Source organism: Pseudoalteromonas sp. T1lg76 (assembly GCF_002964725.1).
GTDB lineage: Bacteria > Pseudomonadota > Gammaproteobacteria > Enterobacterales > Alteromonadaceae > Pseudoalteromonas.
Genome location: NZ_PQCE01000014.1, coordinates 1 through 87248 on the forward strand (window position 1 = coordinate 1; position 87248 = coordinate 87248).

An 87248-nucleotide genomic window follows, 5' to 3' on the forward strand; every position below is an offset into this window, starting at 1 on the left:
ACTCGCTATGAACATAGGCGAGCAAGACCGAAGCAATGCTTCGCAGCTTAGCGAGGTGAGCGCATGGATGCGCGATGTAACCAAGCTTCACGGATGAATTAAACCACATAAATCAGTGATGACATTCATCAGAATGCGTTTAGATTGAACATAAAGTAAACCGCAAAGATAAACAGACCCTAGATAAAAAGGGCGTAGAGAGCGCCTAGAAAAGGAGTTCATGCCTTAAGCTAGTTTAAATGATCCACCAGCCAGGCATTTTCGGTGCGCCCAAACTCAGTTTCTTGTTGCAATTGCCGCAGCGCTAAACTCAATTCACCTTGCACCTGCTCACCAATTCGCTGCGCTTGCTTTTTCAAGATGCGGCAATTACCTATCTGAGGCAGTGCCGCCAATTTTTGGTCGAGACGCTCGGCGGCGGCGATGATCATCAAGCCCTGCTTACGTTGATATTCGGCCAGATGCGGATACCAGCGCGACCAAAGTTGCTTTACCGCTTCACTGTAGCTATCGAGCCTGGGTAAGGTGTATTCAATTTCCACCGTCGTTGTTAACTTCTCCACTTGGCACTGACGAGTCCGGCCATTAAATAAAAACTCCCAGCCAATCTGATGCTGGATATGACCATGCTCTACCTTACCATCACGCTTAACCGGGGACGCGGCATCCAAAGTATTCAGTAACTCACCAAGCACATCGGCGTAAACGGGATAATTTTGTGTACTCTGCCTGACATCAAGTTTGCCGTAGGCTGGCAGAGATAAAAACATAACTACAAGAATAAGACGCACACTACTTCCTAGGTCACGGCCACTGCATACGACCGCAACACCATTCTTTATGCTAAAAAATTAGGGAAGCTTATATCATTGTTACATAACAGAATAATGACAGTATTCAGTTAGTTGCTCTCTTTGGGCGGATATTCCTCATAACCCGGTAACAAGGCAATGTATTGCTGCCACCCTTGTTGGCGCGAAGTAAAAATATGGGCATTGGGCTGGGGCAGCTCACCATTGTCGACACTGCCGGCGGGCACCATCACCACTCCCCGCTCCTCCACAAGCAAAGGCAATGATGAACCACATACGCTGCAAAAACACTTTTCATGGCGGCTGTCGTCAACACGATAACGAGTCAATAAATGTTCGCCACGTAACCAATCAAGCTGGGCCGCATCCATAAAAACGATGGCACCATGAGCCGAGCCTGTGCTTTTTTGGCAGCGGTGACAATGGCAAAGATAAAAACCGCACACCTCACCGCTGACGCTGTAGCTGGCGCCACCACATAGGCAGCTTCCGTGTAATTCCATAAATATCTCCTGGTTAATTATTATTCACGTCCTAGCAAAGTGTAGCCCATGGTTTGCGGGTGTGAGAGGCTATGTAATAATGACGAAAAAGATAAGTAACATGTAGGGTTAGATGATTGCATCTAGAGTTACATGCAGAGCCCGGCGATAGCTCCTAGAGATAATAAACCTAAGTTTTTAGTGCCTAGGTTTTAGGTTCAATTTGCTGCTGGCGCTGAAATCATAATTAGCTTAATTCACAGTAACCTTAATTCTTGCTGCCTTTTGTTCAAAGATAAGGCTCTGATACAGGGCAAGGAATCTAGCCTGATCGAGTAAAGCCAATTGCTGAGCTATTTCTTCTCGAGCGGCAAAGCCACCGATAACTTCCTCATTCAGCACAGCTTGATGTTTATGCACATTAGCAAAGGGGGTTAACAGCGCGGTACGCACCGAGGCTCTCATCTTGTTGAAATCACCTTCATCCATGTTCTTTAGGCTCTCATGATAACCTGCCAAGAACACGGAAGTTTCGCTGCAAAGCTGTTTAGAATCATAATTTGGTGACTGTACCTGGAAGGATAAAAACGGTCCTCCCCACCCTTTTATTAGTTCAGCAGAAACAAAGTAACCAAGCTGCTTTTTACTGCGCAGTTCGTTATAAAAATCTTTACGTATTATGGCGCTCAATAGGTACGCAAAGGCAGGATTATCCCGTAAATCAACGGTAAGGGCACAAACGCCATCATCATAACTGCTATTTAAACGATGACTTGTTTTTAGTTCGAGTTTTGGTGAAAGAGCTTTAAACTCCTTGGGCTCTAACGAGCTGGTATTGAAGTACCGAGCCAGGTGTTTCTGGTTAAAGTCACCAATTAGCACCGCTCTAAGTTTATAGTTTGCTGGCTGCAAATGATGCCACTGGGTGTAGTCGTCAAAAGTAACACGGCGCAAATAATCCAGCGAGCCGTTGGTAAGGGAAAACCGCGCTTTCACTACATCCTGTATGCGCCTTCTGACTCTGGACTCCAGGCTCCCTTGCAAAATACCGTCAACTGCAGCCAAGCTTGCTTCCCTGGCGCGGTTAAATTCAGGCTGTGACACTTCATTACTGTAGACTTGGTGCAAAATGGTGTTAATGATCTTTTCAAAATGCACTGAATTACCTGATACATCTATTTTGTAGCCTTGAGATGTTGCGCTGATCCTCACTTTATAGCCCGCGCTTTGGGCATGATAGAGAAAGTCGCTTAATTCAAACATGAGCGCTTTGGTCTTGATAACCCTGTTCAGGTAGGACGCCTCATCAGCTTCCAAATCTTCGCGAAATGCAAAAATACTCAAAGAAGAAATGACCTCAGCCTGATGTGAACCACTCTCAACCCATATATCTAAATCATGCCCCTGAAAGTAGCGTTTTTCAGATAACGTCGACTCGGGTCGAGCTGGGGTTTCACTGTACTCGGGATTAAGAAAGGGATTGGCCTGTGGCAGCGAATAAGCTGTTTTATTCTCAAGGTCGTTCTTTATAAGCTTTATATTTTTGAGCTTATATTGGAGTTTATAGATAGGCGATATCTTGTCTGTATTCGCCTCGGGAGATGTTTTAACAATCAAAGCATTCTCCGTGGATAAGAACCCCTTAAATTTATTGATGTCATCCGAGGTAACATACTGCGGTTTGTAGAGTTTTGACTCATCTATCCACGCATTTACGGGAAGATAGAACATCCTTTCGTTAATCAAAGACGCTCTGTCGCCCGGTTCAATATCCAATTCTTGGCGAGCACTCAGTTGTGCTTGATATTTCAATTCCAGAAAATACCGCAAAAGCTCTTCAGAGTGTTGTAGGTAAGCAATATAGGTAAATAGCTCGTTGACGATTAAATCAGTATTCTGTAAGCCTTTGTCAGTCAACTTTAAATACACATCAAGCAGACCGTAGTCAGCGTCACCCAATAAATTCACGTTAAGCGAAGTGATCAAGCCCTGATCATACAGGTGCTGATACAAAGAGCCTTGGGTTTCTGTTCCTAGATAGTTGAGGACTAACTGGTTAACTTTGTTTTTTTCATAAAAATACTTAGACGGGATTGGAAATAAAACATCTAAAGATTTCGATGTTCCTCTGGATTTCACATTAACTAAATTCAGTTTTGGGCGCTCCCAGACCAAGCCCTTATCTGATCTATTGTTTGCAAGCCCTTTTCTAATTATCGAAAGCTCCTCTAGCGCTACCCTCTCAAGCTCCGCTATTTGCTGGTTGGAATAAAGCACCACCTTTATATTGGTACCAACATAGTACGTTTGATGAAAGTTAACTAACTCTTGTTGTAGGTTGTCTGGGAATTTATCAAATATGCTTTTATTACCAACATCAAACTTAGCGGCAGTATGACCTTCTTTCATTCTTCCCTTGATGACTTCAAGGGTGCCACGCCACTCATCCATCGATTTCCCCGAAAACTCGTCATCCACAGCCTTTATTACCGTTGTCATGATGCTGTCATTGATAATCGGGTTTTCAATTGCATCGGCGAGTCTATTTACCGCCGACTCAAACTCGCTGTTATTAACTTGAAAGTGGTATCGGGTGTGATCCGTTCTTGTTGAACCGTTTGACCAACCATTGTGCTTTTTAAAGTAATGATTGAATGAACCTAGTTGAGGATATTCTTTGCTCCCTAAGAGTACGGCGTGCTCTAGCAAATGCGCAAGCCCAGCTAGATGTTCGGGATCATCACCCGAACCCGCTTGAACTATCAAAGATGCAGCCGAGACAGGCGCCACAGGATCTGAGATTAAATAGACTTCAACACCGTTAGCCAAAGTGAGTTGTTTATAACTTTCTTCGGCAAAAGCCGGCCCTGAAAGATATAGTGCGATAAGGAGGAAAACGACAAACAAACCTTTATTCGCTTTAACATTGTGTATCCCTGTCATCCTTGAAACTTCCTAAATCTCTTATTGTCACTTCGCTTGCTAAAGGCTTACCTGGCGCTATCCAGCTAACCGAGGGTAAGGCTCTAAGTTAACTAGAATTATTATATTGGGAATGGGTGCCTTACTTACTAGCCTAGCTGGTAATAATTGACATTTAACGTATTAAAATATTTGACTCTGTAATTGGTGTCACTATTACGCCATAGAAAGTTCCATTTTCCTCAAGAATTCTCAGTACACCGCCATGCGTATTGTTATTAAATGAATCTGAAGATGAAAGTTCAGATAATGCGGTCTTTACTGACGACTTGTCTCTGGACTCGAACATAACACCGCAGATCATATCTGAGCATTGCATATCATTAATAAATATACCGTCAGCTTCGGTAGCGTAATTTACAATTTCTTGATTAAGATTTTCCATAACATCCACCGAACGAGCTTGGGTCATTGTGTTAGGCAAGCTAGATATAAACCAAGATAACTGCTCTCTATCCATTGAGTCGATGGGAGCCGAGTCCATGTAGAGTTTTCCATCCGCTTCAGTAATCAATTCATCAAAACTATCAAGACTAGGCTTAACTTGGTCTTTGGTTTGAATGTCGTTATCTTCTGGCTTTAGCTGGTGTTGTTCCTCGCTATTTACTTTTTGAAGCGTCGATAAACTGCCATCCTGAGTATCTTCGATTAAAAGCTCTGAGCTCCTGGCATTATCTTTATGAGTCGATTGCATATTTGAACTTAAATCCTGTTCAACAATATTCAAAGCAACCGGCGGCTGTTCATTGAAATCAAAAGCGATTAAAAACACTAATGCAACTAATAAAAGTGAAGCTAGAATAACGGCTGGTGTTTTACGGTTCATTAATACTTCCTTATATGAAATGAGAAAACATGATAATACAGCGTAACTTATCATGTATCTTTTTAAGAGCGGCTTATTCTATCTTGTCCGCTTCTTCAATAAGCATTCCTACTTTACGCCCAATGCGTCTGTGACATTTCCATCACCGTCCACACCACATGCATTCTGACACTTAAATGTTCCATTGCTTGTTGGTAGCAATAATGCCGACAGTTAATAAGATACTTTTATAATTTTCATCATTATCTACTTGATAATCAGCGTTTAACATTTCAACATATCAATTTATTGTCAATAGACATCATTGATAAAGTTAATACTTTGACGGTTTTTTATTGCGTTTAACTGTAATCCCACCAATCCAGAGTTGCTTCACTAATTTGTATGCGGCAGGCATATTATGAGTCGCTGATAATATCACTGCTTGCTAATCCCACCGCCAAGCACAACTCCACACTTTGTGACTATGACTTGCTATGTAATAATGACGGAAATCATAAGTAACATGCAGTTACGCGGTTACAGACAAGTTAGGCTAAAGGATCGACAATGGCGCATAACGGCGACGAGCAGAGCACAATCTACTGGCACGACTATGAGACTTGGGGGGCGAACCCGCAAAAAGACAGGCCGAGCCAGTTTGCCGGTATTCGTACCGATCTCGATCTGAATATTATCGGCGAGCCGCTGATTGAATACTGTCGTCCGGCGCCGGATTATTTACCTCATCCCGAGGCCTGCCTGGTCACAGGCATTACCCCGCAACATGCGCTGCGCCACGGCCTGAGCGAGGCGGAGTTTATTGCCAAGATCCACGAAGAATTCAGCCAGCCCAACACCTGTGTGGCCGGTTATAACAGTATTCGTTTCGATGATGAGGTCACTCGCTACACCCTGTATCGTAACTTCTACGACCCCTATGCAAGAGAGTGGCAAAACGGCAATAGTCGCTGGGACATTATTGATTTGGTGCGCGCCTGCTATGCGCTACGCCCTGAGGGTATTAACTGGCCGCGTAAGGAAGACGGCAGCGTCAGCTTTCGCCTAGAAGAACTCACCAAGGCCAACGGCATAGAGCACGCCGATGCCCACGATGCCTTAAGTGATGTTAAGGCCACCATTGCCCTAGCCAAGCTGGTTAAAGAGCGCCAGCCCAAGCTATACCACTTCTTTTTCGGCCTGCGCCATAAAAAAGCGCTGTTGCAGATGGTGGACGTATTCAATATGACGCCCCTAGTGCATACCTCGTCGCGTATTCCGGCAACGCAGGGCTGCACCACCTGGATTTCGCCCATGAGCTTTCATCCGAGCAACAAAAACGCCGTGGTCTGCTTTAACCTGACGCAAGATCCGCAGCCCTTGCTCGATTTATCCGTCGAACAGCTGCGCGAGTACCTTTATACCCGCCGTGACGAGCTGCCCGAAGGTCAGGCGCCCATTGGCTTAAAACTGGTGCATGTAAACAAGTGCCCTATTCTCGCGCCGGCAAAAACCCTGTTGCCGGAAAACGCCGAACGTCTGGGCATAGACAGAGAGCAATGCCTGGAGCATTTGAAGTTTTTAAAGGCGCATCCGGAGTTGCGTGACAAGGTGGCCGAGGTATTTAATGAAAGCCGTGAATTTGCCGCCACCACCAATGTGGATTATCAGCTATACAGTGGCTTTATCAGCAATGGCGATAAGGCCAAGTTCGATGTGATCCGCAGCACCTCACCGCTGGAGCTGGGGAACCTGGAGCTGGACTTTGAAGACCCGAAATTCGCCACCATGCTGTTTCGTTATCGCGCCCGTAACTGGCCGGAAAGTCTGACCCCAGCGGAGCTGGATTCATGGCGTAAATACTGCCAGAACAAACTAATGCACGGAGAAGACAGCCCGTCTATTAATGCTCAGGACTTTATGCTCAGCCTTGAAAATCTGGTGCATGAAAACGAGAGCAATGAGCGCAATATGGCGGTACTCAAAGCCCTGTATCATTACGCCCAAAGCCTGTAAAAAACGGCCTGGGCGCAAGAGCAAACCCAGCTTAGTCGCTAGGGTTTAGCTTCTCCAAGCGCGCCAACAGGCTGGAGGTGTCGTAACGATTACCGCCGATGGCCTGTACATCGCCATAATATTGGTCAACCAAGGCCGTCAGCGCCAGGGTCGCGCCATTGTTACGCGCCTCATCCAGGGCGATGCCCAAGTCTTTGCGCATCCAGTCAACGGCAAAGCCAAACTCGTATTCACCCTGCAACATGGTCTTGTAGCGGTTTTCCATCTGCCAAGAGCCTGCCGCGCCTTTAGAAATGGTCTCCACTACTTTTTCACCGTCTAAGCCGGCTTTTTTGGCAAAGTGTAAACCTTCGGCCAGACCCTGAACCACACCGGCGATACAGATCTGATTGACCATTTTACATAGCTGGCCACTGCCGATGGGACCGAGCAATTCGCTAAAACGGCTAAACGGTGCCATCACCGGCTGCACCGCGGCAAACGCTTCAGGCTCGCCGCCACACATCACGGTCAATACACCGTTTTCGGCGCCCGCTTGACCACCGGAAACCGGTGCATCGATAAAGGCCACCTGCTTTTCTTTGGCCGCTTCACCTAATTCACGGGCCAATAGCGCCGAAGTGGTAGTGTGATCGATTAAATAGCTGCCCGGCGCCATGGTCGCAAGGGCACCATCATCACCGTAAATCACGCTACGCACATCATCGTCATTGCCCACACACACGAATACAAATTCGGCGTCGCTGGCTGCCTGTGCGGGTGTTGCCGCACTGCGTCCACCGTATTGCTCAACCCATTTTTGCGCTTTTTCGGCGCTGCGGTTATACACGCAAACATCGTATCCCGCTTGTTGTAAGTGACCCGCCATGGGATAGCCCATAACCCCTAGACCGATAAAGGTACATTTTTTTGACATATTTCTGACCTATTTGCCTGCTAGCCTCGAAAAAACGCACACAGTATATCAAAGGCAAAGGCTAAAAACGTCTGGTTTTAGCAAGGGAGCACTCAATGGATAGTATTTACCATTTCAACGCCACACTTATCGACGGCCAACCCTATTCATTCAAACAATTACAAGGACGTGTGGTGCTGATCGTCAACACCGCCAGCAGCTGTAACTTCACCCACCAGTACGGCGCACTGGAGCGCGTGTATCAAGACTATAAACATCAGGGGCTGGTTATTCTTGGCTTCCCCTGCAATCAATTTGGGCGTCATGAAATTGCCGATAACGCCACCATAAAGCAATTTTGTGAAAACACCTTTAATGTGAGCTTTCCTCTGTTTAGCAAAGTGATGGTCAATGGTCCGGACGCCCACCCTCTGTTTAACTACCTTAAAGAGCATACCCGTGGTATAGCCCAAAATCGGGCAATAAAATGGAATTTCACTAAATTTCTCATAAACTCTCAAGGACAGCTGGTAAATCGTTACGCACCACGCACCAAGCCCGATACACTTAGATCGGTAATAGAGAGTCAACTCGATGAAATTAGCCCTATTCAGCTCGCAAAGGTATGAACAAACTGCATTTAATGAACTCTGCCCAACAGATGTCGATATCCAATATTTCGATGTCAGCCTTAATGCCCATACCTGCTCCCTCAGCAAAGGCTTTGATGCCGTTTGTGTATTCGTCAACGACACCTTAAGCGCTGAGGTCATAGCCAGGCTGGCCGATTATGGTGTCGGCCTAATTTTACTGCGCTGTGCCGGTTTTAATAATGTCGATTTGGCGGCGGCGAAAAAGCACAAGATTACCGTAGCCCGGGTGCCCGCCTACAGCCCGGAGGCCGTGGCCGAGCACTCCATCGCGCTGATCTTAACTCTGTCGCGTAAAATTCATAAGGCCTATAACCGGGTGCGGGAGGAGAACTTTGACCTCAACGGCCTGCTTGGCTTTAACCTGCACAATAAAACCGTGGGTCTTATCGGCTGCGGTAAAATCGGCCAGGCCATGGTGAGGATTTTAAACGGCTTTGGCGCCAAGGTATTGGTATGCGACCCGGCCGCCCCTACAGGTGCCTTTACCCTAGTGCAGCAAAGCGAGCTGCTGGCCAACAGCGATATTATCAGCCTGCACTGCCCACTCAACGAGCAAACCCATCATATAATCGATAAGTCCGCCCTGGCAGCAATGAAGCCCGGCGTCATGCTGATCAACACAGGACGCGGCGCCTTGCTCGATAGCAAGGCCTGTATCGGCGCCCTAAAAAGCGGAAAACTCGGTTATTTGGGTTTAGATGTGTATGAGCAGGAATCTGAATTGTTTTTTAAAGACAGATCGGAAGAAATTCTTCAAGACGATGTGTTTGCCCGCCTGCTCACCTTTAAGAATGTGTTGATCACTGGCCATCAGGGCTTTTTTACCCAGGAAGCGCTGGCACAGATAGTGGAAACCACTTACTTTAACCTCAGCCAATTCGCCAAGGGCGAGGCCCTGACCAATCAGGTACTCGATATGTAGGCCTTAAGCTTTTCAGCAGGCACAAAAAAAAGGGATATGACAGCATATCCCTTTTTTCGTTCTAGTTGGCTTTGTAGGATTATTTCAGCGCTACATTAATAAACACGGCGGTCATCAAAATTGGGCACACCAAACGGATATACCACAACAGGGCTTTAATGCCCGGATGGTTCGACTCAGCCAGTTTATTGCCGCGGCTCCACACCCAGCCCAGGGTAAGGAAGTAGAACAAGCCCATCAGTGGCAACTGGTACTGGGTAAAGACCTGGATCACCAAGCCAAACAGCCAGTCAAAGTTCATAATGATGGTGCCTGAGGCTATGGCCACCACTAAGGTCACCAAGGCGGTCGCGCGCTTGCGGTCCATATCATGATTTTCAACCAAAAAGGCCACCGGGATCTCGGTCGAAGAAATGGTTGAGGTTACAGACGCGATAGACATCAGCACGAAAAACGCTAAAGCTATCACTAGGCCCATGGCGCCCATGGCCTCAAACAACTGCGGCAAGACCGCAAAGATAAGCTGGCCTTCGCCGATCAGCTTACCGTTGGCAAAAACTTCAACGCCGTTATGGCTGGCCACAAAAATAGCTGGAACAATCAACAAACCGGCTAAAAACGCCACCGAGGTGTCGAGTGCGGCCACGCTTAAGGTTAATTTGCCAAGGTTAGCGCCGGGCTTAAGGTAGGAGCCGTAAATCATCATACAGCCCACACCTAGCGACAGGGAGAAAAACGCCTGTCCCATGGCGGCAATAATTAAGTCCGCATCCCAGACTTTATCAAAGTCGGGCTTAAGATAATGGGCAAAGCCTTCGGCCGCCCCATCAAGGGAGCCAATATAGAAGATCAGCCCCACCAAGAGCACCAGCAATAAGGGCATAAGGCGTCGCGACCAGGCCTCAATGCCGGACTTCACCCCTTGCAAAATAATGCTGGCGGTCAGCAGCAGCATCAAGGGTGTAAAGACCAGATTACGAGTCAGGGAGTCATTGCTTAGAAATTCGGCGACCTTAGGCAGGTCCAGCATTTGCGCTATCGGTGCCAAGGCATGGGCCAGCATCCAACCGGCAACGATAGAATAGAAGCTCAGCATCACCACGGCGCCGCCAAGGCCAAGATAACCGGCGCCGGCACCGAGTTTTGGAGCCTTGGTATGCCAGGCACGTTTAAGCGCCTGCACCGGGTTGGCTTGCGCCGCATAGCCCAAATATAACTCGGTAAAGAGCGCCGGCAATGCCAGGGCAAAAATTACGATAAAGTAAACAAGTAGGAAGGCTCCGCCTCCGTGGTTTGCAGCTTGAGTTGGAAATCCCCATATATTTCCTAAACCCACTGCGGCGCCGGCAGCCGCCAGCACAAATCCTATGCGACTTTGAAAGCCGTCACGATTATTCGTCATTCTTATTGATATCTGTTATTGTTTTGCCGCTATTAAACCACACTTACCATTAACAAAGTAGTCGCCGCCAACCATATCGGACCATTCATCCCATGTTTAATGCAGCTTATCGCTTTCCCGCATTACCAAAGGCCACGCCATCTGTGCCGATATCGGAAAAAGTCTTACTGAGTCTCAGTGCCGCCATTGAGCTCGATGAAGCCCATCTGCACCCAGGTGAACTCGAGGTGCTCAACAGGCGTAAACAACCCCAGGCCAAGCGCGAATACCTAAGTAGCCGCTATTTTATCAAGACCCTGGCACAGCGCCTCTTTCCTCAATACGCGCAGGCGCCACTGACAAGTTGGCAGAGTGTGTTTAACGAACAGGAACGAGCCCTGCAGCTGTTTATCGACGGGCAGTTATTGGATATTAATGTGGTGATCAGTCACTCCCACGGCCATATTGCCGTGGCCATAACTCAGGGCCAGCAATCTTTATTGGGCGTGGATATCGAAAAGCGAGATGCAAACCGGCGCTTTGAAAAGCTGGCGGCACATTTTTACCCTGAGGTGGAAGCGCGGGATATAGGCAATAACGTCGATACTTTTTTTCGAGTGTGGACGTTAAAAGAAGCCTATGCCAAGGCCGCTAAACAAAGTATCAGTACGCTGCTTAGCCAGCCTATACTACCCTTGCTTGAACGCTGCCCGGCACAGGTTTATTGTCAGCAATGGCGGCAATTTGATCTTAGTTTGATCACCGCCAAAACCGAGGTAGAAGTGATCAGGCTTGCTCCAGCAGCTGCTGGTGAATAGCCTGCACCACCTGATCCGATTGTCCTTGCTCTACCAAGAAGCACAGGTTGTGCTTTGAAGCGCCATGACAGATCAGGCGAATATCAAAGCCGCTCAGCACCCGCATTAGATTTAGCTCGCTTTGGCGCAGCTGAATCTCAGAGCCAATTAGGGCCACCAAGGCAAGATTGGTTTCCACGCTGACATGACAAAACTCACCTAAACGCTCCAGCGCTTCCTGATCAAGCTCGGGGCGACTGGCGTTCGGCGCATTATCCAGGGTAACAGCAACGCTGATCTCGGAAGTCGTGACCAGATCAACAGAAATTTTATATTCGCTGAGGATAGTAAACACCCGCGCCAAGAAACCACTGGCCAAGAGCATTTCCGGGCTTTTCAGCGTCAATAGCAGCTGGTTCTTGCGCTGAGTCACGGCCCGTACGCCGGCGATCAATTCACTACTGGGCACCTTCTCAATCCAGGTACCACCCCCTTGCGGGTCCTGGCTGGAGCCCACAAATACGCCAATACCGCTGCGCGCAGCCGGTAAAATAGTCGCCGGGTGTAATACCTTGGCGCCGAAGGTTGCCATTTCCGCGGCCTCGTCAAAGGTCAGGTGGGCAATCGGCTTGGCCTTATTACACAAACGCGGATCTGTGCTGTATATACCTATTACATCGGTCCAAATATGAATATTACTGGCACCACAGGCCTCCGCCAACAGGGCCGCACTGTAGTCCGAGCCGCCACGGCCTAAGGTGGTGGTTTCACCGTATTCATCTGAGCCAATAAAGCCCTGAGTCACCACCACCTGCTCGCTAAGCAGTGGCACCAACTCAGCCTGAGCCCTAATTCGAGTTTGGGTGATATCCGGTTGCGCCTTACCAAACTGGCTGTCGGTTTTAAGTACCGAGCGCACGTCAAAGCGACTTGAGGCCACGCCTTTATCACGCAGCACCTGGGTAAATAAATACGAAGATAAACGCTCGCCGAAACTAAGCAACTCATCGCGCTGGACATTGGTTAGTGGCACGTTTTGCGTAGAGTGCGAGGCGCTGTGTTTAAAATCATTGAGGGTAGTATCGAAGCCATGGGCAAGATCCGCATCCAGACTCAGGCACTCAATAATATTGAGCTGGATGGCAATAACACCATCAATATGCGCTTGGCGCTCTTCATTGCTAAGCCCAGTTTGACACAAGGCCACCAGATGATTGGTAACCCCGGCGCTGGCACTAACAACCACGATGCGCACGTGTGAGTCGGCAGCAATAATATCGGCGCAACGGCTCATCGCTGCATGATCGGCTACTGAGGTGCCGCCGAATTTGGCGACGGTAAATTCCTGATTCATTTTCTCTCCGAGATGAAAAATAGCTTATTTTTCAAATACAATCAGGAGAACTTGGCAAGACTAAAAGAAAGGTATGTCCATTGCCAGAAGCCCTCCACCCAAACAGGTGACAGTTCCGAGGATTCAGCCTCAAGAACCGAAAGCCATTGTGACGAGCAATGTACTTCCTCGGCGATAGTCTCCCTCATAAACGGTCGTTGGCCTACGTCTGCCTCGCGTCTACTACCTAGCTATCGCACCTCTTCTGCTACAGATTTACGGCATGATCCGCAAACCCGAGCTAGGAATTTAACGTTTGGATGGCTGGATGTCAATCACCCTTAGGTCGAGCATGGGCACTTAATTTTTGCTTATACCAATTCTGTTAAGTATGTGATCAGAGATAGCGCTGGATAAATGATATGATCACAAGGCGGAATTTTTATTATGTAGTTATTCTACATCGAAAAATTCCAACACAGTGAGCATGATATTTAGCCCGCTAGAATGATTAGCTATTTAAGTGAATTGGTATTCCTGGCCAGCAGCAAATCGCCAAGCTTAACAACACCGCCCCGCTCTAACTTTTCAATACAGGCAACAATGGCCGAATTTACGGGGGTGGCTACCCCGTGGCGCTGACCAAGTGCGACCACGGCGCCGTTGAGATAGGCGATTTCCGTTTTGCGTCCCGCCTGAATATCTTCCCACATGGACGAGCGCGCCTTGGGGTCGATATCCAACATGGCCGAGGCAAGGCGCCTAAATAACCAATTGGGTAAGCTCAACACACGGGGCACTAAGGCAGGTTTAACCTTGGTAAATTGCGCCAGCTCAATGTTCATGGCCTTACATACCGCCAGCCATTCCTTCATGGCCGCCGCCAACACCCTTCTTAGGGCTTTATTTTCCAGCTCCTGCTTGATGGGCATATCCGCCACCGCATTAAGGGCGTTATTAAGGTTTAACAGCAGCTTGCCGTAGATCACTGGCGTCATCTGCGCCTTTAATTCGCAGTTAAAGCCGTGCTCACGCAAAGTCTTGGCGATATGCTCCGTGCCTGGGGTTTTAGCAAATACAAATTCGCCCTCGGTGCCCTTATGAAAATGCGCGCCCTGTTGCAATACGTTAAACGGGGTAATGCCAAACACACAGGTGCGCTCCGCTAGCCTATCTTGGATTGCCTCAAAGCTACCTAGGCCATTTTGCATAAAGACCAGCTCGGAAGACTTATGGGTTATAGCCAGCAGTTGGGGCAGTGCCTGGGGCAATTGATGGCACTTCAAAGTGACAAAAACCACATCAAACAGCTGCTCGCCAGGCTCGGTGATAAGCTCATCCGGCATCACAGTTTTATCCAGCCCCTGGTAGTCACTGATATGAATGCCGCCATTAGCAATAATGGCGTCTTTAATCCGTGCCCGGCATATCAGGGATACATCAAGCTGTGCCGCGCTTAATAACGCGCCCAAATAACACCCCGTTGAACCGGCACCAAAAACCGCAATACGCATAAGTCACCTTTATTAACCTGGTCAATAAGTTACCTAATACGTTAATAGTGCTGTAAGTTTAAGCTCGCGGCAATGGTCGATAGAATTTTAATTGTACTAATGTGTGTGAGCAACGGCAGTAAACAAACAAAAAGACCACCTGGGTTTAAGCCCAGATGGTCTTTAAAGAAAATGCGGATGCTGTCGCCGTTACACGAATGAACCCATGTAGAAAGCGCCCACATAACCCACAGAATAAGCTATCAAAAGATAGAAGCTATTACGCAGGTAGCTACCGAAGGTTAAATCGCGCACCTTGCTCATGGCGATAATACCCGCCGCCGAACCTATTACTAACATGGAGCCACCTACACCGGTCGCATAGGTAAATGCAAGCCAGTTTTGCGTATCCATATGAATATCGGCTTTAAGCAGTGCCGCGGTTAAAGGTACGTTATCGACCGCTGCCGACAGTAGACCCATCAGGTAGTTGGCCTGACTTGGCGCTAACACCTCATACAGATGAGTAAACTGGGCCAGCACGCCCACTTCTTTTAGAGCGCCAACCAGTAACAATACACCCACGAAGAACAACAAGGTGTCGTACTCAATCTCACGGATATAGTCGATGATCTGCTTGTTTACGTCCTTTTTGCGCATCAAGAATTGCGCCGTTAGGAACATCAGCGATAGACCGAATAAAAACGTCAACAGGGGCGGAATTTGAAACAGCACACTCATGGTCAGGGTGCCGACGATTGTCGAAAGAAAAATAGCCGCTATGGTAATGTCGGTTTTTTCTATGGGTTTGCGCTCGCCTAGAGAAAAGGTCACCGTGCCGCGCATCTTCATCGATAACAAGGTCGCCAGCACCAGTACGCTAAAGGCTGCTGGAGCAATCAATAACAACAGATTGCCTATGGTCACCTTGTCGGCCAAGAAGATCATCAAGGTGGTTACGTCACCTGTGATCAGCGACACGCCGCCGGAGTTAACCGCAAAGATAATCAAGGTCGCGTATTTTACCAGCTTGCGGCCATCAAGTTTCAACGACATCACGACAGCCAGCGATACTAAGGTCGCGGTAATATTGTCGGAAATCGATGAGAATAAAAACGCAAAACCAGCAATAAGGAACATCAGCTTGCGCTCGCTAATCTTACTTGGCAGTACCCTTTGTACCAAATTTTGAATGAACCCTTTAGAGTTGAGATAGGCAACAAAGGTCATAGCCGCCATTAAAAACAGCCACAAGGTCGCTATTTCTAAAATGTTCTCATTAAGTTCATCTTTGATATGATCAAGGGAATGACCGTGAAGGGGCGAGATGAAGAGGATAATCCAGCACAAAGTGCCGAAAAAAAGCGTGGTTTTAGCCTTATTTACATGGATGACGTCTTCCACAACAATAAGCACAAACGCCACGGCAATGAGCGTCAAGATGAGCGCACTGACCATTTTGAGTATTATTCCTTGCGACAAGCGATTTAAAAAAGTACGGCTAAGTTTATTGGTGGTACAAATTACACCCAGATGTACAAATAACAAACTTAGCGATACCATGGGTTAATTGCAGACAATTACAGTCTGCAAGCGGCGCGAATTCTAACATTCATATGCCCAAGGAGCTATTACCAATTCGTTGTAAGTGACAATTTCTTTACATATTTTTTGTCAACCAAATACAACGCTTTTCGTAAAGATAATGTAACAGTGAAAAGCTATTTTCCCCTTTTGTACCTTTAGTTATAATCCCTGCCTATTGCCAAGCACAAAGAAACAACATAATGATAATAGCGAAACGCGTGCTCAATACGCTGACTGAGCTATGGCCGGTGCTTGAGACCCTGATGAAACGTTTCAAAATGGGCGACTTTAGCATCAAGGAAGTGCAAAGCATCATAAAGCGGCACTTTCCTCATTATTCCGGCGCTCAGATTTACAAAGAAACCAACCGCCTGCTTAGCCAAGACATTCTTGTTCCCTTAGCAAAATCATCGCAATTGGAAATCAACCGTGCGGTGAGTGATTTTGCCGCCTACTTATTGCAAGATGAAAGCTTGGGCGTGGCCGCTGAAATTCATGTTTTAGTGGACGACTTAGAGCGCTTAAGCGCTAAGCTCACCAAGGCGGTCGGTGATGATGATTACGGTGATATCAGTCGCTACACCCGGATTATGGATGAACGGGTACGTAAAATCGTCAAACTCTACCAGCACAATGAAAACGCCATTTACAATCTGGTTGAGCAAGCCAAGGCCAATGGTTCAAGCATGTCTCTGAGCAAGCGTTATAAGGCGGTGATTGAAGCCTTTGACGAATACATAGAACCCATGCTGGAAATGCTCGATATCAGCGGTGCCTTTCAAATTTGCTTCGACACCATTGAGCTGAGCCTTACCGAACACCTGTTGCACCTAAAACAAAGCGGCCGCGACGCCAATACCATTCGCATGTTGGAACAGCTGCGCACCCGCATCCTCGATATGCACCATATTGGCCGCGAAAGTCTGCGCCAAAGTGCCGACATGCTGATGCCACTGCGCGAAGAGTTAAGACAAAACACCCTAGTCACCCGCCAGGCCGCCAAGATACTGGGGCTTATTCGTAAGCGCGGTTTGGATAGCGTGATGAGCGCCCATCAGCCGTTTTTTGCCAGCGAGCCCATGCATCACCAACTCGGCAGTAATGCACAATTAGTGGCCTATATGGCCGGGCTAAGCGAGTTTGAAGAGCATGACTTTGAAATGCCCGACGCCAGCGCTGCCGAGCCCTATCGCGCCCCAAATATTCCCAGCTTCAGAGATGTTCGCGCCCTGTTTAAACCCGCCAAGGGCAACAGCAAAGCCCGTAAGCAGCAGCTTATTGATGTGCTCGATACCCATTATCCTGAGCTGGAGTCCGACGAGCTGTTATACCTGTATCAAAAACTGATTAACGATCCCTCGCTGACCCTGAGTCAAAGCGAACGGCTTGAAACTAAAACCATCGCCGGCAAGCGCTTTGCCTTGTATCCCTTTATCGATGCCAGTGATGCGACAACAACAAAAAGTAGCGAAGAATTATGACCAACATAGACTTAACCCAGCTTACCCAGCTGCACTACATCAATAAAAAACTGGTCAGCGGCTATCATATCAGCGAGCAGGACAACCTTGCCTGGCAGGAGCTCGACCAACAACAAGAGCAATACGCCGCCCTCTTTAGTGCCCTAGGTCACACCCTGGTGCACGATGCCCGTGGTTTTTTCCATTTTGCCACAGATGAAGGCACCGCCAACATGGGTAAGATCTCCCGAGCCATTGCGCTCTTTATCTATACCCTGATCGAGCACTACGCCAACCAGGGCCAGGATCCCATGCGCGCGCTGTTCGACAAAGACGTCGACCTGGAGCTGTGTCAGGAGCTGGTGTTACACAACAAGGTGCTCTATGACCAGTTGGAGATCTTCTCCGGCACCGACTTACGCAAGGATGTGCTGATGCGCATGGTGCGCCTGGGAATGGCCAAGGCCAAAGACAAGGAAAGCGTGTTTCGTTTACTCGCCCCCATTCACCGCTATCTCGATGCCCTGTTAGAAGTAAATGAAGACGCGCTTGAAAGCGCCGAGGAGCTATAAATGCAGCAATTACACGGTCTGAGTAAACTAGCCCTGTTAAATACCGCTGGCTATGCCAAATGCGTGATCCCGCTGGATAAAAGCAGCTCTATTTGCGCGCCAAACAACACGGGTAAAAGCTCGGTAATAAACGCCCTGCAGTTTCCCCTTATCAATGACTTGCGCCTGACCGAATGGGATGGCCATGATTTAGAAGAAACCCGCAAATTCTATTTTAATTCCGACCAGTCCTATATCTTGCTTGAGGCCGACCTGCCCCATGGCAAGGTGGTCATAGGTGTGGCGGGCCTTGGCAAAATAGCCGGCTTTGCCCATCAGTTCTTTTGTTATAACGGCGCGCTGAACCTCGATGACTTTACCGATAACAAGCGCATCGTCAAATACACCCGCTTGTTCAATCATCTTAAGGGCAAGGGCTTTAGCCCCATCGAACTCAAGGCGCAGGAACTCAATGCCTTATTGATAGGCGGCGCAACGCCGTTCGATGGCGACATCAACCTGCGCATGATCCCGCTCAATAATGTCAGCGACGCCGCCACCTATAAAGAAATCTTCCGTCGCATGCTTAACCTGCACAAGCTCGGCGCCAGCGATGTAAAACGCTTTATGATGCGTGTGTTTGAGCGCCATATGTCCAACGCTAACGTCGACTTTTATGAGGTCTGGCAGCGGGCATTCGACAAGGTTAATCGCGCCCGTCGTGAACTCAATGCCTTGGAAACCATGCAAGAGCCCATCGCCGCGCTGGAAAGTATGTTGGAGCACCAAAGTGCCCTAAAAGGCAAGTTAGGTGCCTATGCGCCGAAAATCGACTTGGCCCTGGCAGAGTTCGATACCTTTTATGAGGATCAGCACGCCACCTTGGCCGAGCAGCTTGAAGAAATCTCTCAGGAGAAGGAAGAATTCGAGCAAAAGCAGCGCCTCTACGTGCAACAATCACGGGATATTGAGCGCAAGCTCACCGAGCTGGCGGCCTGGTTTAACGATTTCGACGCCCTGCATACTGAGTTTGAGCTGACCAACAGCGCCACCTTGCAAAGCGAGCTAAAAGCGCTTAAACAAGAGTATGAAGCCCTGTCCCACTCGCTTAAAAGCGCCGAGGGCCAGAGCCTGCATACCCTGGATTTTCGTATTAAAGAGACGCAAAAGCAGATCAAGAGCCTGAAACTTCAGCTGAAAAACCTGGAGTACAACCTCTTTACCCGCATGCGCGAGGACTTATCGCTCAAAGAAGTGGAAGAAATTTCGCGCATCCTTAACCCGGATCTGCTGTCTTTTGCCACCAGCAATGGCGGCGAGATCAACATTGAAGACGAAGATGCCTTTGGCGCATTTTTATCCGAGCTAAGCCAGGCCGTGCGCGGCGGTGAGCTGGTGGTACCGGGCGCGACCATCTCCCTGAAGAAGCTGCCGGTAGTACAGATGCAAAGCGGCGCCGATAAGGCGCAACTAAGCGAGCAGCTGGCATCCCTTGAGCGCTCACTGAACGACCTCAAGGCCCAGCGTGACGTTGCCGCCGATGTCGCCGGTAAACAGGCCGAGCGCGATGCTCTGTATGAGCAACTTATGGCCCAGGAAGCGGCGCTAAAACGCTTTGAGCAATACCAGGTGATGCAACGATCCTGTGATGCCCAACAGGCCTTGCAGGAAAGCCTTAATGGTGAGCAGGAAGAAGTGGATGCCCATCTCAGTGAAGTGCAACAAAATGCCGCAGGTATCGCCGATCGCCGCGCCATTATTAACTCCAAAAAAGAGGCGTTGGAGCGTCAAAAAGCCCGCTTGCAACAGGTTAAGAACGAGCGCTTGGATCACACCCTGGACTTTATCAGCGGTAAGGTAACCCCCTACCTTATCGATATCACCTTTGATCTTGATGCCCTGGCCGATACCATTCACGGCTTTAACAAGGATTGTCAGGAGCTGCGCAACTTCGATATCAATGTGCGCAACACCTATTTGCATATCTACAACGCCGGGATCACCAAATTTGATAACGAAAGCGACGAGCTGAGCAAATACCAAAAGCTGATCAGCGCCTATCACAACCTGGACAACGAGCGCGAGGCGGTCAATCGCCAGGCTCGGGTGGCATTGACCGATGTGGCCGCCACCATTAAGGGGCTGCGCCAGGACTTAAACCGCTTAACATCGGAAATGCGCCTGTTTAATCAGGGGATCAGCGAGCACCAGATCTCAAACCTCAAAGGCTTTAAGATTGAGGTGGTGCCAAGAAAAATGTTGGTGCAAAGCATAGATACTATCCTTGCTACCTCAGATCTTTATGAGCAAGGGGATAGCCTGGATTTATTGGCGGAGCAGCATGTACACGAAAGTGAGGTGAATGAGGCCAAAGATCAATTGATTAAGCTCGCTTCCGACAAGGCGGGACTGACGCTGACCGATCTTTTTGATATCCGCTTTGAGGTGGTTAACCGCGCTGGCGACACCGAGTATTTCGATAAAATCGACTCGGCCGGTTCAAACGGTACCCGTATTACCATCAAGCTGTTATGCGGCATGTTGTTTATTCGCCATCTGCTTTCGGATAAAGAGAAAAGCCAGTACCGAGTGCCCCTGTATATTGATGAGGCCGCCGATATCGACCCGCAAAACCAGCAGGCTATTATCGAAACCGCGTTAAGCTTCGGTTTTGTGCCCATCTTTGCCTCGGTTAAACCGCAGATCAGCTGTGACTATATAGTTCCTATTCGTACCTTGGGCGATGGCAAGCAAAACTGGGTAGATGAAAAAGACTGGATCCGCGTGGAAAACGAAGAGCTGGTTTCTTGATTTGATCACATAACAAAGGGGCGCCTGCCCCTTTGTTATTTATAGCTCAATAGCATTCCATTACTCATCAAGCAAGGTATCAAAACCACCGTAAATCATCCGCTTACCATCAAACGGCATGGGGTTAAGCTGCTCCTGGCAACTGGGGTCCTGCATAAAGTCTGCCCAGCCCTGATCACGCACTTCTTTTGACGGCCAGTGGATCCAGGAAAACACCACGGTTTCATCGTCTTTGCATTGCACCGCCATGGGGAAAGATGTCAGTTTGCCATCGGGTACATCACTGCCCCAATTTTCCACCACACGATCGGCACCATACTTTTTAAAAAACACCGCAGCCTTTGCCGCATGTTCACGATACTCTTCGCGTTTTTCCGTAGGCACAGCACAGACAAAACCATCTACATAACTCATGTTTATCCTCCTTGGTGCAGCTCGCACCTTTACATTTTTATTAGGATTAACCTATAGCGGACAAAGCCGACTGTTTCTAGCGGCCTTTTCAAGCGACATCTCCAAGCGGACGCATAAATTTCTCCCTTCATAGTATGTATGATGCTCGGCAAAACGCCGGAAAAGTTTCCTCCCCGACCGTAAAACTGATAATTCTCTACAACAAATTCAACCCCTTGCATATACTCACTCTACGATTGTGCACTAAGCCACGAAGGAGAATTAAATGATTGCCTATACCATGATAGGAGTAAGCGATTTACATAGGGCGATAGATTTCTACAAGCCATTATTTGCGCAAATGGGCATGGAAATATGTTGGCAAGGCGATACCTGCGCCTCTTTTGGCATTGTCGATGATGAGTCGGTGCCACGCTTTTTTATCGGCTACCCATTCGATGGTGGTGCCGCCAGCGTCGGCAACGGCACCATGACGGCATTTAGGCTGCAATCACCGCAGCAGGTTGTGGCCCTGCACAAGATGGCCTTGGAAAATGGCGGCAGAGATGTCGGTGAGCCGGGTTATCGACCCCAATATGGCGAGGGCTTTTATGCCGCCTATGTGCGCGATAGCGATGGTAATAAACTCGCTTTTGTTGTCTATCCTTAGTCTTAAGCAACTTAACTAAGCGATCGGGGCTTTCCCTTCAGTGCTACAGCCACTTTTTTTACTTACCTTTTTTATTGGCACCTTTATTGGCTTTCGTTTTGTCCTGGCTTATCTACGGGTGAAAGACGAAGTCAATAAAAGGGCCATTGCACTGACGATCAGTTTTTTAGCCATTCAACTCGCCTGCGGCTGGGTGAGCAACCTGCTAAATTTTGTCGAGCCCACAACCCTTATCGCTTCGGTGATCCTCTTTGCCTTTGTATTAAGAAAAGTACTGATCCTAAAGCTATGGCAAGTTATCACCATCCCCATTGTGGTATCTATGATCTCCACCCTATTTATGGCCATTACCTTTATGCTGGCCATTCGCTTGTTTGGGCCCATCGGCGTCAATTGAAACTCAACGCCTAGGAAAATATGATCCAGATCCTCTTTGCGTAAAATTTACACACATTTACGCTAAATGCTGTCGAAATTGACACAAATCTCACCCATACTGGATTTTAGTTTCGCTCAACCTGAGAATTAAATATGGATAATAAACTCTCGACCCCCACCATAGTATTGCATTGGCTTACCGGCTTGTTGTTTATCGGCGTATTGGCATTTGGCCTGTATGTTGAGGAGCTGCCCAAGGGGGATGAAAAGCTAGAGATGCTGACACTGCATAAATCCTTTGGCATTACCGTGCTTTGTTTTGCCTTTGCGCGCTTGCTCTGGCGCCTTAAAGAGGGTGAAATTACCCATGTTGCCGAGCTCAGCAAGGTGCAGGAGTTGACCGCTAAGAGCGTGCATATGGTGCTGCTGATAGGCACCTTGTTAATGCCCATCTCCGGATTAATGATGAGTATCGGCGGCGGCCATGGTGCGGCCTTATTTGGCTTCGAGCTCTATCCAAAGAGTGAAAAAATCGAATGGATGGGAAGCCTTGGGCACGATATTCATGGCCCGGCGGCCTGGTTGTTGCTTGTGACCCTGTTGGTGCATATCGCCGCGGCCATCAAACACCATTTTATCGATAAAGATAGAACCTTAAGTCGTATGCTGGGGCGTGGCAGCGACTAACTCGAAAATAAAATGGGGAGCCTAGGCTCCCCTTTTTTATACCCGCTTAGGGCTCAGCCAATTGCCTTTTGACCTCTTCGCTGTCCTTGTACAGATAATTATCACTGCTTAACCCCAGGCTTTGGGGCAAGGTGGCACTGATAAATACCGACGACCAGGTGCCCACCAGGACACCAATAAACAAGGTGATGGCAAAGCCACGCAGCGGCGCCCCCGCCATCATCCAAATACTGATAATGGTGGTTAAGGTAGTCAAGGAGGTGATCAGGGTGCGGCTCATGGAGGCAAAAATGGCCTCATTCACGCTTCTGGATACGTTTTGCTCGGGTTTAGCGCGCACTATCTCGCGCACCTTATCGCCTATGACTATGGAGTCATTGAGGGAGTATCCGATGATCGCCAAAATAGCCGCCAACACGGTTAAGGTAAATTCCACCTCAAACAAGGCTAACAGCGCCAAGGTGATAATCACATCATGGGCCAGCGCCAGGGTTGCCGCCACGCTTAAGCGCCATTCAAAACGACCAAGGAGATAAAGCATCACCGCCAGGGTAGCGAATAACAAGGCCATCATTCCCTGCTCTATCAGTTCATCGCCGGCGGCGGCACCCAAGAAGCTGTTATCAAGCACGGTTGCACCGCTGTGCACCGACCAGCTCGCCAGCCAATCACCGCTGGCGCGTCCCGCTTCGGGGGTTTGAAACACAGACCATTGCCCCGGACCACGCTCGGTTAAGCGAAATGGCCCATCAATATAGTTGCCGAGCTCTTGCTGTAACGTCTCTTGGGCGACCGACTGAGGCAGAGCAAATTCACTGACATAACCGCCGGTAAAATCCTGCCCCAAGGGCACGCCCTTAAGGGTGATGATCAACAGGCTCACTACCATAAGCACAACACTCAACCACAGGCCAAATTGGCGCACGGATTTAAAATTACTCACCATGATGGAACTCCTTGGTCGGGTGCTTAGCCGTCTCTTTCGCCCAGTTAAACAACAAATAAGAAAGGTATTTGGATACCAGTACACCGCTAAAAACGCTGGTGGCAATGCCCAGCGCCAGGGTGATGGCAAAGCCTTTGACCGGACCATAACCTACCCCCACCAGCACCAAGGCGCTGATAAAGGTGGTGAGATTGGCATCGATAATACTGCTCATGGCGTGTTGATAACCTCGCTGCAGTGCCTGCAAACGGGTGCGCCCCAGGCGTAGCTCCTCCTTGATGCGCTCAAAGATGATGACATTGGTATCCACCGCCATGCCTATGGTTAGGACCAAGCCGGCGATCCCCGGCAGCGTTAACACCACCCCGGGCAACAGCGACATCAGCCCAAGTAAACTGACGACATTAACCATCAACGCCAGGTTCGCCACCACACCTAGGCGGCGATACCAAAACAGCATAAAGCCCAGGGTCAACGCAAAGCCAAGCAATAAGGCATTAAGGCCATTACTGATATTTTGCTCGCCCAGGCTCGGACTCATGGTTTGTTCCTTGATGATGCGTATCGGCGCTTCCAAAGAACCGGCGCGCAGCACCAGGGCAAGATCCTGCGCCCGCTGCCAGGAACCCAGACCGGTAATGCTAAAACGCGTTCCCAAGGCTTCATTGATGGTGGCAATTGAGATCACCTCCTCACGTTTATGCACATTTTCATCGGCGCCTTGCACATACTCGCTGTACAAGGTGGCCATGGGCTCGCCGATATGGGCGCGCGAGAAACGATTAATTTTATCGCCGCCCTGGGATGAGAGCTGCAACTGCACCATGGGTTGACCCCACTCATCGCGTCCGGCCTGTGCTCCGGTAATATCATTGCCGGTAAATATGGCCTTGGCATCGATGGCCACTCGGTCTCCCTCTTGGGTTAACACCCGCTTGCCACCTTGCTGCTGCAAGCCGTGAAACGACAGCTGGGCGGTAGCACCTATGATACGTTTGGCCTCGGCCGGGTCTTGGACGCCGGGCAACTCAATGCGAATGCCCTGCTCGCCCTGACGCTGCACCACAGCCTCGGTGATCCCCAGCTCTTCAATGCGCTTGCGCAAGGTGGCCAGGGCCTGAGCCATGTCCTCACGGGCGAAAAGCTGCTGTTGGGCCGCAGGGTAATGCAATCTGTTATATACAAAATCCCCCTTTTGCTCACGCGTCACATGCAGTTGTGGATACAGCTGCTGCAGCTGATCTTGTAATTGCTCGCCCTGAGTCGCCGAACGCAGTGGCGAGCGCAGCACCAGGGCATGATCCCCAGTGTCTATGCTCACGCCTCGCAATCCATGGGTGCGCCGGAGGGTAGTGGCATCCGCTGCAATGGATTTAATACGCTGCGCCATGGCTTGATCGGTATCGACTTGCAAGACAAAAAGCACACCGCCACCTAAGTCCAAACCAAGTTTCATCGGCGCTAAGCCAAGACTTTGCATCCAGCTCGGTGTGGTCGCTCGTGTTTGCACCTTGACATTGGCGTCCGTTAATTGTTGTCGTAATACCCCGGCCGCCGCGGCGCTGTTATTCGGTCTTTCCAGGGTCAGCAATAACCTCTGTGCCTGGGGGTCAAAGTGGCCACCTTGTACAGGGAAACCTTGACTATCGAGCAAGCGCTCGATCTGAACCAAGGCCTGCGCTCCCTTGGGATTCTCGACAGCAATCACCTTGGTATTGGGGTATAAGTTGGGTAAGGCACTCAGTGCCAATATCACAATGAGGGCAAGGGTGGTAAATACGCCCATGCCACGCTTGGCTCGCCATAACGAACCGTTTTTATTATTCATAATCTCTACCTTACGCTTGCCAAAACAAGCGTAAAAAATTGCCATCCTTGTCAGCAGACGCGGCCTAAAACCGGTCTGTGGACAAGAAATTAAACCTTTGCTGGATACTTGAACCAGCCGCTAAATGGGGTGTTAAACGGGTCGTCAGACGAGCCGCTAACCAGGCAGAGAGTCGTACAGCAGGCGGCTGCGATAGGTGAGATTGGCGGCCTTGCAGTTATCAAGCAGGCCACTGTTGGGCAGGCACGTATGCATATACCAGGGTAAGTCGGTCCTTGGCGTCAACCTGATCTTATCCAGGCGGCTGGGCTCGTCTTGTTGCGCCAGGGTGTAGGCGAGCAGATACAAGGGTTGCTGCTCGGGATGTAAAAAATAGCTTGGGTGCGAGCCCATGGCCCGCTGCGGCAGTTGTACCGGATGAGAGGTGGGCGCTTGATGCTGCTTGGCGTCCATATCCATTTCAAGCGTATAGGTGAGACAGGGTGCTGTACTTTGCACTTGCTGCGTCGCACACAGTGCAGTTGGCACCGGCGCGGAACTCTGCTGCGAAAACTGCCCAGCACCGAGCGCACTTGCAAAAACAAGTGTGATGGCAGCAACCCAGATTATCAAAAATGCACGCACAATCAGCTCACCCACAAATCATCATCTTGCCCCGTTAAGTTGTTATTTCGACATCGGGCAATCTACTCTTAGATATGGGCAAAAGACGATAAATCAAACCTCTATCTAAAAAATCGCTGTTTGGGAGATGCTATGCTAGGTCAGGTATTTAACGATGCGGTCGCGCGCTTAAAGCGCATTGGTGCACTCACCCAGTGCTCTAATCAGGTGATCAGTGCCCTCAGTCATGCCAATGCCATGTTGCACGTCAATGTTGAGGTGCGCATGGACAATGGTCATATTCACTACTTCCCCGGCTATCGCTGTCAACACAATAATGTGCTCGGCCCGACCAAGGGCGGGATACGTTTTCACCCTCAGGTCAACGCCGATGAAGTACAGGCTTTGGCGCTGTGGATGACGCTAAAATGCGCGGTGGTGGGTATTCCCTTTGGCGGCGCCAAGGGCGGCGTCTGTGTCGACCCAAAAACCCTCTCCCCCTTTGAACTGGAGCGCTTATCCCGCTCCTATGTGCGTGCCATGGCTGACTTTATTGGTCCGGAGCGCGATATTCCCGCCCCGGATGTCTATACCAATGCCCTGATCATGGGTTGGATGATGGATGAATACGAGAAAATTACCCGAGTAAAAAACCCCGCGGTGATCACCGGCAAGCCCATCGCCCTCGGCGGCAGTTTAGGACGAGACGATGCCACCGGCCGCGGCGCCTATTTGTGCATCAAGGAGTTGGAAAAACGCGACCAGCTTACGCCACAAGAAACCCGCGTTGCCGTCCAGGGCTTTGGCAGCGGCGGCTACCATGTGGCGCGCCTGCTCGCCAATGACGGCTATAAGGTGGTGGCGGTCAGTGACTCGCAAGGGGCCATCTATCGTCAGGAAGGTTTGAATATAGACAGTGTTTATCGGCAAAAGCAACAGCATAAGGAGCTCAAAGCCGTGTATTGCGAAGGCTCGGTGTGCGAGGCCCTAGAGCACCAACGCCTCAGTAATGCCGAACTCTTGGTCAGTGACGTCGATATCCTGATCCCCGCCGCTCTCGATGGGGTGATCACGGCTGCAAACGCCGCAGCCATTCAAGCCCGTTACATAGTGGAGATTGCCAATGGCCCGGTGACCAGCGACGCCGATGCTATTTTGAAAAATAAAGGGGTGATAGTGATCCCGGATATTCTTGCCAACGCTGGTGGTGTCACCGTCAGCTATTTTGAATGGACGCAAAATCGCTGTGGTCAGCGCTGGCCAAGAGAAAAGGTCAGCGAAGAGCTGAGCCAGGTAATGCAACGCGCCTTTAAGCGCGCCAATGATCTGGTGGAAAAGCACGGCATGGACTTTCGCGACGCCGTCTATGCCGTGGCTCTAGAACGGCTCAGTGAAGGCATTGAAGCGCACGGCACGCCGGATTATTTCAACGGCGGTTGAACAAACATCTTGCTGCTAAGTTCGACCAGGGCGTCGAGCTTAGCTTTATCGACCGGAGGTTTCCAGGCTATCAACTGCTCCCAAAATGCCAGCTCTTTGAGGCCACCAAAAAACACCACGGCGGCGATATCCGGAGCAATATCCTTAAGTGCGCCCTTGCTGTGGGCTTCTTCGAACCATTCATTGATACCCTGCTCGCAATGCTTAAAGCGCTCATCGAGCATGGCGGCGCGCTTTTTCGAGCGCAATGATTCGATCAAAATAATACGGGATAAGGTCAAGTAGTCCTTATCCTGAGTCAGCCTCAGTGCAACATCGGCTAACTTTTGCAGCTGCTCTTTAATCGGCGTTTGCATGCAGAAAGGGTTGTCTTGTAGAGGGCGAATACGCTCAATCAACAAATCGACAACGCCGTCAAAAAGTTGTTCCTTGTTGCTGTAGTATTTGTACAGCGTGCGCTTTGATACCTTGGCCTTAGTGGCCACCGCTTCCATGGTCGTGCCTGCCAGCCCGCGTTGGGCAAACAAGGCAATGGCTGCGCCGATCACTGCTTGTTGTTTTGTACTACTCATGTGCCGCCCCTTATGTCAACGCTCGGCAGTATAACTAAACTGCACTAAGAAGATAGTTGGTAAACGAAAAAGTATACCTAAATTAAAAAAAAGTATACACTTTCGTTTACTTGGTGACCATTGGGTTACAATAATTACATTTAGCAAAGTGAATTCATTCTTTGGGGAATTGACGCTACGCTTTCTTTAAAGTGGCTTTTTTGCCATGCGATAACAGCCTGAAGATGCCAAGTATTCCGCCTCGGCGGCACCTAAATACCATATAACTTGCACAGGGAAACGCTTATCTTATGCGCACTAACCTAGTTAATTCTTTCGCCCGCTCCGCGTCTTTGGCGCTCACTGCCAGCTTACTCTTAAGTGCCTGTGAGCAAGGCGCGCAGCAGCAACAACAGGCCATGCCTCCAGCTCAGGTCGAAGTACTGGCCGTCACCCCTATCGACGCGCCCTTTGTGATCTCATTGCCAGCGACGGTATCGGGCTCTAAAGAAGTTGAAATTCGCGCCCGCGTCAGTGGCGTGCTTGAGTCTCGAAACTTCTCGGAAGGGCAAAAGGTCAGCGCCGGGCAGTCACTCTTTACCATTGACTTAGCACCCTATCAGCTCGCCTATGAACAGGCCCATGCCGCCGTAGTCGCCGCCAAGGCACGGTTAGAGCAGGCACAAAGAGAAAGTAAGCGACTGGCAAAGCTGCGCGAAGATAAATCGGTTTCCCAGCGCGATTATGATAACGCCCGTTCCAGCGTCGATATCGCCGAGGCGGATCTCAATGCCAGCGAAGTGCAACTGCGCGAAGCCAAGCTCAACCTGGACTATGCCCAAGTGAAGGCCCCGGTTAACGGCATTATGGGTCGTGAACAGGTATCGGAAGGCACCTATGTGTCCGGCCCAGAGGTATTACTCACGCAGATCACCGCACTCGACCCAGTGCGAGTGCGCTTTGGCCTGTCCGAGCGCGAACAGCTGATGATGCGCCAGGCACAAAAACGCGGCGAACTAACCCTGCCTGCGGATGGCCAGTGGCAAACCCAATTGAAACTACAAGACGGCAGCCTGTATGAGCATATGGGCACGGTAAACTTTACCGATGTGCGCATTAACGCCAATACCGGCACCTCGGAATTTCAGGCCATAGTCGCCAACCCGGACTTTAGTCTTCGCCCAGGTCAGTTTGTGCAGGTCGAGTTGCTAGGCGCTGAACACAAGGGCACCTTTGCCGTCCCGCAAAAGGCTGTGCTTGATAATGGCACCGGCAAATTCGTTTACCTTGCTGCCACCAATGAGCAAGGCGCCACCATAGCCCGCCCCGCTCCCGTTGAGGTCGGCGAATGGTATCGCCAACAAAAGGGTGAGCAAATAGAAAACCTGTGGATTATCCGTAGCGGCCTGAGCGCCGGCGATAAGGTGATCGTCGAAGGCATGGCTCGTATCTTCTTCCCGGGCATGCCGGTTAGCGTCATCAACGAGCAAGGATAAGGGCATTATGTTTTCTCGATATTTTATCGATAGGCCGATCTTCGCCTTTGTGATCTCCATCGTCATAGTTCTCGCGGGTCTAGCCGCCATGCGCGCCCTGCCCGTGGCCCAATACCCAGAAATCGCCCCACCTGTGGTGCAGGTGACCGCCAGTTACCCAGGTGCCGCCGCCGAGGTGCTTGAGCAAACCGTGGCCGCCCCCATAGAAAATGCCATCACCGGCGTTGAGGGCATGATGTATATGGCATCGACCTCCACCAGTGCCGGCACCACCACCATAGAAGTGACCTTTGAAATCGGCACCGATGCCGATCAGGCCGCGGTGGACGTAAACAACCGCGTTAAGCAGGTGGAAGCGCGTTTACCCGAGGAAACCCGTCGCCAGGGCGTGGTGGTACAAAAAGGTTCATCCAGCTTTTTGCAGGTGCATGCTTTTTATTCCCCGGACGACAGTCGTTCGGCGCTGTGGACCTCTAACTATGTGACCTTGAATATACTGGATCGCATCAAGCGCATCCCAGGCACCACCAATGTGCAAATATTCGGTGCCAAGGACTATGCCATGCGCATCTGGTTGCGACCGGACTTAATGAGCCAACTTGGCGTGACGGTGGACGAAATCACCACCGCCATTCGCGAGCAAAACTCTCAATATGCCGCTGGTAACATAGGTGCCACGCCAACCCATGTGGCGCCGCAATCTTTGGTCTACAGCGTCACCGCTCGTGGCCGTATGTCGGAGCCAAAAGAGTTTGAAAACATTATCCTGCGTGCCAATGCCGATGGCAGCTCGCTGCGTTTAAAAGACGTAGCCCGGGTTGAGCTCGGCGCCAAGGACTATAACTTTGAAGGCAGCTTTAACGGCAAAGAAGCTGTGCTGATGGGTATTTTCCTGCAGCCCGGTGCCAATGCCCTGGAAGTCGCCGAAGAAGTCGGCGCCGTGATGGCCGAATTTAAGCCTCAGTTCCCGGTGGGCCTTGAGCATGTGGTCTCCTACGACACCACTCGCTTTGTTGAAGTGTCCATCCGTGAGGTGTTAAAAACCCTGATAGAAGCCATGATTTTGGTGTTCCTGGTGGTGTATCTGTTCTTACAGAACTGGCGCGCCACCCTTATTCCGACGCTGGCGGTACCGGTTTCCTTGCTTGGCACCTTTGCCGGCATGTATATGTTGGGTTACTCCATTAATACCTTGACCCTGTTCGGTATGGTGCTTTCTATCGGTATCGTCGTCGATGATGCCATCGTGGTGCTGGAAAACGTCGAGCGTATTATGCACGAAGAGCATGTCAGTGCCCGCGACGCGGCGATTAAGGCCATGGGCGAGGTCTCCGGTCCCGTGGTGGCCATAGTCCTGGTGTTATGTTCGGTGTTTGTGCCCATCGCCTTCCTCGGCGGTTTGACGGGTGAGCTGTTCCGCCAGTTTGCCATTACCATTTCTATCGCCGTGAGCCTCTCTGGTGTGGTCGCCTTGACCATGACGCCGGCGCTGTGCGTGCTTATTCTTAAACACGAACACAAGCAAACCGCAGGCTTCTTCGTCTGGTTTAATAAGTTCTTTAGTGCGATTACCCATAAATACGTGGGCGCCGTTGGCTTTATGGTGCGCCGTGGTCTGCTGGGTTTAGTGCTTATGGTAGCCATGGTCACTGCCACCATAGGTCTCTGGCAAAAAACGCCAAGTTCACTGGTTCCCGATGAAGATCAGGGTTTCTACATCGTAGCGGTATTCCTACCGGATGGTGCCTCGTTAGAGCGCACCTCCGCGGTGGTGGATGAGGTGATAGCCGCGGTGCAATCAAACCCGGCGAACGAAAATATTGCCTCCTTTACTGGCTTTGACTTTATCGGCGGCGGTTTTAAAAACAATGCCGCGACCATGTTCGTCACCCAAACCCATTGGGATGACCGCGAGGTAGATACCAAGGCCCTGGTCGGCGAGCTGTTTGGCAAAACCGCCCATATCAATGAGGCTCTTGTTCTGGCGTTTAACCCGCCGGCTATTTTCGGCTTAGGAAGCACGGGCGGCTTTGAGTTTTATATTCAAAATAAAGGGGCCGGAGGCCCGGAGAAACTGCAACAGGCCATGCAACTGGTGATGAGTGAGGCGCAAAAGAGCCCCATAGTCGGCGGCGTGCAGACCCTGTGGCGCCCGGACGCACCGCAATTGAAGGTGGATATTGACCGCGAGCAGGCCCGTGCCATGGGCGTCAATATTAACGAGGCCTTTAATACCCTGGCCGGTACGCTGGGCACCTACTATGTGAATGACTTCAACAAGTTTGGGCGCGCCTGGCAGGTATTAATGTCGGCAGAGGCACAATATCGCATGCAGCCTCAGGACATTGGCCGTATTTATGTTAAAAGCAGCTCAGGTGAGATGGTGCCCATGTCGGCCTTTACCACCATGGAGTTTAGCCGCGGCCCTGATAGCCTAAGTCGCTACAACAACCTGCCGGCGGTCAAACTGCTGGGCGAGGCGGCACCGGGTTACAGCTCGGGTCAGGCCATCGCCGAAATCGAGCGTATTGCCGCCCAGGTTTTGCCTGCGGATATGAGCTATGACTGGACCGGCACCGCCTTCCAGGAAAAGCGCAGCTCGGGTACGACCGGCTTGGCGCTGGGCCTGGCGGTGATCATGGTGTTTTTGATCCTAGCGGCGCTCTATGAGCGTTGGTCTTTGCCCTTGTCCGTGATGCTGGCCCTGCCCTTTGGTACCTTTGGCGCCCTTATTTCCATTTGGGTAGCGGGCCTGACCAATGATGTCTACTTCCAAATTGGTCTGGTACCTTGCTCGGTCTGGCCGGTAAGAATGCCATTTTGATCGTCGAATACGCCCTGTTGAAACATCAGCAAGGCTGGAGCGCCGCTGCAGCAGCACTTGAGGCTGCCCGACTGCGTTTTCGCCCCATTATCATGACCTCCATGGCCTTTATCCTTGGCGTTGTGCCCTTGGTGCTGAGCTCGGGAGCTGGTGCCGGTGCCCGCCACAGTGTCGGTACCGGGGTCATGGGCGGCATGATGGCGGCCACCTTCCTGGCCGTATTCTTTGTGCCCCTGTTCTTCTACTGGCTAACTCAACGTCGCCTCGGTGAGCGCCGCTCACGCCAAGAGCTCGCGGATGAAATTGCCAGTCAGCATAAAAAGGAACATGTGGATACCAAGGAAGGCTTGGTTTAAAACAGCTATAAAAGGCGGCAAAAATTGCCGCCAATCCGCCATCAAAGCGGGATATTTAGCTGACATTCAAGCTATTAATGCTAAACTAGCGGCTTGTTTTTCAGTGATTGACAGCAATGACCTTTAGATTACTTCCCGAGTGGCATCCACAGGATGCGGTAATGCTCACCTGGCCCCATCAAGACACTGACTGGGCGGCCAACCTATCTGCCGTTGAGCAGGTTTATCTTGAATTAAGCAAGCACATCAGCGCACGCCAACGCCTGCTGATCGTAGCCGACAATGCCGAACTAAAAGCGCAGATCCGCAGCAAGCTGGTTGAGCAAGGTGTCGACCTGACTCAGGTATGCTTTGTTGATGCGCCCTGTAACGACACTTGGGCAAGGGATCATGGCCCGCTGACTCTCAGCGACGGGCAAGAGCTTAAGGCCATAGATTGCCAATTCACCGCCTGGGGCGGTAAATATCAGGCCGACAAAGACAATGCCATTAATGGCCAACTGTTTGCGCAAGCGCTCAATCAAGGCGTGCGCACCCAGCAGAGCGATTTTATCCTCGAAGGCGGCGCCATTGAAATTAACGAGCACGGCGTACTGCTAAGCACCCGCGCCTGCGTACACAATAAAAACCGCAATGCCAGCATGAGCGCAGAGCAAATCGATGCGGCATTGGCCGAGTTGCTTGGCGCCAACAAGATTCTTTGGCTCGAGCACGGCTATTTGGCCGGGGATGATACCGACTCTCATATCGATACTCTGGTACGTTTTGCGCCTAACAACACCCTGGTGTATGTGCGCTGCGATGACCCGCAGGATGAGCACTATGACGAGCTTGGCAAAATGGCCGAAGAGCTGGTCGCTCTGCGTGGTCTTAATGACGAGGCCTATGAGCTAATCGCACTGCCTTGGCCTAAGGCCGTGTACAACAGCGAAGGCGATCGTCTCCCTGCCACCTACGCCAACTACCTTATTATTAACGATGCTGTCTTGGTGCCGACCTACAATGACAGCCATGATCAGGTGGCGCTGGCACAAATAGCCAAGGCCTATCCGGGACGTGAAGTAATTGGCGTAGACTGCTGCGCCCTGATTGAACAATTTGGCAGCCTGCACTGTATTACCATGCAGTTGCCCCATGGTTTTTTGGAGAATAAATAATGTCCTCTTCGAACTTAGCCGTTGCACTCATACAGCAGCAAAACACCGCAGACCGCGACTTTAACCTTAACAATTCCATCGCCGGGATCCGCGAGGCCGCCGCCAATGGCGCCAAGTTGGTAGTGCTGCAAGAGCTGCATACCGGCCTGTATTTTTGCCAAAGCGAAGACGTAAACCAGTTTGACCTGGCCGAAACCATTCCTGGTCCAAGTACGGATACCCTGGGTGCACTGGCCAAAGAACTGAATATAGTGATCGTTGCCTCCTTGTTCGAGCGCCGCGCCGCAGGTCTTTACCACAATACTGCTGTGGTACTTGAATGCGATGGCAGCATCGCAGGTAAATACCGCAAGATGCATATTCCGGACGACCCAGGCTTCTACGAGAAGTTTTACTTTACTCCGGGCGATCTTGGTTTCGAGCCCATTAAAACCTCGGTGGGCACCTTGGGCGTACTCGTGTGCTGGGATCAGTGGTTCCCTGAAGCGGCACGTCTAATGGCCACGAAAGGTGCAGAAATTCTGATTTACCCAACCGCTATCGGCTGGGATCCTAACGACGATGCCGCAGAGCAAAAGCGTCAGCAAGATGCCTGGGTCATTTCGCAACGTGCCCATGCGGTAGCCAACGGTCTGTATGTGATCAGTGCCAACCGCACAGGTTTTGAAGCGGATCCCACGGGCCACAGTGCCGGTATCCAATTCTGGGGTCACTCTTTTATTGCCGGACCTCAGGGTGAGTTTTTGGCCACCGCCAGTGATGACAAGGCCGAAGTATTAAGCGCCGACTTAGATCTGGCCCGTGGCGAGAATGTACGCCGTATCTGGCCTTATCTACGTGACCGCCGTATCGATCATTATGGCGACCTAACCAAACTTTATCGCGACTAAAACGGAGATTTCCATGCAGTTAGCGCAGTTCATCGAATTGCCTTGGGTAAAAACGCAACAAGATAAAATCAAATGGGGTCAGTTAAGCGGCAGCGCTCTGACCCTGAGTGTCGGCGAAGCGGTGAAGCAACACCCGCAATTGGTGGTGTTAGTCACCCCGGATACGCCCACGGCATTGAAACTTGAGCACGAACTTCATGCGCTACTGCCTCGCGAACAGGTCATGGTGTTTCCCGACTGGGAAACCCTGCCCTATGATCACTTTTCGCCGCATCAGGATATCGTCTCCACCCGCCTAAGCACCTTGAGCCGCTTGCGCGACTCGCATCAGGGTGTGTTGATAGTGCCGGTATCGACCCTGATGCTGCGCGCATCGCCCAAACAATTTATCTATGGCAATGCCATCGTCTATCGCGTCGGTGACACCCTGAATATCGACAAGCTGCGCAAACAGCTGGACGACGCCGGCTATATACACACCCAACAGGTGATGGCGCATGGTGAATACGCGGTGCGCGGCTCTGTTGTCGACCTTTTCGCCATGGGCCAAAATGCGCCGGTGCGTTTTGATCTATTCGATGACGAAATCGACAGCATGAGTCATTTCGATGTCGATACCCAGCGCTCCAGCGAGCAAATCAAGGCCATCAACCTGCTCCCCGCCCATGAGTTTGGTACCACGGATACGGACATAGAACGTTTTCGTATCCAATACCGTGAAGCCTTTGGCGCCAGTGCCGAGCAAGACTCTGTGTATATGCAGGTCTCCAAGGGCGCATTGCCACCTGGGATAGAATATTATTTGCCGCTGTTTTTTGAGCAGTTGGACACTTTATTCGATTACCTGCCCGAGCAGGCCGTGTTTATGCATATGGGCGATATTCAGCACGGTGCCGAGCGTTTCTTAGCGGATGTCTACAGCCGTTATACCAGTCGCAAGGTTGACCCGCTGCGCCCCTTGTTGGAGCCGCAACGTCTCTATCTGCCCATTGAAGAGCTTAACAGCCGCTTTAAACAGTATCCGCGTATCGAGCTCTCCCAAGCCAGTCTGCCGCTGCGCGCCGGGCATTTTAACCTGGGCACAGAGCCCTTGCCCGAGGTGCGCATCGACCATGCCAAACAGCCCCCCTTTGGTGCATTTTTGGACTATGTCCTGGCGGAAAAACAGAACAAGGGCCGCATCGTTTTAAGTGTGGAATCCGATGGCCGCCGCGAAGCACTCTTGACCCTGCTAAAACCGAGCGGGTTAAAAATTACACCTTGTGAAAACCTCGATACGGCGCTCGCAAGCGATGCGGATATCACCCTGATCGTCGCGCCCTTTGAGCAAAGCGTGGTGCTCAATCAAAACGGCCGTGTCAGCCTGATCACAGAGCAGGAATTACTGGGTATTCGCGTCTCCCAACGACGTCGCCGTAAACACAAGCATCAGGTCAGCAGTGACGCCCTTATTCGTAACCTGGCTGAACTCAAAGAAGGCCAGCCCATAGTGCACCTCGACCATGGTGTCGGCCGCTACATCGGCCTGGAAACCCTGGACGCTGCGGGCGTGGCCACCGAGTTTGTGACCATAATGTATGCCAACGACGCCAAGCTTTACGTCCCTGTGGCCGCCTTGCATATGCTTAGCCGCTACTCTGGCGGTGAAGAAGCCAGCGCCCCGTTACATAAACTGGGTTCAGATGCCTGGGAAAAAGCCAAAAAACGCGCCGCCGAAAAGGTCCGCGATGTGGCCGCCGAATTGCTTGATATCTATGCCAAGCGCCAGGCTAAGCCCGGCTATAAATTTGCTCTCGACGAGGCCGGCTATCGTCAGTTCAGTGACAACTTTGTCTTTGAAGAAACCGAAGATCAGCAAAATGCCATCACCGCCGTGCTTGAAGATATGCGCAGCAAAAACGCCATGGACCGCCTGGTGTGTGGTGATGTAGGTTTTGGTAAAACCGAAGTCGCCATGCGCGCCGCCTATGTTGCCGTGGCCGATGGTAAGCAGGTGGCGGTATTGGTGCCGACCACCTTGTTGGCGCAGCAGCACTTTGAAAACTTCCGCGACCGCTTTGCCGACTTTCCGGTAACGGTAGATATCCTATCGCGCTTTAAATCCACCAAGGAGCAAAATGCGACCCTGGCCAAGATTAAAGCAGGTCAGGTGGATATAGTGATCGGTACTCATAAACTGCTGCAGGAAAACATCGACTTTGCCGATTTAGGACTGTTGGTGGTGGACGAAGAGCACCGTTTTGGCGTACGTCAGAAAGAAAAAATCAAGGCGCTGCGTGCCGATGTCGATATTCTCACCCTGACCGCAACCCCAATTCCAAGAACGCTGAACATGGCCATGAGTGGCATGCGCGATCTCTCCATCATCGCCACCCCGCCGGCAAAACGCCTGGCGGTAAAAACCTTTGTTCGTCAGCGCGATGATGAAATGATCCGCGAAGCCATTTTGCGGGAAATTAAGCGCGGTGGTCAGGTTTACTTCCTGCACAATAATGTTGAAACCATAGAGCGCACCGCCGAAGACATCCGCACTATCGTGCCAGAAGCAACGGTGGCCGTAGCCCACGGACAAATGCGTGAGCGCGAGCTGGAATCCCTGATGAGCGATTTCTATCATCAGCGCTTCAACGTGCTGGTCTGTACCACCATAATCGAAACCGGTATAGATATTCCCAGCGCCAATACCATTATTATGGACAGAGCCGATCGCCTTGGTCTGGCGCAACTGCATCAGCTAAGGGGCCGTGTTGGTCGCAGCCATCACCAGGCCTACGCCTATTTGTTAACGCCACCGCCCAAAGCCATGTCTAAAGATGCGCAAAAACGTCTCGAGGCCATCGCCTCGCTGGAAGACCTAGGCGCTGGCTTTACCCTGGCCACCCATGATTTGGAAATCCGTGGCGCCGGTGAACTGCTGGGCGATGAGCAAAGCGGGCAAATTCAAACTATCGGCTTTAGCATGTATATGGAAATGCTGGAGCAGGCCGTTGAAGCATTAAAAAATGGCCAGGAGCCCACCTTGGACAAGCTGCTTAAATCCCACACAGAAGTGGATTTAAAGCTGCCCGCCCTGCTGCCTAATGATTATATAGGCGATGTAAATCTGCGTTTAGGCCTTTATAAGCGCATCGCCAGTGCCGGTGATACGGAAACTCTGGACGAGCTTAAGGTAGAGCTTATTGACCGTTTTGGCCTGTTACCCGATGCCACACAGCACTTATTCGCCCTGCAGGAGTTGAAACAACGTGCCGGTGCAATAGGAATAACCAAGGTTGAAGCCAATCCTAAGGGCGGTTATTTTGAATTTAGCCAGCAAACCAAGGTCAGTCCGGGCTTTATTATTGGTTTAATTCAAGCGGATCCAAAACACTATAGAATGGAAGGCGCGAATCGGTTACGCTTTATGATCAGTGAAGCCAACGCCAAAGAGCGACTTAAATTAATTACGGCAATGATCACTGAATTTGAAGCCAAGGTAGGAAATTAATGATAAGAAAAATGTTAGTTATATTGGCGGCCATGCTCAGTGCCCCAAGTTACGCGGACGGTCGTTGGTTTGAAATCGAGATACTGGTTTTTGAACAAGGTCAGACTGGCAGTACGGAAACCCTGCGTAATGAAGAACTCGAGTTAGACAAGTATCAATACGATAACGACCTGCTGACCCCAGCTTATCTGCGCACTCTTAATAATCAATGTGATAATGGCCAGATCAGCCCACCACAGCGTACTACAGACGCTTTTACAAATTCAGGGCAAACGCAAAGCGAGGGCTGTGATTACAATAATGCCGACCTGGTAAATCTGCAGCGCTTGCCCAAGATCCCCAATGCCGAAACCCAAAGCCATACCGCCAGCCCCTATGTGTTGGCGCCGGAGCAACTGCAATTTAAAGAGCAGCGCCAAGCTCTCAGCCGTAAAGGTAAGCAACTTCTGTTGCACACAGGTTGGCGTTTCGCTGGGCAATCTAAGCGTGCGGCACCACGTTTTCGCCTTTTCGGCGGCGAGCAGGTTGCCACCTTGAGCGAGCTTCCCGAGCAGCTGACAGAAGATAGTCTATTATTATCGCCAAGCACCCATTATGAACCGCAGTGGCAACTGGACGGGTTTTTAAAGGTGCACCTGAATCATTATCTTTACATCACCTCTAACCTAGTAACCCGTGCCATTGGCGACACAGATACCTCGGTCAGTGGTGAGTTTTCACAATTTCGCCGCGTGATTTCCGGCGAGATTCATTATTTCGATCACCCGCAAATTGGCATGCTGGTGCAAATTAGACGTTTTAATCACTAATGAGTGAAAAGGAAAATAACATGAAAAAATCACTACTTTTAGCCATCACTGCAGGTCTTACTTTAAGCGCTTGTTCTAAAGTAACCTTGGAAAATTATGAACAAATCAAGGTGGGCATGGACCGCGCAGAAGTAGAAGCGCTATTAGGCAGCCCATCGGCCTGTGAAGACAAAGCCCTACACACCAACTGCGTCTGGGGCTCAGAAAGTAAAAACATCCAGGTTACTCTGGTATCAGATAAAGTAACCCTTTATTCTGAAAAAGGCCTGTAATACAGGCCCGGTAGCGCTGCTACCCATTAGCTCTGCTGCACCTCACCTATAGGCTCTAAGGCCACTACAGCAGAGCGATTTACCGTGATCTTATAGCGCTGGGCATATTTTTCGCCAGCGCTAGTATGAGTGACCAATACCAGGTTAATTTGGTAGCGCCGCTCTACCGTATGTTTGCGGATCCCCTTGCCGGTATATTCATACAGTTTCCCTTCCCCTTTACGTAAATAACGCATCATGGGTGCCAGACTAATACTAGTTGTTTGATTTAAGGCATCATAGCCAGGCAGGAACTCATTCACCAAAATTTCATTTTCAAACTGCATATATAACCACTTAGCTGCCTGTTTATTTTGCTGGCGACGCTTTGAAAATATAGCAGCCACATCTTTTGGTATACGCTTATGTCGAATATATTCAAGCCAGACTTTTTGTTTACCTATCCGCATACGTGTGGTGTTGTTGTAAAATATGTTCAGCCACTTAGCACGGCCACGAATAATACGGCGCCAAATAAAATAGGTGAGATCTTCCTTAAAAATTTCCCGCAAACCATAAATAGCACCCAATAAAGCCACCAGGCCTACCGTGACCTGAGTGAAATTGGTGCGCGTATTGAGCACCAGCACCATCACAAAGGCCATAATCACTGCGGTAACCGAGCCCTTCACCATACGTTTAAGTACGGCATCGAGATTTTTTGCCTCCCTTTTCAACACCACTCCATGCTCAATTAAGCGCTGTAGTAGCAACATCTTGTTGGCAAGGCGGTTGGGATCTTCCAAGGTCGGGGAAGAATTATAGCGGGCATTTTCGCGGTGCTCGTTTTCATCTTGGCAATATTGTAGTAATTGCGAGCGCTCCAGGCCAAAGTCAGTGGTTTTTGGTGCCTTATCGAGCAGCTTTAATAGTCCTTGCTCTATATACCAACTAAGAAAATTATCGGCATTGTGATAAAAGGATAATAGCTTTCTATCTTGTGGTTTATAGCGACGTAAACGCTTTAAAAGCCGTTGAGTTTCATGCATTAATGCCAGAGAACGTATATAAAACTCATCAGCCTCACTAATACTCAGCGCCTCGGCAATATCAGCATCTACAGCCAGGCGTACCTGGTAGCAATATAAGTTCAGATTTTGCCGGTATTCTTGATCATCCCCCCGCACCTTACTCACATAACGACTACGAACCAAGGGTAAATGTATACCACTGGCGTTATAGGCCAGATGACTTTTTATATGGTTATAGTAAAAGCTCTCTTCACTCAGGGTATTGGGGTTAATGCCCATTTCGTTGGGGATACAAAAAAACAATTCGATACGGGTGTGGGATTTAGGGTGCAATGACTGCCCCAACGCCAAACGCAAGCCTTCATCAAGTTTGAGCGTAGCAATTTCGTGCAATGATTAACCCCCATATTTTATTGATAATAAAAGTATAACCTATTTTTCAGGGATAAAAAAAATGCCCATCAGCACGCTGACAGGCATTTTAATGCTAAGGCACTAAGGCCAATTAGAACTTAACGTTCACACTCGCAAAGAAGCGACGACCTAGTACATCATAGGTGTACGGGTCAGTGTTAGAATCGTTATTACCTGTGTAGTAAGGCGCTTGCCTATCAAATAGGTTGTTTACACCACCAGAAAGCGACACAGTGTCGTTGAAGATGTAAGAACCGCTGATGTCGTGGTAAACCACTGTGCCAACGCTTGGTACTAGACACTTGCTGCTTTCTTTTTGACAAGAGTAATCATCAAGACCGTCGATCATACGTGCTTGATACTGAGCATCCCAGTTATCACCGGCAACATTTAGGGTGAAGTTGGTCTTGTACTCAGCATAGCTGCCCAGGCCTGAAGTTATCAAACCAGCGTAATCAACGCTGTCTACACCTGTAGACTCAACAATGTACTCGTCAAGGATAGTGATATCCAGGCCAGTACGCCAAGCTAGATCAAGAGCGTCAAACGCGTATTTGAAGTTTACGTCATAACCCTTAGTTTGCTCGGTACCAATGTTTTTCAACTGGTTGTTGAAGCTGATACGGCCGGTGTTTTGGTTAAAATTAACGCCTGCAAACTGACATAGGGCGAGATCGTTATTGATATTAGCGCCTGTTGTCGAATCAAGGCAGGTGTCTACGATGTATTGTTCGTTTTCACTGGCAATGGCGTTTTCGATTTCAATGTCGAAGTAATCAACCGTCATTGAGAAACCATCTAACCATGAAGGCGCGTATACGAAACCTGCGGTTAGCGTATCAGCTTCTTCCGGAGTCAATTGGTCGTTACCACCTACAGTCACTTCAGCCTGGTCTTGAGCATTTTCAACGTCAAAATCAACCTGTTCAAATGATGGACCTTGACCAGCATATAGCTCGTTTACAGTCGGAGCACGGAACGCCGTTGAACGTACCGCACGAACCATAAACTCATCATTTACACGATAAGTTAGACCTAGCTTCCAGGTCTCGTCTGAGCCAAATGTGCTGTAGTCGAATGCACGTACGGCTGCACTTAGGTCGATGCTGTCAGCAAATGCTGTATCGGCAACTAGCGGTACAGCGAATTCAACATAAGCTTCGTTTACATCGAAACGACCGCCCGTTGGGTCAACGCGAGGATCATTGGCAAGACCTTGTGAAGTTAGTGAATCTGGTACGTACCAAGCCTTTTCTTCACGACGCTCGATACCCGCTGCAAAACCTACATAACCGGCAGGAAGTTCAAAAATCTCACCGTTTAGGCCGGCTGACATGATCAATAACTGGCTACCGCCAGAGTTGTTTTCTGTGTAAACGTCGTCAGCTAGGTTAGCAGCAGTCCAATGACCTTGGTTTAGCGGGTTGAAGGTACCTGCAGCGATTTTGTCTTGAATTGAACCCATGTTCAGCAGGTTAGTAGCGCGGTCAACCGAGTCGTTACGACCGAATACTACCGATGTATCCCAGCCCCAACCGTTGTCAAATTCACCGTTTAGGCCAATTACCGCACGTACGGTATCTACAACCTGCTCGTAACCACGAGGACCAATGTCGGTCATACGACGACCGTAAGAGATGGCTTCACCATCAGCAACACCGTGTGATAGTAGTGAATCACCCATGGTGGCTGCATCGTATTCAAAGTCGAACCATACCGGCTGAGGTGCCATTTGCTGATCTGACCAACGCTTAGAGTAAGTGAACTCTGTTACTAGACGAGTGTCGTCTGTCAATTCAAAGTTACCGATACCCGTTAGGTTAAGACGACGCATTGGTGTGTAAAGATAGCTTTCTTTTGAGAAATTATAGGCATCGTTCTCAGCGGCATAATCGTGCCAGCTGCCATCTTCATTACCTTGTAGACTCGCATTGTCAGCCCAAATGTGGCCGAAAGGCGTGTAAGAAGAACCGCCACAGTAGAAGCTCTTGTTGTCGTAATCTTCTTCGATTGGACAATCAGAGAAATCACGGTCTGCCTGAGAAGCATCGCCACGGTCTGTGTACTGAAGACCGATTACCACGTTACCACGGTCAAAGCTGGTACCCATGGTGATGTCGAATGAAGTCTCGTCGGCATCGCCTTCACCTGTGATGGCGCCGCTTAGGTTCATGTCCAGGCCTTCGAAATCATCTTTAAGGATGATGTTCACAACACCGGCTACTGCGTCGGTACCGTAAACGGCAGAAGCACCGTCTTTTAGTACTTCAACCGATTTGATCATAGAAACTGGGATGGTGTTAAGGTCAACCGTTGACGCAGCACCTGTACCTGAGTTGATCATACGACGACCGTTTACAAGTACTAGCGTACGCTGAGCACCTAAACCACGAAGGTCAACGCGTGCGTTACCACCTGAACCGTTGTTTACGGCCGGGTTGGTCATGGCACCGCTGGCAGCGGTCATTTTTTGTAATACGCTGTCGATGCTGGTCGCACCCATGGCTTTAATATCGTTGGCACCGATTAGGGTAACCGGAGAAGCGGTTTCCATATCGGTACGCTTGATGCGTGAGCCTGTTACTTGAATCTTTTCAATTGCTTCGGCTGAAGAATCCGCAGCAATTGCTTGAACACTTGAGAACATAGGCAATGCTGCTAAAACAGCTAGCCCTAGTTGTGTCTTTTTCATATTAAACCCTACTTGTTGAATTTTCACCCGTTTAGGGTGGTTATACAGTTCATATTTTTATGAAGTTACTGCATAACGCCGAGCAACTTAGGTTTAATTAACTGAATGAAAACTGAATGAGCGATCATAGATTAAACACCATGAAATACTCCACCTTCTGCCTTAAACTCATGTAACCACTTGTTATAAATGTTTACACCAAAAAGCCTTTAAAAATGCGGGGTGAGGTACTAATAAAACAACAATTTTTGATACCTGAAACTATATGCGACAACTTTGTAACTCGATGTAATCAATCGTGAGTAAGTTTACTTAATCGAAAATTTACAACTTATACACAGGCCGTTATTCATACATTTAAAATAGACAGGTTAAATTAATAGCCGAGCTAATACGGCTTTGGGCTTGTCAAAAAAGAAATCAAGGGAGTTGATTATAATTCAAACCAAATACGGTGAATTTATATGCAAAAAAGATTTACTCCGGCGTGCTGTGGTATTGCCACAGCATTCAAGAAAACATGCGTTAGAAATTCACCCGGTTATCTACTAGGAACTTATTTTTTCCAACAAGGCCAGAGCGTTATATCAGCGATAAGTGTTAGGGATGCGTGACCTTAATGGGATAAGTTAACCTGCGAATTTGCCCGTTACGGCTAATATCGACGCTCAGTTGCCAAACCATCTGAGCTTCTGAGCAGGCACCGACCATGATATCCGCTTGCCATAAATGCTTGTCTATTTGCTTAAAAAACACCGGAATAGTACCCATGTACATGGTCACACCCCGCATCTTTGCGCCTTCAATCTGAGCATCGTTTGGCATATGTAAAGACACTGAAAAAGGCGACTCTGGGTGAACATACTCAGCACTGAGCGCAAAGTGGAATGGCTCGATATGCAAGGGATGAGAATCACAACAATGGGTGAGCTGCGTATCTTTGTCTATACTCTCTTTGTTTATACTTAGGTTGCTGTCGTTACACGCAGTCAGTGACAGCAGCGCCGTGAACAGGGAAAGCAAAACAAGAGAGTGACGGGTGTGGTACGACTGCAACATGGTTATTTATTGAACGTTAATTTAGCGCCAATATTAACCAATGGGATCCGTCCTGACTAGGCATGAGTTAAAAATTCCCCAACTTCACGTGATAATTTGATTGAAGTCATTATTTTAGCCATTTGCGCTATCTTTTTGAGGTCAAAAATTTTATTATTTCGACCGCAAATAATAAGAGTGTTGTGAGTCTGCTTTCTGAAACGCTTCGTAAAATGAGAGTTTTAGGTAGCCGGCTTTGACACCATCAGTAGGCCCTATTCGCAAGAGTAGGTATTTCATTTCTAATCGCATAATAATGCAGCGGAAACCTGACAATGAGCCAAACAGTAGCATCACAAACTGAGTACAACTATAAAGTTGTTCGCCAATTCGCTATTATGACAGTGATTTGGGGCATCGTTGGCATGAGTGTTGGTGTATTAATTGCTGCCCAGCTTGCCTGGCCAGCATTGAACTTCGATACCCCATGGCTAACATACTCTCGACTGCGTCCGTTACACACGAACGCTGTTATCTTCGCATTCGGCACCAGCGCCTTGTTCGCAACGTCTTACTACGTTGTGCAGCGTACCTGCCAAACGCGCCTTTTCTCCGATAAACTTGCAGCTTTCACCTTCTGGGGCTGGCAACTGGTTATCGTATTAGCCGCCATTACCCTGCCTTTGGGTATTACCAGCTCCAAAGAATATGCCGAGCTTGAGTGGCCAATCGATATCCTAATCGCCGTCGTTTGGGTTTCTTATGCTGTTGTTTTCTTTGGTACCTTGGTTAAGCGTAAAGTATCGCATATCTATGTTGCCAACTGGTTCTATGCCGGCTTCATTCTTACGGTTGCGGTATTGCACATTGTTAACAGCATGGCAGTGCCTGTTTCACTGACTAAGTCATACTCTATCTATGCTGGTGCCGTTGATGCCATGGTACAGTGGTGGTATGGCCACAATGCGGTAGGTTTCCTACTGACTGCTGGTTTCCTTGGTATGATGTACTACTTCGTACCTAAGCAAGCGGGTCGCCCTGTTTACTCTTACCGTCTATCGGTTGTTCACTTCTGGGCACTTATCTCTCTATACATCTGGGCTGGTCCTCACCACCTACACTACACAGCTCTACCTGACTGGACTCAGTCATTAGGTATGGTAATGTCGGTTATTCTATTCGTACCTTCTTGGGGTGGTATGATCAACGGTATCATGACCCTGTCTGGCGCGTGGCACAAACTACGTACCGACCCGGTACTGCGTTTCCTAGTTGTATCTCTTTCTTTCTACGGTATGTCGACGTTCGAAGGCCCAATGATGGCTATCAAGTCAGTTAACGCGCTTTCGCACTACACTGACTGGACCGTAGGTCACGTACACTCGGGTGCCCTAGGTTGGGTTGCTATGATTTCAATCGGTGCGACTTACCACCTGATCCCTGCACTATTCGGCCACAGCCGCATGTACAGCGTGAAGCTGGTTAACACCCACTTCTGGCTACACACTGTAGGTGTTGTACTGTACATAGTTGCTATGTGGATCTCTGGTGTAATGCAAGGTCTTATGTGGCGCGCAGTTAACGAAGACGGTACGCTTATGTACAGCTTCGTACAATCGCTAGAAGCTTCATTCCCATTCTACGTCATGCGTTTCCTAGGCGGTGTATTCATCGTAGCGGGTATGCTGGTAATGGCCTACAACAGCTATCGCACTATTGCAGCTAAGAAAGGCTCAATTGCAGACGATGCGCAAGCACAAGTAGCTTAAGGGGTAGGATGATGAGCAATAAAAACTCTAGCAACAAACATGAAATTGTTGAAAAGAACGTTGGCCTAATGGCCATCCTTACGGTATTTGCTATCAGCTTTGGTGCCCTAGTGGAAATCACTCCTTTGATGTTCCAAAAAGACACCACTGAGCCGGTAGACGGTCTACGCCCCCTAACGGCGCTAGAACTTGAAGGCCGCGACATCTATGTACGTGAAGGTTGTTATAACTGTCACTCACAGATGATCCGTCCTTTCCGTGACGAAGTTGAACGCTATGGCCACTACTCGGTAGCCGGTGAAAGCGTTTGGGATCACCCATTCCAGTGGGGTTCTAAGCGTACCGGTCCAGATCTGGCTCGTGTTGGCGGACGTTACTCTGACGATTGGCAATATGCGCACTTAATGGACCCACGCTCAGTGGTTCCTGAGTCGAATATGCCAGCCTTCCCTTGGTTAGATGAAAATCGAGTAGACACAGAGTACACCCTGAAAAAACTACAAATCTTCCGTGATAGCTTTGGTATTGATAAAAATACTGACCGCTATAATGGCTTAGGCTACGGTACAGATGAAGAGTTACAAACTCAGGTTGACGAGATTAATGCTATGAACGACGGCCAAGGTGCGACTGAGATGCAAGCGCTTATCGCTTACTTACAGCAACTTGGTACACACTTGAAGTAATTATTATGGATTACGGCACGTTCAGAGGCATTTTAACTCTGGTAATAATGGTACTTTTTATCGTGATTGTGTTGTGGGCCTTCAGCAAGCGCAGCAAAAAGCGCTTCGATGATGCCGCCAACGCGGTGTTTGAAGACGAAAAGAAACACCAAAGCACAATCACTAATGAGGAAAAGGAGTCTGAGAAATGACTAGCTTTTGGAGTATTTGGGTCATCGTTCTAACCTTGGCCTGTCTAGTTCTGCTCTTCGGCCTACTGGTTTGGAACTTAAAGAACTTCGTAGGTGTTAAAGAAGGCGAGAGCTGTGGCCATGAATTTGATGGCATTGAAGAAATTAACAACCCGCTACCTAAGTGGTGGACCTACATGTTCTTCGCGACCTTCGCGTGGGCTGTGTACTACCTTGCTGCCTACCCTGGCCTAGGTAACTTTGAAGGCTTCTTAAAGTGGAAGAGCTCTAACCAGGGCGTAACATCACTAGAAGAGTCTAAGAAAGCGGTTGAAGACATGCACGCTGATGGCTACCGCATCCAGTTGGATGGTGAGTACCGTGCGGCAGACGAAAAATTCGGACCTATGTTCAAATCTTTCGCCCAGCGTGACGTATTGGATCTAGCATCAGATGAGCAAGCACTAGAAATCGGTCAACGCCTTTATCTACAAAACTGTGCTCAGTGTCACGGCTCTGACGCCCGTGGTGGTGACGGCTTCCCTAACCTAACCGACAAAGATTGGTTATACGGTGGTACGCCAGACAAGATCAAAGAAACAATACTACACGGCCGTATCGCTGCTATGCCTAGCTGGGAAGCAGCCCTTGGTGGCGAGCAAGGCGTAAAAGAAATGACTGCCTTTGTACTAAGCCTTTCTGGTCGTACGGTTAACCAACGTGATGCGGAAGCAGGTAAAGCTAAGTTTGCCATGTGTGCAGCCTGTCACGGTGCAGATGGTAAAGGCTCGGTGGCTCACAACCTACCTTTTGGTGCGCCTAACCTAACCGACAACACCTGGTTATACGGCAGCGGTTCAGCTCGTTCGGTAGAAGAATCTATCGCTAACGGTCGTGCCGGTGTGATGCCAGCATGGAAAGATATCCTAGGCGAAGACAAGGTTCACCTGTTAACCGCCTACGTATACAGCCTGTCGCAAGACAAGTAAGCATACGAATTTAATCGAAATCAAAAAAGCCTCCTATTTGGAGGCTTTTTTTTAGGTTTTTATCCGCCAATGCCGTAAAATAGCCGCAACTTAATGGCAACTAACTTGGTATTATGAACACTACTCCCTGGTATAAGCAGTTTTGGCCTTGGTTTTTACTTTTCTTCCCTCTTACAACCATTATTGCCTGTATTGGCCTTATCACCATGGCGGTGGGCAATGGCCCTGATATGGTGGTCGATGACTATTATAAAAAAGGCAAAGCCATCAACCTCGAGTTAACCAAGTTCGACAAGGCTAAGGCCTTGTATTTGCACGGTGATTTACAATTCACGGATGAGCGTATCAGCTTTGCCTTTACCAAGGGCGATGACTCAAAAGTCGCAGCGCTCAACATAGGTTTATACCACCGCACTCTAAGCGATAAAGACGTAAGCTTTCGCCTCACCAAAAATGCCCATGGCCAGTTCACCACCCTACTCGACACGCCTATCGAACAAGGCGCCTATACGGTATTTATCACTCCATTTGATGACAGCTGGAAGTTGAAAGAAAACATTCAACTGCCACAAGCGGACACGATTAAAGTGAGCCCCGAGTATAAATAAATGCCCGAGTATAATTAAATGAGTGTGCAGTCCTGCTTTCATTGCCTTGAGCCCATTCCCAAGGGTTTTAATGAATCGGTTGTGGTTAACAATAAACCTGAACCCATGTGTTGTATCGGCTGTAAGGCAGTGGCCGAGACCATTATCGCTCAGGGTATGAGCGACTATTACAAATTCCGCACCGAATCAGCCGGCAAGGTGCAGCAGTTGGTGCCAGAGCAACTGGCGCTGATCCAAAGTTATGACAACGAGTCTATCCAGCAGGAATTTATTTCCCATCAGGGTAATGACAAAGAGGTGCTGCTCAGCGTTGAAGGTATAAGCTGCGCCGCCTGTGCTTGGCTGATTGAAAAGCAGCTATTGGCTCACTCCGGGGTGAAGCGGGTTGATGTAAACACCTCCACCCACCGCGCTATGATCGTATGGGACGACACCCAGGCCAAACTCAGTACCTTGATCACCAGCCTTGCAGAAATCGGTTATAAATCTTACCCCTTCCAGGCCGATAACGAAGCGGCACAAAAGCAGGTGCAGGCCAAGAGCTTTGTCCGCCGTCTCGGTGTAGCCGGCTTGATGACCATGCAGGTGATGATGTTTGCCTTTGCCATGTACTTTGGCATGTTCTCAGGCATGGAAGATAACTTTGAACAGTATTTCCGCTGGATCAGCCTGACGCTGGCCACGCCGGTGATCTTCTACTCGGCACTGCCGTTCTTAAGTAACGCCATTACCGGCTTAAAAGCCAAACAATTAAATATGGATGTGCCCGTCTCCCTGGCCATTTTTGGCGCCTATTTTGCCAGTGGTTATGCCACCTTCACTGGCACCGGCGAGGTGTATTTTGAGTCCATCTGTATGTTTACCTTCTTGCTGCTGCTGGGCAAATATTTAGAGTTTCGTGCTCGCCTTAAAGCCAGCGAGTTCACTGCAAACCTGCAGCAACTACTGCCGCTCACTGCCCGCGTGGTCGATGGCGACAACGAGGAGCAGTTAATTAGCGCCAAGCTGTTAAAGCTAGGTGATACCGTGCGAGTCAAAGCCGGTGAAACCATAGCCGCCGACGGCCAGGTTATCAGCGGGCGCTCCAGCGTCGATGAGTCCATGATGACGGGCGAACATCACCCTGTTAACAAGACATTGGGCGATCAGGTCCATGCCGGCACGGTGAACCATGACGGGGTATTAACCCTGAAAGTGAACAAGGTTGGTCAAAATACCCTGGTCAATCAGATTATACGCCTGCAACACAGTGCCCTGAGTCAGCGCCCGAAAATCGCCCAGATAACCGACAAGGTGGCGCAATGGTTTGTCGCCTGTCTGTTGATCTTTGCCTCCATTACTGCACTGTCCTGGTATCAAATCGACCCGGAGCACGCGTTTTGGATAACCATAGCCGTATTGGTTGCCACCTGCCCCTGTGCCTTAAGTTTGGCAATTCCAACAGCCCTGACCTGCGCCGTGGCCAACCTCACCAAGCGTGGGGTTTTAATAAAGCAGGCACATGTGCTGGAAACCGCCACCAAGTTAACCAAGGTGGGTTTTGATAAAACCGGCACGCTGACCTACGGCCGCTTCGCCATCGCCAAAATGGACATTCTCGATAGCGGCTACAGCGAACAGGAATTAAAATCTTTAGCCGCCAGTTTAGAGCGTTATTCCGAGCACCCGATCGCCAAAGCCTTTAGCGAGATCACCCCCATTCACCCGCAGCCCGAGCAGGTTGAGGTGCACACCGGCTTTGGTGTTGCTGGCATCTGGCAAGCGCATAAGGTGCATATTGGTAAGGCCAACTGGTTTACCCATGAGCTGGAACTCAATGCTCAAGCTGTGCTTTTTATCGACCAAAAACCTGTAGCCGCCTTTTATCTGCAAGATCAGGTGCGCGACCATGCCGAGGCATTGCAAGCGGAGCTGAAAGAGCAAAATATCAGCCGTGTGATGCTTACCGGCGACCCGTCAACCGCCGGCAAACAGCTGGCGGAGCAACTTGAACTTGATGCCTACCATGGCGCCTTGCTGCCCGAAGACAAGCTGGCGTTAATGCAAAAATGGCATGGCGAAGGTCAGGTATGCGCCATGATAGGTGATGGTGTCAATGACAGCCCAGTATTTAATGCCGCTCACCTTTCTATCGCCATGGACAGCGGTGCCGATATTTCTAAAAACACCGCCGATGTGGTGCTGCTCAACAGCGATTTACGCTCGGTGGCACAACTTATCCGCGTGGCCAAACAAACGCGCCGTATTATCAGGCAGAACTTGACCCTGTCTTTGTGTTATAACGGGGCTATTCTACCCCTTGCCGCCTTGGGCTGGGTTGCCCCCTGGATGGCGGTGATCGGCATGTCGGCAAGCTCGATTATTGTTATCACCAATTCACTACGGTTGCTGCGCTTATGAGTATCATCTACGTCCTAATCCCCATTGCCATTTTGTTTGTGCTTATCGCCATTGGTATCTTTTTCTGGGCGGTAAGAAGCGAGCAGTTTTCCGATTTGGAAAAGCAAGGTCACAGTATTCTCTTTGAAGATGACAAAGAGGAACACGACAAGAGCAATGAACGAGATTAACTTTGCCGCCGCCCTGTTAATGGGCTTGGCCGGCAGTGGCCATTGCGTCGCCATGTGTGGTGGTATCGCTGGCACGTTTCAGCTCGCCAGCCGCGATCTGCCGCCGCTCGGCGCCACGCTTGCCTATAATGTCGGGCGCTTAAGCAGCTATGCTTTAGCCGGTGCTCTAGTCGGCGGCTTTAGCGCCGCATTTGCCAGTCAAAACAACCATATCAGCCTGGGCCTAAGCCTGCTAAGTGCTGTCTTTATGATCCTCGTTGGCCTCTACGTTATGCGCCTGTTTAATCCTTTGGGCGGCATAGAAAAGCTGGGCAACTGGGCAATTTGGCGCCATATCGTCAAGTTGAATCGTCATCTGATGCCGGTTAACAGCTACCCAAAAGCCCTGTTATACGGCGCCCTGTGGGGCTGGTTACCCTGCGGCTTGGTCTACAGCGCGTTAACCTGGGCTATTTTTAGCCAAAGCGCCGCCGATGGCGCCTTATTTATGGCCTTGTTTGCCCTTGGCACCTTGCCGGCACTGCTCGCCTTGGGCTTGGGTGCCAACGCCATTAAGGGTATACTTAACCAAACGTGGGTGCGCCTGGTCTTGGGTAATCTATTACTTTGGTATGGGCTCTATAGCTTGGTTATTGCAAGTGCCTCGCTAGTCACGTAGATTTAACTTCATCTCTTGCTTACCTTGGAATGTAAAATGGACGTAAAAACACAACTTTCTGGTAAATTCGCTGGTAAATCGAATTGCACCATTAGCTGTACCAACTGCTCTATCTCTCAGTTGTGCCTTCCTTTTAGCTTAAATGGCGAAGAAATGGACCGCCTTGATGAAATCATCGAGCGCAAAAAGCCACTGCACAAGGGCGATTACCTGTTCGAGTCTGGCACTAAGCTAAAATCCATTTTCGCGGTACGCAGCGGCTCATTTAAGTCTTTTACCCTTTCAGAGCAGGGTGAAGAGCAGATCACCGGCTTCCACCTGGCTGGAGATTTAGTGGGATTCGATGGTATTCATACCGCTACTCACCAAAGTTTTGCCCAGGCTATGGAAACCTCCATGGTTTGTGAAATTCCTTTTGAAACCTTGGATGATTTGGCCGGACGCCTGCCCAAGTTACGCCAACAGATCATGCGACTGATGAGCAACGAGATTAACTATGATCAGGAAATGCTGCTGTTATTGAATAAAAAGACCGCCGAGCAACGTCTGGCGTCCTTCTTACATACGCTTTCTCGTCGCTTTAGCGAGCGCGGCTTCTCGGCTCGTGAATTCCGCCTCACCATGACCCGGGGCGAAATCGGCAATTACCTGGGTTTAACCGTTGAAACCATCAGCCGTTTATTAAGTCGTTTTCAGAAAAGTGGCTTTATTAGCGTCGACGGTAAATTTATTACCATCAATGATCATCAGCAACTCGCTCAGGCTGCAGCCATTTCTGCGCCAAGCAGTTGATCTGACTCAAACTAAATCCATTCGCGCCTTTTAATATCAGGGATTTCTATTACACTCATAGTTGTATTGAAATACTCTTAAAATTAGGTATTAAGGAGGCGCATTATGGATAAAATTAAACGTATACTTGCAGTTGTTGACCCATCCGTCGAGGCACAGCAGAGCTTATCTCGAGCCGCGGAAATAGCGCGTAACACTGGCGCAAACATTACCGCCTTCTTATCCATCTACGATTTCTCTTATGAAATGACCACCATGCTCAGCGGCGATGAGCGCGAAGCCATGCGCAGAGCAGTAATAGCCGATAAAGAGCAATGGCTGCAATCTTTGGCGGCGCAGCATCAGGATATCAGCTTCGATACCAAGGTGGTCTGGCATAACCGTCCTTTTGAAGCCATTATTCGTGAGGTGTTAGAGCATGAGTACGACTTGGTGATCAAGGGCACACATCAACATCATGCCCTAAAATCTGTGATCTTTACCCCCACCGACTGGCACCTTATTCGCAAGTGCCCTACACCATTATTGTTGGTGAAAGACCACAAATGGTTGGTTGGTGGCGCTATTCTAGCGGCAGTGAATGCGTCAAGCGATGATGAACAGCATCAGGCACTCAGCGAGCGCATCATCAAAGATGCCCAGTTTATCAGCAAGATTGCCAAGGGTGACTTGCACTTGGTTAACGCCTACCCGGCTACACCGGTCAATATCGCCATCGAAATTCCCGAGTTTAATCCGTCGCAATACAATGAAACGGTAAAAGAGCACCACCTCAGTTCTACCCGTGAGCTGGGTAAGCAATTCGGTATCCCTGAAAATCATCAACATGTGGAAGAAGGCCTGCCGGAAGACGTACTGCCGCGCCTGGCGGAAAAGCTCGACAGCGAGTTAGTGGTCATTGGCACAGTGGGTCGTACCGGACTCAGCGCTGCCTTGGTGGGTAATACCGCCGAGCATGTTATCGACAGCCTGGATTGTGACGTGCTGGCGCTTAAACCAGATGGCTATCGCAGTCCACTGGAAGATTAACCCAAAACCAATTTTCAACACCTTCAGGCAGCATCCGCTGCCTTTTTCTTGATGCCTCGAGTGCGTCAGCCTATAATACGCGCCTTTGATTTTTAGCCTTAGAGGGTGCCCAGGTGTCGCATTCAGCACAAGCCAAAGCGCAATACAATTTCAACAAACTGCAAAAGCGCTTACGCCGCCATACCGGTCAGGCCATTGCCGACTTTAATATGATTGAAGAAGGCGATCGCATCATGGTGTGCTTGTCTGGTGGTAAAGACAGCTACACCCTTTTGGATATACTGCAAAACCTGCAACGCTCGGCACCAGTCAACTTCGAGCTGTTCGCCGTAAACCTGGACCAAAAACAGCCAGGCTTCCCTGAGCATATTTTGCCTCAGTACCTCAATGAGCTGGGTATTGAATACAAGATAGTCGAGGAAGACACCTACGCCATCGTTAAGGACAAGATCCCCGAAGGTAAAACCACCTGCTCGCTGTGCTCACGTCTGCGCCGCGGCATCTTATACCGCACCGCCAAAGAAATGGGTGCCACCAAGATAGCCTTGGGCCATCACCGTGACGATATGATAGAAACCATGTTTTTGAACATGTTCTATGGTGGCAAGTTAAAGGGTATGCCGGCTAAACTCATGAGCGATGACGGCCAGCACATGGTTATTCGCCCACTGGCTTACTGCAAAGAAGTGGATATTGCCGAGTATGCAGAGCATAAGCAGTTCCCCATTATCCCTTGTAACCTGTGCGGCTCACAGGAAAATCTGCAACGACAAAACATCAAAGCCATGTTGCAGCAATGGCATAAACAACACCCGGGACGCATCGAAAGCATCTTTACTGCGATGCAAAACGTCGTACCTTCGCACCTGGCCGATACAAATTTATTTGCCTTTAGCGACTTACAAACCGGTGAGGTGATCGACGGCGGTGACACGGCGATGGATAAACCTGAGGTACCCGTCATCCCCGTAGGCTATGACCAGGAAGATGAGGTCGCCGATACAACCCCTACAATTATTGAACTGACTTAATGTCACCATGAAAAAAGCGCTAATCAGCGCTTTTTTCATATGTATAAGGCGGCTAGCCTATTCGCAGCCCTCCTCAATTTCATTGACACAAATATCACCGGTTTCAGTAAAGGTGGCATTGCCGTCGACTCCTATGGCACCCACTTCAATTTTCATTTCCGTATTTGCCGGCAAGGCATCCAAAAACTCTTGTGAGACCGCAACCTGAAACGCCGATGCGGGCACCCGAACACTGAATTTCATCTTCGCCAAGGGATCTCCATCCTCGACAACGGTATCCATAACGACTTCCCACGCACCGACGGCTACAAATTCGGGGTGCATAGGCAAGCTACCATCATTGACTAAGTCATCAAGTTCGCCACTGGTCGCACATTTACCAAGATCGTTACCCGGCTCCCAGGTGATCACTCCACCATTATATGAAACATTGGCAGGCGCGGCCGGTAGGTGATAGGTAAGCATGGTCTCGCCTTCGGCTTTTTCTCCTTCTTCTCCTTTGCCCGTGACCATATAAATGCCCGGTTGCCAGCGCTCTAGAAACTCACTTAGTGTGACTATTTCTTCATCCTCTTCGGCTTTTGGATCATTCCAACACAAGGGTTCGGCGCTTTCGGCAAAGGTTTCGGTCAAGGTTTGTTCCTTCAATGACCCTCCTACCTTGTACTCGAACAATTTGGCGCCATCTGGGTCCGTCAGCCGCGCCGACTCAAGGTCGTCACCGTCAAATAAAAAGTGGAAACCTATGTCTCCGTCGCTGGCATTAATTTCAATCAGAGCCAGGCATTCTCCGAAATCACCGCAGGGTTCGGTTGCCAAGCCCTGCATACTTGCGCCTGAGGTGACCACAAACAGCATGGCTCCAATTTTGGATATGTATTTCATTTTCTATTCCTCGTTGCTTGCTTTTAACGGCGATCGAGGCATTCGCATAATACAAAAATGAACGGGTCACCGCCGTTACACTCGTAGAAAGTATAGAAGCGAGGCAGGACTTTGCAGCGAGCAATAGGAAGAATTTTCGGTGGTCTGCCGTAGCACAGACAATCAAGGTTGTTTCTGGTTGAAACGGGGTGGGTCAGTAGCCCGGCGGCACCGGGCACTATGGTCAATGATTAACCTTTATCAATCCAAGGGGTGATACGAGCCAGCTTGGCACCGTCCACCAGCACGGTTTCGCTATCTTCCCACTTGTTTTTAATTTTGACCTTACAGCGGGTGTCGACGCACTGCCAGTCGGAAGGGACATCGGTGGGCACAGAGCCAGTAAAGTGCAGTTGAATACCTTGCTGATCCGGTAGCAAGAAAGACATCAGGGTGCCGACGAAGAAGCCGGAAAGATCCGCCAACAGCTCCTCAAGCTCATTATTCACCTGATATAACTGCCCTGCAGTGATCCCCTGTTGCGGCATTTTTGCTTCAATCTGTATGCTTAACTGACAGCCGCCGGCATTGGCTGGGGTCACCACCACCATGGCTTTGTGGGTATCTAGCTCTTTATCAAAGGGCAGGAACAGCTGACCTTGGTCGTCGTAAGTTAAAGGGTAACTTTGCTTTTCCGTTAAGATTTCCCCAGCTGCGATCTCACAGGGCTTGGCATCAGCATAGGTTTTTAAATAAAAACCAACCTGTGCATATTGGTACTCGCCCTCGTTCACGACTTCCATGCGGTCATAAAAGCCGTCATACGACATGACCACAGGCTCAGCAGCCGCGCTAAACGATAAGATTAATAACGGAGATACCCAGGAAGTCAGTTTATTCATCAAAATACGCCTCATTATGGTCTATCATTGCGTGCAGCTCTTCAATATAGGCTTCACCGCGCTCGGAGTAAGACATTAATCCATAGGCCAGATCTTTGGCAGTCAGTGGCTGTTGTGCCTGGCGCAACTCGGCGCGAATATCGCGCAGCTCACGATAGGCATTATGGGTGTTAATGTTATAGAAATAGGCATCCACCGCTTCTTGTACCGACTGATACACGGCCACCTCATGTTTGGCCCCCTGATTGCGGCGTTTAGGCACCAGGCCACAACCCTCGCTAAAGCACCATTGGCCAAAAAAGTTCAAGCCGATACGAGCAAAGCGCGAGGTACCCCAGGCCGACTCATTGGCCGCCTGCATCATCACCAGCTCTTTGGGGATAACATCAACGCGACGCAGCGCCTGTTGCAATGACAGCTCGCTTATCTCTTCATCCACAAGACCATATTCGGCAAAAATATCCTCTACCTTTTGCTCTTGAGTGGCGGATAAGGCCTGCTGATACTGAATCATCATCAGGGCGATTTCTAAAGTCGCGCGCTGATCCCGCACTCGGCTGTTGGCTTTTTCCACCGGGCCACGAATAAAGTCAAAAAACAGGGATTTTTTTTCTTTAATATCGTTAACTTGTGCAAAGTCAGGCAGTTTAACATTGTGCCTTGGCTTTTCCACCACTGGCTTTTTAACAGCTTGCTCTGGCGTTGACTCTGTAACTTGCGCACTCTGCTCCTGCGGCCCCCAGATAAAGGGGTACACCAGGGCGGTAATGGAGATGATAGTAAATAGAATGAGTCCCAGTTTTTTGATCATGACACCTCTAGTATTCATATGTCTGGATAAACAAACGGCGCATTATATCCTAACAGAAGCAAATACGAAATAATCACTACTTTGCCACTAACATCATACAAGACAAGGAGTTATTTATTGTTTACACTCAGTACATAATACTCAGGGTTACGAGCACTGCATGGCCGATATTTGGCAACAAAGACGCACAGGTGAAGATAAGCATCGCCCCAACGATAACCGCTCTTCGTGGCAGGTCGACCGCTCGCGTATTATTCATGCCGCCGCGTTTCGTCGCCTGCAGGCAAAAACGCAAATCATGGGCATTGGCCTGAACGACTTTCACCGCACTCGCCTCACCCACTCTTTAGAGGTAGCGCAAATAGGCAGTGGCTTGCTGCGCCATCTGAGCCGACAACATCCCGATATCACCTGTCTGCCCGATGATTCCTTGTTGGAAACCTTGTGCTTAGCCCATGATATAGGCCATCCACCCTTCGGCCACGGCGGTGAAATTGCTCTAAATTACATGATGCGTGAACACGGTGGCTTTGAGGGCAATGCTCAGACTTTACGCATTGTCGCCAAGCTTGAACCCTACACCCAGGGCTTTGGTATGAACCTGACCCGCCGCACCCTGTTGGGTTTTATAAAATACCCGGCACTGCTCGATACCCTGTGGCATAGCAAGCCATCCGAGCCGGCGCAGCAGCGTTATATTAAGGCCAATGAATGGCGCCCGGCCAAGGGCCTGTATAGTGATGACAGTGACTTGGTAGACTGGATCTTCGCTCCCTTGAGCGCCGCGGACAGGACCTTATTTCAAAGTCACCAGCCCCAGGATAGCTTTCGCGCCAAAACCCTGTATAAGTCGGTGGATGCATCTCTGATGGAGCTGGCCGATGATATCGCCTACGCGGTACATGACCTCGAAGATGCCATTGCCACCGAGCAGATCACCATTCACGACTGGCAGTCCCACGCCGAGCCTATGTTGGCTGAGCTCGACTGTCCCTGGCTCGAAGGTGCCAATATGGCGCAGCGATTATTCTTCCAGTGTGAGGCGCAGCGCAAGGACCTTATAGGCGAGCTGGTGAACCTCTTTATCACACAAGCTAAATTGGTACCCACCGACGGCGACTTTAGCTGCGCTATGCTTGGCTACCAGGTGGTCTTGCCGCCAAGTTATCAGGCGCTACTGGATTGCTTAAAAACATTTATTTATAAGCGCCTTATTCGTGCCCCACACATGCAGCAGATAGAATTTAATGGCCAGAAACTGATCATCGAATTATTCGAAGTCTTTGCCAGCGATCCGCTACGTTTATTGCCGGAAACCACAGCCGTCGCCTATCGTCAGGCGGAAAAAACCGGCACCAGCACCTACAGAGTCTTGTGTGACTACCTCAGTGGCATGACCGACGAATATGCCTATAAAACCCATCAACGTTTATTTAGCAGCAGTTCGTATTGACTCTCCCTTTTCTGACGGTTTTGCCACTGCGGTCAGTTGTACCCTCGCCATATTGGCCTATTATTATTGATGTAATTGCTTGCATTTATTCGCCTTATACCAATTCTGTTGAGTATGTGATCAGAGATAGCGTTGGCTAAATGATGTGATAACAAGGCGGAATTTTTCTTATGTAGTTTTGCTACAAAGATAAATTCCAACGCCGTTAGCATGATATTGAGCCCGCTAGAATGATTAGCTATTTAAGTGAATTGGTATTAATCGGATACCCCTATAAAGGAAATCGGATGCCATTTATAGCCCTGGTTATTGTCATTTTCGCCTTGGTGCTTACACCTAGCGTCGACGCCGAGCAGCAAGCACCTTTATATCTGGAAGAACGCCAAGCCATTGTTAAAGATATAGATAAATACGACTGGATCCGCCTGAGCTCAGGCGAATGGCTAAAAGGTGAATTTAAAGCCATGTACGACAAACAAATTGAGTTTGACAGCGACATACTCGACACCCTGTTTATCGACCGTGAAGACGTCGACATGGTGATTTCCGGGCGAGCCCATAGCGTGCGCTTTAACGACGGCCATGTCAGCGAAGGCGCCTTGTTGATCGGCCCAAGTTATGTACAGGTAGGCGCAGCTAAGCTGGCCTATTTACCCAAAGATCTGGTGTCTATCGCCGCCAGCGCCAAGGACGCCGGTGGCGCCTGGTATGCCAAGGTGGGTGTCGGCGCTAATTTAAGTCGGGGCAACACAGAGCAAAGTGAGCTCTCCGCCACCGTTGATATCAAACGGCGCACCGCCACCAATCGGTTGCTGATCAACGCCCTAGCGGCACGCACCAGCAACGATGAAGAGGTCACTGAAAACAATGTCCGTGCTAGCGGCACCTTTGACTGGTTTTATACCAAGTCCCTGTATTTTCGCCCAGTGTTTTTCGAATACTATCGCGACCCATTTCAGAATATCGACCATAAATACACGCTCGGCGCCGGTATAGGTTATTACGTCATTGATAATCAGCGCTGGGAATGGGATATAGGCACGGGTCCTGCCTATCAAAGAACGCAATTTGCCAATGTCGGTATTGACGCTCCCAGCAGCAACTCAACGACCTCAGTTTATTTTTCGTCAAATATGGATTACGAGCTGACCTCGGACATAGATTTAACCTTTGACTATCGTTTTACCCTTGCCGAGCAAGCGGCCGGTGGCAATGCCCAGCATGCCCTGATGGGTGCCTCAATAGATATCACCAGTGATATTGATTTCGACATATCACTGCTTTGGGATCATCTGCAATCTCCTATCGCCAATGCCGATGGCACAGTGCCGAAAAAGGATGACTATAAGATGATCGTAACTTTTGCCGTCGAGTTATAGGAGTGGACATGGCTCCCTTAAATCCTGCACAACGAACCCAGCTCTTACCGCACAGTCGCGCCGCTGGAAAAGCCTCCACCAAAGTCGGTGGCAAAGCCTTAGGCCTTGCCCTGACGGCACTATTGCTAGCACCGGCGGTACAAGGTGCCACCGTTGAAGAGCGCTTGGCCGCGCTAGAGCGTCGTATTGTTGAGTTAGAACAGCAGTTAAAGCGCAAAGATGCCGAAATAGAACAGCAGCTCAAGCTTAAAGACGCTGAAATTGCTGCCATTAAGCGTCCTTTGGCTACGGTCAAAACCCAAACCGAACAACCTCAAAGCAAGCTTAATGGTCGCCTTTATCAGGAGTATGAACGTCCCAGCTACCGTTTTAAAACGCCACCAAAGAGCATCTTTTTAAGCGATTCGGACACCACCTTGCAAATAGGCGGGCAAATTTGGCTCGATGCCATTTATAACGATGGCGACATGGCCAATCGCGGCGCCTTTCAAACCTCGTCCATTCTCTTTGACGAAGATGCCAGCGACGATAAGACCTTGCTCAACGCGGGACAATCCAAGCTCTCCTTTCGCAGTCACACCCCAACCGAGCACGGCGATATGACCACCCGCTTTGAATTTGATATGTTCGATGGCGACGGTAATGCCGATTTTAACCTCACTCACCTTTGGGGTGAGCTTGGCAACTGGGGAGCTGGGCAGACCTTTAGCGGCTTTATGGACATCAATTCCTTTCCCAATATCCTCGATTATTGGGGCCCATCGGCCATGGTCTTTGCCCGTCACCCGCAAATTCGTTATCGCCGCAGCTTAGGCAATGGCAGCTTCTGGGCCTTAGGTATCGAACGTTCAGATGCGGATCTGGCGTTACCGGTTAATATTGATCCTGAGTCCCTGAACTATAGCGAACAAAACGATTGGCCCGATGCCAGCGCCAGTTATACCTATCAATTTGATCAGGGGTATATCAAAACCGCACTGCTATTGCGCTATTTGGGATACAAAACAAACCTGCAAGAAGATAAGGTGTGGGGCTGGGGCATTAATGTCACCGGCACCTATGATGTAAATTACAGTCACAGTCTGAAATTTCAAATCGCCAACGGTAAAGGCATAGGCCGCTACCTAAACGATCCCTGCTGCCATTATTACGCCGATATCACCGGCGGCAGTGATGCAGGACTCGACGGCAATGGCGAGCTCACCGCCATAGGCGCCACGGCGGGTTTTATCTATTTGGATAAACAATGGAACGACAACTACACCTCTTCCATCGGCATCAGTTATGTGGATATAGACAACATCATCACCCAGCATCCCTTGTCGTTCAATAACAGCCTCTACAGTACGGTGAACCTGATTTACAACCCGACCACAATGTCGCGTCTCGGTATTGAGCTGCAATACGGTGAGCTCGAGAATTACCGTGGCGATAAGGGCGACAACTTACGTTTGCAAACCTCTTTTGGTTTTAAATATTAGGAACTTAAGGCGCGATTCACGCCCTATTTGCAGTTAAGGACGATAAGGACTGATATACATGAAGAAAATACTCTACTCGCTACTATTGATATCGGCCCTCGGCCTGCAAACTCAAGTCGATGCCCGCCCCTATGACACAGCCAAGGTGGAGCAGATACTTGCTCAAGCCCATACCCTGTATAAAGACGAAAAAAGCGGCGCCAATGCGGATTATATTCCCGCTCTTGCCAAGGTCGACAGCGAGCAATTTGCCATTGCCCTGGTTACCACAGACGGCAAGATTTTTACCCAGGGCGACATAGACAGCCACTTTTCTATTCAGTCTATTTCCAAGGTATTTACCCTGGCTTTGGCCATGGAGCAACAAGGACCCGAGGCCATCTTGGATAAAATCGGTGCCAATGCCACCGGCTTGCCCTTTAATTCGGTAACCGCCATCGAGCTTAATCCGGCCAGATCTGTCAATCCCTTGGTGAATGCCGGAGCCATGGCCACAGTCAGCCTGATAGAGGGCGATAGCGCCGCACAAAAATGGCAGGCGATCAGTGCCTGGTATGGAAAATTTGCCACCACCAAGCTAGACGTGCTTGAGGATGTGTATCGCTCCGAGTCCAGCAGTAATGGCCATAACCTGGCCATTGCCGAGCTGCTTAAATCTTACGGGCGTTTCTACGGCGATGTGGATATCAACCTGGATATCTACACCCGCCAGTGCTCCGTGGGCGTCACCACTAAAGACCTGGCTATTATGGCCTCAGTGTTCGCCAACGGCGGCACCCACCCCATCAGCGGCGCACAATTGATGCGCGCTGATAATGTTGAGCGGGTGCTGGCGGTCATGAGCACGGCAGGCTTGTACGAAACCAGCGGCGAATGGGCCTATACGGTCGGCTTACCGGCGAAAAGTGGGGTCGGCGGCGGTATTATTGCCATTATGCCGGGTAAGTTCGCCATCGCCGCCTTTTCACCGCGCCTCGATGCGGCCGGTAACAGCGTCAGAGCGCAAAAGGCCATTGATTATATTGCCGATAAAGCCAAGGCCAATATCTTTAGTCACCTCGACTAACCATAGTGATTGATTCACGGCACGGGGCGTTAAAAAGCGCCCTGTGCCTGGCTCTGGCGATTCCTTCTAAGAGAGCAAAATGCTACACTGACGCCCTACTTATAATAACTTTCATCATTTATCGCCAATGAAAATAATCTCTTTCAATATTAATGGCTTACGCGCTCGCCTTCATCAACTTCAAGCACTTATCGACAAGCATCAACCGGATGTGATCGGCTTACAGGAAATCAAGGTGCATGATGAAATGTTCCCCGTCGCTGACGTCGAGGCCATGGGTTATCACGTGTATTTCCATGGTCAAAAAGCCCATTACGGCGTCGCCATGCTGACCAAGCAGCCGGCAAAAATGGTGAAAAAAGGCTTCTCCACCGACACCGAAGAGCACCAAAAGCGCATGATAGCGGTGACAGTGGAAAATGCTCAGGGGGAAGATGTCACCGTGCTTAATGGTTATTTCCCCCAGGGCGATAACATCAACCATGAGACCAAGTTCCCTTATAAGCGTCAGTTTTACAGCGATCTGATGGCCGAGCTAAACACTCAATACAGCCCAGACAGCAAGTTAGTGGTAATGGGTGATATTAATATTTCGCCAATCGATCTGGATATCGGCATCGGTGAGGCCAACAAAAAGCGCTGGCTAAAAACCGGTAAATGCTCCTTCCAGCCGGAAGAAAGACAATGGCTGGCCACCCTCACAAATTGGGGTCTGGTGGATACCTTTAGACAACTGCACCCGGATACTGACGACAAATATTCCTGGTTCGACTACCGCTCCAAGGGCTTTGATGACAACCGCGGCCTGCGTATCGACGTTATTCTGGCCACTCCTGCCTTGGCGCAATCCCTGGCGGAAAGCGGCATAGACTATGAACTGCGCGGCATCGAAAAACCTTCGGATCACGCCCCTGTCTGGAGTACCTTCGAGGGCTAATTGCCATGCTCGTAAGCTTTATTGCCGTCTTACTCATACTGTTTTTCACCCTAGATAAAGCCAGTGTGAGCGGTCTGTGGCAACGTCCGGCAAGACAAACCGGTCTGTTTGCCTGTGCCCTAGTGTTGGCGCTGCTGTGGCGCATTAAGGCGGGGATAGTCCCGGGCCTAGATATACATATTCTCGGCATTACCGCGGTGACCTTGATCTTAGGTTGGCGTTTAGCCAGCCTGGCGGCTGTACTTGCCACCGCCTTGCTTACGAGCTTTTCAACCATACCTTGGGAAAACGCTGCGGTGTTTGCTATCACCACTGCACTTATTCCCATTTACTTTAGCTATGGCGTTTTTGTGCTGGTTTATAACCTGCTGCCACGTCATTTATTTATCTATATCTTCATCTGTAGTTTTCTCTGTGCGGCGTTGGCCAATTGCCTGAAGATCTTTGTCGGTGCGCTCTATTACTGGGCTATCGGCACCTATGAATGGTCTATGCTGATGGATAACTATGTGATTTTAAGTGCGCTTATCTGGTTCCCCGAAGCCATGCTCACCGGCATGGCCATGACCCTGCTGGTGATCTACCGCCCGCACTGGGTGCGCACCTTTTACGATAAGGAATACCTTGCACCATGAGTGCTTATTGCTGCCCCTTATGCCAACAGCCCTTAACCCGTCAGGGTAACAGCCTAAGCTGTGACACCGGCCACCAATTCGATTACGCCAAAGAAGGCTATATCAATTTATTACCGGTGCAATATAAGAAATCAAAACAACCCGGCGATAACCAGGATATGGTGCAAGCCAGACGTCGTTTTCTATCCGCCGGCCATTATCAGTTTCTGCGCCAGGCGTTAGCCGAACGTGTTGCTGCTTTACACCAAAGCGAGACGGGGGTGATAGACATGGGCTGCGGTGAAGGCTACTACACCCATGAGCTGGCAAACCAGCTAGAGCACCGGGGACAGGTGTACGGCATAGATATTGCCAAACCCGCTGTACGCTATGGCGCCAAACGCTATAGCAACTGCGAATTTGCGGTGGCCTCAAGCAAGCAGATCCCCCTGAGTGCAGGCTCTGCATCCGTTGTGACCAGTGTATTTGCCCCCATCTTTGCCGAAGAAAGCGCCCGCCTATTGACGCCACAGGGATATCTGGTGGTGGCTTCACCCGGCCCCAAGCATTTGGCCGAGCTAAAAGAGATTATCTATAATGAAGTGCGCGAGCATCAACAGCTAGACACGCCCACAGGCTTTACTCGCAGCGCCGAGCAACTACTGAGCCGTACCCTCACCCTCACAGGTGAACAGGCAAGAGATTTGGCCTTGATGACCCCCTTTGCCTGGAAGTTCAGTGTCGAGCAGTTGGCACAGCTTGCAGCAAGAGCAGAATTTAAGGTGCAACCGAGTTTTACCTCAGCGAATTTCAGAAGATATCCTGACGAAAGGCCTTGTCCATTTTATCGAACATATCCTTAAGTAGCAGGGCCAGTTCGCGATATCGCGGCTTGGCCTTGGCCGGAGCACCACGATAGCCCTGGGCCACCATTTTCGTATACAGCTCTTTATACCAATGCGCATAAGCAGGTGGCAGCGGCGAGGAGGCTCGCTTCGCAAGCCACAGCAGACCTTGCACCGGCAGGGAGAGAATTAATAAGGCGCAGGCCAGCGCCGGCCCCAGATAATGCTGACCCAGTAATTGTAATTGCACCACCAGGCTTGTGAGCGCCAGCAACGGCATCACCTTAATGGCAAACAAGGTGGCACTGATAATCCGATTTTCCACAAACATGGGCGCCAATTCACGGCGCAGCGGCCAGAGTTTGGCGTAGCTATGCCCTTGCTGAATTTGTGTCATCATACTGTTTTGCATTTACGCCCCTTACAACTATCGCTTAGTAGCAATAATAAGGTAAAATAGTCGGTCCCACTGCAATAATACCTTAGTCTAAATGTAGCCTTTGGTCATAGTTATTATGACCAGGTTAAAAGCTATTACTTTAGGTAAACGTGGGGTTTAATTTCTGATTTTCAACCACGGGTCTACCAAATGTCTGTACAACACGTCCTAGTTTTAAATTGCGGCAGCTCAAGCCTAAAATTCGCAGTTATCGACGCCAGCAGCGGCGATGAACTGTTAAGTGGCTTAGCCGAGCGCCTTCATAACGACGACGCCTCCTTAAAGTATAAATTCGCCGGCAACAAAGAGCAAAACGCTTTACCCGCCGGTGCCGATCACAAAATCGCCATCGACACCCTAGTCACGCTGATCCACCAATATGATCTAGCTAAAGATTTAATCGCCGTTGGCCACCGTGTAGTGCACGGCGGTGAGCAGTTTACCGGCTCCCAGTTGATCACCCCGGACGTGCTTGACGCCATTACCCAGACCGCCCAATTAGCACCACTGCATAACCCTGCCAACCTGACCGGTATTCAGGCAGCGCAAGCAGCATTTCCTGAACTGGTGCAGGTGGCCGTGTTTGATACCGCTTTCCACCAAAGCATGCCAAAACACGCGTTTTTATATGCGCTCCCTTATTCTTTATATAAAGAACACGGTGTACGCCGTTACGGCTTCCATGGCACCAGCCATCATTATGTCTCAACCCAGGCCGTTGAGGCGCTCGGGTTAGCTGCGGACAATCATCGCTTGATCACCGCCCACCTGGGCAACGGTTGCTCTGTGTGCGCCATTAAAAATGGTGCCAGCGTCGATACCAGCATGGGCCTGACTCCGCTTGAAGGCGTGGTTATGGGTACTCGCAGCGGCGATATCGACCCGGGTTTATTCGACTTCCTTACCAGCCAGCTTGGGTACTCGGTCGCCGAGGTCAACACCATGTTGAATCAGCAAAGCGGCTTGCTAGGCATTAGCGAACTGTCCAATGACTGTCGCACCATAGAAGAAGCCTATTTAGAGGGGCATGAGCAGGCGACCTTGGCGCTGGATATCTTCTGCTATCGTCTGGCCAAGCAAATTGCCGCTTACCTAGTACCGTTAAATGGTTTAGATGCCCTCATCTTTACCGGCGGCATAGGTGAAAACTCAGATATTATTCGTGCCAAGGTACTTGCGCATCTGAGCTTCCTCGGTTGGCAAATTGACGAGCAACGCAACCTCGCCGCCCGTTTTGGCAAAAGTGGCGTGATCACCAGTGTTAACAGCCCACTGACCGCCATGGTGGTACCGACCAATGAAGAATGGATGATCTGTCAGGACGCTGCGCGTCTGGCTAAAGGAGCCTAAATCATGTCTAGACGTATTATGCTGATCCCTGTGTCCACCGGTGTGGGACTGACCTCGGTCTCTGTGGGTTTGGTACGGGCACTGGAGCAAAAAGCCCTGAAGGTCAACTTCTTCAAACCCATAGCCCAACCGCGCCGTGGTGAATGTGGCCCGGAAAAGTCCACCGCCATAGTTAAAATTGGTTCTAGCATTAATCCGCCCGAGCCTATTTCCCTCGCCTATGCAGAAAAAATGATCGGCGATGGCCATGGTAACACCTTGCTCGAAGAAATCGTTGAGCGCTTTGAAAGTGGTATAAATGACGATGAAATTACCATTATCGAAGGCATGGTACCAACCCGTAACCAGCCCTATGCCGGGCGTGTTAACCGTGAAATTGCACAGACTCTGGGCGCCGATATCGTTTTTGTGCTGACCCCGAGCAACGACACGGTGGAAGAGCTTGAAGACAAGTTGGAAATCGCCGCCGGCAACTATGGCGGCATTGCCCACCCACGAGTCTTGGGCTGTATTTTTAACAAGGTCAATGCACCGCTTGATGAGCAAGGCCGTGCCCGGGCCGACCTGGTGGAGCAGTTTAATCCGGATTTACTGGATAACGAAGTGAACCGCCTAGCGTCTATGCCTCTATTTCGCAAGCATCCGTTCCAACTCCTTGGCACCATCCCCTGGGATTTTGAGCTGGTAGCGCCTCGTGTTATTGACCTGGCCAACTACCTGGATGCCCGCATTATCCACCAAGGCGATCTGCTGCACCGTCGTCTGCGCCGGGTAACCTTCTGTGCGCGCACCGTGTCAAACCTGCTCAACCATATCACTCCCGGTGTGCTGCTGGTGACACCGGGCGATCGCTCCGATGTGTTAGTCGCTGGCTGCCTGTCGGCCATGAACGGTACCAAGATAGGTGCCATCTTACTGACTGGCGGAATTAACCCAGAGCCGCGCATTATGGAGCTCTGCCACCAGGCCATGGAGCAAACCGGATTGCCTATTCTTGCTACTGAGCACGATACCTGGCGCACCTCCTTGCTGCTGCACAACTTCAACTTAGAAGTCCCCTGTGATGATGAGCAGCGTGTCGATAAGGTAAAGTCACACCAGGCCACCTTTATCGACTCCGACTGGCTTGATAGCCTGGCGCAGCAATCGCAAAAAACCCGTAAGCTGTCGCCTCCGGCATTTCGTTATTTGTTAACAGACAAGGCCCGTCGCGCCGATAAAACCATAGTGCTGCCAGAGGGCGAAGAGCCGCGCACCATAAAAGCGGCGGCGATTTGTGGCGAGCGTGGCATTGCCAATACCGTGTTACTAGGCGACCCAGCGGAGATCACCCGCATAGCCGAACAACAAGGGGTTGAGCTAAATGAGCGCATGCATCTTGTCGACCCGGAGCAGATCCGTCGCGACTATGTGGCGCCCATGGTGGAGCTGCGTAAGAGCAAGGGTCTGACCGAAGTGGTAGCCGAAGAAATGCTAAAGGACAATGTGGTGCTGGGCACCATGATGTTAGCCCAAGGCCAGGTAGATGGGTTGGTATCAGGCGCTGTTAACACCACGGCCAATACCATTCGCCCGCCACTGCAGTTGATCAAAACCGCGCCGGGCTCGTCCCTGGTTTCATCTGTCTTCTTTATGTTGCTGCCGGATCAGGTGCTGGTATATGGCGACTGCGCTATTAACCCAGACCCAACCGCCGCCCAATTGGCGGACATTGCCATTCAATCCGCCGACTCTGCCAGCGCCTTTGGCATTGAGCCTCGGGTGGCGATGATCAGCTACAGTACAGGCAGCTCAGGCGCCGGTGCCGATGTTGAAAAGGTACGCGAAGCCACTGAGCTGGCTAAGCAAAAGCGCCCTGATCTGATCATCGACGGGCCGCTGCAATACGATGCCGCGATCATGGAGAATGTGGCCCGTAAAAAGGCGCCGAACAGTCCGGTCGCCGGTCAGGCAACCGTGTTTATCTTCCCTGATTTGAACACGGGCAACACCACCTATAAGGCGGTACAGCGTAGCGCCGATTTAGTCAGCATAGGGCCTATGCTGCAGGGCATGCGTAAACCGGTCAACGATCTTAGCCGCGGTGCCTTGGTGGATGATATTGTCTACACCATAGCCCTGACCGCAATTCAGGCGGATCAGGCCGAACCCTAATTGCTGCCAACCTGGAGCAAAAATGAGAAGGGTACAGCCGATGCTGTGCCCTTTTTTATTTCGTTATTAGCAACAACAAAGTCTTACTGATCAATAAACAACCAAACAAGATAATTCAAGCAATTTCAAATAGATACAATTTACCGACCACCCTACCCCCAAACTTATCCACAGCAATTGTGAGCAACTTGCATTGGATTAAATTGCCCTTATTGGGTATAACTTGTACTTAACCCAAGGGGAACGGTATGGCCAAACAAACGCTTCAATTACTCCCACATGAATTTACCATTCACAGCTTCGACAGCTCCGCTGCCATCCCGAATATTATTTTTCAAAGCGAGGTCTACTTTGTTGGTAAAACCGCCGAAGAGCTGTCCATCGTCTGTATCAGTGATATCGCGCTTGATAGTCTGGAGCAGGAGCCAGGTTGGGTGGCACTCGAAGTGCTGGGGCCACTAGGCTTTTCCCTTACCGGCATTTTATCGAACATCTCCGGGGTTCTGGCCCGGGCGAATATCTCCATCTTTGCCATTTCCACCTTTGATACGGATTACATCCTAGTTAAAGGCGTAGAGGCGAAAAACGCCATGAACTCGTTAAAAAAAGAAGGCTATAACGTACGTTCATAAAACATAGGCGCTGCGAAGAAATTGCTTATTTCGACCTGCGGCAGTTTAAATCTGCGCCCTTGACCGCTATCATGATCACTAATCTCGCGCCGTCGCCGCTGATTTGCTCTTGCTATCAACAGGTTGCGGCCAATGAATCCTTACTCTTTATCGGCAACTAAAGCTACAGACAGATTATGACCACTATTATGTACGGTATCAGCAACTGCGATACCATTAAAAAAGCAAAAAAACATTTAGAAAATAATAATGTAGATTACCAATTCCATGACTATCGCAAACAGGGCCTGGATTTAGCGCTACTTACTGAACTTGAAGCCCTGTTCGGCTGGGAAGCCATGGTTAATAAACGCGGCACCACATACCGCCAGCTCAGCGACGAGCAAAAGCAGCAGCTGAATAAGGAACTGGCCATGACCTTGATGCTGGAATCACCTGCCTTAATCAAACGCCCAATTCTGCGCACCGACGAGCATCATCTAATTGGCTTTAAGGCGGCGGAATACGACGCCATTTTTGCATAGGAAAGACTATGAGCGCAGTCATTGACTTGGCTAAAGACTTGATCCGCCGTCCTTCGGTAACCCCAAAAGACGAAGGCTGTCAGCATGTTATCGCCGAGCGTCTGGCAAAAATAGGCTTTACCAACGAGCCTATGTTTTTCATCGATACCCTTAACACCTGGTCGCGCAAGGGTCAGGGCAAGCCCAATGTGTGCTTTGCCGGCCATACCGATGTAGTGCCCGTGGGCGATGAAAAAAAATGGCGCTTTGAGCCATTTGCCGCCACCGAGCATGAGGGCTATTTGCATGGTCGCGGCGCCGCCGACATGAAGGGTTCCCTTGCCGCCATGGTGGTGGCGACCGAGCGTTTTGTTGCCAAGCATCCCGAACATAAGGGATCAATTTCCTTTTTGATCACCTCGGATGAAGAAGGCCCCTTTATCAACGGCACCACAAGGGTGATTGACACCCTGGAAGCGCGCAACGAGAAAATCGATATGTGTATTGTCGGCGAGCCCTCTTCCACCGACAAGCTCGGCGATGTAGTTAAAAATGGCCGCCGAGGCTCACTCACCGCGTATTTGACCGTTAAGGGCAAACAAGGTCATGTCGCCTATCCTCATTTGGCCGATAACCCGGTGCACCAGGCCAGCGGCTTTTTACAGGCCCTGTGTCAGGAAAAATGGGATGAGGGCAACGAATTTTTCCCTGCCACCAGCATGCAAATTTCCAATATCAATGCCGGTACGGGCGCGGGGAATGTGATCCCTGGCGAGCTGGAGATACAATTTAACTTTCGCTATAGCACAGAATTGACCGCCGAGCAGATTAAATCCCGCGTAGTGGCCCTGCTAGGTGAGCATAAGGTTAATTACGACCTCGATTGGACGCACAACGGCCAACCCTTTATCACCGAGCCCGGCGAGTTAACCGCAGCGGTACAAGGTGCCATTGAAGAGCAAATGGGCTATCAGGCCGAGCTGCAAACCAGTGGCGGCACCTCAGATGGCCGCTTTATTGCTCCCACAGGTGCTAAAGTGATTGAACTAGGCCCGCGTAACGCCACCATTCATCAGGTCGATGAATGTGTCAGTTGTGATGACCTGGAAAAACTGGCGCTGATCTACGAAGGGATCCTAAGGCGGCTGCTCACATGAGGCTCGCCTTGTGCGCCACCGGGCGCAGTGAAGAACACTTGTGTGACTGGCAAGGCCATAGCCTCAACCGAGAGGCACTGGCAGACTTCCAGCGCCTGCAACAAGGCGCTCAAGCCGATGGCATTGACTTGCGTATAGCCTCGGCGTTTCGCTCCTTTTCCCGCCAGGCGATGATTTGGAATAACAAGTATCAAGGTGTACGACCTGTTTTTGATGCCCAGCAGCAAGTGGTTGACCTGACTAGCCTGTCACCATTGGATCGCCTGCATGCCATTATGCTTTACTCGGCGCTGCCGGGTGCCAGCCGCCATCACTTCGGCAGTGATTTCGATGTCTGGGACCCAAGTGTGGTAGCCGAGGATTATCAATTGCAGCTAAGCCCGGATGAGTATGCCGACACCGGCCCCTTTGCCAACCTTAACCTCTGGCTAAGGGAGCATCTGCAGGAGTTTGGCTTTTATCGCCCCTATCTAAAATATCAGGGCGGTGTTGCCGCCGAGCCTTGGCATATCAGCCATATATCCAGTGCCGAGACATTACAAAACTGGCAAAATCCGAGCACCATAGCCGATGCCCTGATTGAATCTGAGGTGGCAGGGAAAGAAGTGATTATTACTCACCTTGATGAGCTCTATGAACGCTATGTTCTCACACTCTGCGACCCAGAATAAAGACTTCATAAAAAGCAAAAAGCAGCGCCAGTGCGCTGCTTTTCTTAAATTCTAACTTACTACTCTTGTTTATAACGCTCAAAGAAGCGACCTAAGCGCTGCATCGCCGGTTCCAACTCATCCTTATGAGGCAGAAATACAACACGGAAGTGATCCGGCTCCGGCCAGTTAAAACCGCGGCCATGCACCAAGAGGATTTTTTCCTGTCTCAGCAGATCAAGCACCATGGTTTCATCATTGGTGATATTAAAGCGCTTGGTATCCACCTTGGCAAAAGCATAAAGCGCGCCCTGTGGCTTCACACAACTAACTCCCTGAATATCGTTTAATCCCTTCCAGGCAATATTGCGCTGCTCGTATAAACGACCGCCGGGTTCGATTAGCGCATCGATGGACTGCACCCCACCCAAAGCCTGTTGCACCGCGTATTGGGCTGGCACATTGGCACATAAACGCATGGAGGCCAGCATGTCTAAGCCCTGAATCAGATCGCTCATGCGCTGCGTTGGTCCGCTCAACACCATCCAGCCGATGCGCAGGCCAGCGGCGCGATAGGTTTTCGCCAAGCCGTTAAAGGTGATCACTGGTACATCGTCGCACAAGGAGGCGATGGAACTATGACTGGTTCCGTCATAAAGAATCTTTTCGTAAATCTCATCGCTCAATAACAGTAAATTATGTTCGCGAGCCAAAGTGATTAACTCAAGCAAGAGGTCGTTGCTGTACACAGCACCGGTTGGGTTATTCGGGTTAATAAGCACCAGGGCCTTGGTTCTGGAGGTAATTTTGCTGCGAATATCTTCGATATCCGGAAACCAGTCCTGTTGCTCATCGCAGCGATAATGCACCGCCTTACCGCCGGCCAAGGTGACACAAGCGCTCCACAGGGGATAATCCGGCGCCGGGATGAGGATTTCATCGTCATTATTCACCAGTGCCTGGGTGACCATTTGGATAAGCTCACTGACACCATTGCCGATAAAAATATTGTCTATGCTGAGGTTATGCAAACCGCGCTGTTGATAGTGCTGATAAACCGCCACTCGCGCCGAATACAGACCCTTGGAGTCGCAATAGCCCTGCGCCGAGCTTAGGTTGCGGATAATATCTTTAAGCATGTCTTCGGGCATATCAAAGCCGAAGGCCGCAGGATTACCGATGTTAAGCTTAAGTACCTTTTGCCCTTCATCTTCCATGGCCTTGGCTGCAGCCAACACGGGTCCACGAATATCGTAGCAAACCCCATGTAACTTCTGACTTTTTAATATTTCTGACATGCCTTCCCCCTTATGATTATTACCGTTAGATTATCGGCACAAGAGGGAAATAGCTATATGCGAAATGCCCTTATCTATGAATTAATTTCAATTTGTTGTTGCCACTGTTTGATCAGCACAATACTTTGCTCTATGACACTGGGAAGCGCATCGATTTGCGCCTGTATAGCTTGATGCTCACCCTGGCTCAAACCATGCTCTATGATGCGCGCCATATCCGCCAAGGTGACGGCGCCAAATTGGGCGGCGTTGGATTTTAAACTATGGATATTGCGAATGGCATCGCTTTGCTCACTGCCCAGCGCTTCTTGAAAGGCACTATGTAAGCGGCTGAATTCACTGAAACAAAACACTAAGATCTCATCGAAATGCTCGCCGAGTAAATCATGCATCGCCATCAAGGCCGATTCATCAATTTTTATATCCATACTGCCTTTTCCTTTGGTCTTCAGTGTCCAGCCCGAGGATAGCAAATGCGCAACTTGGAGCAAATAGCTAAAACCAGTACAATAACGCCATATATCAGTAAAACCCTCTGTTACTATGGCTCGCCTTCTTTGTTCTCACTGTCATTACCCACCCAGCAGCTGTGTTTGCCCCTTTGTCACCAAGGTAAACAACCGCATTAAGCTTTGGGTTTTACAACATCCTCATGAACAGAAGCAGGCCAAAAGCACCACCCCCTTGTTGCAACTGGGTTTGACCAATATGCAGCTGTGTGTGGGCGAGCACCCTGAGGATTTTTCCGAAGTGCGCGCCATTGCCGATAAAGCCTGTGCGCTCTTATATCCCACTGACACAGCGGAGCCGGTGGAACAATGCACCGCCCCCATTGAGCATATTATTGTCCTCGATGGCACCTGGAGTAAGGTGCATAGGTTATGGCAACAAAACCCCTGGCTACATAAGCTGAAGGCGTTGAGTTTTGCCCAGGTTCCTGCCAATCGCTACCATATTCGCAAGGCCAACCGTGAGCAAAGCCTGTCAACGCTTGAGGCCAGCGCCTATTGTTTGGCGCAATTAGAAGGGCTCGACACTCACCCCTTGCTGCACTTGCTTGATGGTTTTGTCACCATGCAAACCAAGCAGATGCCCGCCGCCGTTAAGCAGCGTTATCAAAAATGACCTCGTCGCTTATGGACCACAAGTACCGCCGTGGTCCGGATTATCGCTTTGGCGTGGATGTGGATTTCAGTGAAGTGCGTACCACCTTTGGCCTGCGTGCCATCAGTGTGGGGCGCTGGGTCAATAACGAAGAGCGCCAAAGAGCCGCCAACCTGGTTTATGATGCCTTAGCGGATCTCACCCAAATACTGGCCGTTCCCCCGCAAGTCATTGGCCTGCGTCAAACCTTAACCCTGGCCTTTGCTCAGGGCGGCCGCCTTGGGGTTCAAGCCCACTACCAAAGCAGCACCCGCACCCTGGCCTTGGCGAAAAACGCCGGCAGTGGCGCCTTTGCCCATGAATGGTGGCATGCGTTTGATCATTACATCAGTCGTTTTTTATTTACCGGGCCAACATCCCAGCGTGCGTTTGCCAGCAAACTCTGGCTGACCCGGGATGACTATAATCCACACCGGCTTAATCAACCCCTGTTACAGCTCTTAGAGCACATCCTGTTAAACGAGCAGAGCACAGATAGCTCCGCCTATTTAAAGCGCTGTGCTCTACTTGATGCCAGTGCCGGTCAATATTACCTGGCCATGCCAGAAGAGCTGAGCGCTCGCGCATTTGAGCACTATGTGCAAAATGCCGAGATAAAAAACCAGTATTTGGTCAGTGGTACCAAGCAGGGGGAGTTGGCAAAGCTGGGCGCTTACCCTAAGGAGGAAGAGGCGGCAAAACTGGCGCCGTGTTTTCGGGAATATTTTGCTATTTTAGGGCAATCGCTCGGATAAAAATAAACCGCCCCGAAGATCAGGGCGGTATACATAGTAAAGGTAAAGACCTAAGCTTTAGGCTGACTTATTGCTGGCCTTCATCGCCAATGCGACTTGCCAGGGCACTGTTTTGCCCCTTGTATTTGGCATCGGCGCGAGCGTTATAGGGCTTTTCCGCCGGGCTTGAAAGGGTTTCAAAGCTCAGCGCACCGATTTTCATATTCGGGCGCAGCGCCAGTGGCAGCTTGCCGGAATTACAGAACTCAAGCACGATATTGCCGCTCCAGCCCGGGTCGATGCGGTGCGCGGTCACATGCACCATCAAACCCAAACGGGCCAATGACGAGCGACCGTCGAGCCAGCCGACGATATCAGCCGGCAAGGTCACAGATTCATAGGTAATGGCCAAGGCCAGCTCGCCCGGGTGCAGGAAAAACGCATCGCCCTCTTTGATGACGATTTCATCGCTCATAATGGACTCCATCGCCGCGTTAAGCTGCTCTTTAGGGCCGCTTAAGTCTACATACGGCGCGCAGTGATCCTGAAACACGCGAAATTTATTACCCAAACGCAAATCGACGCTGACGCCTGAGATCATCTGCTCGTCGGGCTGCGGAGTGATCACGATGCGCTGATCGTTTAGGTATTCTTTTATATGGGTATCTGATAAACGCATGGTTAGTCGTCCGTTATAATAATGTCTACGCCCTGCTGAGCGCCTTGTTGATAATAAAGCTGACTGGCGCATAGGCGCGCCGCCGCGGCAAAATAGGCAGCCATATCCTGATAGTCGTCGCTCAGGTCACCGCCTTGTTCGGAGCACTGACGAATTTCCATCGCCAGCGGTAATTGCGCCAAAATAGGCACACCATAGCGCTGGGATAGCTGTAGCGCACCGTCGGCGCCGAAAATATGGCTCGACTCGCCACAATGGGGGCATTGGAATTGACTCATGTTTTCCATCAAACCAATAATGGGCACGCTCACCTTATTGAACATGGCCACCCCTTTTTGCGCGTCGGCCAGGGCTAAATCTTGGGGTGTGGTGATGATCACCGCTCCCGATGCCGGTACCTTTTGCGACATGGTCAGCTGAATATCGCCGGTACCCGGTGGCATATCGACAATCAGATAATCCAGCTCGCCCCACTGGGTCTCATTCAACAGTTGTACCAGGGCCTGGGATGCCATGGGCCCGCGCCATACGGTGGCATCGTCCGGGTCCACCAAAAAGCCGATAGACTGGGCTTTTAGACCATGGGCTTCCATGGGCAGCAGGGTTTTCTCGTCTTTGGCCTGAGGTTTCTGACCTTGCAGACCCAGCAATAAGGGAATAGAAGGACCATAAATATCGGCGTCAAGGATGCCGACTCGGGCACCTTCATGGCACAGTGCCATGGCCAAATTGACGGCACAGGTTGATTTACCCACACCACCTTTGCCGGAGGCCACCATAATAATGTGTTTAATGTTGGCAAAACGCGGTTTTTCCGCCAACTGCACTTCAATGTCCACCTGTATCTGGCGGCTCAATTGCTCGCTTAGAAAAGCACCGAGTTCCGGCGCTTCCTGGGCACAGGCGAAGGGCATAACAAGCCTGCATAAACCTTGCTCACTGCTGGCCTGTACCGCGGTCTCTGGCACCCCTACGGGAAAGGCGGCGCTACGATAGCGACCCAGATGTTGTCTATATTCTTCCTGCCATTGTGAACCCCGGCGTTTTGAAAACAAAGAGGGTTTTTTACCTGAGCCTAATCCAAACATAGTAACTGCATAAATAATTAAAGAAGCGTAATGAAATGTGCCGCCAAATTATGTAACATTCAGGGCATTAACACCAGTCTATTCACCCTAGGCAACGAAACTTCATCGCGCTACAGCGCCTTGAGTCGATGATCTGGGTGAGCCTATCTGAGATGGAATAAGCACCTTATGGCAAAGAGAAAAATTCTCATTACAAGCGCCCTGCCTTATGCAAACGGTCCTACACACCTGGGTCACATGCTTGAGTACATTCAAACCGATATTTGGGCTCGCTTTCAAAAGTCCCAAGGACATGAAACCTATTATGTGTGTGCGGACGATGCCCACGGCACGCCGATCATGCTTAACGCACAGAAGCAAGGGATCAGCCCTGAGGAAATGGTTGCCAAGGTTAGCGTTGAACGCCAACGTGACTTTGCCGATTTTAATATCGAGTTTGATAACTACCACAGCACCCACTCGGATGAGAATAAGGCGCTAAGCGAACTTATTTATAACCGCCTTAACGACGGTGGCTATATTAAAAAGCGCACCATCTCGCAGTTGTTCGACCCGGAAAAACAAATCTTCCTACCGGATCGCTTCGTAACCGGCACCTGCCCAAGCTGTGATGCAGAAGACCAAAACGGCGACAGCTGTGATGTCTGTGGCGCCACCTACTCGCCGACTGAACTGAAATCACCACGCTCTGCGATGTCAGGCGCCACCCCAGTGCTGCGCGACTCGGAGCATTATTTCTTCGACCTGCCTGCCTTTGAAGGCATGCTTAAAGGTTGGCTGCATTCGGGCAGTATTCAAGAAGAGATGGCCAACAAGCTTGACGAGTGGTTTGCCGATGGCCTGCAGCAGTGGGATATCAGCCGCGATGCGCCTTATTTCGGTTTTGAAATCCCAGGCGCACCGGGTAAATACTTCTATGTGTGGTTGGACGCCCCTATCGGCTATATGGCCAGCTTTAAAAACCTGTGTGATAAAAACGGTATCGACTTTGATGCCTTTTGGCGCGAAGATTCCGACGCTGAGCTGTATCACTTTATCGGTAAAGACATTATTTACTTCCACAGCCTGTTTTGGCCGGCCATGCTTGAAGGCGCCGGTTTTAGAAAGCCAACCAATGTCTTCGCCCATGGTTTTGTAACCGTCAATGGCGCCAAGATGTCTAAGTCAAAAGGCACCTTTATTAAGGCTCGTACTTACCTGGATCATCTCGACCCTGAATACTTGCGTTATTACTTTGCCGCGAAACTAAGCGGTGGCATTACCGATTTGGATTTAAACCTGGAAGATTTCGCCCAGCGCGTTAACTCAGATCTTGTCGGTAAGGTAGTAAATATCGCCAGCCGCTGTGCCGGTTTTATCACTAAAAAGTTCGATGGCAAGCTAAGTGACACCAATGCCGAGCCGGCCCTGCTGGCCGAGTTTGCGGCGGCCAAAAACGCCATCGCCGAGCACTATGAAAACCGTGAATTTGGTCGTGCGGTACGCACCATTATGGCTCTGGCCGATAAAGCCAACCAATATATTGATGCACAAGCACCTTGGGTTCTGGCTAAAAACGAAGACACCGCGCAGCAAGCCCATGAGGTATGCAGCGTTGGCTTAAATCTGTTCCGTATCCTGATGACTTATTTGCGCCCAATTTTACCGGGCATGGCCGCCAATGTTAGCGACTTCTTAAACGATGACCTGGCATGGGATGGTGTCGATAAGCCGCTATTGGGTCAGCCTATCAACAAATTTAAAGCGCTGATGCAGCGTGTTGAAATGGATAAGGTTAATACCATGGTCGATGAATCGAAAGAAAGCCTGGCGCCACAAAGCCAAGCACTAGAGCAAATAGCCGACAACGGCGAGTTGAAAAAAGATCCGCTGGCGGATGAGATCGAGTTTGATGACTTTGCCAAGGTAGACCTGCGCGTAGCCCTCATCGCCAATGCCGAGCATGTTGAAGGTGCCGATAAGCTGCTTAAGCTCACCCTGGATCTGGGTGGTCAGCAACGTCAGGTATTTTCCGGCATTAAATCTGCGTACAGCCCAGAGCAGCTGATTGGCAAACTAACTGTGATGGTTGCCAACCTGAAGCCGCGTAAGATGCGCTTTGGTCTTTCTGAAGGCATGGTGCTTGCGGCAGGCCCTGGCAAGGATGAAATCTACCTGCTGGAACCTCATGACGGCGCCAAGCCAGGTATGCGAGTGATGTAAACTCCTCACCAGTCAGTACAATGATTAAAGGCCAGCATAATGCTGGCCTTTTCTATTTATGCACCAAGATCACCTTGCCTATATTGGCGTTTTGCGCCAAACGCTGATGGGCTTGATCCGCATCCCTCCAAGGGTAAACCGAGTCGATCACAGGCGTTAACTCACCACTGAGCATGCCCGCTTCGCACCTTTGATGCAGCTCCTTAACCAAAACCGATTTATACTCGCTGCTGCGATTACGCAAGGTAGAGCCGATTATGGATGCACGCTTTTGTAATACCCTGGCGATATCCAGTTGCTGACAATAACGCCCGCCGAGCATGGCTAAAATGACGATTTTGCCGTCCTGAGCCAAAACCTTAAGATTGGCATTAAGGTAGTCACCGGCAACCGGATCTATCACCAAGTCGGCATTCAAACCCTCGGCGCGCATTTGTTCCCACCAATCGTTTTGACGATAGTTTATCGCCACATCTGCACCAAGTTGCAAGCAAGCCTGGCGTTTTTGCTCATTACCCACAGTGACCACCACCTTGGCGCCAAAATACTTGGCCAACTTGATCGCAGCAGTGCCAACTCCACTGGCGCCACCATGAACCAAGAGGGTGTGCCCGGCGCCAAACCCAGGATACTGGCGCAGAGCATCATAGGCGGTTAAAAACACCTCACAGAAGCCCGCCCCTTCCAAGGCGCTAAATTTAGAAGGTAGCGTCAGACAGTGACCCTGATCCACGGCCACAAACTGACCATAACCGCCGCCAGCACATAGCGCCATCACCTGTTGACCCAGCCATTTATTGTCGGCTCCTTCACCTAGGGCGACCACTTCACCACACACTTCTAAGCCTAAAGTAGGGCTGTCCCCGGGTGGTGGCGGATAATGACCCTGACGCTGCAATAAATCGGCGCGATTAACGCCCGCAGCACGCACTTTTATCAGTAATTGCTCTTTTTTTGCCTGAACCCTTGCTGACTCAACTATAACTAGCTGTTTATTTTCATTTAAATCAATTGTTAGCATTGTGTAATACCAAATTGTCGTAGTATGATTGAGGTAGTACCTGTTAGGATAGAACTACAACTAAAATAGTAATTATGAGCCGCTGCTGAGAAATTAACTAGAATATTTTTATTAGAATTTCTGATCAGCCGCAGTTTTAATGCTATCCTAAAAAATCTGCTGGGAGGATAGATTGATGACTCAATATAATGAAATTAAAACCGTTTGTGATGAGTTACATCGCGCCGGTACGCCAATCACACTGGAAGTTTTATTACAACGTGTTAACGGAGAACGCTCTAGCGTGCTTGAACATTACCGCCAATGGCGCAGCGAAGACCGCTCCGCTCGTCCACAAGATACAGAGCAGCCACCCAAGGTAAGCGATATGGAAGTTGAGTTTTCAGAACAATTTGTGCAAGCCTTCAGGGCACAGTCTCAGGCTTTTGCCAATGCCCAGCTAGCCCCGGTACAGGCACGGCTAGAAGAAATGGTTCAGGCCGAGCAACTCGCAGTGCAAAGCCTGGATAACTTGCAGCAGCAATATCAGAAACTATCCCAGCAAAATGAAGAATTAAATGACAAGATTGCCGCTCGTCAGGAGCAAATTGATACGCAAGCTGCCGAATTAGAGCAGCATAAAAATCAATTGGCCGGCGTTGAACAGCAACTTGAAGAAGCCCAGTCAGAAAACGAACAAAAAATTGCGACTCTGAAACAGCGTATCGATAACTTCGATAATGATTATGCAGCCCTTGCCCAAGAGCGTGATGAATTACTGCAACAACGTGACGAGCTTGCGCATAAGCACAACCAGCTAGAGCAGGAAAAATCTGACATCGACGTGCAAATCGAACGTTTGCAACAGCAGTTAGAAGAGCAACAGCCTTTAGTTGAGCGCATGAAGACTGAAAACAGCATGCTCAAAGAGCAAAGCGCCATTGCCGCCAAGCACCAAGAGAGCCAGCGCGAAGACATTCGTCAGCTGCGTGAGCAAAACAAGGCGCAAACTCAAGAGCTGCAAGAACTTAAAGAAACCCATACACAAGCCCAGCAGGACAATGAAAAACTGCATGAGCAGGTGCGTTTCTTAAAGAATAACTCGGCGTCCACCATTGAGCGTTTGACCGCCAGTAACGATCAATTCCAGCAAAAGATCAAAGAGCTTGAAGATCGCCTAGCGAATAAAGACTCTGAAGCTCAGGGTATTATTGATGAGAATAAACGCCTAGGCGAACAAATCACCTTCTTGAAGCAAAATTCAACTTCAACGCTGGAGCGCTTGTCTAAAAGTGCTACCCTGGCGCAAAGCCGTCTTAGCGAGTTGGAATCAAGCCTGGCTGAAACCCATGCCGAGCTTGAGCGTTTGCGTTCGGAGGACGACGAAGAAGCAAAAAAGTACATGGGTGATGGCATGAGCTCAGCCCAAAGAGCATAAAGACTAAGGCGCCGAGTAGGCGCCTTTTAACTAATTATGCCCTCTGCCATCACCGCAACTTTTCTCCCCTTACTTCCTTTTTCTGCTATTCCAAGCAGCGGCGAATAATCACTATCAGCAATGAAAATACCTTAAGCCGTTGCTGTGGTTAGCTTTATTCCAGCAGCTAGGATAGAGTATTAGGTACCTCTATTTTTTTGTGTCTATAGCATGAACTTACGTCAGGTCGATCTCAATCTGTTGGTGTATTTGCATATCCTTATCGAGGAGCGCAGCGTCTCTGCGGCAGCAAACCGGCTGGCACTGACACAAAGTGCCATGAGTAACGCCCTGAAACGGCTGCGCGATCTGTTTGGCGACCCTTTATTGGTTCGCAGTGGCAGTGTCATGATGTGCACCGAAAAAGCCCTGGCTTTGCAGCCCCAGTTAGAACACTTTCTGACCCTGGCGCAGGCTATCACCACACAAGAACAAGACTTTGACCCAAGCAGCAGCGAACATACCTTTCGCATTATGGCCAATGAGTTTTTGGTGGCTTCCTTGCTCGTGCCCTTTATTAGCGAGGTGCTCAGTGCCTATCAGGGCATTAATATCGACCTCATTAACCCCAGCGATGTCACCCTCAGTGAGCTTGAGCATGGTCAGGTCGATATCGCCATCGATCGCTTTACCCGTATGCCCGCCTCATTTCATCAGGCCACCCTGTGGCGGGATAACTATTGCTGCCTGAGTGCACAGCAGCACCCGCTGCAACAACGTCTGGATCTTGAAACCTATCTGGCCAGCCCGCATGTCTGGCTTAACCGCAGCGGTTTTGGTCCAGAGCCGATGATAAAAAACCGCGAGCCGCAAAAATTAGGCTGGGTTGATCAAGCCCTGGTGCAACTGGGCGAGCGTCGCAATATTCGCGTCTACGCCCGCCATCACAGCCTGATCCCCTCACTCTGTGCTAACTCACAACTAATAGCCACCCTGCCGAGACGCTTAGCGGAGCATATTATCGCCACCAGCAACGCGCCTTTGGCCCTGTGCGCCGTACCCTTCCCCATAGTCCCCATTGGCGTATCCATGCTCTGGAGCCCATTGGTGCACCATAGCCCGGCCCATATTTGGCTAAGACAACAATTGCAGCGGTACACCTAAGACTCAAACAGATAATTTACAGCATCAATACCAAAAATCGATATCATCCATTTCATTAATAGAGTGTTTGGCCCTAAGGTAAATATATAGCAACAACAAGCCGATGGAGGCACCCATGCTAAGACGCCAATACAAACACTACGACTGCATTCATATTAATACCGAGTTAGATCTATTTATTCGCACTCAGCTGCAAGCCTGTGCTTCGCCCATGAACCTTGAAGAATTTTATCAAGCCTTGGCACAGCTTAACGATGAGTTTGGTGGCCGCTGCCGCGCCTGTGGCGACAACAGTGTGACCTTGGATGCGCTACGCGAGCACTACCCGAATGCCGCCAGTGTCAACAACACACAAGCGGATATTCTTGATGAAAACAACTGCCCCATTCCGGTCTCCATGCTGTTTATCCTGCTTGATGAACTTGGTCTGGCACCGCGATTAGGCAGCAAGGACGCCGCCCGCATACGTGCTCGCCAATTGCTCCAAGGTGCGATTGCCGCTTAACAAAAACAACCAAGGCTTTGTTTAGCATGGCAAGGCCTTAATTATGGCGGCGATCACCTCTTTTGTGGGTACGCCCTGCTCGAGACTACTGCGCGTATCAAGTTGAAACAGCTGTTCATGGATGGCAACCACCTCAGTCAAAGCGGCAAACAGGCTTGATGCCGCCACGTCCAACTGCAAGTGCTCTAACATCAAGACCGCCGCCCAAACACTGGCACAGGGATTGGCCAGGCCGCTACCGGCAATACGCCGAAACGGCCCGTGACTGGGCTCAAACAAGGCCAGCTCCTGGTTGCAATTGACGCTCGGGATGATCCCCACGCCACCGACCAGGGACGCAGCTAAATCAGCGATAAGATCTCCTGCCAGGTTATTGCACACCATCACATCAAAACTGCCAGCCTGCTGCGGCAGTCGCTGCATCACCTGATCCAACATCATCTGCTCAACCTGTATCTGAGTGCCATCAGCACCGGGCAAAAGATAGTGCTGCTGACAATCACTTACTGTCAGTTGATAATCTTTACGCAGGTAATCGAGCGCCCAGCGTTGGAATTGGCCTTCGGTGAGCTGCCAGGCATTACTTTTATGCACCAAGGTGATTTTTTTTCGCCGCTGGCTAATGGCATAGTCGGCGGCTTGTTTTATCAGCCGCTCGGTGGCCGCTTGTGAGCAGTTTTTAATGGCCAGAGCGCAGTTATCGACAAAGCGTAGCCTATGGTAGCCGAGCTCCTGCTCCAATACCTCAATCAAACGTGCTGCATCCGGGCTATTGGCTGCCAGCTCGATACTGGCAAAGCTATCTTCACTGCATTCGCGAAAGACCACCAAATCTATGCCGTCGGGATTTTTGAGCGGCGAAGGTAAACCGGGTAAGGCCTTGATCACCCGCATATTGCAAAACAGATCCAGCTCTTCACGCAGGGCAATGTTAAGCGAGCGAAAGCCACCCCCAATGGCACTACTCATGGGCCCTTTCAATGCTACCTTAAGTTCACGCAGCGCTGATATGGTGGCCTGTGGGAACCATTCACCATCCCCCTCTCGGGCCGCCTGCTCGCCAAGTAATAACGGCTGCCAGCTAATTATCTGTCTGCCGTCATAACAGCGCTCGAGTACAAGATCCACTAACCCTCGTACCAAGGGCATCACATCGGGGCCTATGCCATCACCATCTATATAGGCGACCGCTAAACTTTGCTGCTGGGTCATAAGGGCGCTCCTGGTCACTTTTTTTAAGTTATACCAAGGTCTTAGTTACTTGGCTAATTTCAGGCTAGCGTATTGATTATTCATCATATTAATAGCCAGGCAGGAGATTATAGCTGGGCCTAACATTTACATTTTTATATATATTTCATGGGTCTAAAATTATAGCGGTGCTAGACTCAAAAGGTTGATTAGTATTAGCGGTAACTTGTATGCGGTATCTAAGACATGGTTTACAACAAGCTTTTCGGCAGCGACCTTGGCAACGTCTAACCCTAGGGATCGCCCTGCTTCTTTCCAGCACAGCTTACGGGATAAACAGCAACAGTATTACCTGGCTCACCCTAGATTTCGAACCCTACTATATTTTCAATGGCACCAATGTCGGCCAAGGGCGCGATGAACAAGTGATCCACTTACTCCAGCAGCGGTTGCCGGAGTATGACTTTAAATATATGGCCATCCCCAGCAGCCATTTATTGACCGAGCTGCGCCATAAGCAAAGCACCTATTGTTTATTATCCCTGTATAAAACCGAGCAACGACGCTCTGAATTACACTTTAGCGAACAGTATTCCACCATAGGTTTATCACCGGCTCTGGTGATGCACAAAGAAGTGGCACAAAAACTGGGCTTAACCCCGGGCGCACCTCAGTCTCTGACCCATTTGCTGAGCGAGCATCATCTGCGTTTAGGCCTGCCCATGGGACGCTCCTACGGCAATGAGCTGGATACTGTGATAGGCCAGGTACCTAAATCCCAGTTAACAACCCGACCCGGGCGCGATGTGCTTGCCAGCCTCACCTATATGCTGGCCAAAAAACGTCTCGATATCTTGCTAAGTTATCCCAGCGAATTTCAATATCTAAGCGAGAAAATGGGTTTAGATGAGCAACTCAGTATTTTCCCTATCACTGAAGCGCCGGCCCTAAGCTATGGCTATATCGCCTGCAGTAACAATGAATTAGGAAAACAACAGTTAAAAGTATTGGCACCGGCACTGCAGCAGGTGGTGGCAAGCGACACCTACAAGGATGTGATGTTGCAATGGTTGCCCACGGCATTAAGACCACGCCTACAACAAGCGCTGTAGGCGTGTTAGAAAGGAGGTTATTTACGCACGCCTTCGATAGACAATTCAATTTCCACATGGGTCGAGGCCGGCCCCAGGTCTTGATCTATGCCATAATCGGCCAGGGCAAAGCGTGTGTGGCCGCTAAAGCCGGCGCGATAGCCACCCCAAGGATCTTTGCCTTCTCCCACCTTGGTTACATCAAAGCTGATAGGTTTTGTCACGCCATTTAGGGTGAATTCACCGCTTACCTTGGCATTATCAGCATCAGTAAACTCAATATTGGTGCTAGTAAAGGTGGCCGTTGGGTGTTTTTTCACATTGAGGAAATCACCGCTGCGCAAATGTTTATCACGCTCGGCATGATTTGAGTCGATACTGGCGGTGTCGATCACCACCTTGATTTTGGACTCATTCGGCTTTTGCGCATCATAGCTGAAGTCGCCAGAAAAAGTGTTAAAGCGGCCATGTAACCAGCTATAGCCAAGATGTTGAATTTTGAAATTCACAAAAGCATGGGCACCTTGGGTATCGATAACATAATCCGCCGCGCTGGCAGCACCACTGGCGGCCATCATGGCTGCAGCCAGAGTTAGTTTAGTTAGAGCTTTATTCACATTAATCTCCTTTTTTCGCTTTCAACATACGCACTAGGGTATGATCGCGATTAATAAAATGGTGTTTAAGGGCCGCCAAGGCATGTAAACCAGCAAGAATCACCAGGCTCCAGGCCGCGTATTCGTGCACCATGCCAGCAATATCTTCTTGGTTGTCAACAAACTCCCCTAGCGAAGGAACGCTAAACAAGGAAAAAACCTCAATACCGCGGCCATCTGCCGTAGATATAAGATAGCCAGAAATAAGTATCACCACCAATATCAGGTACAAAATGATATGCACCCAGTGGGCAAAACGATTTTGCCATATTAAGCTGCGGTCCACCGGCTGAGGTCGCGCCTGAGTTAAACGCCAGACCAAACGCAGCACCAACAGCATTGCTAAGGTCAGGCCTATGCTTTTATGCAAATCAACCGACCCTTTATACCAGCTGTCGTAATAGCTTAACTCGACCATATACAGGCCTAAGCCAAAAAGCCCAAAGACGGCGATGGCCATCAACCAATGCAAGGCAATGTGCATCCAGCCATAACCATGCTCAGTATTATTCAACATACTTCTTACTCCTTAGGGTCTGTTGACCTTTGTTGTTCGTTTCTGCAGCAGTTTGTAGTGTATTTATACAAGGCGGCACATGTGTGGTGTAGTTATTCTACAT

The 87248-nt window shown here is 50.0% G+C and carries 77 protein-coding genes, 1 pseudogene and 1 riboswitch; of the genes and pseudogenes, 49 read left to right on the top strand and 29 right to left on the bottom strand.

The genetic code is table 11. The annotated features are described in order from the left end of the window. Nucleotides 1-230: 230 nt before the first annotated feature. The 4 genes from C2M35_RS06290 to C2M35_RS06305 all read right to left on the bottom strand — a co-directional run bounded on the left by C2M35_RS06290 (nt 231) and on the right by C2M35_RS06305 (nt 5102). A complete protein-coding gene (locus C2M35_RS06290; RefSeq protein WP_158677926.1) occupies nt 231-791 on the bottom strand; it encodes a DUF922 domain-containing protein in 561 nt (186 codons plus the stop codon). A 110-nt stretch (nt 792-901) separates the two neighbouring features. After that, the gene (locus tag C2M35_RS06295) at nt 902-1315 is read right to left on the bottom strand and encodes a GFA family protein (protein WP_105199858.1); all 414 of its coding nucleotides are present in this window, start codon (nt 1313-1315) and stop codon (nt 902-904) included. Nucleotides 1316-1546: 231 nt separating this feature from the next. Beyond that, nucleotides 1547-4237: an insulinase family protein gene (locus C2M35_RS06300; protein WP_105264869.1), complete on the bottom strand. Its 2691-nt coding sequence runs from the start codon at nt 4235-4237 to the stop codon at nt 1547-1549. Nucleotides 4238-4391: 154 nt separating this feature from the next. After that, nucleotides 4392-5102, bottom strand: coding sequence for a hypothetical protein (locus C2M35_RS06305; protein WP_105264870.1), 711 nt, complete (start codon nt 5100-5102; stop codon nt 4392-4394). 549 nt (nt 5103-5651) lie between these two features. On the opposite strand from C2M35_RS06305, the gene sbcB reads away from it, so the two are divergent. After that, the gene (sbcB, locus tag C2M35_RS06310; protein WP_105264871.1) at nt 5652-7097 is read left to right on the top strand and encodes an exodeoxyribonuclease I; all 1446 of its coding nucleotides are present in this window, start codon (nt 5652-5654) and stop codon (nt 7095-7097) included. Nucleotides 7098-7128: 31 nt separating this feature from the next. Here the strand turns inward: sbcB and C2M35_RS06315 are convergent, their stop codons facing one another. After that, nucleotides 7129-8013 (bottom strand): NAD(P)-dependent oxidoreductase, encoded by an 885-nt coding sequence (locus C2M35_RS06315; protein ID WP_105264872.1) that lies wholly within the window; start codon nt 8011-8013, stop codon nt 7129-7131. A 95-nt stretch (nt 8014-8108) separates the two neighbouring features. On the opposite strand from C2M35_RS06315, the gene C2M35_RS06320 reads away from it, so the two are divergent. Together C2M35_RS06320 and C2M35_RS06325 are read left to right on the top strand one after the other, a co-directional pair. Next, nucleotides 8109-8621 (top strand): glutathione peroxidase, encoded by a 513-nt coding sequence (locus C2M35_RS06320; protein WP_105199854.1) that lies wholly within the window; start codon nt 8109-8111, stop codon nt 8619-8621. Further along, a complete protein-coding gene (locus C2M35_RS06325; protein ID WP_105264873.1) occupies nt 8587-9567 on the top strand; it encodes a 2-hydroxyacid dehydrogenase in 981 nt (326 codons plus the stop codon). Before C2M35_RS06320 ends, C2M35_RS06325 begins: the two co-directional genes overlap by 35 nt. 79 nt (nt 9568-9646) lie before the next feature. On the opposite strand, the gene C2M35_RS06330 is transcribed toward C2M35_RS06325, so the two are convergent. Further along, nucleotides 9647-10969 (bottom strand): sodium-dependent transporter, encoded by a 1323-nt coding sequence (locus tag C2M35_RS06330; RefSeq protein ID WP_105199852.1) that lies wholly within the window; start codon nt 10967-10969, stop codon nt 9647-9649. A 92-nt stretch (nt 10970-11061) separates the two neighbouring features. Here C2M35_RS06330 and C2M35_RS06335 point away from each other — a divergent pair, with 92 nt between their 5' ends. After that, nucleotides 11062-11766 carry a 4'-phosphopantetheinyl transferase family protein gene (locus C2M35_RS06335; protein WP_105264874.1) on the top strand — a complete coding sequence of 235 codons (705 nt, stop codon included), beginning with the start codon at nt 11062-11064 and terminating at the stop codon, nt 11764-11766. Here the strand turns inward: C2M35_RS06335 and lysC are convergent. The 3 genes from lysC to nhaD form a co-directional block, all read right to left on the bottom strand. Beyond that, the gene (lysC, locus tag C2M35_RS06340; RefSeq protein ID WP_105213574.1) at nt 11735-13099 is read right to left on the bottom strand and encodes a lysine-sensitive aspartokinase 3; all 1365 of its coding nucleotides are present in this window, start codon (nt 13097-13099) and stop codon (nt 11735-11737) included. The genes C2M35_RS06335 and lysC overlap by 32 nt on opposite strands. A gap of 79 nt (nt 13100-13178) precedes the next feature. Beyond that, a riboswitch (Lysine riboswitch) is annotated at nt 13179-13351 on the bottom strand. A 242-nt stretch (nt 13352-13593) separates the two neighbouring features. Next, nucleotides 13594-14592 (bottom strand): 2-dehydropantoate 2-reductase, encoded by a 999-nt coding sequence (locus C2M35_RS06345; protein WP_105259240.1) that lies wholly within the window; start codon nt 14590-14592, stop codon nt 13594-13596. Nucleotides 14593-14781: 189 nt separating this feature from the next. Next, nucleotides 14782-16029: a sodium:proton antiporter NhaD gene (nhaD, locus tag C2M35_RS06350; protein ID WP_105199849.1), complete on the bottom strand. Its 1248-nt coding sequence runs from the start codon at nt 16027-16029 to the stop codon at nt 14782-14784. A gap of 329 nt (nt 16030-16358) precedes the next feature. On the opposite strand from nhaD, the gene C2M35_RS06355 reads away from it, so the two are divergent. Genes C2M35_RS06355 through C2M35_RS06365 form a run of 3 tightly spaced genes read left to right on the top strand, consistent with a single transcriptional unit; the run spans nt 16359 to nt 20980 of the window. Next, the gene (locus C2M35_RS06355; protein ID WP_105264875.1) at nt 16359-17639 is read left to right on the top strand and encodes a hypothetical protein; all 1281 of its coding nucleotides are present in this window, start codon (nt 16359-16361) and stop codon (nt 17637-17639) included. After that, entirely contained in the window at nt 17636-18190 is a 555-nt protein-coding gene (locus C2M35_RS06360; protein ID WP_105199847.1) for a condensin complex protein MksE, read from the top strand. Before C2M35_RS06355 ends, C2M35_RS06360 begins: the two co-directional genes overlap by 4 nt. Next, nucleotides 18191-20980, top strand: a complete 2790-nt coding sequence (locus tag C2M35_RS06365; protein WP_105264876.1) for an ATPase — start codon at nt 18191-18193, stop codon at nt 20978-20980. A 60-nt stretch (nt 20981-21040) separates the two neighbouring features. Here the strand turns inward: C2M35_RS06365 and C2M35_RS06370 are convergent, their stop codons facing one another. After that, nucleotides 21041-21394, bottom strand: a complete 354-nt coding sequence (locus C2M35_RS06370) for a DUF1428 domain-containing protein (RefSeq protein ID WP_105264877.1) — start codon at nt 21392-21394, stop codon at nt 21041-21043. 265 nt (nt 21395-21659) lie between these two features. On the opposite strand from C2M35_RS06370, the gene C2M35_RS06375 reads away from it, so the two are divergent. From C2M35_RS06375 to C2M35_RS06385, 3 genes are all read left to right on the top strand, one after another. Beyond that, complete coding sequence (locus C2M35_RS06375; protein WP_105264878.1) at nt 21660-22043, top strand: VOC family protein; 384 nt, start codon at nt 21660-21662, stop codon at nt 22041-22043. 40 nt (nt 22044-22083) lie between these two features. After that, nucleotides 22084-22440: a hypothetical protein gene (locus C2M35_RS06380; RefSeq protein ID WP_105264879.1), complete on the top strand. Its 357-nt coding sequence runs from the start codon at nt 22084-22086 to the stop codon at nt 22438-22440. Between the two features lie 134 nt (nt 22441-22574). Beyond that, nucleotides 22575-23108, top strand: a complete 534-nt coding sequence (locus C2M35_RS06385; protein ID WP_105264880.1) for a cytochrome b — start codon at nt 22575-22577, stop codon at nt 23106-23108. A 46-nt stretch (nt 23109-23154) separates the two neighbouring features. Here the strand turns inward: C2M35_RS06385 and secF are convergent, their stop codons facing one another. The 3 genes from secF to C2M35_RS06400 form a co-directional block, all read right to left on the bottom strand. Further along, on the bottom strand, nt 23155-24054 hold the full coding sequence (secF, locus tag C2M35_RS06390; protein WP_105264881.1) for a protein translocase subunit SecF: 900 nt from the start codon (nt 24052-24054) through the stop codon (nt 23155-23157). After that, entirely contained in the window at nt 24044-25882 is a 1839-nt protein-coding gene (secD, locus tag C2M35_RS06395) for a protein translocase subunit SecD (RefSeq protein WP_105264907.1), read from the bottom strand. Before secD ends, secF begins: the two co-directional genes overlap by 11 nt. Before the next feature lie 156 nt (nt 25883-26038). After that, entirely contained in the window at nt 26039-26521 is a 483-nt protein-coding gene (locus C2M35_RS06400; protein WP_105264882.1) for a hypothetical protein, read from the bottom strand. Between the two features lie 117 nt (nt 26522-26638). On the opposite strand from C2M35_RS06400, the gene C2M35_RS06405 reads away from it, so the two are divergent. Continuing rightward, complete coding sequence (locus C2M35_RS06405) at nt 26639-27925, top strand: Glu/Leu/Phe/Val family dehydrogenase (protein ID WP_105199839.1); 1287 nt, start codon at nt 26639-26641, stop codon at nt 27923-27925. Here the strand turns inward: C2M35_RS06405 and C2M35_RS06410 are convergent. After that, entirely contained in the window at nt 27907-28497 is a 591-nt protein-coding gene (locus C2M35_RS06410) for a TetR/AcrR family transcriptional regulator (protein ID WP_105199838.1), read from the bottom strand. The two genes, C2M35_RS06405 and C2M35_RS06410, sit on opposite strands and share 19 nt — an antisense overlap. Nucleotides 28498-28787: 290 nt before the next feature. On the opposite strand from C2M35_RS06410, the gene C2M35_RS06415 reads away from it, so the two are divergent. From C2M35_RS06415 to bamE, 7 genes and pseudogenes are all read left to right on the top strand, one after another. After that, nucleotides 28788-29972, top strand: coding sequence for an efflux RND transporter periplasmic adaptor subunit (locus tag C2M35_RS06415; protein WP_105199837.1), 1185 nt, complete (start codon nt 28788-28790; stop codon nt 29970-29972). 7 nt (nt 29973-29979) lie between these two features. Further along, nucleotides 29980-33152: pseudogene (locus C2M35_RS06420) on the top strand (efflux RND transporter permease subunit). Between the two features lie 116 nt (nt 33153-33268). Further along, the gene (locus C2M35_RS06425; RefSeq protein WP_105199835.1) at nt 33269-34309 is read left to right on the top strand and encodes an agmatine deiminase family protein; all 1041 of its coding nucleotides are present in this window, start codon (nt 33269-33271) and stop codon (nt 34307-34309) included. Beyond that, nucleotides 34306-35199, top strand: a complete 894-nt coding sequence (locus C2M35_RS06430) for a carbon-nitrogen hydrolase (RefSeq protein ID WP_105264883.1) — start codon at nt 34306-34308, stop codon at nt 35197-35199. The genes C2M35_RS06425 and C2M35_RS06430 overlap by 4 nt, the downstream gene beginning before the upstream one ends. Before the next feature lie 13 nt (nt 35200-35212). After that, nucleotides 35213-38686 carry a transcription-repair coupling factor gene (mfd, locus tag C2M35_RS06435; protein WP_105264884.1) on the top strand — a complete coding sequence of 1158 codons (3474 nt, stop codon included), beginning with the start codon at nt 35213-35215 and terminating at the stop codon, nt 38684-38686. Nucleotides 38687-38697: 11 nt separating this feature from the next. After that, on the top strand, nt 38698-39495 hold the full coding sequence (locus C2M35_RS06440; RefSeq protein ID WP_158677927.1) for a CsiV family protein: 798 nt from the start codon (nt 38698-38700) through the stop codon (nt 39493-39495). 20 nt (nt 39496-39515) lie between these two features. Continuing rightward, on the top strand, nt 39516-39767 hold the full coding sequence (gene bamE / locus C2M35_RS06445) for an outer membrane protein assembly factor BamE domain-containing protein (protein WP_105199921.1): 252 nt from the start codon (nt 39516-39518) through the stop codon (nt 39765-39767). 26 nt (nt 39768-39793) lie between these two features. Here the strand turns inward: bamE and C2M35_RS06450 are convergent, their stop codons facing one another. The 3 genes from C2M35_RS06450 to C2M35_RS06460 form a co-directional block, all read right to left on the bottom strand. Beyond that, nucleotides 39794-41170, bottom strand: a complete 1377-nt coding sequence (locus C2M35_RS06450) for a hypothetical protein (protein ID WP_442792749.1) — start codon at nt 41168-41170, stop codon at nt 39794-39796. Nucleotides 41171-41282: 112 nt separating this feature from the next. Continuing rightward, on the bottom strand, nt 41283-43883 hold the full coding sequence (locus C2M35_RS06455) for a TonB-dependent receptor plug domain-containing protein (protein ID WP_105264885.1): 2601 nt from the start codon (nt 43881-43883) through the stop codon (nt 41283-41285). Nucleotides 43884-44483: 600 nt separating this feature from the next. Beyond that, a complete protein-coding gene (locus C2M35_RS06460; RefSeq protein WP_105264886.1) occupies nt 44484-44942 on the bottom strand; it encodes a hypothetical protein in 459 nt (152 codons plus the stop codon). 314 nt (nt 44943-45256) lie between these two features. Between C2M35_RS06460 and ccoN the strand changes: the two genes are divergently transcribed. The 11 genes from ccoN to ttcA all read left to right on the top strand — a co-directional run bounded on the left by ccoN (nt 45257) and on the right by ttcA (nt 55223). Next, nucleotides 45257-46690 carry a cytochrome-c oxidase, cbb3-type subunit I gene (ccoN, locus tag C2M35_RS06465; RefSeq protein WP_105213556.1) on the top strand — a complete coding sequence of 478 codons (1434 nt, stop codon included), beginning with the start codon at nt 45257-45259 and terminating at the stop codon, nt 46688-46690. Between the two features lie 11 nt (nt 46691-46701). Next, nucleotides 46702-47376 (top strand): cytochrome-c oxidase, cbb3-type subunit II, encoded by a 675-nt coding sequence (ccoO, locus tag C2M35_RS06470; protein WP_105199829.1) that lies wholly within the window; start codon nt 46702-46704, stop codon nt 47374-47376. A gap of 5 nt (nt 47377-47381) precedes the next feature. Further along, entirely contained in the window at nt 47382-47567 is a 186-nt protein-coding gene (locus C2M35_RS06475; protein WP_105189573.1) for a cbb3-type cytochrome oxidase subunit 3, read from the top strand. Next, the gene (ccoP, locus tag C2M35_RS06480; RefSeq protein WP_105213555.1) at nt 47564-48535 is read left to right on the top strand and encodes a cytochrome-c oxidase, cbb3-type subunit III; all 972 of its coding nucleotides are present in this window, start codon (nt 47564-47566) and stop codon (nt 48533-48535) included. Before C2M35_RS06475 ends, ccoP begins: the two co-directional genes overlap by 4 nt. A 113-nt stretch (nt 48536-48648) precedes the next feature. Continuing rightward, entirely contained in the window at nt 48649-49143 is a 495-nt protein-coding gene (locus C2M35_RS06485; protein ID WP_105199827.1) for a FixH family protein, read from the top strand. Between the two features lie 18 nt (nt 49144-49161). Beyond that, nucleotides 49162-51543 carry a heavy metal translocating P-type ATPase gene (locus C2M35_RS06490; RefSeq protein WP_105264887.1) on the top strand — a complete coding sequence of 794 codons (2382 nt, stop codon included), beginning with the start codon at nt 49162-49164 and terminating at the stop codon, nt 51541-51543. After that, nucleotides 51540-51713, top strand: coding sequence for a cbb3-type cytochrome oxidase assembly protein CcoS (ccoS, locus tag C2M35_RS06495; RefSeq protein ID WP_105189569.1), 174 nt, complete (start codon nt 51540-51542; stop codon nt 51711-51713). Before C2M35_RS06490 ends, ccoS begins: the two co-directional genes overlap by 4 nt. After that, nucleotides 51700-52371, top strand: coding sequence for a sulfite exporter TauE/SafE family protein (locus tag C2M35_RS06500; RefSeq protein ID WP_105199825.1), 672 nt, complete (start codon nt 51700-51702; stop codon nt 52369-52371). The genes ccoS and C2M35_RS06500 overlap by 14 nt, the downstream gene beginning before the upstream one ends. A gap of 36 nt (nt 52372-52407) precedes the next feature. After that, on the top strand, nt 52408-53163 hold the full coding sequence (locus tag C2M35_RS06505; protein ID WP_105264888.1) for an FNR family transcription factor: 756 nt from the start codon (nt 52408-52410) through the stop codon (nt 53161-53163). 105 nt (nt 53164-53268) lie between these two features. After that, nucleotides 53269-54192, top strand: coding sequence for a universal stress protein UspE (uspE, locus tag C2M35_RS06510; RefSeq protein ID WP_105199823.1), 924 nt, complete (start codon nt 53269-53271; stop codon nt 54190-54192). A gap of 113 nt (nt 54193-54305) precedes the next feature. Continuing rightward, the gene (gene ttcA, locus C2M35_RS06515) at nt 54306-55223 is read left to right on the top strand and encodes a tRNA 2-thiocytidine(32) synthetase TtcA (RefSeq protein ID WP_105213551.1); all 918 of its coding nucleotides are present in this window, start codon (nt 54306-54308) and stop codon (nt 55221-55223) included. A 57-nt stretch (nt 55224-55280) separates the two neighbouring features. Here the strand turns inward: ttcA and C2M35_RS06520 are convergent, their stop codons facing one another. The 3 genes from C2M35_RS06520 to C2M35_RS06530 all read right to left on the bottom strand — a co-directional run bounded on the left by C2M35_RS06520 (nt 55281) and on the right by C2M35_RS06530 (nt 57800). Then, the gene (locus tag C2M35_RS06520) at nt 55281-56108 is read right to left on the bottom strand and encodes a hypothetical protein (protein ID WP_105213550.1); all 828 of its coding nucleotides are present in this window, start codon (nt 56106-56108) and stop codon (nt 55281-55283) included. 230 nt (nt 56109-56338) lie between these two features. Then, nucleotides 56339-56989: a DUF2987 domain-containing protein gene (locus C2M35_RS06525; RefSeq protein WP_158677928.1), complete on the bottom strand. Its 651-nt coding sequence runs from the start codon at nt 56987-56989 to the stop codon at nt 56339-56341. Then, nucleotides 56982-57800: a glucosaminidase domain-containing protein gene (locus C2M35_RS06530; RefSeq protein WP_105213549.1), complete on the bottom strand. Its 819-nt coding sequence runs from the start codon at nt 57798-57800 to the stop codon at nt 56982-56984. The genes C2M35_RS06525 and C2M35_RS06530 overlap by 8 nt, the downstream gene beginning before the upstream one ends. Before the next feature lie 160 nt (nt 57801-57960). Between C2M35_RS06530 and C2M35_RS06535 the strand changes: the two genes are divergently transcribed. From C2M35_RS06535 to rlmA, 7 genes are all read left to right on the top strand, one after another. Beyond that, on the top strand, nt 57961-59253 hold the full coding sequence (locus C2M35_RS06535; RefSeq protein WP_105264889.1) for an anti-phage deoxyguanosine triphosphatase: 1293 nt from the start codon (nt 57961-57963) through the stop codon (nt 59251-59253). 287 nt (nt 59254-59540) lie between these two features. After that, nucleotides 59541-60632 carry a DUF481 domain-containing protein gene (locus tag C2M35_RS06540; RefSeq protein WP_158677929.1) on the top strand — a complete coding sequence of 364 codons (1092 nt, stop codon included), beginning with the start codon at nt 59541-59543 and terminating at the stop codon, nt 60630-60632. A gap of 8 nt (nt 60633-60640) precedes the next feature. Then, nucleotides 60641-62113 carry a DcaP family trimeric outer membrane transporter gene (locus C2M35_RS06545; protein WP_105264891.1) on the top strand — a complete coding sequence of 491 codons (1473 nt, stop codon included), beginning with the start codon at nt 60641-60643 and terminating at the stop codon, nt 62111-62113. Between the two features lie 58 nt (nt 62114-62171). After that, nucleotides 62172-63179 carry a glutaminase A gene (glsA, locus tag C2M35_RS06550; RefSeq protein ID WP_105199815.1) on the top strand — a complete coding sequence of 336 codons (1008 nt, stop codon included), beginning with the start codon at nt 62172-62174 and terminating at the stop codon, nt 63177-63179. A 127-nt stretch (nt 63180-63306) separates the two neighbouring features. Then, on the top strand, nt 63307-64116 hold the full coding sequence (xthA, locus tag C2M35_RS06555; protein ID WP_105259264.1) for an exodeoxyribonuclease III: 810 nt from the start codon (nt 63307-63309) through the stop codon (nt 64114-64116). A 5-nt stretch (nt 64117-64121) separates the two neighbouring features. Then, nucleotides 64122-64751, top strand: a complete 630-nt coding sequence (locus C2M35_RS06560; protein ID WP_105264892.1) for an energy-coupling factor ABC transporter permease — start codon at nt 64122-64124, stop codon at nt 64749-64751. After that, a complete protein-coding gene (gene rlmA, locus C2M35_RS06565; protein WP_105264893.1) occupies nt 64748-65593 on the top strand; it encodes a 23S rRNA (guanine(745)-N(1))-methyltransferase in 846 nt (281 codons plus the stop codon). Before C2M35_RS06560 ends, rlmA begins: the two co-directional genes overlap by 4 nt. Here rlmA and yfbV read toward each other — a convergent pair. Next, the gene (gene yfbV, locus C2M35_RS06570) at nt 65541-65987 is read right to left on the bottom strand and encodes a terminus macrodomain insulation protein YfbV (RefSeq protein WP_105199811.1); all 447 of its coding nucleotides are present in this window, start codon (nt 65985-65987) and stop codon (nt 65541-65543) included. The two genes, rlmA and yfbV, sit on opposite strands and share 53 nt — an antisense overlap. Nucleotides 65988-66164: 177 nt before the next feature. Here yfbV and C2M35_RS06575 point away from each other — a divergent pair, with 177 nt between their 5' ends. The 6 genes from C2M35_RS06575 (at nt 66165) to C2M35_RS06600 (ending at nt 72481) form a co-directional block, all read left to right on the top strand. Next, nucleotides 66165-67364, top strand: coding sequence for an acetate kinase (locus C2M35_RS06575; RefSeq protein ID WP_105213543.1), 1200 nt, complete (start codon nt 66165-66167; stop codon nt 67362-67364). Nucleotides 67365-67367: 3 nt separating this feature from the next. After that, on the top strand, nt 67368-69518 hold the full coding sequence (gene pta, locus C2M35_RS06580) for a phosphate acetyltransferase (protein ID WP_105264894.1): 2151 nt from the start codon (nt 67368-67370) through the stop codon (nt 69516-69518). A gap of 248 nt (nt 69519-69766) precedes the next feature. Continuing rightward, entirely contained in the window at nt 69767-70150 is a 384-nt protein-coding gene (locus C2M35_RS06585; protein WP_105264895.1) for an ACT domain-containing protein, read from the top strand. A gap of 176 nt (nt 70151-70326) precedes the next feature. Beyond that, entirely contained in the window at nt 70327-70674 is a 348-nt protein-coding gene (locus tag C2M35_RS06590) for an ArsC family reductase (RefSeq protein WP_105264896.1), read from the top strand. A gap of 8 nt (nt 70675-70682) precedes the next feature. Then, a complete protein-coding gene (gene dapE / locus C2M35_RS06595) occupies nt 70683-71810 on the top strand; it encodes a succinyl-diaminopimelate desuccinylase (RefSeq protein WP_105264897.1) in 1128 nt (375 codons plus the stop codon). Further along, nucleotides 71807-72481: a M15 family metallopeptidase gene (locus C2M35_RS06600; protein ID WP_105264898.1), complete on the top strand. Its 675-nt coding sequence runs from the start codon at nt 71807-71809 to the stop codon at nt 72479-72481. The genes dapE and C2M35_RS06600 overlap by 4 nt, the downstream gene beginning before the upstream one ends. Before the next feature lie 59 nt (nt 72482-72540). Here C2M35_RS06600 and C2M35_RS06605 read toward each other — a convergent pair whose 3' ends face one another. After that, nucleotides 72541-73758, bottom strand: a complete 1218-nt coding sequence (locus C2M35_RS06605; protein ID WP_105199804.1) for a pyridoxal phosphate-dependent aminotransferase — start codon at nt 73756-73758, stop codon at nt 72541-72543. A 74-nt stretch (nt 73759-73832) separates the two neighbouring features. Beyond that, nucleotides 73833-74186: an Hpt domain-containing protein gene (locus C2M35_RS06610; protein ID WP_105264899.1), complete on the bottom strand. Its 354-nt coding sequence runs from the start codon at nt 74184-74186 to the stop codon at nt 73833-73835. Nucleotides 74187-74301: 115 nt separating this feature from the next. On the opposite strand from C2M35_RS06610, the gene C2M35_RS06615 reads away from it, so the two are divergent. Both C2M35_RS06615 and C2M35_RS06620 read left to right on the top strand, forming a co-directional pair. Beyond that, on the top strand, nt 74302-74883 hold the full coding sequence (locus tag C2M35_RS06615) for a tRNA-uridine aminocarboxypropyltransferase (RefSeq protein ID WP_105199802.1): 582 nt from the start codon (nt 74302-74304) through the stop codon (nt 74881-74883). Continuing rightward, complete coding sequence (locus C2M35_RS06620; RefSeq protein WP_105264900.1) at nt 74880-75656, top strand: CLCA_X family protein; 777 nt, start codon at nt 74880-74882, stop codon at nt 75654-75656. Before C2M35_RS06615 ends, C2M35_RS06620 begins: the two co-directional genes overlap by 4 nt. A gap of 67 nt (nt 75657-75723) precedes the next feature. Here the strand turns inward: C2M35_RS06620 and dcd are convergent, their stop codons facing one another. Together dcd and apbC are read right to left on the bottom strand one after the other, a co-directional pair. Beyond that, complete coding sequence (dcd, locus tag C2M35_RS06625; protein WP_105264901.1) at nt 75724-76314, bottom strand: dCTP deaminase; 591 nt, start codon at nt 76312-76314, stop codon at nt 75724-75726. Nucleotides 76315-76316: 2 nt separating this feature from the next. Beyond that, nucleotides 76317-77402, bottom strand: a complete 1086-nt coding sequence (apbC, locus tag C2M35_RS06630; RefSeq protein ID WP_105264902.1) for an iron-sulfur cluster carrier protein ApbC — start codon at nt 77400-77402, stop codon at nt 76317-76319. 168 nt (nt 77403-77570) lie between these two features. On the opposite strand from apbC, the gene metG reads away from it, so the two are divergent. After that, on the top strand, nt 77571-79604 hold the full coding sequence (metG, locus tag C2M35_RS06635; protein ID WP_105264903.1) for a methionine--tRNA ligase: 2034 nt from the start codon (nt 77571-77573) through the stop codon (nt 79602-79604). A gap of 52 nt (nt 79605-79656) precedes the next feature. Here the strand turns inward: metG and C2M35_RS06640 are convergent, their stop codons facing one another. Continuing rightward, entirely contained in the window at nt 79657-80625 is a 969-nt protein-coding gene (locus tag C2M35_RS06640; protein ID WP_105264904.1) for an NAD(P)H-quinone oxidoreductase, read from the bottom strand. A gap of 175 nt (nt 80626-80800) precedes the next feature. Here C2M35_RS06640 and C2M35_RS06645 point away from each other — a divergent pair, with 175 nt between their 5' ends. The 3 genes from C2M35_RS06645 to C2M35_RS06655 all read left to right on the top strand — a co-directional run bounded on the left by C2M35_RS06645 (nt 80801) and on the right by C2M35_RS06655 (nt 83690). After that, nucleotides 80801-82042 carry a DNA-binding protein gene (locus C2M35_RS06645; protein ID WP_105199797.1) on the top strand — a complete coding sequence of 414 codons (1242 nt, stop codon included), beginning with the start codon at nt 80801-80803 and terminating at the stop codon, nt 82040-82042. Nucleotides 82043-82252: 210 nt separating this feature from the next. Next, complete coding sequence (locus tag C2M35_RS06650; protein ID WP_105213530.1) at nt 82253-83185, top strand: LysR family transcriptional regulator; 933 nt, start codon at nt 82253-82255, stop codon at nt 83183-83185. A 115-nt stretch (nt 83186-83300) separates the two neighbouring features. Then, complete coding sequence (locus C2M35_RS06655) at nt 83301-83690, top strand: hypothetical protein (RefSeq protein WP_105199795.1); 390 nt, start codon at nt 83301-83303, stop codon at nt 83688-83690. 21 nt (nt 83691-83711) lie between these two features. On the opposite strand, the gene C2M35_RS06660 is transcribed toward C2M35_RS06655, so the two are convergent. Next, nucleotides 83712-84902, bottom strand: coding sequence for an isocitrate/isopropylmalate family dehydrogenase (locus C2M35_RS06660; RefSeq protein ID WP_105264905.1), 1191 nt, complete (start codon nt 84900-84902; stop codon nt 83712-83714). A 209-nt stretch (nt 84903-85111) separates the two neighbouring features. Between C2M35_RS06660 and C2M35_RS06665 the strand changes: the two genes are divergently transcribed. Continuing rightward, on the top strand, nt 85112-85993 hold the full coding sequence (locus C2M35_RS06665; RefSeq protein WP_105264906.1) for a TIGR02285 family protein: 882 nt from the start codon (nt 85112-85114) through the stop codon (nt 85991-85993). A 17-nt stretch (nt 85994-86010) separates the two neighbouring features. Here the strand turns inward: C2M35_RS06665 and C2M35_RS06670 are convergent, their stop codons facing one another. Both C2M35_RS06670 and C2M35_RS06675 read right to left on the bottom strand, forming a co-directional pair. Then, a complete protein-coding gene (locus tag C2M35_RS06670; RefSeq protein WP_267894731.1) occupies nt 86011-86589 on the bottom strand; it encodes a YceI family protein in 579 nt (192 codons plus the stop codon). A gap of 1 nt (nt 86590) precedes the next feature. Beyond that, entirely contained in the window at nt 86591-87145 is a 555-nt protein-coding gene (locus tag C2M35_RS06675) for a cytochrome b (RefSeq protein ID WP_105199792.1), read from the bottom strand. Between the last annotated feature and the right edge of the window lie 103 nt (nt 87146-87248).

What these genes read in the sequence shown, in the direction of transcription:
- C2M35_RS06330 (WP_105199852.1), bottom strand. Translation starts at nt 10,969, where the DNA reads ATGACGAATAATCGTGACGGCTTTCAAAGTCGCATAGGATTTGTGCTG.
- C2M35_RS06560 (WP_105264892.1), top strand. Translation starts at nt 64,122, where the DNA reads ATGCTCGTAAGCTTTATTGCCGTCTTACTCATACTGTTTTTCACCCTA.
- C2M35_RS06490 (WP_105264887.1), top strand. Translation starts at nt 49,162, where the DNA reads ATGAGTGTGCAGTCCTGCTTTCATTGCCTTGAGCCCATTCCCAAGGGT.
- C2M35_RS06645 (WP_105199797.1), top strand. Translation starts at nt 80,801, where the DNA reads ATGACTCAATATAATGAAATTAAAACCGTTTGTGATGAGTTACATCGC.
- apbC (WP_105264902.1), bottom strand. Translation starts at nt 77,402, where the DNA reads ATGTTTGGATTAGGCTCAGGTAAAAAACCCTCTTTGTTTTCAAAACGC.
- metG (WP_105264903.1), top strand. Translation starts at nt 77,571, where the DNA reads ATGGCAAAGAGAAAAATTCTCATTACAAGCGCCCTGCCTTATGCAAAC.
- C2M35_RS06345 (WP_105259240.1), bottom strand. Translation starts at nt 14,592, where the DNA reads ATGCGTATTGCGGTTTTTGGTGCCGGTTCAACGGGGTGTTATTTGGGC.
- C2M35_RS06655 (WP_105199795.1), top strand. Translation starts at nt 83,301, where the DNA reads ATGCTAAGACGCCAATACAAACACTACGACTGCATTCATATTAATACC.
- C2M35_RS06405 (WP_105199839.1), top strand. Translation starts at nt 26,639, where the DNA reads ATGCTAGGTCAGGTATTTAACGATGCGGTCGCGCGCTTAAAGCGCATT.
- C2M35_RS06535 (WP_105264889.1), top strand. Translation starts at nt 57,961, where the DNA reads ATGGCCGATATTTGGCAACAAAGACGCACAGGTGAAGATAAGCATCGC.
- C2M35_RS06325 (WP_105264873.1), top strand. Translation starts at nt 8,587, where the DNA reads ATGAAATTAGCCCTATTCAGCTCGCAAAGGTATGAACAAACTGCATTT.
- ccoP (WP_105213555.1), top strand. Translation starts at nt 47,564, where the DNA reads ATGACTAGCTTTTGGAGTATTTGGGTCATCGTTCTAACCTTGGCCTGT.
- C2M35_RS06575 (WP_105213543.1), top strand. Translation starts at nt 66,165, where the DNA reads ATGTCTGTACAACACGTCCTAGTTTTAAATTGCGGCAGCTCAAGCCTA.
- xthA (WP_105259264.1), top strand. Translation starts at nt 63,307, where the DNA reads ATGAAAATAATCTCTTTCAATATTAATGGCTTACGCGCTCGCCTTCAT.
- C2M35_RS06475 (WP_105189573.1), top strand. Translation starts at nt 47,382, where the DNA reads ATGGATTACGGCACGTTCAGAGGCATTTTAACTCTGGTAATAATGGTA.
- C2M35_RS06530 (WP_105213549.1), bottom strand. Translation starts at nt 57,800, where the DNA reads ATGATCAAAAAACTGGGACTCATTCTATTTACTATCATCTCCATTACC.
- C2M35_RS06640 (WP_105264904.1), bottom strand. Translation starts at nt 80,625, where the DNA reads ATGCTAACAATTGATTTAAATGAAAATAAACAGCTAGTTATAGTTGAG.
- sbcB (WP_105264871.1), top strand. Translation starts at nt 5,652, where the DNA reads ATGGCGCATAACGGCGACGAGCAGAGCACAATCTACTGGCACGACTAT.
- lysC (WP_105213574.1), bottom strand. Translation starts at nt 13,099, where the DNA reads ATGAATCAGGAATTTACCGTCGCCAAATTCGGCGGCACCTCAGTAGCC.
- rlmA (WP_105264893.1), top strand. Translation starts at nt 64,748, where the DNA reads ATGAGTGCTTATTGCTGCCCCTTATGCCAACAGCCCTTAACCCGTCAG.
- C2M35_RS06300 (WP_105264869.1), bottom strand. Translation starts at nt 4,237, where the DNA reads ATGACAGGGATACACAATGTTAAAGCGAATAAAGGTTTGTTTGTCGTT.
- C2M35_RS06590 (WP_105264896.1), top strand. Translation starts at nt 70,327, where the DNA reads ATGACCACTATTATGTACGGTATCAGCAACTGCGATACCATTAAAAAA.
- C2M35_RS06540 (WP_158677929.1), top strand. Translation starts at nt 59,541, where the DNA reads ATGCCATTTATAGCCCTGGTTATTGTCATTTTCGCCTTGGTGCTTACA.
- C2M35_RS06370 (WP_105264877.1), bottom strand. Translation starts at nt 21,394, where the DNA reads ATGAGTTATGTAGATGGTTTTGTCTGTGCTGTGCCTACGGAAAAACGC.
- C2M35_RS06440 (WP_158677927.1), top strand. Translation starts at nt 38,698, where the DNA reads ATGTTAGTTATATTGGCGGCCATGCTCAGTGCCCCAAGTTACGCGGAC.
- C2M35_RS06605 (WP_105199804.1), bottom strand. Translation starts at nt 73,758, where the DNA reads ATGTCAGAAATATTAAAAAGTCAGAAGTTACATGGGGTTTGCTACGAT.
- C2M35_RS06320 (WP_105199854.1), top strand. Translation starts at nt 8,109, where the DNA reads ATGGATAGTATTTACCATTTCAACGCCACACTTATCGACGGCCAACCC.
- C2M35_RS06355 (WP_105264875.1), top strand. Translation starts at nt 16,359, where the DNA reads ATGATAATAGCGAAACGCGTGCTCAATACGCTGACTGAGCTATGGCCG.
- C2M35_RS06615 (WP_105199802.1), top strand. Translation starts at nt 74,302, where the DNA reads ATGGCTCGCCTTCTTTGTTCTCACTGTCATTACCCACCCAGCAGCTGT.
- ccoS (WP_105189569.1), top strand. Translation starts at nt 51,540, where the DNA reads ATGAGTATCATCTACGTCCTAATCCCCATTGCCATTTTGTTTGTGCTT.
- yfbV (WP_105199811.1), bottom strand. Translation starts at nt 65,987, where the DNA reads ATGCAAAACAGTATGATGACACAAATTCAGCAAGGGCATAGCTACGCC.
- dcd (WP_105264901.1), bottom strand. Translation starts at nt 76,314, where the DNA reads ATGCGTTTATCAGATACCCATATAAAAGAATACCTAAACGATCAGCGC.
- mfd (WP_105264884.1), top strand. Translation starts at nt 35,213, where the DNA reads ATGCAGTTAGCGCAGTTCATCGAATTGCCTTGGGTAAAAACGCAACAA.
- pta (WP_105264894.1), top strand. Translation starts at nt 67,368, where the DNA reads ATGTCTAGACGTATTATGCTGATCCCTGTGTCCACCGGTGTGGGACTG.
- bamE (WP_105199921.1), top strand. Translation starts at nt 39,516, where the DNA reads ATGAAAAAATCACTACTTTTAGCCATCACTGCAGGTCTTACTTTAAGC.
- C2M35_RS06660 (WP_105264905.1), bottom strand. Translation starts at nt 84,902, where the DNA reads ATGACCCAGCAGCAAAGTTTAGCGGTCGCCTATATAGATGGTGATGGC.
- C2M35_RS06365 (WP_105264876.1), top strand. Translation starts at nt 18,191, where the DNA reads ATGCAGCAATTACACGGTCTGAGTAAACTAGCCCTGTTAAATACCGCT.
- dapE (WP_105264897.1), top strand. Translation starts at nt 70,683, where the DNA reads ATGAGCGCAGTCATTGACTTGGCTAAAGACTTGATCCGCCGTCCTTCG.
- C2M35_RS06425 (WP_105199835.1), top strand. Translation starts at nt 33,269, where the DNA reads ATGACCTTTAGATTACTTCCCGAGTGGCATCCACAGGATGCGGTAATG.
- C2M35_RS06315 (WP_105264872.1), bottom strand. Translation starts at nt 8,013, where the DNA reads ATGTCAAAAAAATGTACCTTTATCGGTCTAGGGGTTATGGGCTATCCC.
- C2M35_RS06305 (WP_105264870.1), bottom strand. Translation starts at nt 5,102, where the DNA reads ATGAACCGTAAAACACCAGCCGTTATTCTAGCTTCACTTTTATTAGTT.
- secD (WP_105264907.1), bottom strand. Translation starts at nt 25,882, where the DNA reads ATGAATAATAAAAACGGTTCGTTATGGCGAGCCAAGCGTGGCATGGGC.
- C2M35_RS06585 (WP_105264895.1), top strand. Translation starts at nt 69,767, where the DNA reads ATGGCCAAACAAACGCTTCAATTACTCCCACATGAATTTACCATTCAC.
- nhaD (WP_105199849.1), bottom strand. Translation starts at nt 16,029, where the DNA reads ATGGTCAGTGCGCTCATCTTGACGCTCATTGCCGTGGCGTTTGTGCTT.
- C2M35_RS06360 (WP_105199847.1), top strand. Translation starts at nt 17,636, where the DNA reads ATGACCAACATAGACTTAACCCAGCTTACCCAGCTGCACTACATCAAT.
- ccoO (WP_105199829.1), top strand. Translation starts at nt 46,702, where the DNA reads ATGAGCAATAAAAACTCTAGCAACAAACATGAAATTGTTGAAAAGAAC.
- C2M35_RS06460 (WP_105264886.1), bottom strand. Translation starts at nt 44,942, where the DNA reads ATGTTGCAGTCGTACCACACCCGTCACTCTCTTGTTTTGCTTTCCCTG.
- C2M35_RS06620 (WP_105264900.1), top strand. Translation starts at nt 74,880, where the DNA reads ATGACCTCGTCGCTTATGGACCACAAGTACCGCCGTGGTCCGGATTAT.
- C2M35_RS06295 (WP_105199858.1), bottom strand. Translation starts at nt 1,315, where the DNA reads ATGGAATTACACGGAAGCTGCCTATGTGGTGGCGCCAGCTACAGCGTC.
- C2M35_RS06505 (WP_105264888.1), top strand. Translation starts at nt 52,408, where the DNA reads ATGGACGTAAAAACACAACTTTCTGGTAAATTCGCTGGTAAATCGAAT.
- C2M35_RS06650 (WP_105213530.1), top strand. Translation starts at nt 82,253, where the DNA reads ATGAACTTACGTCAGGTCGATCTCAATCTGTTGGTGTATTTGCATATC.
- C2M35_RS06335 (WP_105264874.1), top strand. Translation starts at nt 11,062, where the DNA reads ATGTTTAATGCAGCTTATCGCTTTCCCGCATTACCAAAGGCCACGCCA.
- C2M35_RS06375 (WP_105264878.1), top strand. Translation starts at nt 21,660, where the DNA reads ATGATTGCCTATACCATGATAGGAGTAAGCGATTTACATAGGGCGATA.
- secF (WP_105264881.1), bottom strand. Translation starts at nt 24,054, where the DNA reads ATGGTGAGTAATTTTAAATCCGTGCGCCAATTTGGCCTGTGGTTGAGT.
- C2M35_RS06525 (WP_158677928.1), bottom strand. Translation starts at nt 56,989, where the DNA reads ATGAATAAACTGACTTCCTGGGTATCTCCGTTATTAATCTTATCGTTT.
- ccoN (WP_105213556.1), top strand. Translation starts at nt 45,257, where the DNA reads ATGAGCCAAACAGTAGCATCACAAACTGAGTACAACTATAAAGTTGTT.
- C2M35_RS06520 (WP_105213550.1), bottom strand. Translation starts at nt 56,108, where the DNA reads ATGAAATACATATCCAAAATTGGAGCCATGCTGTTTGTGGTCACCTCA.
- glsA (WP_105199815.1), top strand. Translation starts at nt 62,172, where the DNA reads ATGAAGAAAATACTCTACTCGCTACTATTGATATCGGCCCTCGGCCTG.
- C2M35_RS06665 (WP_105264906.1), top strand. Translation starts at nt 85,112, where the DNA reads ATGCGGTATCTAAGACATGGTTTACAACAAGCTTTTCGGCAGCGACCT.
- C2M35_RS06500 (WP_105199825.1), top strand. Translation starts at nt 51,700, where the DNA reads ATGAACGAGATTAACTTTGCCGCCGCCCTGTTAATGGGCTTGGCCGGC.
- C2M35_RS06610 (WP_105264899.1), bottom strand. Translation starts at nt 74,186, where the DNA reads ATGGATATAAAAATTGATGAATCGGCCTTGATGGCGATGCATGATTTA.
- C2M35_RS06415 (WP_105199837.1), top strand. Translation starts at nt 28,788, where the DNA reads ATGCGCACTAACCTAGTTAATTCTTTCGCCCGCTCCGCGTCTTTGGCG.
- C2M35_RS06600 (WP_105264898.1), top strand. Translation starts at nt 71,807, where the DNA reads ATGAGGCTCGCCTTGTGCGCCACCGGGCGCAGTGAAGAACACTTGTGT.
- C2M35_RS06675 (WP_105199792.1), bottom strand. Translation starts at nt 87,145, where the DNA reads ATGTTGAATAATACTGAGCATGGTTATGGCTGGATGCACATTGCCTTG.
- C2M35_RS06545 (WP_105264891.1), top strand. Translation starts at nt 60,641, where the DNA reads ATGGCTCCCTTAAATCCTGCACAACGAACCCAGCTCTTACCGCACAGT.
- uspE (WP_105199823.1), top strand. Translation starts at nt 53,269, where the DNA reads ATGGATAAAATTAAACGTATACTTGCAGTTGTTGACCCATCCGTCGAG.
- C2M35_RS06410 (WP_105199838.1), bottom strand. Translation starts at nt 28,497, where the DNA reads ATGAGTAGTACAAAACAACAAGCAGTGATCGGCGCAGCCATTGCCTTG.
- C2M35_RS06385 (WP_105264880.1), top strand. Translation starts at nt 22,575, where the DNA reads ATGGATAATAAACTCTCGACCCCCACCATAGTATTGCATTGGCTTACC.
- C2M35_RS06455 (WP_105264885.1), bottom strand. Translation starts at nt 43,883, where the DNA reads ATGAAAAAGACACAACTAGGGCTAGCTGTTTTAGCAGCATTGCCTATG.
- C2M35_RS06485 (WP_105199827.1), top strand. Translation starts at nt 48,649, where the DNA reads ATGAACACTACTCCCTGGTATAAGCAGTTTTGGCCTTGGTTTTTACTT.